The sequence below is a fragment of the Aquimarina addita genome (assembly GCF_039539305.1).
Classification (GTDB): Bacteria; Bacteroidota; Bacteroidia; order Flavobacteriales; family Flavobacteriaceae; genus Aquimarina; species Aquimarina addita.
Window position 1 is genome coordinate 1 of the sequence record NZ_BAABCW010000018.1, and the last position, 90353, is coordinate 90353.

76 protein-coding genes and 1 rRNA gene are annotated in these 90353 nt (G+C 32.1%); 40 read left to right on the forward strand and 37 right to left on the reverse strand.

Translation table 11 applies throughout. The features are described 5' to 3' along the window. Positions 1 to 183: 183 nt before the first annotated feature. The 20 genes from ABD816_RS17395 to ABD816_RS17490 all read right to left on the reverse strand — a co-directional run bounded on the left by ABD816_RS17395 (position 184) and on the right by ABD816_RS17490 (position 19485). A complete protein-coding gene (locus tag ABD816_RS17395; protein ID WP_344929568.1) occupies positions 184 to 897 on the reverse strand; it encodes a response regulator transcription factor in 714 nt (237 codons plus the stop codon). Between the two features lie 4 nt (positions 898 to 901). Continuing rightward, complete coding sequence (locus tag ABD816_RS17400) at positions 902 to 2458, reverse strand: sensor histidine kinase (RefSeq protein WP_425549123.1); 1557 nt, start codon at positions 2456 to 2458, stop codon at positions 902 to 904. 84 nt (positions 2459 to 2542) lie between these two features. Further along, the gene (coaE, locus tag ABD816_RS17405) at positions 2543 to 3121 is read right to left on the reverse strand and encodes a dephospho-CoA kinase (RefSeq protein ID WP_344929572.1); all 579 of its coding nucleotides are present in this window, start codon (positions 3119 to 3121) and stop codon (positions 2543 to 2545) included. Between the two features lie 20 nt (positions 3122 to 3141). Then, entirely contained in the window at positions 3142 to 4107 is a 966-nt protein-coding gene (locus tag ABD816_RS17410; protein WP_344929574.1) for a YbbR-like domain-containing protein, read from the reverse strand. Between the two features lie 5 nt (positions 4108 to 4112). Further along, positions 4113 to 5117 carry a glycosyltransferase family 2 protein gene (locus ABD816_RS17415; protein ID WP_344929576.1) on the reverse strand — a complete coding sequence of 335 codons (1005 nt, stop codon included), beginning with the start codon at positions 5115 to 5117 and terminating at the stop codon, positions 4113 to 4115. Between the two features lie 88 nt (positions 5118 to 5205). Next, a complete protein-coding gene (locus ABD816_RS17420; protein ID WP_344929578.1) occupies positions 5206 to 6021 on the reverse strand; it encodes an enoyl-ACP reductase FabI in 816 nt (271 codons plus the stop codon). A gap of 65 nt (positions 6022 to 6086) precedes the next feature. Next, positions 6087 to 7745 carry a DNA repair protein RecN gene (gene recN, locus ABD816_RS17425; RefSeq protein ID WP_344929581.1) on the reverse strand — a complete coding sequence of 553 codons (1659 nt, stop codon included), beginning with the start codon at positions 7743 to 7745 and terminating at the stop codon, positions 6087 to 6089. A gap of 163 nt (positions 7746 to 7908) precedes the next feature. After that, complete coding sequence (gene porD / locus ABD816_RS17430; RefSeq protein ID WP_486303649.1) at positions 7909 to 8796, reverse strand: type IX secretion system protein PorD; 888 nt, start codon at positions 8794 to 8796, stop codon at positions 7909 to 7911. Next, positions 8789 to 10003: a bifunctional phosphopantothenoylcysteine decarboxylase/phosphopantothenate--cysteine ligase CoaBC gene (gene coaBC / locus ABD816_RS17435; RefSeq protein ID WP_344929585.1), complete on the reverse strand. Its 1215-nt coding sequence runs from the start codon at positions 10001 to 10003 to the stop codon at positions 8789 to 8791. The genes porD and coaBC overlap by 8 nt, the downstream gene beginning before the upstream one ends. 2 nt (positions 10004 to 10005) lie before the next feature. Next, complete coding sequence (locus tag ABD816_RS17440) at positions 10006 to 10335, reverse strand: DNA-directed RNA polymerase subunit omega (protein WP_344929587.1); 330 nt, start codon at positions 10333 to 10335, stop codon at positions 10006 to 10008. Between the two features lie 13 nt (positions 10336 to 10348). Then, positions 10349 to 11140 carry an outer membrane protein assembly factor BamD gene (locus tag ABD816_RS17445; RefSeq protein WP_344929588.1) on the reverse strand — a complete coding sequence of 264 codons (792 nt, stop codon included), beginning with the start codon at positions 11138 to 11140 and terminating at the stop codon, positions 10349 to 10351. A gap of 119 nt (positions 11141 to 11259) precedes the next feature. Beyond that, the gene (locus tag ABD816_RS17450; protein WP_344929590.1) at positions 11260 to 12189 is read right to left on the reverse strand and encodes an ion channel; all 930 of its coding nucleotides are present in this window, start codon (positions 12187 to 12189) and stop codon (positions 11260 to 11262) included. 6 nt (positions 12190 to 12195) lie between these two features. Then, the gene (gene dapA / locus ABD816_RS17455) at positions 12196 to 13071 is read right to left on the reverse strand and encodes a 4-hydroxy-tetrahydrodipicolinate synthase (protein WP_344929592.1); all 876 of its coding nucleotides are present in this window, start codon (positions 13069 to 13071) and stop codon (positions 12196 to 12198) included. 1 nt (position 13072) lies between these two features. Then, positions 13073 to 13597, reverse strand: coding sequence for a DUF6913 domain-containing protein (locus tag ABD816_RS17460; RefSeq protein ID WP_344929593.1), 525 nt, complete (start codon positions 13595 to 13597; stop codon positions 13073 to 13075). Between the two features lie 131 nt (positions 13598 to 13728). After that, complete coding sequence (locus ABD816_RS17465) at positions 13729 to 14442, reverse strand: hypothetical protein (RefSeq protein ID WP_344929594.1); 714 nt, start codon at positions 14440 to 14442, stop codon at positions 13729 to 13731. A 311-nt stretch (positions 14443 to 14753) separates the two neighbouring features. Continuing rightward, a complete protein-coding gene (locus tag ABD816_RS17470; protein WP_344929596.1) occupies positions 14754 to 15440 on the reverse strand; it encodes a lysoplasmalogenase family protein in 687 nt (228 codons plus the stop codon). Continuing rightward, positions 15440 to 17434: an NAD-dependent DNA ligase LigA gene (ligA, locus tag ABD816_RS17475; protein ID WP_344929599.1), complete on the reverse strand. Its 1995-nt coding sequence runs from the start codon at positions 17432 to 17434 to the stop codon at positions 15440 to 15442. The genes ABD816_RS17470 and ligA overlap by 1 nt, the downstream gene beginning before the upstream one ends. A gap of 77 nt (positions 17435 to 17511) precedes the next feature. After that, a complete protein-coding gene (locus tag ABD816_RS17480) occupies positions 17512 to 18102 on the reverse strand; it encodes an LOG family protein (RefSeq protein WP_344929600.1) in 591 nt (196 codons plus the stop codon). A 14-nt stretch (positions 18103 to 18116) separates the two neighbouring features. After that, complete coding sequence (prmC, locus tag ABD816_RS17485; RefSeq protein WP_344929602.1) at positions 18117 to 18998, reverse strand: peptide chain release factor N(5)-glutamine methyltransferase; 882 nt, start codon at positions 18996 to 18998, stop codon at positions 18117 to 18119. A gap of 1 nt (position 18999) precedes the next feature. Continuing rightward, positions 19000 to 19485, reverse strand: a complete 486-nt coding sequence (locus tag ABD816_RS17490; protein WP_344929604.1) for a GNAT family N-acetyltransferase — start codon at positions 19483 to 19485, stop codon at positions 19000 to 19002. A 254-nt stretch (positions 19486 to 19739) separates the two neighbouring features. On the opposite strand from ABD816_RS17490, the gene ribD reads away from it, so the two are divergent. From ribD to ABD816_RS17510, 4 genes are read left to right on the forward strand one after another with little or no spacing between them, the layout of a single operon-like run. Beyond that, positions 19740 to 20783 (forward strand): bifunctional diaminohydroxyphosphoribosylaminopyrimidine deaminase/5-amino-6-(5-phosphoribosylamino)uracil reductase RibD, encoded by a 1044-nt coding sequence (gene ribD / locus ABD816_RS17495; protein ID WP_344929606.1) that lies wholly within the window; start codon positions 19740 to 19742, stop codon positions 20781 to 20783. Continuing rightward, positions 20776 to 21384: an HAD family hydrolase gene (locus ABD816_RS17500; protein WP_344929607.1), complete on the forward strand. Its 609-nt coding sequence runs from the start codon at positions 20776 to 20778 to the stop codon at positions 21382 to 21384. The genes ribD and ABD816_RS17500 overlap by 8 nt, the downstream gene beginning before the upstream one ends. Further along, on the forward strand, positions 21381 to 22250 hold the full coding sequence (locus ABD816_RS17505) for an EamA/RhaT family transporter (protein WP_344929608.1): 870 nt from the start codon (positions 21381 to 21383) through the stop codon (positions 22248 to 22250). Before ABD816_RS17500 ends, ABD816_RS17505 begins: the two co-directional genes overlap by 4 nt. A gap of 13 nt (positions 22251 to 22263) precedes the next feature. Further along, the gene (locus ABD816_RS17510) at positions 22264 to 22878 is read left to right on the forward strand and encodes an IMPACT family protein (protein ID WP_344929609.1); all 615 of its coding nucleotides are present in this window, start codon (positions 22264 to 22266) and stop codon (positions 22876 to 22878) included. Here the strand turns inward: ABD816_RS17510 and ABD816_RS17515 are convergent. After that, positions 22875 to 23285: an acyl-CoA thioesterase gene (locus ABD816_RS17515; protein ID WP_344929611.1), complete on the reverse strand. Its 411-nt coding sequence runs from the start codon at positions 23283 to 23285 to the stop codon at positions 22875 to 22877. The two genes, ABD816_RS17510 and ABD816_RS17515, sit on opposite strands and share 4 nt — an antisense overlap. Before the next feature lie 190 nt (positions 23286 to 23475). On the opposite strand from ABD816_RS17515, the gene dnaA reads away from it, so the two are divergent. The 3 genes from dnaA (at position 23476) to ABD816_RS17530 (ending at position 26378) form a co-directional block, all read left to right on the forward strand. After that, positions 23476 to 24903 carry a chromosomal replication initiator protein DnaA gene (gene dnaA, locus ABD816_RS17520; RefSeq protein WP_344929612.1) on the forward strand — a complete coding sequence of 476 codons (1428 nt, stop codon included), beginning with the start codon at positions 23476 to 23478 and terminating at the stop codon, positions 24901 to 24903. A gap of 12 nt (positions 24904 to 24915) precedes the next feature. After that, positions 24916 to 25365: a low molecular weight protein-tyrosine-phosphatase gene (locus ABD816_RS17525; RefSeq protein WP_344929614.1), complete on the forward strand. Its 450-nt coding sequence runs from the start codon at positions 24916 to 24918 to the stop codon at positions 25363 to 25365. A gap of 281 nt (positions 25366 to 25646) precedes the next feature. After that, positions 25647 to 26378 (forward strand): SAM-dependent methyltransferase, encoded by a 732-nt coding sequence (locus ABD816_RS17530; RefSeq protein ID WP_344929616.1) that lies wholly within the window; start codon positions 25647 to 25649, stop codon positions 26376 to 26378. A 283-nt stretch (positions 26379 to 26661) separates the two neighbouring features. On the opposite strand, the gene ABD816_RS17535 is transcribed toward ABD816_RS17530, so the two are convergent. The 4 genes from ABD816_RS17535 to dapF all read right to left on the reverse strand — a co-directional run bounded on the left by ABD816_RS17535 (position 26662) and on the right by dapF (position 29389). Continuing rightward, complete coding sequence (locus ABD816_RS17535; RefSeq protein ID WP_344929618.1) at positions 26662 to 27312, reverse strand: peptidoglycan-binding protein LysM; 651 nt, start codon at positions 27310 to 27312, stop codon at positions 26662 to 26664. A 466-nt stretch (positions 27313 to 27778) separates the two neighbouring features. After that, positions 27779 to 28090 carry a hypothetical protein gene (locus ABD816_RS17540; protein ID WP_344929620.1) on the reverse strand — a complete coding sequence of 104 codons (312 nt, stop codon included), beginning with the start codon at positions 28088 to 28090 and terminating at the stop codon, positions 27779 to 27781. Next, positions 28080 to 28610, reverse strand: coding sequence for a GNAT family N-acetyltransferase (locus ABD816_RS17545; RefSeq protein WP_344929623.1), 531 nt, complete (start codon positions 28608 to 28610; stop codon positions 28080 to 28082). Before ABD816_RS17545 ends, ABD816_RS17540 begins: the two co-directional genes overlap by 11 nt. Then, positions 28604 to 29389, reverse strand: coding sequence for a diaminopimelate epimerase (gene dapF / locus ABD816_RS17550; RefSeq protein ID WP_344929624.1), 786 nt, complete (start codon positions 29387 to 29389; stop codon positions 28604 to 28606). Before dapF ends, ABD816_RS17545 begins: the two co-directional genes overlap by 7 nt. A 168-nt stretch (positions 29390 to 29557) precedes the next feature. Between dapF and ABD816_RS17555 the strand changes: the two genes are divergently transcribed. The 18 genes from ABD816_RS17555 (at position 29558) to ABD816_RS17640 (ending at position 49994) form a co-directional block, all read left to right on the forward strand. Next, a complete protein-coding gene (locus ABD816_RS17555; protein ID WP_344929626.1) occupies positions 29558 to 30982 on the forward strand; it encodes a trypsin-like peptidase domain-containing protein in 1425 nt (474 codons plus the stop codon). 138 nt (positions 30983 to 31120) lie between these two features. Then, a complete protein-coding gene (locus ABD816_RS17560; protein WP_344929628.1) occupies positions 31121 to 32569 on the forward strand; it encodes a glyceraldehyde-3-phosphate dehydrogenase in 1449 nt (482 codons plus the stop codon). Positions 32570 to 32902: 333 nt separating this feature from the next. Further along, complete coding sequence (locus ABD816_RS17565) at positions 32903 to 33544, forward strand: tRNA (guanine-N1)-methyltransferase (protein ID WP_344929629.1); 642 nt, start codon at positions 32903 to 32905, stop codon at positions 33542 to 33544. 69 nt (positions 33545 to 33613) lie between these two features. Continuing rightward, positions 33614 to 34291: a tRNA (guanosine(37)-N1)-methyltransferase TrmD gene (trmD, locus tag ABD816_RS17570; RefSeq protein WP_344929631.1), complete on the forward strand. Its 678-nt coding sequence runs from the start codon at positions 33614 to 33616 to the stop codon at positions 34289 to 34291. Between the two features lie 319 nt (positions 34292 to 34610). Continuing rightward, the gene (locus tag ABD816_RS17575) at positions 34611 to 35453 is read left to right on the forward strand and encodes a hypothetical protein (RefSeq protein ID WP_344929633.1); all 843 of its coding nucleotides are present in this window, start codon (positions 34611 to 34613) and stop codon (positions 35451 to 35453) included. A gap of 252 nt (positions 35454 to 35705) precedes the next feature. Continuing rightward, positions 35706 to 36056, forward strand: a complete 351-nt coding sequence (gene rplS, locus ABD816_RS17580; protein WP_344929634.1) for a 50S ribosomal protein L19 — start codon at positions 35706 to 35708, stop codon at positions 36054 to 36056. 976 nt (positions 36057 to 37032) lie between these two features. Beyond that, a complete protein-coding gene (locus ABD816_RS17585; RefSeq protein ID WP_344929635.1) occupies positions 37033 to 39255 on the forward strand; it encodes an NADP-dependent isocitrate dehydrogenase in 2223 nt (740 codons plus the stop codon). A gap of 139 nt (positions 39256 to 39394) precedes the next feature. After that, the gene (locus tag ABD816_RS17590) at positions 39395 to 41173 is read left to right on the forward strand and encodes an SH3 domain-containing protein (protein WP_344929636.1); all 1779 of its coding nucleotides are present in this window, start codon (positions 39395 to 39397) and stop codon (positions 41171 to 41173) included. A 138-nt stretch (positions 41174 to 41311) separates the two neighbouring features. After that, a complete protein-coding gene (locus ABD816_RS17595) occupies positions 41312 to 41851 on the forward strand; it encodes an RNA polymerase sigma factor (RefSeq protein WP_344929638.1) in 540 nt (179 codons plus the stop codon). Between the two features lie 4 nt (positions 41852 to 41855). Continuing rightward, on the forward strand, positions 41856 to 42401 hold the full coding sequence (locus ABD816_RS17600; RefSeq protein WP_344929641.1) for a hypothetical protein: 546 nt from the start codon (positions 41856 to 41858) through the stop codon (positions 42399 to 42401). Then, a complete protein-coding gene (locus ABD816_RS17605; protein ID WP_344929643.1) occupies positions 42382 to 43473 on the forward strand; it encodes a hypothetical protein in 1092 nt (363 codons plus the stop codon). Before ABD816_RS17600 ends, ABD816_RS17605 begins: the two co-directional genes overlap by 20 nt. A gap of 103 nt (positions 43474 to 43576) precedes the next feature. Beyond that, a complete protein-coding gene (locus tag ABD816_RS17610) occupies positions 43577 to 44251 on the forward strand; it encodes a hypothetical protein (RefSeq protein WP_344929644.1) in 675 nt (224 codons plus the stop codon). After that, complete coding sequence (locus ABD816_RS17615) at positions 44244 to 44414, forward strand: hypothetical protein (RefSeq protein ID WP_344929646.1); 171 nt, start codon at positions 44244 to 44246, stop codon at positions 44412 to 44414. The genes ABD816_RS17610 and ABD816_RS17615 overlap by 8 nt, the downstream gene beginning before the upstream one ends. A gap of 238 nt (positions 44415 to 44652) precedes the next feature. Beyond that, a complete protein-coding gene (locus ABD816_RS17620; protein WP_344929685.1) occupies positions 44653 to 46995 on the forward strand; it encodes a TonB-dependent receptor in 2343 nt (780 codons plus the stop codon). A 4-nt stretch (positions 46996 to 46999) separates the two neighbouring features. Beyond that, complete coding sequence (locus ABD816_RS17625; RefSeq protein ID WP_344929647.1) at positions 47000 to 47824, forward strand: DUF4249 family protein; 825 nt, start codon at positions 47000 to 47002, stop codon at positions 47822 to 47824. 119 nt (positions 47825 to 47943) lie between these two features. Next, complete coding sequence (gene murQ, locus ABD816_RS17630; protein WP_344929648.1) at positions 47944 to 48756, forward strand: N-acetylmuramic acid 6-phosphate etherase; 813 nt, start codon at positions 47944 to 47946, stop codon at positions 48754 to 48756. Next, positions 48746 to 48979 (forward strand): DUF6095 family protein, encoded by a 234-nt coding sequence (locus tag ABD816_RS17635; protein WP_344929650.1) that lies wholly within the window; start codon positions 48746 to 48748, stop codon positions 48977 to 48979. The genes murQ and ABD816_RS17635 overlap by 11 nt, the downstream gene beginning before the upstream one ends. Before the next feature lie 67 nt (positions 48980 to 49046). Continuing rightward, complete coding sequence (locus ABD816_RS17640) at positions 49047 to 49994, forward strand: MBL fold metallo-hydrolase (protein WP_344929652.1); 948 nt, start codon at positions 49047 to 49049, stop codon at positions 49992 to 49994. Positions 49995 to 50085: 91 nt separating this feature from the next. Here the strand turns inward: ABD816_RS17640 and ABD816_RS17645 are convergent, their stop codons facing one another. The 5 genes from ABD816_RS17645 to ABD816_RS17665 all read right to left on the reverse strand — a co-directional run bounded on the left by ABD816_RS17645 (position 50086) and on the right by ABD816_RS17665 (position 55185). Next, positions 50086 to 50505 (reverse strand): hypothetical protein, encoded by a 420-nt coding sequence (locus ABD816_RS17645; protein WP_344929653.1) that lies wholly within the window; start codon positions 50503 to 50505, stop codon positions 50086 to 50088. A gap of 241 nt (positions 50506 to 50746) precedes the next feature. After that, positions 50747 to 51349 (reverse strand): LytR/AlgR family response regulator transcription factor, encoded by a 603-nt coding sequence (locus ABD816_RS17650; RefSeq protein WP_344929654.1) that lies wholly within the window; start codon positions 51347 to 51349, stop codon positions 50747 to 50749. 173 nt (positions 51350 to 51522) lie between these two features. Next, positions 51523 to 52092 carry a Crp/Fnr family transcriptional regulator gene (locus ABD816_RS17655; protein WP_344929656.1) on the reverse strand — a complete coding sequence of 190 codons (570 nt, stop codon included), beginning with the start codon at positions 52090 to 52092 and terminating at the stop codon, positions 51523 to 51525. 159 nt (positions 52093 to 52251) lie between these two features. After that, entirely contained in the window at positions 52252 to 52959 is a 708-nt protein-coding gene (locus tag ABD816_RS17660) for a LytR/AlgR family response regulator transcription factor (RefSeq protein ID WP_344929657.1), read from the reverse strand. Between the two features lie 12 nt (positions 52960 to 52971). Beyond that, positions 52972 to 55185: a tetratricopeptide repeat-containing sensor histidine kinase gene (locus ABD816_RS17665; protein ID WP_344929658.1), complete on the reverse strand. Its 2214-nt coding sequence runs from the start codon at positions 55183 to 55185 to the stop codon at positions 52972 to 52974. Between the two features lie 564 nt (positions 55186 to 55749). Between ABD816_RS17665 and ABD816_RS17670 the strand changes: the two genes are divergently transcribed. Then, entirely contained in the window at positions 55750 to 56130 is a 381-nt protein-coding gene (locus ABD816_RS17670) for a hypothetical protein (protein WP_344929659.1), read from the forward strand. A gap of 184 nt (positions 56131 to 56314) precedes the next feature. Here the strand turns inward: ABD816_RS17670 and ABD816_RS17675 are convergent, their stop codons facing one another. Next, positions 56315 to 56824: a DinB family protein gene (locus tag ABD816_RS17675; RefSeq protein ID WP_344929660.1), complete on the reverse strand. Its 510-nt coding sequence runs from the start codon at positions 56822 to 56824 to the stop codon at positions 56315 to 56317. A gap of 281 nt (positions 56825 to 57105) precedes the next feature. Here ABD816_RS17675 and ABD816_RS17680 point away from each other — a divergent pair, with 281 nt between their 5' ends. The 3 genes from ABD816_RS17680 to ABD816_RS17690 all read left to right on the forward strand — a co-directional run bounded on the left by ABD816_RS17680 (position 57106) and on the right by ABD816_RS17690 (position 62461). After that, positions 57106 to 57921, forward strand: a complete 816-nt coding sequence (locus ABD816_RS17680; protein ID WP_344929662.1) for a hypothetical protein — start codon at positions 57106 to 57108, stop codon at positions 57919 to 57921. Positions 57922 to 58153: 232 nt separating this feature from the next. Then, positions 58154 to 59368: a DNA polymerase IV gene (gene dinB / locus ABD816_RS17685; protein WP_344929687.1), complete on the forward strand. Its 1215-nt coding sequence runs from the start codon at positions 58154 to 58156 to the stop codon at positions 59366 to 59368. Between the two features lie 129 nt (positions 59369 to 59497). Then, a complete protein-coding gene (locus ABD816_RS17690; protein ID WP_344929663.1) occupies positions 59498 to 62461 on the forward strand; it encodes a DNA polymerase III subunit alpha in 2964 nt (987 codons plus the stop codon). A 112-nt stretch (positions 62462 to 62573) separates the two neighbouring features. Here ABD816_RS17690 and ABD816_RS17695 read toward each other — a convergent pair whose 3' ends face one another. Next, positions 62574 to 63626, reverse strand: coding sequence for a helix-turn-helix domain-containing protein (locus tag ABD816_RS17695; protein WP_344929665.1), 1053 nt, complete (start codon positions 63624 to 63626; stop codon positions 62574 to 62576). Positions 63627 to 64085: 459 nt separating this feature from the next. Between ABD816_RS17695 and ABD816_RS17700 the strand changes: the two genes are divergently transcribed. The 8 genes from ABD816_RS17700 to ABD816_RS17735 all read left to right on the forward strand — a co-directional run bounded on the left by ABD816_RS17700 (position 64086) and on the right by ABD816_RS17735 (position 76823). After that, the gene (locus tag ABD816_RS17700) at positions 64086 to 65552 is read left to right on the forward strand and encodes a circularly permuted type 2 ATP-grasp protein (protein WP_344929666.1); all 1467 of its coding nucleotides are present in this window, start codon (positions 64086 to 64088) and stop codon (positions 65550 to 65552) included. A 3-nt stretch (positions 65553 to 65555) separates the two neighbouring features. After that, positions 65556 to 66500, forward strand: a complete 945-nt coding sequence (locus tag ABD816_RS17705; protein ID WP_344929668.1) for an alpha-E domain-containing protein — start codon at positions 65556 to 65558, stop codon at positions 66498 to 66500. Between the two features lie 219 nt (positions 66501 to 66719). Next, positions 66720 to 68225 (forward strand): pyridoxal phosphate-dependent decarboxylase family protein, encoded by a 1506-nt coding sequence (locus tag ABD816_RS17710; RefSeq protein WP_344929669.1) that lies wholly within the window; start codon positions 66720 to 66722, stop codon positions 68223 to 68225. 8 nt (positions 68226 to 68233) lie between these two features. Continuing rightward, positions 68234 to 69568 carry a lysine N(6)-hydroxylase/L-ornithine N(5)-oxygenase family protein gene (locus ABD816_RS17715; RefSeq protein WP_344929670.1) on the forward strand — a complete coding sequence of 445 codons (1335 nt, stop codon included), beginning with the start codon at positions 68234 to 68236 and terminating at the stop codon, positions 69566 to 69568. After that, positions 69565 to 70740: an MFS transporter gene (locus ABD816_RS17720; protein WP_344929671.1), complete on the forward strand. Its 1176-nt coding sequence runs from the start codon at positions 69565 to 69567 to the stop codon at positions 70738 to 70740. Before ABD816_RS17715 ends, ABD816_RS17720 begins: the two co-directional genes overlap by 4 nt. Before the next feature lie 7 nt (positions 70741 to 70747). After that, positions 70748 to 73192, forward strand: a complete 2445-nt coding sequence (locus ABD816_RS17725; RefSeq protein WP_344929672.1) for a GNAT family N-acetyltransferase — start codon at positions 70748 to 70750, stop codon at positions 73190 to 73192. 35 nt (positions 73193 to 73227) lie between these two features. Next, positions 73228 to 75648, forward strand: a complete 2421-nt coding sequence (locus ABD816_RS17730) for a GNAT family N-acetyltransferase (RefSeq protein ID WP_344929673.1) — start codon at positions 73228 to 73230, stop codon at positions 75646 to 75648. 53 nt (positions 75649 to 75701) lie between these two features. Further along, positions 75702 to 76823, forward strand: a complete 1122-nt coding sequence (locus tag ABD816_RS17735; RefSeq protein WP_344929674.1) for a heparan-alpha-glucosaminide N-acetyltransferase domain-containing protein — start codon at positions 75702 to 75704, stop codon at positions 76821 to 76823. A gap of 17 nt (positions 76824 to 76840) precedes the next feature. Here the strand turns inward: ABD816_RS17735 and ABD816_RS17740 are convergent, their stop codons facing one another. Then, the gene (locus ABD816_RS17740) at positions 76841 to 77848 is read right to left on the reverse strand and encodes a helix-turn-helix transcriptional regulator (RefSeq protein WP_344929676.1); all 1008 of its coding nucleotides are present in this window, start codon (positions 77846 to 77848) and stop codon (positions 76841 to 76843) included. A 105-nt stretch (positions 77849 to 77953) separates the two neighbouring features. On the opposite strand from ABD816_RS17740, the gene ABD816_RS17745 reads away from it, so the two are divergent. From ABD816_RS17745 to ABD816_RS17755, 3 genes are all read left to right on the forward strand, one after another. After that, positions 77954 to 80335, forward strand: coding sequence for a TonB-dependent receptor (locus ABD816_RS17745; RefSeq protein ID WP_344929678.1), 2382 nt, complete (start codon positions 77954 to 77956; stop codon positions 80333 to 80335). 32 nt (positions 80336 to 80367) lie between these two features. After that, positions 80368 to 81642, forward strand: a complete 1275-nt coding sequence (locus ABD816_RS17750) for a DUF4374 domain-containing protein (RefSeq protein ID WP_344929679.1) — start codon at positions 80368 to 80370, stop codon at positions 81640 to 81642. A 72-nt stretch (positions 81643 to 81714) separates the two neighbouring features. Further along, positions 81715 to 82902, forward strand: coding sequence for a PepSY-associated TM helix domain-containing protein (locus ABD816_RS17755; RefSeq protein ID WP_344929680.1), 1188 nt, complete (start codon positions 81715 to 81717; stop codon positions 82900 to 82902). Positions 82903 to 83031: 129 nt separating this feature from the next. On the opposite strand, the gene ABD816_RS17760 is transcribed toward ABD816_RS17755, so the two are convergent. From ABD816_RS17760 to rrf, 4 genes are all read right to left on the reverse strand, one after another. Then, entirely contained in the window at positions 83032 to 83958 is a 927-nt protein-coding gene (locus tag ABD816_RS17760; protein ID WP_344929681.1) for a transglutaminase family protein, read from the reverse strand. A gap of 5 nt (positions 83959 to 83963) precedes the next feature. Continuing rightward, positions 83964 to 86540, reverse strand: a complete 2577-nt coding sequence (locus tag ABD816_RS17765) for a circularly permuted type 2 ATP-grasp protein (RefSeq protein WP_344929683.1) — start codon at positions 86538 to 86540, stop codon at positions 83964 to 83966. 18 nt (positions 86541 to 86558) lie between these two features. Then, complete coding sequence (locus ABD816_RS17770; protein ID WP_344929684.1) at positions 86559 to 89894, reverse strand: transglutaminase family protein; 3336 nt, start codon at positions 89892 to 89894, stop codon at positions 86559 to 86561. Between the two features lie 331 nt (positions 89895 to 90225). Further along, positions 90226 to 90333 (reverse strand): 5S ribosomal RNA (gene rrf, locus ABD816_RS17775). Between the last annotated feature and the right edge of the window lie 20 nt (positions 90334 to 90353).

Consider the following 90353-nt stretch of genomic DNA (forward strand, 5'->3'; position numbering starts at 1 on the left):
AATGCCTATTCGGAATTGGGGAATAATTTTAAATCAATTTTTAACTATATTTGATGAAAGGGTTCAACTTTAAATAAAAGTCAAACCCTCTTTATTTTAAACTTACACACTTAATGGGATAGTGTCTAATGACTTGCCTATTTTGATACGGCTAATTTACCGCCATAATATTATTTTGACTTTTTATGATTCATCGCTTCGTACGACAAGTCTAAATCCTTCTCCGTGAATATTCAGAATTTCCACGTTGATATCTTTCTTCAAATATTTTCTAAGCTTAGCGATATATACATCCATACTTCTGGAAGTAAAATAATTATCATCTCGCCATATTTTAGTGAGCGCTAATTCACGAGGCATCAAATCATTAAGATGCAACGCTAATAAGCGAAGTAATTCATTTTCTTTTGGAGAAAGCTTAATTGCCTCTTCATCTTTGTAAGTTAGAAACCTAAGTTTAGAATTAAGATGAAAGCCTCCAATCGTAAATTCGAACTGTTTACTATCAGCAACAGACTCCGTACTTTTACGCTGCATGATTGCCTGTATTTTCATCAATAATACCTCACTATCAAATGGCTTATTAAGGTAATCATCAGCACCTACTTTGTATCCCTTTAATACATCTTCTTTCATTGCTTTTGCTGTTAAGAAAATGATAGGAACGTCTTCGTTCTTATCCCTTATCTCTTTTGCTAAGGTGAATCCGTCTTTGTAAGGCATCATTACATCAAGAATACACATGTCATAATCATCCTTCTTGAACTTTTCGAAACCTTCCATACCATTCTTAGCGTGTACAACATCATAATCATTCATGATCAAATAATCCTTTAACACTGTCCCAAAGTTAGGATCATCTTCTACAAGCAAAATCTTTTTATTCTCTGTTTCCATATTTTTATGATATTAACGGTAATTTAATTATAAATGTGGAGCCTTTTCCCCGTTCGCTCTCCACCCATATCTGACCATGATGATCATCTACGATTCTTTTTACATAAGTTAATCCTAATCCATGTCCTTTTACATTATGAACATCTCCTGTATGTTCTCTAAAAAACTTCTCAAAGATTTTCTTCTGAGCTACTTTACTCATACCCACTCCCTGATCCCGTATCTTAAGAACTATGTTATTTTTGATATTCTCAGTATATACATCAATTTTTGGTGCATCTTCAGAATACTTTGTTGCATTATCTAAAACATTTACAATCACATTGGTCATATGATTATCATTAGCTAATACTGTTGAATTTAATGCTCCCAAATGTGTCTTTATATACCCTTTCCTATCTTCTACGATAAGAGAAACATGCATAACAGCATCTTCTATAATATCATGCAACTCAAGTCCTTCTTTTTTAATATTTAACTCATTCTTTTCTAATTGAGATATTCTTAAAACATTTTCTACCTGTGCGTGCATTCTCTTATTTTCTTCTCTTATCATTGTCAAATACCGTTTTACTTTCTCATTATCACCCGATATTTTTGGATTTTTAATTGCGTCTAACGCTAAATTGATAGTAGCAATTGGAGTTTTTAACTCGTGCGTCATATTATTGATAAAATCCGTCTTTATCTGCGATATCTGTCTTTGTTGCAATAACTGTGATAAAGCACTGGAATAAGCAATAACTATAATCAAAGTAAAAATTATCGATAATATAGCCATTCCTCTAATAGTCGATAAGATATACTTATTCTTACCAGTAAAATTAACGTACAATTGATATCTGCTAATTCCTTCTTCATTTACAAACAGAGGTACACCAAAAGTAGCTGCCGGAGCATCTAAACTAAAATCATCTGATCGAACCCTAGTAGCCAATGAATTACTGTAAATAGCGTATTCAAAATCCACTTTTATATCCCGCTCTTCTAGTTCTTTTATTAGCAACCTTTTTATTTCTTCCTTCTTCACTCTACGATGAATCGGGATAAAATTAGCAAGTTCATCAATTACAATCTCATAATCTCTTCTTTGCAAATCTGTTAACGTACTAAGCCTATCAAGTTTTGTTCTAAACCTTTGCTTACTAACATTTTTTTTATCCTCTTCTAACTCTACATTACGGTTTAATATATCTTTTAATTTTACCGTATCTATACTGAAATTTATAAAAGAAGAAAACAACTTATAATCCTCTTCTAAAATACCATCAGAAAACGCAGAAGATCCGCGATCAATACTTATGTCTAAAAGTTGTTTTATTGTTTTACTATCCGGTTCTTTAATACTATCCAGAATTTCTTGTAATGGATAATACATTTCTTCGAATTCTCGATATTCAATTTTATTAGATACAGAGATCAAAATTTGCTTTGCATTAAAAGAAAATTGCTCCTTATTATTCTCTACCGTATTTTGTATCCAATACCCCTGAACAAAAATAATCCCAATCAATGATAAACTCATCAGGATTATTAGTAATACGAATAACCTTTTATTCATAGGTCAAAAGTATGAATTTAACATTTAGCTTCTTTAGGGTTTAACCAATTGTTAACAAAATGAGGATTTTTCAATTTTGGTATTTTAAAGCATTAGAATATTATGAATTTTATTAACTTGAAGCCAAATATCTTCCAATTTATCATTTTTTAACACATAATTCGCTAAAGGAACTTTTTTAGAATCTTCCCATTGATTATTCATTCTTGCAAGAATCTGCTCTCTAGTAATATGATCTCGTTGTAGTACTCTTTGAATTCTGATTTCTTTTGGCGCCGTAACCAGAATGGTATAATCATATTGCTTGTGTCCTCCGTTTTCAAAAAGTATAGCTACTTCTTTAATAACATATGGTGCCTTTTGTTTATGTTTCCAATTATCAAAATGCAACTTAACGGCTGGATGAACTATTGAATTTAGTGCAGTTAACAACGATTTTTTATTAAAAACAGCCGTCGCAACAAAAGGGCGATTAAGCTTACCTTCAATATAAGACTCCTCTCCTAATAATTTACTTATTTCATTCTTAACAGTTTCATCTTCATTCATGATTTTTTTTGCCTCATCATCCGCTATATATACAGGAACTCCAAGTTTAGAAAACATATTAGCTATAGTTGATTTACCGCTCCCAATACCTCCTGTAAGACCTACTACTTTCATACCTTTATATTTCAACAACACTATTTATCCAAAATCACGTACTGAACCTGCTTATTTCGCAGCCGCACATCATGAATCGAAATTGGTGTATTAACCAATTCCAAGGTTAAAAAAGAACTGTTTTCTGCAACTTTTTTATAATCCGCAATTACCTTAAAATCCTTTTGATTAATCTTGTTATATGCGTCCAACCCTACTCTATATACAACCGTGACCTGCTTTGGAAAAATTTTAATTTGCTTACCTTCTGGCACATTCTTAAGTGTAATGGGTATATCCTTACTTCCTTCTGTAAATTTACTGACATCAATTGTTATTTCTATCTCTTTTGGCTTTACTTCTATCGATTTTGGTAAGCCCACTGTATCTATTAATAGTTGTGATACATGATCGGCATGCAAATCTTCTAACAATAAGTTTGTAGAATAAACTTGTTCCAAAGTATCTATAATACTCTTAGGCCCCATTACATAAACCGAGTCTGGTGAGGCTAGCACACCAAGATCACTACCATATCCCGCTGCATAGCTAACATCTTTAATTATCTTTACCGGTACTTTCTTCTGTAAGTTAATATCTAACTGTACCTGTAATGAATCTTTTTTCTTTGAAAGTACATTTCCTCTAAAATTCAATTTATTTTTTAGCAACTCGGCTTTATCATCTAATGAAAAATAATACATATTATCCTTTGACGTAGTAGCATCCGCAATATCTAATTGTATCATTGGTTTTTTCCAGGAATATTTTACCAATCTGAAACCATTACCATTAAGCATTAATTTTATAGTCTGATCACTATTATTTATGTTTAAAACTTTATCCTCCGGAAGATTGATATATTGAATAGCCACTTCTATTTCTTCTGTATAGTTTTTAGAGAATTGCTTGAACAACCACAGCACCGATGTAAATATCAAAAAGAATAAAAAAACTTTGACATTATTTCTTTTTAAAGAGAATCTACTCAACTTTGTATTAGGCATATGACTTATTTTGAAAAAAATAAATGTTTAAACTGTTGCTCCGGCACTTTTTTTAACCAATGAATATAGTAATAAGATTTTAGGAATCCACTGCCATACCCGTAAAATTGAATCAGAACAGCCACTATAGCATATATACCAATAGAAATACTTTGGTAACTAATTGTAGCCCCTATAAGTATAATAAAAAGGTATAACATCAAAATAGCCATGAAAAACCAATACCCAAAAAACGCCGTAACCATAGAAAATATAACATATATAAGAAATAACGTTGGAAACCAATAGGTAATTTTGGCAGTCGCAGGATGCCAGAGATTAAGAATAGGTCTAACGAGTCCAAACTTATGTACTTGTATGTAAAATTTACTCCAGGAGATTCTACGTTTATGAAAAACTATCGCTTCAGGAATCAGAGCTGTTTGATATCCCAACTCCCAAAGGCGGATGGTAAGATCCGGATCTTCTCCCGGATGTATGTTTCCAAATCCTTCTGAAGCTTCAAAAGCTTCTTTAGAAATTCCCATATTAAAACTACGGGGCTGAAAGGTGTTTGTTGTATTCTTTTTTCCTCTTATCCCACCCGTGGTCAGATACGAAGTCATGCTATAGCTTATTGCTTTCTGTAATTTGGTGAAACTTTTATGAGCATCATCCGGACCACCAAAACAATGCACAAATCGTTTAGATAAAAAAGTATCAACACTTGCCAAATAATCCACTGGTAATATCACGTCACTATCTAAAATCAAAAAATACGTTCCAACTGCCTTGCGCATCCCATAATTTCTAGAATCTCCAGGACCTGTATTTATCTTTTGGTAATAGCTGATGTTTAATTGATCTTGATACTTTTTTACAACCTCTTCTGAGGTTTCTGAAGAACCATCTTCTACTATGACAATTTCATAATCCTTATCATACTCCATAGCCACCATACTATATAGTAATTCATCAATTTCATCAGGCCTATTATATACAGGGATAATAAAGGAATAACTTATTTTCATATGATAAAGGTACGTAATCAGGAAATCCTACCATATGTTGATGATAGGATTTATTAGTAAACTCATAAACCGCAATTAAAACAGCTTATTATTCTTCTATAAATTTTTCCATAACTAATTGACTAACTCCCATATTAGAGAAACCACCATCGTGATACAAATTCTGAAGCGTTACTTTTTTAGTCAAATCCGAAAATAATGAAATTGTGTAATCCGCGCAATCAGCTGCAGAAGCATTTCCTAAGGGTGACATTTCATCTGCATAAGTTATAAAACCATCAAAACCTTTAACTCCTTTTCCGGCAGTAGTTGGGGTTGGTGATTGCGAAATTGTATTGACTCTTACCTTTTGATCTCTCCCAAAAAAGTATCCAAAACTACGAGCTATTGATTCTAGATATGCTTTATTATCAGCCATATCATTATAATCAGGAAAAACACGTTGTGCTGCCATATATGTCAGAGCTACAATACTACCCCATTCATTCATAGCTTCTTTTTTATAAAGAGTTTGCATTGTTTTATGAAATGAAAGTGCTGAAACATCCCAACCTTTTTCACTCCAACTATAATTAAGATCTGTATAATGACGACCTTTTCTCACATTTACAGACATCCCAATAGAGTGTAATACAAAATCCAGTTTACCTCCTAATATCTCAACAGACTTCTCTACCAAATTCTCAAGATCTTCTAGTGATGTAGCGTCTGCCGGAATCACTTTTGCATTTGTTTTTTCTGCCAACACATTTATTGTTCCCATACGCATAGCGACTGGAGCATTAGTAAGGACAAAACTACCTCCTTCTTCAAAAACACGTTCAGCTGTTTTCCAAGCAATTGAATTTTCATCAAGTGCTCCAAAAATAATCCCTCTCTTTCCTTTTAATAAATTGTATGCCATTGTAGTAATATATTATAATGTATTTGTATGAATAATAAAGGTCACAAAAGGTACTAAACCAAAATTTAACCAGGGTACAATAATGACTTAGCGTGTGTAAGAGCAGAATCAGAAACATTCTTGCCTCCAATCATTTCTGCAATTTCGCGTATCCTTTCTTTTTCTGTTAATAATTTTAGTTGAGTGATTGTAACGTTATCTATATCTTCTTTAAAAACTTTATATTGAGATTGACCATTTGCAGCTATCTGAGGTAAATGTGTAATACTAAAAACTTGTAAATTTTTACTCATTACCTTCATTAGATCAGCCATCTTATGTGCGATCTCTCCTGAGACACCTGTATCTATTTCATCAAAAATAATAGTAGGTAATTGAGTATACCTGGATAGAATTGCTTTAACACCTATCATTATTCTTGATAGTTCTCCTCCAGAGGCTACTTTTCTTAGCTCTCCAAAAGCCCCTCCTTTATTGGCAGAAAATAAAAATTCCAGAACTTCTTTTCCATTAGATAGGTAAGAATCCTGTAATCCAAGTGATGTTTTAAAAGTAGCATTAGACATCCCCAAAGCTTTCAAAATATTTTCTAATTCTGACACCAATTTAGGCAACGCTTTCCTCCTTTTGTTATGAATCTTTAATGCTACTTGATCCAGCTGCTTTTTGATTGTTGAAATTTCTTTTTGGATGGTTTCAATATCATCTGTAAGGGATGCTGTTTTGGCTACCTTTATTTGTAGCTGATCTCTGATTTCTATCAATTCATCTATGGTAGTTACTCCGTGTTTAGATTGCAAATTATGAATCATTTGTAATCGCTGACTCACCTGCTCTAACAACTCAGGATCAGCTTCTAATCCATCTAATTCATCGTATAATGAATTATTAACATCTTCCAATTCAATATAAACACTTTGGATCCTCTCAGAAAGATTATCTAAAACACCAGAGTATGGCGCTATTTTAGCCATATTAGTTTTCACTATATTTAATTGATCTGAAATACCAGCTTCTTCTTTACTTAATAAACTAAGAGATTCTGATAATCGCTCTCTAATTTCCTCTATGTTTATCAGTGTTTCGTATTGCTCTTCTAATTCCTTTAATTCACCAACTTTTAGTTTTCCTTCCTCTAATTCTTTTAGTAAAAAAGAATTATACTCAAATTCTTTAGTATATTCTTCTTGATTATTAATAAGTAGATTTACTTCTTTCTGTTTTTGTTTTAGAAGAATCAACCCACGCTGATATGAAGTAAGTTCTCTATCCACTTCTGAAAGCGCATCCAGTACTTCAAATTGATAATCATTAGTTGTAACCTGCAATGTCTGATGCTGGCTATGAATATCAATGAGTTGCACACCCAAAGCATTAAGTGATTGCAGAGTAACTGGAGTATCATTAATAAAAGCCCTTGATTTACCAGAAGGTAAAATCTCTCTTCTAATAATAGTATGATCATCATAATCCAATTCATATTCTTCAAAAAGGGAATGAAGTTCATATTGCTTGATATCAAACCCTCCTTCTATCACGCATTTGGCAGTACTGTCTTTAATACTACTCAAATCCGCTCTTTTACCTAATAAAAGTCCCAGAGCTCCTAGGAGTAATGACTTACCTGCTCCGGTTTCTCCGGTTATCGTAATGAGACCAGCATCAAATGAGACCTGTAGTTGCTCTATTAATGCGAAGTTTTTTATAGAAAGACTTCTTAACAAGGAATAAAATGTTTTTGATTAAATATTTAAGAAAGTAAAGATACTATAGTTTTAAAAAAGTGAGATCGTTTTCTATTTATTATTTAGCTCAAAATGCGTTAATAAAATAAAAAATAGTTGCTTTTCTTTAAGATAGGTAAAAGCATACAGTAACGTAAAAAGGTTAAAATTTTATTTCAGACCAGTTTTTATTATAAGTCGGAGCTACCTTTGTTAAGGTAGTCATTACTTCTGCTACATTTACTGCAGGACCTCCAGACAAAATTCTTGTTATCTCATCTGCTTTAGCGTCAAAAAACACTCTCATCATATAAGAGTTAGGTCTATTTCTATGCATTTCATTTAATGAATCCATAGATGATAAGATAGCTTGTTTACCTTTTTTAAGATCACTACTCATAACATCTAAACCTTCTCTATGATATGTATACATAGCAGATCTAAATCCATCGTATGTTCCTGATAACAAATCGTCATTTAATCTAAAACGTGTCTGAGGACCATCTTGCGCATTCCAGCCTAAGGTTCCGCTACCCTGTGCATTATTGACAATATTTTTAGCTTCCTGAAAGTAATCTGTTCCCGAGTTTAATTCGTATGTATCAGCATCTATCCCTAATATTGTATGCAAATAAAATGCAAGTACAGATATTAGATTTGATTCAAAATTATTAGGATCATAATTCAATGGCTGAAACTCTAAATAATTAAATGTAAATTGCTTATCATTTAAATTAAGTATGGTTGTATTATAGCTGGAACCATAAACAGGTCTGGATGCCTGTACCTGTAAAGTGGCAGTAAAATTATCATTATTATAACTTAATATATTAATAAAAAAGCCACATGAAATACGTTCTTCTGTACGATAATCAATATTGGTCCACTTGGTATTATTCACAAATTCTGTGACTGCTCTCTCCATCGTCTTAAACACCTGCTGGTTAGGGTTTCCAGTTTGTTCAGCATTTACCGATACGGTCGCATTAAATTCCTGAGCACTCAGATTCATACTCAATATACATATCAAAAAAAGAAAGAGTCTATACATTACGTAATTGATTAATTTCATTAAATATATCACGAGCAACTTCTGCCTTGTCTTTAAGTTGAAACGCTTTTATTTCAAATTTATGATTAATCAGACTTACTTTGTTAGTTTGTCCTTTAAAACCTGCCCCCTTATCATTCAGGGAATTTAAAACAATAAGATCTAAATTTTTATTTTTTAATTTCTTTTTAGCGTTTTCCTCTTCATTTTCGGTTTCTAATGCAAAACCAACTAAAAATTGGTCTTTCTTCACAGAACCCATCCAATTAAGAATATCTGTTGTTCGCTCTAACTCTATTGAAAAACCACTATCTGCTTTTTTAATTTTTTGATCTGACACTATCACAGGTCTGTAATCTGCTACTGCTGCTGCTGCAATGGCAATATCGCAATCTGCATATAAAGCCACAACTTCTTTATACATATCGCTTGCACTTACAACAGGTATTACATGAATAGAATTATGAGTAATAGTCAATGCAGAAGGCCCCAGAACTAAAGTTACCTGAGCTCCCAGATTAGCAGCCATTTTTGCTAATTCAATTCCCATTCTTCCACTAGAATGATTTCCAATAAACCGAACAGGATCAATCGCTTCATAGGTGGGTCCTGCCGTAATTAACACTTTCTGACCTTTTAAAGGGAGTTTTCCTAAAATATCATTTTGAACATAATCGACTATATCAGCGGGTTCTGCCATTCTTCCCTGACCAACAAGCCCACTTGCCAATTCTCCGGATGCCGCTGGTATCATAATATTCCCAAAACTTTGTAATTTTCTGAAAGTCTCTGTAGTGGATGGGTGAATATACATATCAAGGTCCATTGCCGGAGCAAAATAAACAGGACATTTTGCAGATAAATAAGTAGCTAATAATAAATTATCACAAGTTCCATTAGACATTTTAGCTAATGTATTTGCTGTAGCAGGTGCTATAATCAATACATCAGCCCACAATCCTAACTCAACATGGTTGTTCCATATTGCATTTTCATCTTCATCATCATAAAAGGATGAGTGAACTGCATTTTTAGATAACGTAGATAGCGTTAATGGTGTAACAAAATCTTTTGCAGCAGGAGTCATAATTACCTTTACCTCTGCTCCTGATTTAATAAATAAACGCACTAAAGAAGCTGCTTTATAGGCTGCAATACCTGCAGTAACCCCTATCAACAGCTTTTTACCGCTAAAGATGGACGACATACTTATAGAGATTCTTCCGAGTCTGGTTTTCTGTGATATATTTTACCTTCTAACCATTCTTGCGCTGCTAATGAATGTGGTTTTGGTAATCTTTCATAAAATTTAGAAACTTCAATTTGTTCTTTATTCTCAAAAATCTCTTCTAAACTATCGTTATATGTAGCGAATTCATCCAATTTTTCTAATAGCTCTTTTTTAATATCAACATTGATCTGATTCGCTCTCTTTGATATTACAGATATTGCTTCGTAGATATTTCCTGTCGATTGATCTACAAGATTTTTATCTATTGTAGTTGTATTTACTGGTGCATTACTTTTTTTCAAATCCATCTTCGCCTATTTTTTATTTAAAACTTTCTAATCTTTCTTTAATATCTTCTGCTATTTCTTCTGCATCCGCCAGATGCTCTCCTTCTTTGTAATATTTTTTATAATTTTTATAATACCCATTAGCAGTTTCTAGTCTTTCCTTTACTAAACTTTGATAACTACCAATCGCTAATAAATATTGGGATTCTAATTTGTAATATAATACTTTTTCTCTAAAAGAAGATCCTGGATAATCCACTAAGTAATTATCAAAAGTAGCAATTGCCACTTTATAATTTCTACGATGGTGATATTGCTTAGCAATTTCGTAAGCTTTCTTCTCTTTTTTATTTCTGAGCTCTGCTACCAATTCATTTACTTCGTCTAGACGTTCACTTTCGATATATTCATTAATATAGAGCTGTAATTTTTCTAACGCTTTATCTGTATCGGTCTGATCTAAACTAAACCTAGGTGACAATTCATAATAGCTTTTTGCTGCTTTATATGAAGCTTCTTCTTTTTTATCACTATTAGGATATGATTTTGTAAATCTTTCGAACTGATATCCAGCAAGGTAGAAATCTTCTAATTGATAGTACGTGTCTGCATAGTAGTACATTACCCTCTCTGCCTGTGGTTTCCCTCTATATTGAGGTACTACCTGCTCAAAAAGACGTAAAGCTTTTTTAAGTTTCCCTTCTTTATACAGTTCTTCTGCCATCTTATATTTAGCAGCAACATCTTCGCTTTTTAATACTTTTTGATACTCACTACAAGAACCTAAAGTCAATACACAAATCAGCAAATAAAAAAATCTCTTCATAGTTTAAAAAAACATCTGGCAAAAGTAGCTATTTCTGCCGTATTACAAAAACTTTAATTCATCAATTAAATAACTTATAAAACGCAGTGTTGTTGCAAAACAAACAGAAAATAAAATGATCACTTTTCCACATCTAACGCTCTAGTACTCCCTAATTTATCATGATCAAGAACCGTATACCCTTCTTCATCATAGTAAAAAGCTGGGCTAAAAACGACATCGGTTTTTAAATCTTTCAAAACATATGAATGAATCTGATGTACTTCCTGAGCAAAAGATTCATCATAATAGGATACTAATATTAATAATTCTCCGTGCAGGGTCACTAACTCTTCTCTGTTGAATTCATATAAGGGACTAGCCTCATTAATTTCGTGGACAACTGTCCAAGTTGTTGGCAGATATGTAATCTGCTTTCTTTCTAAGGTTAGACTATAAAAATTATTAACATATTTGTCATCCTTCGTTTTTTGTGAAAGAGATAAGGTTACTTCGATCTTAGGTCGAATCATTACATTGGTACTCCTGCTCATGAGTCTAAACATAATGGTGTCCATTCCATTATATTTTCGTAAAATAAGATGTTCACTAAATTTAATACTAGATTTTGGTTTGGAAAAACGTCCGTATAATAAACCCGTTATAAACGAAAAACTCAATAATCCGATAAGTGCTTCCAGAGAAGATAGAATTCCAAAAATCATTCCTTTTGGCGCCATTCTTCCATACCCTACTGTAGTTACGGTCTGCGCTGAGAAGAAGAATGCATTTAAAAAATCTTTAAACACATTTCCTGTAGGCACTGCTATTGAAGATATTCCTATTAAAGTATAAATACCAGCAAAAACTGAATTTACTACTAAATATCCAAAAAACACCCAAAGAAAAAATCGAGTCCAAGAAATACTAATAAGATAGTTATAACTCCTAGAAATAGATGTTTGTTTATTAATATGCTTTATATTAAAAGATCCATCAGGACTTATAAACCTCTGAACCTGTTTATCAGACGATAAGCCAATTCCGGGATCTTTTATTCTCTTAGCCATACTTTGCTAATTACTCTGTATATATGCTTGTATTTTTTGTTGTAATTCATCAGATACTGAAACCAAAGGCAATCGTACCGTATCATTACAAATAGATTTTGATTTTAGTATACTTTTAATCCCTGCCGGGTTTCCTTCTGCAAAAGCATATTCCAGTACAGGTAATAAGCTATATAGTATTTCATATGCCTGATCCACTTGTCTGGAAAGTCCTAACCGAATCATTTCTGAAAACTCAATAGGGAACCCCTGACCAACCACACTAATAACTCCATCTCCCCCCGCAACTACAGCTGGCAATGCTAAAGCATCATCTCCTGATATGACAAGAAAATCTTTAGGGCGATCTTTTAGAATCTGAAGTACTTGAGTAAAATCTCCAGTTGCCTCTTTTACTCCTACAATCTTATCTAATTCTGCTAACCGCAATGTAGTCTCTGCGGTCATATTAACTCCTGTTCTAGAAGGAACATTATACAATAAAACAGGTAAAGGTGAATGATCATTAATTACCTTATAGTGCTGAAAAATTCCTTCCTGACTTGGTTTATTATACATTGGAACTACTGAAAGAATCGCAGCAAAATCTGAGACATCAGTATCCTTTATCTCATCAAGAATAGCGCTGGTATTATTTCCTCCTATTCCAATTACTAATGGCAACCTTTTATTGTTTATTTTTACTATATGAGCAACAACCTCTTTTTTCTCCTTTTTAGTTAAAGTAACTGATTCTGCTGTAGTCCCTAAGACAACCAAATACTCTACTTTACCTTGTACGCAAAACTCAACTAATGATGTTAAACCTTTATAATCGATAGAACCATCATCATTAAATGGTGTTGCTAATGCCACCCCTGTTCCTCTCAGAAAACCACTCATACTATATTATCTGTAAAATTTTTAAATACTTTTTTAATTCGGAAATAAAAAGATTAATATCATCTTGTGCCAGACCAATAACCAAATCATTAATTCTATTATCTATCTCTGCAAACCCGACTTTAAACTTTGCCTCAGAAGCAGCAGCTACATAATCTAACCCCAACTTGCTTTCTGAATAAAAATTAATTAAAACATCATAATCTTTATTAATAAATTCATTTAAAGAAGAACTTTTTACCACACCGTTAACTCCGAAACTTTTAAAATTAAAATATGCAGCATCTTTATCATCTGCAATCTCTTTCTCGTCATCTTTATATCCCATAATTTTAAGATGATCTGATTTGACTCCTAATGCATTAGCCAGCTTAACAACAGATAAAATATTTACTGATTGAGACGCATCTATAAGCACTGCCAAACTCTTAATACCAGTAACTTCCTTAGTTCTGGGCTTTCTTTTTTTAACATAAGATTCAATGCTTTTTTTTAGTGCATTTCTTTTTAGACCCTTTAAAATCATTTATAGAAAAGATTAAGAAACAAATGTAACTATTTTACATTTTATAAACATAGTGGTACAATGAAGAAAAAATAAAAATTAAAGTTTCAAAATTATTAATGGGTTTTCACTATTCACTCTTTAGAAAAAGGTTAAACTTCATAATGATCTATCATATCTTTTTTACTATTGCTAATTTGCTTAATATCAATCAAAAATCTCGCAAAAAAATATAATGCCATAATTTCCGCAAAATTTACTAAAACAGTAAATACTCTGCTATAGAAATAAAAATAATTAATGACTAATATAGCGTTTACAAAAAAACAGCCACAAGCTGTAATAAATAATTTGTAATTACCTTGATATTTATCTATCATATAAATCAAAAAACATACGTTCACAAAAAGCATCTGAGCAATCAGAATTAGAAAAAATGATACTATTGAACCTTTTAAATTAGGTAGTATCAAAGTCGTTATAGAATAAATGAGATAGATAATTAATACCACACTTATTAGAATAGGTAAAGAAAATACTTTTTTGATTTTAATATCTTTTATAGATATATATTCATAAAGCAAATACGTAGAAATGAGATAATACACTATTATCACTAAGGCAATTTCATTAAAATATTTAACAAAATCAATATAGACCATGATATCGCTTATTGATAAGATTAGCATGCTAATTGGGTACCAAAAAACGATTTTTAAGGTATTCCTAAAATATACTATGATTAAGGAAATTACAGGTAATGGTTTTACAAATACTAAGCATTCTTTTTCTAAAAAAATAGCCGTAAACATAACAACAGCGAATGAAATAGAAAATAAGATGTATGCAGATTTAAAATTTTTCATAATAAATTCATACGTATACTATTAATTGTTAATTCCATACTCTTCAAAAAACTGTACTTTAACCTAATTAAAACCTTACAAGCAAATATTCGTCTAACTGACTCTATTAAATAAAACTTTCATAACAATAGCTTGCTATAACTTCTTCGAATATTTATGAATACTATCAATACTTTTATATAATGATGAAAATTGCTATAAATAATTATTCACCTATACAATATAATAGCTTTAAAACAAAAGTTCACCTTTATATTAATCATACACAATATAACAAATCACAGGTAAACTATCATATTTAAAAAACTAAGTTAGCTTTCTTCAAGCTTTAAAGAATCAGCCTTGGATATTTTAAATTTAACCAGAAAATAAACGGCTAACAATTGATATATAGAGTTAATCACTTTAAGCTCTAAGGAAGGAATGTAAAATCTATCTAATGCAAAACAAGTATCACTTACCACAAAGTTTAAACATGCTATGAGCAACCAAAGGGAATTTGAAGATCTTACCTGCGTATATTGAAAAACCGCACCACTTAATAAAATATACAGAACTCCTATATAAAGGATTCCGTAGGGTCTGATATCCCCCATAGAAACTTCAGTAACACTATATATTATATATGCAACGACACTCCAAAAAACCAGGAAAATCAGATAATAAACACGATCTACCTTATTAAGAACCAACCTCTTATTAATTCTATACAGATAGACAAAAATAAGTAGATAGCACATAATGTTACTTAAGAGAACAAATATAAAACTACGTTCTATCTGAATCAACAGAAAAATATCCCCAAGAAAACAAAAGAATAATATTGCAAGAAACAAAAAATCAATTTTCTTTACATTGAACCAATACAGCATAAAAAACAATGGGACTGTCATTGGTTTTGAGTAAAACTCTAAATTAAAATTTTGTAAAATAGCACTGAGAACACATAAGCCTCCTGTTAACAATAATAAAAATTTTATAAGAGTCCTTACCTTCATTATGTCAGCAAGTTAAGAAAATCATCTTCACTTATTATAGATATATTTAGTTTAGTTGCTTTCTCTAGTTTACTAGGACCCATATTAGCTCCAGCTATTACATAAGATGTTTTTGAAGAAATAGAACTAGACACCTTACCTCCATTATCTTCTATCATCTTTTTCAACTCGTTACGGGATACTTTTTCAAAAACACCGGATACTACAAATACTTGTCCAAGTAGCTTATCCGTCTGACCAGCAAGTTTTTCAGCCGAAATAGCAAGTTGAACATCATGCTCTCTTAATTTAGTGACTAACATTTTATTAGCGTCTACGTTAAAAAAATCAATTACACTTTCTGCGATTCTTCCCCCTATTTCATCTACATTCACTAATTCTTCTGTGGTGGTCTCCATAAGAGCATCAATAGATTTAAAATGCTTTGCCAGCTTTTTAGCAACGGTTTCTCCCACATATCTAATTCCTAAACCAAATAATACACGTTCAAATGGTATTTCTTTAGATTTCATAACCCCCTCAATTAGATTATCTGCACTTTTATCTGCCATGCGTTCTAAAGGAATTATTTGCTCTTTTTTTAAATCATACAAATCCGCATAATTCTTAATCAACCCTTCCTTGACTAGTAAGGCAACAGTTTCACCACCTAACCCTTCTATATCCATTGCTTTACGAGAAATATAATGCTGAATTCTACCTATAATTTGCGGAGGACACCCCTGATCATTTGGACAATAATGTTGTGCTTCTCCTTCTTTACGAATTAAATCTGTGTGGCACTCGGGACATTGTGTAATATACTTTGTAGGCACAGAACTTTGATCTCTTTTCTGAAAATCAACTCCTATAATTTTAGGAATGATCTCTCCTCCTTTTTCTACAAAAACAGTATCTCCTTCTCGTATATCTAATTTAGCAATCTGATCTGCATTATGCAGTGAAGCTCTCTTTACTGTAGTTCCTGCAAGCTGAACCGCTTCTAAATTAGCTACTGGCGTGATAGCGCCTGTTCTACCTACCTGATACGTGATCTCATTTAATTGGGTTGAAACTTGCTCAGCCTTAAACTTATAAGCCATTGCCCATCTGGGTGCCTTTGCCGTAAAACCTAATTCTTCTTGTTGTTGCATATCATTTACTTTGATCACTACACCATCTGTTTCATAAGGCAACTCCCTTCTCTTTTCATCCCACAAATTGATAAATTCCAATACTTCTTCTACAGAAGATACCAATCGAGATTCATTAGGAACTTTAAAGCCCCAGCTTCTGGCTTTTTCTAAGCTTTGATACTGTGAAGAAATACCTAATCTATCTCCTGCTAAATTATAAAGCAAACAATCCAGTGGTCGTTTTGCTGTTTCTCTACTATCCTGAAGTTTTAAACTTCCGGAAGCTGTATTTCTAGGATTGGCATACGGTTCTTCTCCCGATGCAATACGCTCCTTGTTCATTTTTATAAAACCTGCGTAAGGAAGCACAATCTCTCCTCTGATATCAAATTTAGGAGGAAAATCTCCTTGTAATCGAAGTGGAACAGACTTTATTGTTTTGACATTTGTAGTCACATCATCTCCCTGGATTCCATCACCTCTGGTTACCGCTCTGAGTAATTCTCCATTTTCATAGGTAAGACTTATAGAAGCTCCATCATACTTTAACTCACACGTATAACTCACCTCTCCATCCACAAGTTTTTTGATACGGTTTTCCCAGTCTAACAAATCTTCTTTAGAATACGAATTATCTAATGAATACATTCGCTGCTCATGAACTACGGTATTAAAATTTTTAGTAACCTCTCCTCCTACTCTTAAAGTTGGCGAACTAGAATCATAAAACTCAGGATACTGAGCTTCCAGTGCCTGTAATTCCTTAAGCATCATATCAAACTCATAGTCTGTAATGGTAGCTGCATCTAATACATAATAATTGTAATTGTGCTGTCTTAATTCTTCTCTTAATTGATGAATTTTTTTTTCTATATTCATGGTACTTTTTATCGTATCAGATTTTATTTATTTATTGACTCTAATATTAGTAATTATTGCTATCATTCAAAATTTCATCACACCCTGTTAGCCTTTAACCACTTAGGAACTTCTGTCGGAACAAAACTTTTCATTTTATCTAATAACTGATCGATATCATCATCCACTAAAAGTAGTTTATAATTTTCGGTTTTCAGAAACCCCTGCTTTACCATATTCTCTAACATCTGTAATAATGGATCATAAAATCCGTTGATATTTAATAGACCAATCGGTTTTTGATGTAGCCCCAACTGCGCCCAGGTGATTACCTCAAACAACTCTTCTAAGGTTCCAAAACCACCAGGTAATGTTATAAATCCATCACTACATTCCTGCATTTTCATTTTGCGTTCGTGCATAGTTTCTGTTACGATTAATTCTGTCAACCCTAAATGCACCACTTCTTTTAACTTTAAAAACTCAGGAATAATTCCAATCACTTTTCCTTTTTGAGCCAATGCACCCTCTGCCACTTTACCCATGACACCTATTTTTGCAGCACCATACACTACAGCAATATGTTGTTGTGCTAGTTTCTCTCCTAATAAATAGGCTTCTTTAATTACTTTAACATCATTGCCTTCACTACTACCACAGAAAACACATAAAGAGGATATATTATTCATATATTTTGTTTTAATTAAATTGTTCTTTTTGTTGCTCTCATCATTCGGTCATTTGCATAAAAATCTTTACGCAACTGAACCGATTCAAAACCTTTATGCTCCATCATCAGTTGAGTATCAGAACCCAGATATTGATTGATTTCAAAATACAATATTCCATTGGCTATCAAATTATCTTTTGCCAATTCTGCTATTTTTTTATAAAAAATCAATGGATCTGTATCGGACACAAAAAGTGCCAAATGAGGCTCATGATCCAAAACGTTTGGCTGTATTTCTTTCTTCTCTAAATCTCTAACATAAGGAGGGTTAGAAACTATGATGTCAAAATCATCTGGTAATGTATCTGAATTTAAGATGTCTGATAGCACGAAACGTATATCTACATTATTAAGTTTTGCATTTGCCTTTGCTACCTCGATAGCTTTTTCTGAAATATCCATGGCAAATATCTGCGCGTTTTGTAAATGTTTTGCTAATGAAATTGCAATGCATCCGCTACCCGTACCTATATCCAAAATTTTTAAAGGTTCTTTTTTAAATAAACCTCCTGTGCGTGATGTATGGTAATCTTTAATAATCCAATCTACCAATTCTTCTGTTTCTGGTCGTGGTATTAACACAGCGGGGTTTACTATAAAAGGTAAACCATAGAACTCAGTATCTCCCACTACATACTGAATAGGAACATGTGACTGCAATAATTTTTGAGCTTGTACAAAATCATGTATCACTTCAGCAGGGACTATCATATCCAGTGATATGGCAACATCAACTCTTTTTAATCCTAAAAACTTCTCAGAAAGTATATAAAAAAAGGAGTGTACTTCTTCAACATCATCATATATCTCTGATAAAACACTTATAAAATCTACTCTCAGGTCTTTAACTCTCAACTTATAACTTTTTTATCATCCATTCCTGACAACTATGATGCCCGGTATTTCCCATTGGACTGTCTAACGGCTTAAAACCAACCTTATGATATAATTTTCTAGCAGCTTCCATATACGGCATTGTTTCCAGATAACACCTAGTAAATGCCTGCTCTCTGGCAAAATCAAGACATTTATTCATCATCTTTAATCCAATACCTTTTCCTCTGGCTTCTGCCAGAAAGTACATTTTCTGAAGTTCGCATGTATTAAGATCTCCATCTTCTAGAGGAGCTATCCCGGCACCTCCAATCACCTTACCAGCATCTTCAACCACAAAATATGCTTTTCTGGATTGACTATAAGTCTCATACATGACATCTAGAGCAATATCAGCATAAGCCGTTCCTATTTTAGGAACCCCCATTTCAACTAAAACATCCCTTAACACTTGAGCTAATTCCGGATTATCTTCTAAAGTAACAGCTCGGATTTTTATTGTGTCCATTATGATTTAAATAGTACTTTTGTCTATCAATTACCTGTTTGAATTATTTATGAATATGAAATGTAACCACTAATTATTTCAGTTCAATTTAATCGGATGAAATATACAAGAAATCTATCGAGCAAACAATGCCGAAACTTTTATTATTATCAACAACAAAAGACATAAAACAAAAAGCTTTTATAAACCAACAAATCATTTAGCGGTTACCAAAGAAACCTTAGAATTTAACTAATAAAAGACACGAAAATAAATTGACAATAGACGAAATCTACATAAAACGCTGTATTCAGTTAGCAAAGAATGGTCTAGGCACCACATACCCCAACCCTCTTGTAGGTAGCGTTATCGTACATCAAGGTAAGATTATCGGAGAAGGCTGGCATTATCAGGCAGGAGAACCCCATGCTGAGGTACACGCGATCAATTCTGTAAAAGACACTTCACTTTTAATCGATGCAACAATTTATGTAAGTCTGGAACCTTGTAGTCATTATGGAAAAACTCCTCCTTGTTGCGATCTTATTATAGCTAAAGGCATCAAAAAAGTTGTTATTGGTACCATTGACCCATTTGCTAAAGTCTCAGGAACTGGAATTCAAAGATTAATAAATGCCGGATGTGATGTAAAAATAGGAATTCTGGAAAAAGAGTGTCAGGAACTAAACAAAAGGTTTTTAACCTATCATAACCACAAACGTCCTTATGTTATTCTTAAATGGGCAGAAACAGCTGATGGGTTTATTGCTCCAAAAAAGCGTTCAGAAAGAGCTCCTGCATGGATTACAAACACCTATTCCAGACAACTTGTACATAAATGGAGAGCAGAAGAACAATCCATTCTTGTGGGAAATCAAACGGTAATACAGGACAATCCAAAACTTACGATCAGAGACTGGTCAGGTATTCATCCTATTCGCATCAGTATTGACTTACATCATAAAATCCCAAAAGATTCCAAAATTCTGGATCAACAGGTAAAAACAATGATCGTTACTACACAAAAAAACAGTCTAATAAACGCCACGAATTTACTGTACGAATTCACTGATCCCACCCCTAATATTGCTGATAAATTATGTAATATTTTACATACACATACAATTCAATCTATTCTTGTAGAGGGTGGCACACAAACTATTCAATCATTTATAGATCTTAATCTTTGGGATGAAGCCCGGGTTTTTAAAGGTACAACTTACTTTAAAGCAGGAATTAAAGCTCCAGTTATAAAAGGTACACTCATTTCTGAGGAAAAAATAATTGATGATCACTTAAAAAAATATCGCAATGATTAAAACTATTATTTTTGATTTTGGGGATGTATTCATCAACCTTGATAAACCTGCTACAGAAAGAGAGTTTTTAAAATTGGGAGAGGATGTTAATACAAAAAAGATGGAAACCATCAATACCTCTTATGAAATAGGAAAAATTACTACATCAGAATTCATTAGTCATTACCAGCGTCATCTTATACATAGCACAGATACACAGATTATAGATGCCTGGAATGCTATCTTAAAAGATTTTCCTAGACATAGATTGCAATTTTTAAAGCAATTAGCCGCCGAAAAGAAATACAGACTTATTTTATTAAGTAATACTAATGAACTACACATCGATTGGATTAAAAAAAACATTACTTATTACAAAGAGTTTAAAGACTGTTTTGATTTCTTTTATTTATCTCATGAAATACACCTTAGAAAACCGAATACGGATATTTTTCAATTCGTAATGAATACACATCAGTTACTGGCTTCTGAAACTATGTTTATAGATGACACCACTATTAACACAGACTCTGCAGCAAAACTAGGAATCCATGTATGGAATAATGATCCCGAAACTGAAGATATTACAGATTTATTCACTATAAAATCCGAGTTATTTTGATATACCTTATTTTGAGTGTATTTGCTTCAAGTCTTATTTTTATAATTTTTAAACTATTTTCCAGATATAATGTAGACACTTTTCAAGCAATTATTATCAACTATATTATAGCTTGTACTTCTGGAATATTAGCATATACAAGCCCTATAAAAATTGACACTATAATAAATGCTAATTGGCTCTATAGTGCCATGGCATTAGGAGTCATATTTATTCTCATTTTTAATCTGATGGCGATTACAACACAAAAAAACGGACTTTCAGTTGCTGCCGTTGCCAGTAAAATGAGTATCGCAATTCCTGTACTATTTGGAATAATTGTATATCAGGAAAGCACCGGTTTTTTAAAACTATCAGGAATTCTAATTGCACTTGTTGCAGTATATATGACTGCTATGAAAACAGCTGGAGGAGTTTCAATAAAAAAAGAAAATTTAATCTTTCCTATATTAGTATTTTTGGGTAGTGGAATTATCGATACTAGTCTCAAGTTCTTAGAAACAAATTATGTTGTTGATAATGACGTACCTATTTTTTCGGCAACGATTTTTGGATTTGCTGCTGTAATTGGTATTTTTATTTTATCATACAAAGCAATTACAGGTACTTTAAAGTTATCTTTTAAAAACATACTGGCGGGGATAGCATTAGGTATTCCTAATTACTTTTCAATTTATTTCCTAATACAAGCTTTAAAAAATGAGCACATGGATAGTGCTACAGTATTTACTATAAATAATGTCTCCATACTATTAGTTTCTACGCTTGTGGGAGTTCTTTTTTTCAAAGAGGTGCTTTTTCTTAAAAACTGGATTGGGATTATTCTTGCCATTATAAGTATCATTATGGTTGCATTCACTATATAATAACAAAAGTAGTTTGAAAAGAGAAGATATCTATAGAACCATTGATAAACCAGGAGAAGAAGTTTTATTTAAAGATAAAAACAGTAAATTCTTTGGCTATACGTTCCCTATCACCTGTGAAACTGAAGCAAAACATCATATTAATATACTAAAAAAGCAACATCATGCTGCCAGACACTGGTGCTATGCGTGGCAAATAGGAACAGAAAATATTCGTTATAGAAGCAATGATGATGGAGAGCCTTCTAATTCTGCCGGACAGCCAATATATGGACAGATTCTATCGTTTGAAGTCACAAATATTTTAATCGTTGTCGTTCGTTATTTTGGAGGTGTAAAATTAGGCGTTGGTGGGTTGATACATGCATATCGTAGTGCAGCACAGTTAGCATTAACATCCTCTGTAATCAAGGAAAAAACAATTGACATTCATTTCTCAATTACTTTTGAATATAAAAATATGAATAAAGTAATGCGAATCATAAAAGAAAATCAACTTCAAATAACAGATCAAAAACTAGAATTAGATTGTAAATTATTTATTTGTGTAAGAAAAACGATGGCTAATAAAATAAATAGCCTTTTCTCTTCGTTGTACGAAATAGAGATCAAAAGATTAGATAATTAATTTGCTCTTTTTTTTATGATCTCTATCAAATAAGAGGGGCACAAAATTGGTTTACGTGTGGTCATATCTACAAACACCAAAGTAGAAGATGCGATTGTTAATAATTCTTGATTTTCGTTATGAATTTCGAAGTCAAAAACAATTCTAACTGTAGGATTTTTCCTTAGTGTTGTTGTAATAGTCAATTCATCATCAAAATAAGCTGATTTCATAAATTTAAAATCAATTTTGAAGACAGGAAGCATAATGCCATTTTCTTCCATAGATTTATATGAAACTCCAAGTTTTGATAGCCAATCAATACGTGCTAATTCTAAATACTGTGCATAATTACCGTGATGAACAACACCCATTTGATCGGTTTCTGCATATCTAACTTTTAATAAAGTTTTGGAGATAATTGACATATAAATTGTTAAATAATGGTATATTGATACAAATAACTTAGAAAGTAAAGTATGCAAAAAAAATAATTAAAATTCAACCCCTAAATCGTTTTTTTTTTACATTTTTTGTTCACATATTTGTGAAGCAAAAAAAGAAGGAGGTTTTTCAACAATTTCCTGTTAATAACCTAAAAATAATCTAACCTAAATAATGAATATAACTGCGCAATCAGTTTGGGATAATTGTCTTTCATTTATAGAAGACAATATAACTCCTCAAGCTTTCAAAACTTGGTTTGAGCCAATTAAAGCTGTTAAATTAACAGATAGCGCATTGAGCATTCAAGTTCCCAGTAAATTTTTTTATGAATGGCTAGAAGAACATTATGTAAATCTTCTTAAAGTATCATTAATACGGGAGTTAGGCGAAACTGCTAAGTTAGTTTATATTATAAAAATGGAAAACACTTACGGTAATAAAAAACCTTTTACCGAAAAGATCCCTAGTTCAAACCGCTCTTCTGTGAGTTCTCAAGAAGTGGATGTTCCTGTAAAAAGCAAGAACCCTGAACTTAAAAACCCGTTTGTAATCCCTGGTATTCGCAATGTTAAAATAGAATCTCAATTAAATCCTCATTATAATTTTGATAATTTTCTTGAAGGTGACTCTAATAGATTAGCAAGATCTGCAGGTATGGCTGTTGCTAATAAACCAGGAGGAACTTCATTCAACCCATTATTAGTATTCGGCGGTGTTGGTTTAGGAAAAACCCATTTAGCGCATGCAATTGGTGTTAATATAAAAGATAATTATCCAGAAAAAACAGTACTTTATATTTCTGCTGAAAAATTCACACAGCAATACATAGAATCTGTAAAAAAGAACAATAGGAATGATTTTATCCATTTTTACCAAATAATAGATGTACTCATAGTTGATGATATTCAGTTATTATCAGGAAAAGCTGGCACACAGGATGTTTTTTTCCACATATTCAATCACCTGCATCAAAACGGAAAACAAGTAATCCTCACAAGTGACAAAGCCCCTGTAGATATGCAGGATATAGAGCAACGATTGCTTTCCAGATTTAAATGGGGACTATCAGCAGAGCTTCATCAACCAGATTTCGAAACAAGAATTTCTATTATAAAAAATAAGCTATATCGTGATGGTGTAGAAATGCCTGAAGATATCATAGAGTTTTTAGCAAATAACATCAAAACAAATATCCGAGAACTAGAAGGAGCTATTATTTCATTAATAGCGCATTCATCCTTTAATAGAAAAGATATCACTATTGATTTAGCAAAAGCGATCGTTGATAATTATGTCAAAAACACCAAGCGAGAAGTATCTATTGATTACATCCAGAAAGTAGTTAGTGATTATTTCCAAATGGATGTAGAAACACTTCAGTCTAAGACCCGTAAACGTCATATTGTACAAGCACGTCAATTAGCCATGTTTTTTGCAAAAAAACTAACAAAAGCCTCTTTAGCCAGTATTGGCACACAAATAGGAAAAAGAGATCACGCTACGGTACTACACGCATGCAAAACCGTTGACAATCTATCATCTACCGATAAACAGTTTAGGAAATACGTAGAAGATCTACGAAAAAAGTTGACTCTTTAATTTTTTTATAAAATGATTAGAATCCTAATGGTTTGCCTTGGGAATATCTGTCGGTCTCCATTAGCAGAAGGAATCCTAACGTCTAAATTAAATCCAAAAGAATTCCAAATAGACTCTTGCGGAACAAGCAATTACCATATTGGTAAAAAACCAGACACAAGATCAATAGATATCGCAAGAAAGCACGGTATCGATATTACGAATCAAAGAGCAAGTCAATTTACGGTAGGTAATTTTGATACTTATGATTTTATATACCCTATGGACTCAGCAAATTACAATGATATCATAAAACTTGCCAGAAACGAAAACGACCGCAAAAAAGTAAAACTAATTCTTGAAGAACTAAACCTCCCTACAGGTATTGATGTACCAGATCCATACTATGGAGGAGATCAAGGCTTTATGGGTGTTTATAAAATGCTGGATGAAGCATGTACAAAAATTGCTGAAAAATTATAAAATGCTACCACTCTAAAGCAACAAACACTACCACGTTTATTACACAAAAATAGAAGAGATAAAACAAAGCTAAACAAAAGTACTAGTTTTCATAAATACACAACCTCTACAAATACCGATTCAAAACTCTAAATAATGACTTATTAATAGGGTATTATATTTTTACTATTAATTATAACAAAAAAATTAGTAGTATTGTAAAACATGTACTAATGAAATTAAACCACATATAGCATACATTATTACAAGGAACTTAACCAAAACAATTATTAAATAAAACTATGGAACTTAAACCCCTAGATCCAAAAGGAAGATTATACCTGATACCAACCAGATTAGGAGATGACGTACCGCTAGAGGTACTCCCCATATCCATCAAGAAAGTACTAGAGCAAGTAAACCATTATATTGTCGAAAACGAAAAACCTGCGAGACGATTTATCAAAAAAGTTAGCCCTAGTAAATCACAAGGATCACTTATTATTAACACAGTAAATAAATACACGGACATTGCCGAGATCCCTACATATCTGGAACCTTGCCTTAATGGACTTTCCGTAGGCTTATTGTCTGATGCCGGATGCCCAGGTATAGCAGATCCGGGAGCTGAAATCGTAAAATTAGCTCACGAAAAAGGAATACAAGTAACTCCTCTGGTAGGGCCTTCATCCATATTATTAGCAATGATGAGTAGCGGAATGAATGGACAATGCTTTTCTTTTAATGGATATCTACCTATTGACAAAAACGAAAGAAAATCAGCCATAAAAACATTAGAAAGAATTTCATTAGAAAAACAGCAAGCACAAATATTTATAGAAACACCGTATCGAAATGATAAAATGTTAACTGACCTTACTACAATATTACATGACAGTACAAGATTATGCATAGCGTGTGATATCACACTAACTACAGAATACATTGCTACAAAAAATATTGCTCAATGGAAAAATGAATCAATAGAACTACATAAAAAACCTGCAATTTTTATTATTCAAAGAGATTTTTAAGTTGTTCAATCCTTGTATTATAACATCACCATCATTCGTTATGAATATAAGCTCTTCTCAATCAAAATCAAAAAACATAAACTCATCAAATAAATAATGGTTCTGACAATAAAAAAAGTTAAGTATAAAGAACCAATAATACGCCAACCACCTATAAAAAAAACAAAACCTCGTGAATTTTAAAACTCACAAGGTCTTTATATAATTTTCTATAAAAAATTGCCTTAAGAAATCAACCAGAAGAAAAACTAACTAATTATACACAAAGACAAATACAAATAGATTATGCTTTTGCTTTTCTATCAGGAACTACACTAGACGTATCATAGCCCGCAAATCTTTTCATATAGTAACGAATGGTAGTACCAAAAGCATCTGCAAAACCTTCTACTCCTCCACTACGAAGATATTTTTTCACCGCTCCCGGACCTGCTAAATGCGCAGCAGCCAGTACACCCGACTCTGTAACTAAAACACCATTTATCCGCTTACCAGTAAACCATTTTAGATCTTTACGCAAAATCCATTTATTTCTGGAAAGATTAGCATAAAACGCTCTTTCCTGAAGCTCTGGACTATTAAGAAAAGTATTTTTACTTTTAATACCAATGAGAGCCAATGTACCAATACCGAATTGATATTTACCCATATACCCAAATTGATTAACAATACCGTAGTCTTTCCGGGATTCCTTAAAAGCAAGCGCTTCTTTAAAACCTGTATATCCCTTTCCTAATTCTGGTGAGAAAAATGTATTAATAGTTTCTTCTTCTACATCATCTTCTATCTCATTAAAGTTAGGAGCGATGTAATACAAATCCAATCCAGCTGTACTATAAGTGCTAAGATTTGTGCTTTTGCCTGATGTAAAACTTACTAATATTATTCCCCCTATTGTAAGAATTACTGATAATCCAATTATCCTCTTTATCATATAAAAATTTTCTAAGTAGACATCAAAAATTGACGTTCCCCTCTACTTAAATTTTCGAGTGCAAATATAAGCTATTTTTTTAAACCACAAGCTCGACAATGTTAAAATATTATAAACCTGAAAAACAATAAGTTACAAAAATAACCATCCCCAAAATGTACCAAAAATCGCTCTGAAAAGGTTTGAGATAAAGGGATGAAGATCAATCAACCTCTTTTCATTTACAAAAACTTAAACGTTAAAATGACCAACTATTAACAATTAAATTTATGAAATTGTTAATAAAACGAGGATATTTCTTCTTTGAAACAGAAAAAAACCTGCTTTTTTTCCTACAAAATTTCGTGTATTATTAGCACCTCAAGTACAAAAGAAATTATTCACAAAAGCACCATAAACGTCATTGTCACACTACGACCCTAAAAAATTGCTAATTGATTACTTCTCATATGAGCTCAATAGTGTACTATCGACTTAGATACTTTATGATTTCAATATTGCTCCATCCTCTTCTTATGGTGTAGCTGCCTGGTTTAATATGATTTGCATACCCTTTTTTTATAGCTATTCTATCAAAACTAGTAGTTTCTTTTAGCAAAGGATGGATAATTCTTCTTAATGCAGGGTACTCAGTTCCGGCTGGAATTTTTAAAACAACGGTTTCTGTTTCGAAATTAGTATTAGGAGAGAAGACTGCCTGATATACGTGAAACGCAAAAAAACCACCAGCCAATAATCCCATTAATGCTATACTCAGCAATATCTTTTTAATGTACATATATTAATTGATATATCAACTCATCTTTATAAACCCCATCTTTAGTAAGACTCCATTCTTTTTTTACTCCTACTTTCTCAAACCCTTGATTTTCAAACAACATAATACTATGTACATTATCAACCGAAATATTAGCATACAGCTGATGTAAATGAAGATGTGTTTTTCCATATTCTGAAACCAATGCTAACGCTTCTTTACCATATCCTTTACCCCTAAGCTTCTTGTCTGTTATTAATACCCCTACTCCTGCTCTATTATGAGCAGGATTAAAATCAAAAAGATCAATAAGCCCTAATACCGTCTCATCCAGATCACAAATCACTAATCGTAATTGTTTTGCTTCATAAATATCCTGATGTGCATTTTCTAAATATTGCTTAATCAAAAATCTGGAATAAGGCGTTTGGGTGGCACTCATTTCCCAGATTTCCTCATTATTTTCAATCATATAGATGAAATCAAGATCCTCTGGCTCCAGTGCTCTTAAAAAAATTTGTTCCCCTTTAAGTGTTAACATACAATCTCGCCTTTAAAAACCTGTTCTGCAGGTCCTATGAGAAAAATATGATGATATCCTAACTCATTTTTCTGGAAGGTTACTTTTAACTCCCCTCCGGGAGTTTGCATTCGAACTTCTTTTTTATCTGTCATCTTAGATGTATGCAGAGATAGCGCCACTGCAGTGACTCCAGTACCACAAGACAGGGTTTCATCTTCTACACCGCGCTCATATGTTCTAACATTAAAAACACCTACTGTTGCTTTTTCTACAAAATTCACATTACTTCCTGCCTCATAATAAGGCGCTCCGTTTCTAATGCTACGTCCTACAGAAACAACATCATAATTATCTAAATCATCGACAACCATTACATGATGTGGAGAACCTGTATCTAAGAATAAATGAGAATCATATTCTTCTATAGTAGAAACATCCTGCATTTGCAATTGTACCAATCCATCTTTTATTACAGCATAATGTTTTCCATCGATAGCAGTAAACGTGGCTTTATCCTTTATAACTCCTAAAAAAGAAGCAAAAGCAACTAAACATCTACCTCCATTCCCACACATAGAACTTTCATTACCATCGGCATTAAAATACACCATAGTGAAATCATCTTCATCATTTTCAGGAAGTTCTAATAACATCAATCCATCTGCTCCAATTCCAAATTTTCTGTCACAAAGTCTTTTAAATAATTTGGTATCATTTTTGGTCACAATAGACTGTCTGTTATCAATGATTACAAAATCATTTCCAGTACCTTGATATTTATAAAAAGTAAGGTTCATTATTCTCTAATTCAACTTTAATAAGGACAAAGGTACAAAGAATGTAAAGATAATTCGGTTGTTAATTAGGCGTTAAATTTTAAAAAAAGCATCACTAAATTTGTAATTTTTGATGTTTAAAACAGTCTTTAAAAATAGTATGAATCAAATTAAATAAAGAAAAAGAAGATGAAAAGATTTTTGAGCTTATTAGTTGTAGCTATTTTGGCAGGAGCCTTTACCTTGGGAGCGTATAAATTATGGATGGAACCTGAGACCGCATCTGTTGCTATCACTGACACCCGTCCAAACGCTGGTTTTATACCCGTTAATTATACTTCTACTGCAACCTCATCAAGTACGAATGCTGATTTTACGGTTGCCGCAGAAAAAACGGTAAACGCAGTAGTACACGTAAAACAATACGGTATTTCGCGTCAGCCAAGAAATTTAATGGAATATTTTAGAAATGGCGGGAATGCAGGAGCAGGAGAAAAAAGGATTCAAGGTGCTGGTTCTGGAGTAATTATTACAGAAGATGGATATATTGTTACTAATAACCATGTAATTGATGGCGCCACAGAATTAGAAGTTACACTCAATAATAATAAGTCATATAAGGCAGAGGTAATTGGAACATCAGCACAATCAGATATCGCATTGATCAAAATTGATGCAGACACTAAACTTTCTTATATTCCTTTTGGCGATTCTAATGCCGCTAAAATTGGAGAATGGGTACTAGCCGTAGGAAATCCATTTAATCTTACATCTACAGTTACTGCGGGTATTATCAGTGCTAAATCCAGAGACCTGAATGAAATGGATAATAATGCGCAATCTTTTATACAAACTGATGCTGCTATAAATCCAGGTAATAGTGGTGGTGCATTAGTAAATATCCACGGTGAACTTATCGGTATCAATACCGCTATAACATCACAAACAGGTAGCTATGTGGGATATGCATTTGCCGTTCCTTCTAATAATGCTCGTAAAATCGTAGAAGATATCTTAGAATTTGGAGATGTTCAACGAGGGATTATAGGAATACGAGGAGGAACCATTAATCCTAAAACCATGGAACAATATGAAATTTCAGTATCACAAGGAGTGTTAGTTGCAAATGTTGATGAAGATAGTGGAGCCAAAAAAGCAGGGCTAAAAGAAGGAGATGTCATTAAAGAAATTGATGGCTTACCCATCAGAAAATTTTCTGACCTAACAGGATATGTTAATAGTAAAAGACCTAAAGATGTGATTAGTGTCAAAGTATTAAGAAAGAATAAAGAATTGACATTACCTGTTACTTTATCCAAATATGAAATACAAGAATATAATATTAAGGATGTAGGTGTAGAAGTATCTAACCCTAATAAAGAATATCTTAAAAAGTTTAATCTTGATCATGGAGTGGTTATTAGTAAAGCATTAAGTTCCAGAATGCAACGTTATAATCTGGAAGGGCTTATTATTAGCGAAATTGATGGTAAGAAAGTTTCTAATGTATTGCAGGTAAAACAAATTATAGAAAGCAAGTATCCTGAGGACGATATCACCATTAGTCTTATTGATAGAAATGGAGAAAAACGAGAATTCGTTTTTCAGAATTAGACAAAATTCATAAGAGAATAAAAGATCCCATTATTTTTTGAAAGATAATGGGATCTTTTTATAAAAAATGTTTTACGAAAACGTTTGAATTATATAATTTTGCGCGAAATTTGAACCATACAAAAACACAACAATCCTATGAACCATAATGAAGTTTACGAAAAAGAACTCGCTTTTCAGGCAGATAGAAGGCGTGCAACGGTATCATTTATTAAAACGGTAAGCGACCTATGGTATGATAACGCTGTCGAACTAGTATTGTTTCGTAATTCTCTTATCGATAAAAATGTTAGCGAAATTATTAATTTACATGAATATGCAGGAGAATTTGTACAAAAACCAATTTCTATTTTTGACTCTGTAGAGATTGCGCAATCAATTAAATTAATGAATTTACCTCCTTCAAAATTAGATATAGGTAAACTAACTTACGAGTATCATATTGCTGGTGATGAATTTGGTTCTATAAATCGGTTTGTACAGGAAAAGCTTAAGGATGCCAAAAAATTCACGCCTATCACACCCAAAAATGTGGTTCTATATGGTTTTGGAAGAATAGGCCGCTTAGTTGCCAGAGAATTAATGACTATAACAGGTAGAGGTAGTCAATTACGTCTTAGAGCCATTGTGACTCGAGGCGCAATTACAGAAGAGATTTTAGAAAAGAGAGCTTCCTTATTAAGAAATGATTCTGTTCACGGAAATTTTTCAGGATTAGTAGAAACAGATCTGGCAAATAGTGCTTTAATTATTAATGGTACTACTGTAAAAATAATCAGTGCTAATTCTCCAGAAGAGATAGATTACAATTCATATGGCATCAATGATGCATTATTAATTGATAACACAGGGGCTTTTAGAGACAAAGAGGCACTTAGCAGACATTTAAGTGCAAAAGGAGTTGATAAAGTATTACTCACTGCACCAGGAAAAGGGATTCCTAATATTGTTCATGGAGTAAATCACAAAAAACATAACCCCGATAAATTAAATATTTTTTCTGCTGCTTCTTGTACCACCAATGCAATCACACCTATTCTGCAAGCAATCGATGAAAGTTTTGGAGTAATCAACGGACATCTAGAGACAATACACGCCTATACTAATGATCAAAATCTTGTCGATAACATGCATAGCAAATATCGCAGAGGTCGTGCAGCTGCGCTAAATATGGTTATTACAGAAACAGGAGCTGGCAAAGCAGTTGCCAAAGCGCTGCCTAGTTTTGAAGGAAAACTAACCTCTAATGCAATCAGAGTACCAGTACCTAACGGATCTTTAGCAATATTAAACCTGCAATTAAATACTAAAGTGTCTAAGGAAACTGTAAATACTACTATAAAAAAATACGCATTAGAAGGAGATTTGATTGAACAAATCAAATATTCTCTGGACAATGAATTAGTATCAAGTGATATCATAGGTTCTGCAGCTCCTTCTATATATGATAGTAATGCTACGATTGTTGACCCAACAGGAAAAAATATAATTTTATATGTCTGGTATGATAATGAGTATGGATATAGTCATCAGGTTATCAGGCTATCTAAGTATATCGCAAAAGTAAGACGCTATACTTATTACTAAATATAAACCAGCATCATCATAGTTAAACCCTCTATTAAATCAGATAGTTTTTTAGAATAACATCTTCTGTCATTGCAATTTATACCGTACTATATTAGAAACCCTAAGATTACGGTATAGATTGCTTGATAAACTATAAGAATTTAATAATGAAATGTGATATTTCAATACTAAAAACAATACCTTTGAGGCATGCTTAGCGGCTAGATTATAAATCTTTTAAATCCCTCACAATATCATATATTTATTGGCGTTAAAACTAATTAAGGATAAAGTGAATCAAAACCCATCACTAGGTATCACACACATTAAAAACTCTTTTAAAATTAACACATGAAATTACCACAGTATCTATTAATTCTAATAGCTCTCTTCTTCACTTGTCAAACCCTCAAAGCGCAAGAAGGAACAACCACACAGGCAAAAGAAGAAACACTTACTGCTGATCAGGCATTACGACAAGAAAATATCAAAACTCAATTTGATGTTGTAATAAAAAAATCCGGTAAATACCAGGAATACAAAGTGGTAAAACGCATCTGGATAGAAAAACTTAAAGAGAATACGATTGATACTATCAAAACACTGGAGTCCAGATTAAGTACATCTAATGCAAAAATTACAGAACAACAAACTTCTATCTCTAACCTTGAAGCTTCTCTAGCTAAAACAAATGAAGATTTGTCTGCCATAACCGAAGAAAAGGATAGTATGACTTTTTTAGGGATGTCTTTTACTAAAAGTAGCTATAAAACCATGATGTGGAGTATTGTAGGTGGGCTTCTAGCACTTCTTGCTTTCTTTATCTTCAAATTTAAAAATAGTAATTCTGTAACAGTTCAGGCTAAAAAAGCGTTAACCGAAACAGAAGAAGAATTTGAGGAACATAGACGCAGAGCATTAGAAAGAGAGCAAAAAATAATGCGTAAACTGCAGGACGAAATCAACAAACAACGTAAAGCAGGAACTAAGTAACAGCATTTTATCTTAAAAATAGTTTATCACTAGTTTCTTTTGCATCTTTGCATTTTTTAAAATATACTGATGCGCATAGATATTATTACCGTTGTCCCTGATATTCTTAAAAGTCCTTTTGAGGCTTCTATCATGAAGCGTTCTATAGAAAAAGGATTAGTAGAAGTACACTTACACAACCTAAGAGATTACACTACAGATAATTACAAAACAGTAGATGACTATCAATTTGGTGGAGGCGCCGGAATGGTTATGATGATAGGTCCTATTGACAAATGTATTACCGACTTAAAATCGCAACGGGAGTATGATGAAATTATTTATATGACTCCTGATGGAGAGACCTTAAATCAAAGCATTACTAATCAACTATCATTACAAGGAAATCTTATTATTCTTTGTGGTCATTATAAGGGAGTAGATCAACGCGTAAGAGATCATTTTATCACCAGAGAAATTTCTATAGGAGACTATGTGTTATCTGGTGGAGAATTAGGGGCATTAATTTTATGTGATGCAATCATACGCTTAATCCCGGGAGTACTAGGCAATGAAACATCAGCATTGACAGATTCATTTCAGGATAACCTGTTAGCCCCTCCTATCTACACGAGACCTGCAAACTATAAAGGCTGGACAGTTCCAGAGGTACTTACTTCTGGTAATTTCCCTAAAATTGAAGCTTGGAGAGAAGAAAAAGCTTATCAAAGAACAAAAGAACTAAGGCCCGACTTATTAGATGAATAAAGCAATCATTCTCAAATGCATTAAGAAAATTGACAGCTCTGTATGAGGACTGAATACTATCTGATCATGAATTTAGTAAATTGATAAGAAATTTAATTGAATAATTTCCAGAACTATTTACTAGCTAACCAAAAACATACACAAGTTACACAATGTAGAAATTACTATTGAAGAAAAATAATCACTACTACAGTAGTTAAAATCTGACAACTGAGCATTTTCTTAATCTATGGCATTTGCTATAATGAATATTTTTTTTAGCTAAATTAGTAACATTTTCAGTAATTAAGACATTAATAAACAAACAATATAAAATTCTATGAAACAAATTCTAACACTCATTCTACTATCATTTTTAACATTCTCTGTAACTGCGCAAAGTGTAAAAGTCAAAAAAGGAGTCATTCTTATTGATAAAATTGAAGTTGGCACTATTGAAAAAATAAAAGTAAAAGGACCTAATTACTACCAAATCAATGATACAAAAGGTGAGCCCATTTTTAAGATACAAGAGCTTGCTCAACAATCCTTATTATTTCTGATGGACAAAGAGTATAGATACAGAGCCTTCTATGGAGGAAAATTATCAGATACTCTGACTATTACCAAAAAAAACTATTGGTTGTCAGAAAAGCGTATTGTTGAATATGCAGCACAAATCGGAATCTTAAACACAAAAGGCTTTGATTCAGCAAAAGCAGAAGAATTAATCACAAGTACTCCTAAAAGACCAGACTGGATATTAAAAAAACTTGAAGAAGAGAAAAAACTACTACCACACCGAGGGTATAAAGTAGAACGGGACTATGGTATAGAAGACATATACGTAGTTTCTGTTTCCAACGGACAAGGAATCAGCCAACTCAATGGAGGTTCGGTAACTAAGGAAAAATTTAAAATCTATCAGGGCGACTCCAACGGAGATCATGTATTAATAGGTCATGGGATATACGAGAAAGGTGGTACAGAGGGAACGTATCTATTTGTTTTTAATTCTAAAAATGTACCCTTAGCTTCATATGCAGGAGCACATTTTCAGATATATGAACCTAAAAGCACCATTAGCCCATTAGAACATGAAGTTAGTACCTTAAGCAGTGCTTCAATACCTAAATCTATGACTAATATGGCTAAAGAACTCGTGAAAAGAGATTTATTATAACATCAAAAAATCACTTGTTTTTTTGAGACCAAAAAAGATGAGTAATGAGCTAGATATAAGAAAACCATTTGTTCATTACATAATCTATAAATCTAAAAATAAGAACCTTAAAGCATCCAACACAAAAAATCAATAAAACTTACAAAAAACTTGTTAATTCATATTTAATACTTATTTTTGCAGCCGATTGAAACAACCTCTGGCGATAATCGTGAACGTTGCTTTAACAGAACAATAGTAAATCAAAGCAAAATGGCAGATTTAATAAAATTCGTACAAGACGAGTTTGTAGCAAAAAAAGAATTTCCTGAATTCTCTGCAGGTGATACAATCACAGTATATTATGAGATTAAGGAAGGAAACAAGACACGTACACAGTTCTTTAGAGGAGTTGTTATTCAAAGAAGAGGTTCTGGATCAACAGAAACCTTTACGATCAGAAAAATGTCTGGAACTGTAGGAGTTGAACGTATTTTCCCAGTAAATTTACCTGCACTTCAAAAAGTTGAAATCAATAAAAAAGGTAGTGTTCGTAGAGCTCGTATATTTTATTTCAGAGAGCTTACAGGAAAGAAAGCACGTATCAAAGAAAAAAGAGGCTAGTATTTATCAGCTTCATATACATAAAAAAGGTTGCCTCATGGCAGCCTTTTTTTATAAACAAAAGTTAACAACCTAAGTTCATAAACCGTTGATAACTAAATGAATAAAAAAACAAATAATACAATTATATTTTTTATCTTTATATCAGAGATATTAAAATTGTTTTAGATGACACAAGAATTCTAACATCTAATATTTCTATCGTTCTTTGAACATTTACATAAATAATCTTAATATTAGGATAAATATAAAACGAAAGTTATTTTTTTAAATACAGACTTGAAATTAATTTAAAGAATTTCTTTAAAATCATTTCAAAATGAAATTTAAAGGAAAAAATTAAGTTTTGACACCTTTTTAATATTAAGAGGTATTTGATTATTCGGATAAAAAAAATCGAAATTCACAGTAGTGATTTAGAAATTGAAGTATTCGTAATAATCAGTGAGTAGCTTTTATATATACAGATTATTATTTGATAAATATAAATCTACTCATACCCAGAAATATAAACTAAGGTATCTATATGCGAAAGCGGTAATTTTATAGCTGGTAAAATAGCTAACTTATTTTTATTTCTGCAAGAAAGCCATATCAAGATTTTCGTAATTTGATATGGCTTTTTATTTTAAGACAATCCCGTTATTGATTTTTTCTTATTTCAAAGTTAAAATTTTATTACAATCTTTTTTTAAAGCCTTCTTTTTTTAAGGATATCTAATTCAGCCTCTTTTTACTTTAAACTAATACTCTTGCTATTGTATTTACACACCTATATTTGTATCTTCGCGCTCGGAAATTCTTATAACTTATAGTAGTACCAAACACAATACACTTTAGTTTTACAAACAACAAGTGTTGCTATTTGTCCAAGAAAGTGAAACAACTACTTATTTCCTTCATAATTATAATATAATAAATTAAGGTGTCTGATGGATGTTAGGATTACAAGATACCTGAGTAAAAACCAAAAAATATGGGAATTGAAAATTCTAAAATCGTTTACACAAAAACTGATGAAGCTCCTGCTTTAGCTACCTACTCTTTTTTACCAATTGTCAAGAAATTCACCAAAACTGCAGGTATAGAAGTAGAAACTAAAGATATCTCCTTAGCCTCAAGAATTCTTGCTGTTTTTCCAGAAAATCTGACAGCTTCACAAAAAGAAGCAGACGCCTTAGCAGAATTAGGAGAACTAGCAAAAAATCCAGAAGCAAATATCATCAAACTACCTAACATTAGTGCTTCTGTTCCTCAATTAAAAGAGGCAATTGCAGAATTACAACTACAAGGATATACAATTCCTGATTATCCGGAAGAACCTAAAAATGACACTGAGGTAGAAGCAAAAAAGCGATATGATAAGGTCAAAGGTAGTGCCGTTAACCCTGTATTAAGAGAAGGAAATTCTGATCGTAGAGCTCCTAAACCTGTTAAACAATATGCCAGGAAAAACCCTCATACTATGGGAGCCTGGACTGCTGATTCTAAAACACACGTATCTACGATGTCTCATGGAGATTTTCGTTCTAATGAAAAATCTATTACAGTAAAAAAAGCTGGAAATGTAACTATAGAGTTTGTGAACGCTAGTGGTACTACTACCATTTTAAAAGAGAATACTCCTTTATTAGCAGAAGAAATAATAGATGCATCAGTGATGAGTAAACGCGCCTTAGTATCTTTCTTAGAAGAACAGGTAACCGATGCTAAAGAAAAGAATATTCTATTTTCTCTTCATATGAAAGCAACCATGATGAAGGTATCAGATCCTATCATCTTTGGTCATGCAGTAGAAGTATTTTTTAAAGATGTATTCACTAAACATGCTGCGACTCTTGAAGAAATTAATGTAGAAGTAAACAATGGTTTTGGTGATCTTCTCAATAAAATAAAAAAATTACCAGATACGAAGAGAACTGAAATAGAAGCTGATATTAAGGAGGCGTATAAGAATGGTCCTAAATTAGCTATGGTAAACTCTGATGAAGGAATTACAAATCTTCACGTACCTAGTGATGTTATTATAGATGCTTCTATGCCTGCTATGATTCGTACATCTGGACAGATGTGGAATGCTGAGGGTAAATTGCAAGACACTAAAGCAGTAATCCCTGATAGTAGTTACGCGGGTATATTCCAGGAAACAATTGATTTTTGTAAAAAACATGGTGCGTTTGACCCCACTACTATGGGAACCGTTCCTAATGTTGGATTAATGGCACAGAAAGCTGAAGAATATGGTTCACATGATAAAACCTTTGAAATAAAAGAAAATGGTATTGTTCGTGTTGTGGATGATTCAGGAAATACACTGCTAGAACATACTGTAGAAGAAGGTGATATTTGGAGAATGTGTCAGGTTAAGGATGCACCGATACAAGATTGGGTAAAACTTGCCGTTAGCAGAGCCAGAGCAACCGATACACCAGCTGTCTTCTGGTTAGACAAAAATAGAGCTCATGATGCACAATTAATAAATAAGGTAAACGAATATTTAAAAGACCACGATACCAGCGGATTAGATATAAGAATTATGTCTCCTGTAGAAGCGACTCGATTCTCTTTAGAGAGAATTAAAGAGGGTAAGGATACTATTTCTGTTACCGGAAATGTATTGCGGGATTTTAACACAGACCTCTTCCCTATTCTGGAATTAGGTACAAGTGCAAAAATGTTATCCATTGTTCCATTAATGAATGGAGGAGGCTTATTCGAAACTGGTGCCGGTGGATCTGCTCCAAAACATGTACAACAATTTAATAAAGAAGGACATTTGCGATGGGATTCTCTAGGAGAGTTTTTAGCTTTAGCTGTTTCTTTAGAACACTTGGGAGAAAAAAATAATAATGAAAAGGCTTTAATACTTGCAGATGCTTTAGATCAAGCAACTATTAAATTTTTAGATAATAAAAAATCACCTTCCAGAAAAGTAAATGAACTGGATAACAGAGGTAGTCATTTTTATTTAGCTCTATATTGGGCGCAGGCATTAGCAGCACAGACAAAAGATACTGCCTTGCAAAACGAATTTAGTGTAATCGCTAAACAGCTGGCAGATAATGAGACTAAGATCATAACAGAATTGAATGAAGCACAGGGCAGCTTAGTAGATATGGGTGGATATTACTTACCAGATACTAAGAAGGTAGAAAACGCTATGCGACCTAGTCAAACATTAAATGCGATTATCGCATGATCGTATATAATTTACATTTTTTAAGCCTGAAAACGAAGATCGTTTTCAGGCTTTTTCTATTCTCACCATATTTATATCTATAAATGTAAAATAATTATTGTAGCTTTAAACTATATCGACTATTATCTAACACTTTTCTATGCATAAGCTTTTATTTTTCTTTACCTTATTGATATGTATTAAAACTGATGCTCAACAAAGTATGTATCAAGACCATATCTACCAAACAAATGTAGTATATGGTTCTGATGTCAATATACGATCAAAACCTTCTCTAAAATCAAAAATAATAGGAACAGAAAATGCTGGATTCGATCTTATACCAACCTGGTCACAGACTAGAGACACCATAAATGGAAAATCAGGGCATTGGGTAGAAATCAAGTACCAAAATAAAACTGCATATATATGGAATCATCTTATTACACAATCATCCTTTAGGTTCCATACAGATACTGATTATAAAGTACTAATAAAACAGGAGTCAAAGAGTGAAATTGGAGTAAAAATTTTTCATAATAACAAACTGATAAAACATCAGTTATTGTTGACACAACCCGATAAAGAATTATACTCCGCTTTTAGCATTGGAGATACGTACAATAGTAATGGTAAAGAAATAATTATCTGTACCTTTACAAAGGATCAACCATTAGCATTTCAATGGGATGGTACTCAACTTACTCCTTTTACAAAAAAACTACCATTATCTTTCCTTTCTGGTAAAAAATGGAAATATGTAATTGGTGACAATGTAAATATCAGAACAGAACCATCATTATCATCACCCATACTCAATACATTAAAATTACAAAGTAAAGTAGAGTTGATAGCGGCAAATTTCAAAAAAGACACTATTGATACTACAATAGGTTTTTGGCATCACATAAAACATGAAGACCAAGAAGCTTACATTTGGAGTGATTTCTTATCAGAATATAGTATAGAGAGCCTTAAAACCGAAGGATTAGTTTTTGCTGTCTATCAAAGTACTTTATTAGCAATAAAAGATGGAAAGGTTTTAGACAACATAGTATCCAACCAATTTTCTATTGATGGTTTAGTTCCTTTGGGCACCTTAGGTCTCGCTAATATAAATGAATTATTTGCATCTTGCGTGTATGGAGGAGGTTGTGGTAAAACAAGTGGTGATGTTATTTATGGGTGGGATGGCAAAAAAATAAGACATATTGCAAATAATACAGGTGTAGGTGACGGAGGGTTATCGGAAAGCAATCAGGTCATTTTTCCTTCGTACAATACAGGTGATGCTAATGACATTATCCGAGTTATAAGTATAGATAGTGAAGCACTAGACATTCCTTCATCAGACTTATCAAAAACTACCTACGAAAATTTTAATAGAAAAGAAATTGAAAAATCATATCGTATTTCTCCTACCGAGATAATCGAAATCCCAAACGAAACTCAAAAAATTGAGGCGTTTATCAGTACAGAATTTAAAGGGTATCAACTGGCATATTTTAGAAATAAGGACTTTAACAATGACGGGTATGACGATATTATTGCGTATGCAAGAAGTACAAAATACAGACCTAACGGCAACTCATTGCTACTCATTTTATTTGGCAATAAAACAGAGACATACACGCTCCATTCTTTTCATAAAAATCTAATTAAACACACAGAAAATGATCCACTATCAAATATTCTAATCAGTGAAAATGGTTTTCAATTAGGGATTTATTATTTAGGCTACTATAATGAATCTCTTCAGCTTGGTGTGGTAAAGTTAGATTATAACTATAGACATGACATTCAGGATTTTCAATTAATCAAAGAGGTAAAATTAATGCCTGCTAATGATGGTTCTTGGGTTAAAAAAGCAACAAACTATACTAAAAACACAGTTTTGTTTAAGGATTCCTGGCACTCTCCGTTATCTACAGTAAATTAACCTCCTCTGTATATCTCACTATTTTAATAAAAATTTATTTTTTTCTTCACGCATGCAACCTTTGGATTTTACTATTGTCAATAGTATTAATTAGAAAGAAAAACATCTTTCATAAGACTAATAACCAAGTATAACTAATTGAAAAATAATATTCTTTATACCCATAAAGATCTTGTAGAAAAAAGCAAATCTGGTGATAGGAATTCGCAATATCAATTGTTCGAGCTCTATGTAGATGCTATGTATAATGTGAGTCTTCGTATGTTAAGAATAAAAGAAGATGCAGAAGATATAGTACAAGAAAGCTTTATAGAAGCATTCAAAAATCTCTCTTCATTTAGATACGAAAGCACATTCGGTTCTTGGCTAAAAAGAATAGTTATTAATAAAAGTATTAATTATTTAAAGTTAAAAAAAATAGCCGTAGTCCCCATAGATACTTACGAATATCGCATTAGAGAAGAGATAGATGAACCCGCAGAAATAGCTGATATACATAAAGTACAGCAAGGAATTAAAATGTTACCCAATGGATATCAACAAATTATCAACTTGTATTTAATCGAAGGGTATGATCATATGGAAATTTCAGAAATACTAGGGATTAGTAATTCGACTTCTAAATCACAATATCATAGGGCTAAGAAGAAATTAATCGAAATTATAAAGTCATTATAAGAGAATGGACAATTTTGAAAAACATATCACAAAGAACAAGCATAGGTTTGACACTCATAAAGCGGACCGAGATAAATTATGGAACGGTATTGAATCAGCACTTGATAATGATAATAAAAAAACAATTACATTTTGGAGATCTCCTTTTTTGAAAGTAGCTGCTAGTATCGTAATTCTCATTGGATCTTTTTTTATAATAAGCCTTTTAATCACTTCTGATCTTGATGACGCTCAAAATAATAACATTGTAAATCAAGAGCTTAAAGATATTGATACTTACTACAATGGATTGGTTGCCTTTCAAATTCAATTAGTAAAAAACAACACTAAACTATCTACAGAAGATAAAACAGAATTTTTATCCTTTATGGATGAATTAGATGAAGAATATTTTCTTTTAAGACAAGAAATGAAAGCAAACTTGAATAACGAGTATATATTAGAAGCTATTGTCAACAACTATAAGAAAAGAATAGAATTAATAGAAAATCTATTGAAACAAATTAATGATTCAAAAAAATCCGAAAATAATGAAGGATACATATTATAATAAAATAGTAGTATTGATACTCATTTTTTGTTTTGGTTATGCGCTTAAAGCTCAAGAAGAAGTATCTAAAATAATTGAAAAATCATATGATTTGACCAATGTAGGAGAATTACAATTGGAGAACAAATATGGTAATATTAATATAAACGGCTGGGATCAAAACAAAATACAGATCAAAATAAACGTTATAGTCAATAAAAAAGAAAAAGAATACGCTCAAGATTTATTAAATAGAATAAAGCCATCGATCTCTTACTCTAAAGAATTTATAAGCATATTCTCGTATATAGAAGAAAAAGAAAATGGTTTCTTTTCAAAATTACTTAACAGAGCCAACCCTTTTGACTTTGATAAAGGAAATATTCAAATCAATTACGATATCAATTTGCCAATTAATGCAGAAGTACAAATTACCAATAAGTTTGGTGATATTTTTACCAATGGCTGGAATGGCAAATTAAACACAAATATAGGACACGGAAATATCTGGATACAAGATAACTTAACAAATGCTTCTATTGAAATGAAATTTGGAAAACTGAAAGCTAAATCTATCGCATATGGTAGTATTAAAATAAAAAACAGTGAATTAGATATTGAAAATTCAAAAAATTTAAGCCTGAATAGTAGTGGATCTACTATTGCCCTAAAAAATATATCCAACTTAGAAATCTACTCTAGTAAAGACAAAGTAACTATCCGACAGGTAGATAAAATACGAGGAGAACTTAAGTTTTCTAATATGATACTAGAAGAGGTTTCTGAAAATATTGACCTTACAATGGATGTAGCCGACTTTAATGCCTATAAAATAACAAAATCAAATGCTAATATTGATATAAAACAAAAATCATCAGAAGTACATCTTAATATATCTGACTTAAACTTTTATTTTAACGCATCTCTAGAACAAGGTTTACTTAGAATACCAAAATCTTTCACCAATATTAATACAACAATTATCGATAAAAGTAAGAAGCTAAGAAACGTTACAGCGTCTTATGGAAATGACACAAAAGGAAAAATTCAGATACATGGGATTAAAGGAGTTGTCATTTTATCCGAAAAATAAATACAATTTTTTCTAAAAAGGTAGAGCTTTACTAGTATTTATAAAATCTATAAGCAACCCATTCCAAATTCATCTGTCAATACTAAAAGATAAATCAACAATCATGAAACAAATAAACAAATTACTATTCCTTTTTATCATTTTTTTTGCGCAACTACCCAATGCGCAAGAGTTAGAAAATTCTGATTATATAGAATTTAATGATAGAAAAAACATTGTACACGGTGTCTACTTGGGTTTTAATGGTAGTTATGGGGAAATGGATAATAAAGATACTCACTTTATAGGACTTAAAGCTGCTTATGTAGCTAATCAAAAGTTTGAAGTAGGAGTTTCTATAAACGGATTCTATTCACAACAAAATTCTATTGGTCGATCCTCTACTTATCAGGAAGACCTAGTAGGTATCTATACAGGTATTCATTTAGAACCTATTTTATTTAGTAAATCAAAAATTAATCTATCTTTTCCTGTACTATTTGGAGTTGGAGTTGCGGGCTATATAGATGACAGTTTCAATGATGATAATGATGAATTTGATGATTCAGAGGATAATGGTGATGCTTTTTCTATAATAGAACCAGGAATAAGTATATTATACAATCTTTCAAGATATGTACAATTAGAAACAGGTATAAAATATAGAATCTCAAGTAGACTTGATATTTTTGAAGGAGGTATAGAAAGAATAAATGGGGTTTCTGTTGGGTTAGGCATAAAAGTTGGTGTGTTTAATATTGGAAGAAATCGATATAAAAAAAACGTCCCAAATGAATAACTTATCCAAAACAAAAAAAAATCAAAAACTGAATGTGATGTATGTATTCTCTAATAACAATCAGGTATACGTAAAAAACACCAAAAACATACAGTTAATTTATGACAACACAAAGGAACAAGAAGAATGGTTTCCCGTTCCGTTTCAATGGAAATTGATATAATTTTTTATAGATCTTAAAATTATATTATTTTATGAATGCTTCAATCAATTACACTACTATAGTATAGAGCTTTAAGTTAAATACTATCTAAAATATAACTCAAAATTAACTCTTGTAACATTGTAGAAGTCATCACATAGTTTTTTCTTTACGATCATCATTTTGCTCAAACTAATCGCTAAAACATATACTTTTGAAAAATAATTTTTCTCCAAACAGCATATTACTTATCCTAACTATGCTGACATTTTTTTCTTCTTTTAGTCAAGAAAAATTCACTATTAGTGGAATTATTTCTGAAGAATCAAGTAACGAAACACTCATAGGTGTTAATGTATTATTTCCTGAAAACAATAAAGGAGTTGTTACCAATGAATATGGATTCTATTCTATAACATTACCAGAAGGTAATTATAAAATACAGATTAGTTACTTAGGGTTTCAGGATATCATTCAGGATATAAATCTCACTAAAAATATACGGCTAAATTTTCAGTTGAAGGAAGCTTCAGAAATGTTGGAGGAAGTAGTTATTAAAGAAGATGTAGAGAAAGTGGATATCAGAAATCCACAAATGAGTCTTAATAAATTAACAGCAGGGACTATCAAGCAAATTCCGGTAGTACTTGGCGAGGCTGATGTGATCAAGTCTATATTATTATTACCGGGTGTAACAAGTGCTGGCGAAGGTGCTTCTGGATTTAATGTTCGTGGAGGCGCAGCAGATCAAAATTTAATTCTGCTAGACGAAGCCACTATTTTTAATTCATCACATCTCTTTGGTTTCTTTTCTGTTTTTAATCCAGATGCTATAAAAGACATCAAATTATATAAGGGAGGAATTCCGGCTCGATACGGAGGACGTGTTTCATCAGTATTAGACATCTATCAAAAGGAGGGTAATAGTAAGGAGTATCATATGAATGGTGGTATTGGTCTTGTTTCTAGTAGATTATTAGCAGAAGGTCCCATTGTAAAGAACAAAGGGGCATTTCTGGTAGGTGGTCGCGCATCCTATGCACATTTATTTCTTCCCCTTTTTGACAATGATAACATTGCCTACTTCTATGACCTTAATACCAAGTTAAATTATAAGATAAATGACAATAACAATATTTATCTTTCTGGCTATTTTGGGCGTGATGTTTTTTCTATTAGTGAAAGTTTTAGAAATACCTATGGTAACACAGTGCTGAATCTAAGATGGAATCATTTATTTTCAGACAAACTATTCTCTAATCTTTCCTTAATATACTCCGATTATTTTTATGGATTAGAATTAGACTTTGTTGGCTTTGAATGGAATTCTGGTATTCGAAATTTTAATGTAAAATATGATCTCAAACATTATATCAGTGATAATTTTCAACTCAATTATGGTGTGAATGATATCTACTATAAATTTAATCCTGGAGAAATTAAACCCAATCGCGATGACTCCAGTGTACCCGAAGAGAAATTAATTGATAAATATGCTAATGAACTAGGTATCTATGTGGATGCAGAGCATAAAATCACTGACGGGCTAACACTTCAATACGGACTACGCCTTAGCAATTTTATACGATTAGGGCAAGACGAATTAAATATATATGAAAATAATAATCCTTTATTATATAATGAAGAGTTTGATATTTATGAAGCGGCAGATCCGATTGGCGTAGAAACATACGATCGAACTGATCAAATTAAGAACTTCACAAATCTGGAGCCTAGAGTTGCCATTGCTTATGCTCTTAATGACAATACCTCGTTTAAAGCCAGTTATAATCGTATGGCTCAATATCTACATCTATTATCTAATACCAGCTCTCCTACTCCATTGGATGTATGGACACCTAGTGGGCAATTTATAAAACCTCAACTCCTTAATCAATATGCAGTAGGATATTTCAAAAATTTTAAAGAAGAAACTTATTCTTTAGAAACGGAAGTTTTTTATAAGGATATCGAAAATAGAATTGATTATATCAATGGAGCAGATTTAATTGCGAACGATGCAATTGAACAGGATATATTAAGTGGAGAAGCACGTGCTTATGGTCTGGAAGTGTTGCTTAGAAAAAATGAAGGAAAATTCAAAGGTTGGTTAGCATATACATTATCCAGATCAGAACAACGTACACCAGGACGGACAGCCGTTGAAACAGGTATCAACAATGGAGAGTGGTATAACACTCCGTTTGATAAAACTCATGATATTTCCTTTAACGGTAGTTATGAACTAAATGATAAATGGAAATTCAATACTAATTTTATATTCCAGACAGGACAACCTACTAACTATCCATCTGGACAATATGAGTATCAAGGATTAGTAATCCCTGTGTACGATGGCTTAAGAAATGAGCAGCGCTTACCCACATATCATCGTATGGATTTGTCCGCAACACTTACTCCCAGAAAAAACAAAAACAGAAAATGGCAGGGAGAATGGGTTTTTAGTATTTATAATCTTTATAATCGTAGAAATGCAGCATCCATAGCTTTCAGACAAAACGATGACAGCTTTAAAAATGAAGCTGTAAGAACCTCTATCTTCGGGATCGTTCCTGCGGTAACTTATAATTTTAAATTTTAACAACATGAAAAAGCTACTATATATACTGACTATCACACTGCTGTTTATTAACTGTGAAGATGTTGTGGAAATTGATGTTCCAGAAGGAGACCCCAGGCTTGTTATTGATGCTTCTTTTCAAAAATATTTTGATGAAGATCCTATAACCACAGAGGGAGGAGTTAAACTTTCACTATCAACTCCTTTCTATGATGAAGACATACCACCTGTGAGTACTGCAACCGTTTTTATTACCAATCTGCAGGATAATACTGTAATCAATTTTGAGGAATCCTCAGAACCAGGATTTTATGTTCCGGATACTCCGTTTTTTGAGCAGCCAGAACTCAATATAGATTATGAGCTTACCGTTATTTATGATAATGAAACCTATAAAGCAACTACTCAGCTTTTTCCTACTGTACCCATAGATAATATAGTACAAGGGGATCGTACTCTTTTTGATGGGGATGAAACCGAAATTATCATTTCCTTTACGGATGATCCTTTAGTCGATAACTTTTACCTATTTGATTTTGATTTTAATTTGTACTCAGCGGCAGAAGATCGTTTTATTTCTGGAGACGGTAATTTCTCCTATTTTTATGACGATATGGTTGCTGGTCAGGAGATCACTATTAAGGTATTAGGAATCGACAAGCAATATTTTGAATATTCAAGTCAAATTATTGAACAAAGTGGTCAGGACGGAGGTGGTCCTTTTGAAGTCCCTCCTACCATAGCCAGAGGTAATATAATCAATACCACAAACTCTGATAATTTTGCTTTTGGTTATTTTAACCTTTCTGAAGCAGATCGATTTAGTCTTACTATTGTAGAAAAAGAATAAGTAGTAAATCAACTATGACTTAATAAAATTAAAATCTTAATCTTATCTAAAGAAGAGCGAAAGGATATAAAACTATGATGAAATAACTGTCTAAAAACAAAATTCAGTATTTTTGAAGTATGACTTTTACTAAGACTACTGAACAAGCATCAAATTATAATCATCTGGAAAAGATGAATATTTCTGAGCTGTTAATGAATATTAACAAAGAAGACAAAACAGTTCCTTTGGCTGTAGAAAAATCTATTCCGGAAATTGAACTATTAATCACTCAAATAGTAAAAAAACTAAAAGAAGGTGGCAGACTTTTTTATATGGGAGCAGGCACCAGCGGTCGGCTTGGTGTTGTGGATGCCAGCGAATGTCCTCCTACTTTTGGAGTTTCTCATGACGTAGTTATTGGATTGATTGCCGGTGGAGATGACGCGATTAGAAAAGCGGTAGAATTTGCAGAAGACAATATTGATCAAGGATGGAAAGATCTTACTGCGTATAAAATTTCACAGAAAGACGTAGTTATTGGTATAGCTGCATCCGGAACCACTCCCTATGTTATAGGAGCTTTACAAAAATGTAATGAACATCATATCATTACAGGTTGCATTACCTGTAATGCAGGGAGTCCATTAGCTGATACTGCTCAATATCCAATTGTAATAACGGTGGGTCCGGAATTTATTACAGGAAGCTCACGGATGAAAGCCGGAACAGCTCAAAAATTAGTGCTTAATATGATTTCTACTGCCACAATGATTCAACTAGGGAAAGTAAAAGGCAATAAGATGGTAGACATGCAACTGAGTAATCATAAGCTAGTAGATCGTGGTACCCGCATGATTATGGAAGAATTACAAATAGAAAGAGAAACTGCTGCTCAATTATTAAAAAAATATGGTAGTGTTCGTAATGCAATACAACACTATGGAACCTAACAGAACAGATAAAAAATTATTAGGCAAAGGTGTACAATATATGGCTATTGCTCTAATATGTATGTTTATAAGTCCGGTAGTATTACATTCTTCTTTTAAAAATCAAGACCATCCTTACTACATCCCTGTATTAATTGTAGGTTTGGTTATAGGTGGTTTTGCTATTTTCATGGCTTTTAGAGGTTTAAAAACTATGATGGATGCTTTCTTTGGAAAAAAATAAATTGTCAAAAAACAAAGGTCAGATCATCAATATTATCAACTAATTTTAAGATCATAAGATCTCAATTATGTTTTATCCAGAAGTAAAAAGTACTATAAGAGAAGATATTTCTATCCTTCTAAAATTAGACAACCACCCATGGAACTATATTTGTGAATGCGGAGACGCTAGTAATCTGACAGTAAGAGAGGTTCAAAATACAAATGCAATCTTCATTAGTCACACCCATATAGATCATTTTATAAATTTTGACACCATAATAAGGCATCAAATAGGAATACAAAGAAGAGTAACCATTTGTGGACCTAAAAACATAGCCAAACAAGTACAGGCAAGAATAAAAAGTTATACATGGAATCTTATAAAAAAAGGAGCAATTATTTATGAAATTAGAGAAGTACTATCCAATCAAGAGATTAAAATTTATGAACTTGAACCTCCTGTATGGGAATTAAAAGAGATTCGTACTATAAAGGATTCTATTATTTTTAAAGAAAAACACTTTACTGTAAATTATACTATTCTTGATCATAAAACTCCTTCAATAGCCTATAAATTTAAAGAAAATGATCTTGTGAAAATTGATTTAAAGGAAAGTGATTTTAAAGGTGGTACCTGGGTAAAAGAACTGAAAAATGCTTTTAAAAATCAAATGGATGATCAAATAATTACTGTTGAAGATAAAAAAGTAAAAGCTAAAGAACTTTTTCATTTACTTCATCTCAAAAAAGGAGATACTATAGGAATCATTATGGATCATCTAGCTTGTAAGCAAAATCACGATAAAATCAGATCTCATTTCTTTATGTGTAGAAAGGTATTTATTGAATGTTTCTACAAAAATGAAGACAGGCAACAAGCCGAAATTAATTTTCACAGCTATGCTGATATGTCAGGAAAAATAATGCAAGAAACTGAAGTAAAAGAAGCAATACCTGTACATTTTTCAAGAAAATATAATGAATATGAAATCAATGAATTAATCCTTGAATTTGAATCTGCACTAAAAAAATAAATCGAGAATGATTTCTCAACTCTCGATTTATCAAAAAAGCTAAGTCATACCCCCCTAGCTTCATTCATCTAAACTGAATATAATATGTATGTTATCTATCTCCAGAAAAAGCCCAGGTATTACCATCTATAGTTGCTCCAATGGCTAATTCACCATCATCTAACGAAATTCCTAAAGAAGATCCATCCGAAGAAACAGAAGCATATGCTCCATCACTGCCTAAAAATCTAAGTCCGGTTATAGAAGGTACTCCATCGCTAAAGCTAATTGTATAACTACTTCCTGATTGTGTAATAGTAGCTGTTCCATCTGTTACTCCTACAACTCCCATTCCATCAGCTGGGGTATAACCCAGTGATCCTGTATACGTACTTACAGTTTCTGTAGGTAATGTTACGAATACATCTGCAGTTACATCATCTCCATCATCATCACTACCACAGGATATTATAAAAAAAACAGATAATACGATTGCTACTTTTCCCAAATTTTTAAATAAATTGTTTTTCATGTTCATTTTTTAAGTTTTAAAATGGTTTGTTTACTTTTAACAAACATCGGTAATAATATATCTCTTATTTATTATCTGTGGAGGTATGTAGTAATTATGTAGATAAACAACATTCTTGTAAGGACAAAAAAGATAGATCAGGAATCTACAGGTCGTTACAAATCAATAAAAACAGGACTAATAATTTTATATCTTTGGACGGTGTAGAAATATGTGATTTTTTAAAATAGACAATACAGTTTTAAATCACTCGCAAACGTGTGTAAATATCATTTTTAAAGGTACGCCCTACTGGAATATGGTGACCCTCAATTTGTATCGTTTGATCATATTCATGGAAAGAATCAATTTTTTGCCAATTGATAATGTAAGATCGGTGAGTCTGTACAAAAAGAGAACTTTTTAATTGTTGGCTTAGTTTTAAAATAGAGTAGCGTACTGACAGTTTTTTATCACCTGATATCACCAATGAGCAATAATTTTTAGAATCTGTGTGAGCAAAAAGGATATCATTAATATTTACTTTCATTAATTTATTTCCACTTTTTATAAAAATAATATTAGAATCTTTTTCATATTCTTTTTTTTCATCGACTTTATTTTTACCTAATACAGAAAAATGTACAGGTCCTTTATATAATGGATTTATCTTTTTGCCTAAATCAACCTGAGATTCATTAATATTGATATGGATATTTAAGGTAATTAAATCTGATGTGCTTCTAATTACTTCTCGCAATATCTCAGAGACACCATTAGCCCCTCTTATTATATTATAGTCTAAACGATCTAATTCAATAGTTACATCCTTTGATTGATTTCTATGATTCTTAACAATGTGCATCTACTTATTTTTTTAAATTACACCACTATATGATAAAATATTTTAAAAATCATAGCAGCTGAAACCTATAGTAACAGGTCAAAAATAAATAGAAGTAAATAGAACATCCTTGATAAATATCAAGAAATGAAAACAACCTAATAATCATTCTGGAATAGAATAGATTAAAGTAGTTACTTACCTCTTATTCTGCTTAAAGTTTCTGGAGTGATATTTAAATAAGATGCAAGTTGCCCTAAGGAAGCTCTCTGAAATAATTCAGGTTTTTTATCAAATAAACTTTCATAACGTTCTGTAGCATTATGAAAATGTAAATCATTAATTCGTTCAATTAAATTAATATGAAGTTGTTGCACAAACAGCCTCCCAAAACGTTCGAATTTACAGTTTTTACTAACTAAATCTTCAAAGTCCTTAAATGATACCTCATATGCTTTAACTGGTTCTAGTGTTTCAATATTAAATTTACTTTTCTCTCTCTTCACTAAACTTTCAAAAACAGAAGCAGTTTCTTGTTCTATACAAAAGTGAACCGTTATATCTTTACCTTCTTTATAATAAAACATACGTGTCATTCCTGAAATGATAATATAAAAATGATTGCAAACCACTCCGGTTTTACACAATAGATAGTTTTTTGGATATTCTTTGTACACTGCTATTTCCTTAAAAGCAGATTCTATTTCAGGGTTTTGAAACAATAATGAAGGGTTTTCTTGATAGGCTGATTTCTTGATTTTCATAACTTATTTAGATTTCACCAAATTTATTTTGAAATTTTACAATGTAATTTATAGTCTTCTTATCTAAGTTTAATAAACAAAAACTCTTTGGTTCCCCTTTTCAACTTACTATTATTTATAAAATATATTAAAATTATTAACTTGATTAAATAGTACTTTCTAAATCACTCGCAATCGTTTATAAATATCATTTTTAAAGGTACGTCCTACAGGAATATGATGACCCTCAATTTGTATCGTTTGATCATATTCATGAAAAGAATCAATTTTTTGCCAATTGATAATATAAGATCGATGAGTTTGCACAAAAAAAGTACTTTCTAATTGTTTACTCAGTTTTAAAATAGAGTAACGCACTGATAGTTTTTTATCACCTGATATCACCAAAGAACAATAATTTTTAGAATCTGTATGAGCAAAAAGGATGTCATTAATATTTACTTTCACTAATTTATTTCCGCTTTTTACAAAAACAGTATTCGATATATTTTCATCATCTTGTACAAGACTTTTTTTATTAGCAAGAATCAATGCTGCTTGTATATCATCTTTATTAACCGGTTTTGTTAAATAAGCAACAGGATCAATCGCTGCCGCTTTTTTCATGATATCTTTATCTTTATGAGAGGTTGTAAAAAAAATAGGAATATCATATAATTCTTTAATTCTTTTACCCAAGGCAATTCCGTCTTCTTTTCCATTAAGATGAATATCCAAAATGACGGCATCTGGTCTTAACATTCCAATTTGTTCCTGAGCTTCAAAAGGATTATCAGAATTACCAATACATTCATATCCCAGTTCATCCAACGTAATTTTAATATCTTCCAGATGAAAGATATCATCTTCTACAATATATATATTCATGATCTGTGTGTTTTAAGCTGACAAAGATGTAGTACTCGTACCTTTTTCTTTATGCAATAATCTTAATATGGGAATTGATAAGACAAAACGCGTGCCAATTCTTTTTTCTGATGATACCTGTATCGACCCATTATGCATTTTTATAAACCTGTAAACCAGATTAAGACCAAGCCCAGTGCCTTTTTCTCCTTGAGTTCCAATAGTATTTTTTTTCTCTTCTAATGTAAAAAGGTGTTGTAATTGATCTTCAGTCATACCTAATCCTGTATCAACAATAGTACAAATTAAAACATTATTTTCATTTCTAAATTCGATACATATAGTACCTTCTTGTGTATATTTTAATGCATTACTGATTAGATTTCTAAAAATCACATGAAAAGCACCTTTATCAAAACAAATAGAAACCTCTTCCTCATAGTTAATTTCCATAATAGTTTTTTTAAAGGAGGCTTGCTCTTGATAATCAGATATAATTTCTTTTAACTGTTCACCTACAAAAATTTGCTCAGGATGTACTTTATATCCATTCATTTGTTCTAATGACCAGTTCAATAAATTATCTAATGTATTAGAAAGCCTTTCTGAATTTTTTTCTAATTCACCAGAAAGTTCTATAGTCTTCTTATGATTTCCATTTGTTATATGATATTTCAAAATCTTACCTGATCGTTGAAACGGTACAAGCATACCTCGTAAATCATGAGCTATAATAGAAAACAATCGATTTTTTACCTGATTCGTTGCTGATAGTTCTCTTTGTTGTTTACGTAACTTACGAAACGCCCAGATACCTATAAATAATAAACAAAGAAGAACGCCTGAAGCTAATAAATATAAATTCTGTCTGGCTTGTGCTTTTTCTAGAATCTGTATTTGTTTTTGTTTTTCTTTATTGAGATTTGATATCTCTAATTCTTTCTTCTTAGTATCATATTTTTTTTCTAATAAGGCAACTTTTTCAAAAACCTCTTTATTCATTATAGAATCTTGTAAGGTATGGTATTTTTTTATTTTCTGAAGTGCTTTTTTTGGTTCATTAATTTTCTCATAGTATCTTGCTTGTGTTTTAAGTAAATAAATTTTTGATTTTAATGTATTTATATTTTTCTCTATTAAACCTAATTTTTTAATATACTCATCGATTTTGAGGTAATCTTCTTTGATAAAATACAATTCGATTAAATCTTTTATGCTGTGAAAAATATATTTATTATCTCTTGATAATTTTGCATATTCATAAGCTTTATTTAAATATTTTTCTGCCTTTTGATAATTCTTGTAATTATTTAAATACAATAATCCTTTTTCTCTAAAATTAAGTATTAAATAGGTTCCATCTTCAGCTTTATTTGCTAAAACAGTGGAAGAATCAATTGTCTTTTCTGCTTTATCATTTAAACCCAGAGCAGCATAACATTGGGCGAGCTTATGATAATTAAACATTAAACTTAATTGATGGTTTTGGCTTTTAGTAACTGCAATTGACTTTTCCAAAAAAAATTTTGCTTTATCAAAATGTTTCCATTCAAGATACACCCCTCCTAAATTTCTGTACGTACCTCCAATATCTTTTAGGTATCCATACTGTTCTTTCAATTCTAGAGATTTAAAAAAATTTTCTGCTGATTTTTCATAATCTCCAATTTTAAGATAACAATAGCCTAAATGCTCATATGTCTCGTGAATTAATGTTTTATAATTACTTCTTTTTGCTGCAATAATAGTAGAATCCATATAGTCAATCGCAGTATAATAATCGGCTGTTTCATATGATATATAAGCGTTTTGTTCATAATATTTAATCCAACTCTTACTCTTTGGGAAAGGAAGTATTAATTCTCTAGATTTTTTTAATAATGAATAAATTTCTTCATGCTGCTCTTTCCTGATTAATAATGTTATTTTACTACAATATGCATAAGACAAAGCTTCATCCGCCCCAAGATTTTTCGCATTATTAATAGCCTTATCATAATAAGCTAGTGCGTTATTCAATTCTAACTTACGAAAAAACAACCCTGCAATCTCCAGATAAACATAGGTACGACATACAGGAGAAACCTCAATCAACTTTTCTTGGCAATATTTTACTCCTGCGTCAAGATCAGTAACTTTATCCATCTCAACACGCCAAGAAGAACAAAGCTTATCAGTATCCTGAGCATAAGGATCAACCATACTAAGAAACACTAATAAAATAAAACAAAAAGTAAGCTTATTCATTTATAGAATTTATTTAACAAGTAACAATTCTTTCTTATTTTAAAATTTGATTTACCCCATACCATACACTAAGTTACGATGATAAATTTAGCTTCTGGTTTATATACTTCTTCTATAGATAAAAAATAATTGTTAAACTATAGTTTACCTTTATACAATACCATTTATTATTTTGAATTCTAACTGCCATATTACAGCTACAATTAGAATTCTATAATTTTTCAAAAAACCACTAATACAAGTTCGTTTTTAATAGTATAAAACAAGATTATCAATATCGATATCTGCATATATAATAGTGTGTAAAATACAACAATCTCATATCAGTAATCTAATTTTAATTAATTCACAATATAACCAACCACATAAAAACAAGATTATCAAATACTTACATTAAAAAATTAAAAAAATAAGATTTTTTCCCTAAAAAATGTACAATAGAAAGTGTTTATATACGTTACTTTGTAGTAAATAACTTATAAAACCTAATCATATAGTTACATACTTTTTATAAATAACAATCGAGAGTATTGTATATCTATATCATTCTAACCCCCCCACAAAATGAAAAGATTAACATCAATTCTAGTAATTTCCCTTTTTATTTCACAAGCTAATGCACAAGATGTATATGATGATGCTCTAAATGCAGCAAGTTATGCGTATGCTCATTCTAAAAAAGCACATGAATCTAACAATGTATTTCATACTCAGGAATATGCAGATAGAGCTATGGAAGCATTTGATAAAGTAGAAATGCTATCCAATAAGTGTGGTTGCGATGAAGCTAATGAGACAGCATATGAAGCTAAAACCAATATGGAAAACTCTTTAGAACAAGATACTTATGAGCGTAGTAGGTATTATGCAAAACAAGCAAGACAATTAGGTCCTAAAATATTAAAACAATTAACCAATTGTTCTAATATCACATCTACATTATAGAAACCAACAAGAAAAAGAAAAATAGGCGCTATAAACTGACTGACAGTTTATAGCGCCTATTTTTTTTATTACTAATCAGACCTTGCACAGAACCTTCAGATAAAAGACAAAAATGTGGAGTATAAGAGAAACATCTATTTATATATAGTTACTGTTAGGGTTTATACTATAACAACAGCCCATGTCATATTCCCTCTCTTTTATTAATAGGCGTAGTAGGATTATAACCAAAACCAGGAATTTTTAATTCAACTCCTAATTGATCTAATATGTAGCCTATAGTTGCATAGTGATGTACTGCATGACTATTAGCATGAGTCAATATACTCTCTAGCGTATAATTTACTTTCACTTTACCTTGTCCCATATCATCTGTTACATGAATTAAATATTCTGTATTGACATCTATATAAGAGAGTAAAGTTTTCTGTATAGTGTATATATGATCTTTTGCAGCTTCCTTATTAGTTGATAAAACCTCATCTCTTTTACGAGCAGTCAGATCAATATTATTAGTATCCAAACCAGTAATAATACAATCAAAAAAATCTAATGTATGTCGTATGTGTGAACCAATACTGGAGTAATAAGGCCCTATTGAGGTATCACAATACGTTTCTGAGTCTATTTCGTTCAATAATGCAACAGCATTCGTAAGGTTATGATTAATCGAAGATACAATGAGTTTTTTCATAAAATATATAGACGTAAGATACATAATTAACTTACTTACGACTTTACAGAAATGTTAAATTGTTGATTAAAATAAGGTAAAAAAATGTTTTCATATATAGTTTAGTCAGCTTAATACTAAAAAAATTGATTTATAAACAGTAGGATATAGATCACTTTATCTATGGGTTAGCCATAAAAATTGAGATAAAGTGCGCATTTCATCGATTAAATACATTTTTACTTGGATTTAACAAACAAAGTACTGTATATTTGTTCCATTCACAAAAAGCCCCAAACAAAATGAAAAGCTTAACATCAGTTTTATTAGTATCTCTTTTTATCTCACAAATACAAGCACAAGATGTCTATGAAGATGCCTTAACGGCAGCGAGTTATGCATATGCTCATTCTAAGAAAGCGCATGAAGCTAACAATGTATTTCATACTCAGGAATATGCTGATAAAGCATTTGAGGCATTTGATAAAGTAGAAATGTTATCCGACAAATGTGGTTGTCCGGAAGCTAACGAGATGGCATATGAAGCTAAATCAAATATGGAAAGTTCTCTAGGAGAAGATACGTATGAACGTAGTAGATATTATGCTAAACAAGCAAGAGAATTAGGACCTAAAATACTAGAGCAATTATCAGATTGTCGAGCAAATAATGAAGATTTAGCATCTAATGAAGATATGGATAGTGTAGATGAAGATATCGTTTTAGCAGCTACAGAAGAAGTATCCAGAAAACAATTAGAATTAGAAGAGCAAAGACGTCAATTAGAAATTGAGCAAGAAAAATTAAAACAACAAATAGCTGAACAAGAAGTAGCTAAAGCTGAGTTTGAAGCAATGCGAGCTGCAGAATTAATAGAACAAACAGCAATAAAGACAAAAGCAGAACAAGCATTATCTAAATTAGAAAATGCATTACAAGAATTAGGTATTGCATTTAATGAAGAAACAATGTTTGAATCTCAAGAAGAATATTCGAGAAGTGAATCTGATTTAAAAAATGAAACCTTAGAAGATACAAAAAGCTTTTATGTAAACAGAGCTAAAGAATTAACAGAGATAGCAATGGAACAGCTTGCAAGTTACTCAGAAAATGAATAGATCTTAAATTTTATTTTGTCGCCCCAAAATAAAATTTTTTAAAAGACTGTCTGAAAAGATGGTCTTTTTTTTATTTATAGCTACTGAATTATGTAGAAATCAAAAGAACTGATTCTCATAATCGCAATGAGTTGATCTCTTTTTTATTATTTCTATTGTTAATAAAATTTAAATCTCAAATCATGATTATATGGAATAATTCCATAAATTTGGAATAATTCCAAAATATAATATATTGAGAACCATATTACATCTTGATCTGGATACCTTTTATGTATCTGTAGAACGCCTGATCAATAGTTCATTACAAAACAAACCACTATTAGTAGGCGGCATTAGTGACCGTGGTGTAGTCGCTGCTTGTAGCTATGAGACCAGAACTTTTGGAGTACATTCTGGTATGTCTATGAAAATAGCTAAGGAATTATGTCCAGAAGCTACTGTCATTAAAGGTAATGCAGGAACTTATAGCAAATATTCTGATGTCGTTACAGACATTATCAAAGAAAAAGTACCTGTATTCGAAAAAGCAAGCATTGATGAATTTTATGCTGATCTCTCTGGAATGGATAAGTTCTTTGGAGCCTATACCTATGCTTCAGAACTGAGACAACAAATTATAGCAGAAACTGGATTACCTATATCTCTGGGGTTTGCTCAAAATAAAATTGTGTCTAAAGTTGCTACTAGTGAAGCAAAACCCAACAATCAATTAAAAATAGACTCCGGTCAGGAGATACCTTTTCTAGCTCCCTTATCTGTAAAAAAAATTCCGATGGTGGGGCTTAAAACGTATCAAACACTTAGAGGATTAGGAGTACGATATATAAAAACTGTTCAGGAAATGCCTGTAGATGCAATGAAAAGTGTATTAGGTGTTAATGGGGTTACCATTTGGAAACGTGCTAATGGTATTGACAACACCCCGGTTATTGCATTCTCTGAGCGTAAATCGATATCTACTGAACGAACATTTGACCGAGATACTATAGATGTACATAAGTTGAGACACATTCTCATCGCAATGACAGAAAACCTGTCTTATCAGTTACGCAGAGGAAATAAGCTCTCTGCCTGCATTACTGTAAAGATCAAATACTCCGATTTTAACACCTACTCTAAACAACTTAAAATCCCATATACCAGTGCTGATCACATATTAATTCCTAAGATTTTAGAACTCTTCGAGCAACTACATCAAAAAAGACTATTAGTGCGGTTAATAGGAATTAGATTTAGCCATTTGGTTAGCGGTAATTATCAGATTAATCTTTTTGATGATACCGAAAAACAATTGAATCTTTATAAAGCATTAGATCTGATAAGGGATCGCTATGGAGATCGAAGTGTCATCCGGGCGGTAGCCATGGGATCTAAAACGATCGGCAGAATACAGAATCCTTTTAATGGTCAGCCACCTGTAGTCTTAGCACATAGAAAAGAGTAGTTAGAATCTTTACTTGTAGAGTAATGAATACAAAATACTAAAACAACTAAACATAAAAATAGTATCAAGTCCTAACTATTAGGATACAAAACTTTTTAAACTTTAAAACCCTGAAACTACAAACAATAAATGTACCTCAATTGCCATTCATATTATAGCTTACGTTTTGGAACGTTTTCTGAAATTGATTTATTAGAATTAGCTAAAAAAAACAATGTAGATTGTCTGGCATTAACAGATATAAACAATACATCAGCATGTCTCAATTTTATTCGCAAAGCAAAAGAATATCAAATAAAGCCTATTGTAGGTATCGATTTTAGAAATGCTGATAATATTTCTTTATATATAGGGTTAGCACGAAATAATCAAGGATACAAAGAATTGAATGATTTTCTTTCTTATCATTCTCATCATAAAATCGCATTTCCTGATATTGCTCCAACATTCAAAAATGCATTTATCATATACCCGTTTAAACAAGCATTAGCTATAAACAAACAACAATTTGACACACATGAATTTATTGGAGTCTCTGATCGTGAGCTTACTAAGCTTCAGTTCTCTCCACTATATGAACAACAGAATAAATTAGTTATACTACAACCGGTTACCTTTAGAACTAAAAAAGATTTTAATGCCCATCGATTACTAAGAGCTATTGATAATAATATAGTGCTCAGTCGACTTCCGGAAGAACAACAAGCCTGCTTTTCAGAAAAAATGATTCCGCAACAAGAAATACAAGCTAAATTTTCTGAATTTGATTTTATAATAGAAAATACTCTTTATATACAATCCAACTGCACAATAGAATTTAATTTTTCTAAAAACAAACCATCCCTTAATCAAAAAACATACACTGGTTGTATCAAAAAAGACGCAATATTATTACGTAAACTTTGCCAGAAGGGACTCCCCTATCGATACCGTAACCCTTCTCAGGAAATATTAGACCGGATAGAAAAAGAATTATCCTTGATTACTAAAATGAATTTTGTATCCTATTTCCTGATCAATTGGAGAATCATTACCTATGCGCGGGCTAAAGGGTATTACTATGTAGGGCGTGGTAGCGGCGCTAATAGCATTGTAGCATACTTACTCAAGATTACAGATGTAGACCCCGTGGATTTAGATCTGTATTTTGAGCGTTTCATGAATTCACATCGTACGAGTCCTCCAGATTTTGACATTGATTTCTCCTGGAAAGACAGACAGGATATTACTCAGTTTATTTTCTCAGAGTTTAATCACGTAGCATTAATGGGAGCCTATGTCACTTTTCATTATAAAGGGGCTGTTAGAGAACTAGGCAAAGTATTTGGATTACCTAAGTTTGAAATTGATAAATTAAGTACTGGTGCGTATAACATCAACTCTCTGGATCAAATAAATAAATTAGTAATTACCTATAGTCAATTAATACAAGGGATGCCCAATTATCTAAGTATTCATGCCAGTGGCATCCTGATTAGTGAAGAACCTTTGCATTATTATGCTGCTACAAACTTACCTCCAAAGGGGTTTCCTACTGTACAATTTGATATGATTATCTCAGAAGATCTGGGACTATATAAATTTGATATTTTAGGACAACGAGGATTAGCAAAAATTAAAGATACCATAGGCATTATTAAATACAATCAACCAGAAAAAGCCACTTTTGACATCCATGATATCAAACGATTCAAAAAAGATTCTAAAGTAAACTCACTAATACGGGATGCTAAATGTATGGGATGCTTTTACGTGGAATCCCCTGCTATGCGAATGTTACTAAGCAAACTAAAAACAGACAACTATCTGGGACTGGTTGCAGCAAGTTCCATTATTAGACCCGGTGTAGCAAAAAGTGGGATGATGCGCGAATATATTCTCAGAGAACATGATCCAGAAAGAAGAAAAAATTCACATCCTATTATGTTAGAATTAATGCGTGACACTTACGGAATTATGGTATATCAGGAAGATGTTATTAAAGTAGCACACGTATTCGCAAAACTAACATTAGATGAATCAGATATACTAAGACGGGGTATGAGTGGAAAATTCAGATCCAGGACAGAATTTAAAGAAGTACAAAAAAAATTTATGACTAATTGTAAAGCTGAAGGATATGAAGATACACTAACTCAGGAAATATGGGAACAAGTAGCCAGTTTTGCCGGATATGCTTTTCCAAAAGGACATTCTGCTTCTTATGCTGTAGAAAGTTATCAAAGTTTATTTCTCAAAGCTTATTTTCCTCTGGAATATATAGTTGCAACCCTTAATAATGGTGGTGGGTTTTATCGTCCTGAAATATACTTACACGAAGGAAAAATGCTAGGTGCTACTATAAGACTACCTTGTATCAATACTAGTCATTACGAACATATTCTTAAAGGAAAAACAATATTTATTGGCTTATTAATGCTTAGAAATCTTGATCATCGAACAATAGAATCTATCTTATCAGAAAGACAACAACGAGGAAGTTTTACCTCTTTAGCAAATTTTATAGACAGAATATTAATTAGTATTGAACAAATCACGATTCTTATTAAAATTGAAGCATTCAAATTCACAAAAAAAAACATACACGAATTATTATGGGAAGCACATATCAAATTAAATAATGTAGTACCAGAATATCTACATCAACCTCTATTATTTGAACAAAAACAAACAAATTATACCATGCCCCAGTTAAAAACATCAAAACTAGAGGCTGCTTTCGAGCAAATAGAATCGCTTGGGTTTCCATTATGTGGATATTATGAATTGTTAGCATCAAAACCTCTTAATAACAATGATGCTTCTCAACTAAAAAGTTATGTGAATAAGCGTATTGATATTTATGGATATCTTATCACAATAAAAAACACAAAGACATCTACAGGAAAACAAATGATTTTTGGTACTTTTCTAGACCAATCCGGAACAATATTCGATACCGTCCTATTTCCAAAAACTGTCAAACAATATAAACTTAATGGAAAAGGAATTTATCGTATCTATGGAAAAGTGGTAGAAGAATTCAATTTTCTAAGTATAGAAGTCATTAAAATTGTAAAACAAGATTATATTCAGGATCCAAGATATATATAATAATATTTCATATTAATGAAACACTAATTCAACAATAGTATCAAATATACCCAAAAGTACAACGTTGTTTTTTCATATATTCGAGAGTGTAAGTAACTATAATAATTGATTTTTAATTCTTACTCTTATCATCTCTTTTTTTTAGTAAAGAATCAACAAAATGTTTTCGATATTCAGAAGGTGCCGTGCCATATTCCTCACGAAAAATTTTAGATAAATAACTTTTACTGGATATTCCTGCTAAATCTACAATTTCAGACATAGAATACTCTGTATTAAGCACTAAATCTTTGATAAGGTCTAGTCGGACACGTTGAATATATTGATTCACTGAAAAACCATACAAACTATGAAATCCTTCTTGTAGTTTATTAGCATTAAGTCCTACTGCTGTAGCAATATTAGATATATTATCTAACTCAGAAATACTACTCTTAATTAACTCTGTAGCCTGCTCTATTTGTTTGATTTCTGTTCTCCTTAGAATATTCCTCTTGGAGATTTCTACTAAATCATCTTCGTATTGTAGTATTTGCTCCGTAAGCATTTGATATGCTTTTCCTTCTAAAAAAAGTTTTTTAACAAAATCCTTACCATTAAACGCTTGCATCTCCCTAAATAAATCAGCAAGTTTAAGGCTGTAAAAACCGTCATGATAAAAAGTATTCTCGGCTTTAATATCATTAAACAATTGCTGCAAATTTTCATCCATGGTGATCAGCTCACATTGAATTTTACTCTGAAATTTTTCACGTGTGATTTCTAAACTATTGATTACCGTATGTACATTAGCTCTAAATCGTAAAATATGTCCATTAAATAAGTCACTTGCAACAACAGCTTCTTGATATTGTGTGATCTCATGCACTTCTTCATAATTCTCAAAATGATGATGAAGAGAACCCTCCAGACAATATAAAAACTTCAATGGGTGTATCTCATTAACCGTGAACTGAAATTCTACATCTTGGCTAAAGATACAGTCGTACTGTATAATTCCCATACCACTATCAAAATTGATCCCTTTAATATTACCTGTTCCAATATGCGATGGTAGATTAAGAAAGTATTCACCACAACTTTCATTATATGTCGTATCAAATGCTTTTGAAATATCACTCATCACCTCCTTAATAGGAAGTGAATTTACCTCTATTGCAATCATATTAATCTTTTTGGTTTTGTGTGATCGTTATAACAAACTTAACAAAAGTAAAAGATTTTAAACTGTCAATTCAATTTTTATTAACTATTAAAATTAATACTATTAATCACTAAATATTAAAACGTCGAAAATTAGCTCTTCATAAATAACATTTTCAGGAAATCATCTAATCACACTGTGTCCAATCTTGTAAATCCAGATACATTTTATGAAATATAATTTCAAAAGTAAACTATGAGTTATTGAACAATTTAACTATCAACAAACTACGTAAAAAAATACAATTGAATACAAATTCAAGGCTCTTAATTATTTTATAATTTCACAAACAATTATTGCTTATAATTCAATATTTTAATAATTACATAGCATATAACCTATTATTAATATGTAATTTTTTAAATATTATTACTCAAAATGCTAATAAAGATTAATACCTTGCTAGTATACATATCAAATATGAATTCATATACAGATCATCCTATTTTTTCTTCATATGCATACCAACAAGGTACGTTTGATGAAGTTTTTGATAAAGACTATAAAGTGAAACCCGTTTATCAAACCTTATTTGATATTTATGGTGCACATTCTATTCCTGACTTCTCTATACTTAATGAGAAAGCAAAAACTTCATTTTTTAATCAGGGTATTACTTTTCAGGTATACGGTAATAATCAAACAAAAGAAAAAATATTTCCTTTTGATTTGTTCCCTAGAATTATTGATCATAAAGAATGGGATCATATCGAAAAAGGCGTATTACAGCGTAGTAAAGCGTTAAATCTGTTTTTATGGGATTTATATCATGACAAAAAAATTATAAAACAAGGTATTGTACCCGAAGAATTAATTAATTCCTCAGCAAATTACCTTAAAGAAATGGAAGGCTTTAATCCACCCGGGGGAATTTACAATCATATTTCGGGAACAGATCTTATAAAACATGCAGATGGTAATTATTATGTATTAGAAGATAATATCAGATGTCCATCCGGCGTGAGTTATGTAGTATGTAACAGAACCGCTTTAAAAAGAGCGTTATTTGGTGTTTTTGATAAATATCAAATACAATCAGTAACAGATTACAGTCAAAATCTTTTAGAAATTTTAGAAACTGTTAAGCCCAAAGGAGTAGACAACCCAACCTCGGTAGTATTAACTCCAGGTGTATTTAATTCTGCTTATTATGAACATTCATATCTTGCAAAAGGAATGGGCGTTGAACTAGTGGAAGGAAGAGACCTCTTTGTTGAAAAAGGTTTTGTTTATATGAAAACCATTAATGGTCCTAAAAGAGTAGACATTATTTATAAAAGAATCGATGATGCCTTTATTGATCCAAAATCATTTAACAAAGATTCTGTACTAGGGGTTCCTGGATTGTTTAAGGCTTATCTAAGAGGAAATGTATGTCTGGTAAACGCTCCCGGAACGGGCGTTGCTGATGACAAGGCAGTATATACATATATGCCAGAAATTATTAAATACTATCTCAATGAAGAACCTATTCTAAACAACGTACATACCTACCACTGTAGCAGACCTGATGACCTTAAGTTTGTATTAGAAAACGTTCATAAGCTAGTTATTAAACCTGTAGATGAAGCTGGAGGTTACGGAATATCTATTGGTAATAAATTGACATTAGAAGAAATTGCAAAAGTTAAAGAGGTTATTAAAAAACATCCCAGAAAGTATATTGCACAACCTATTATGTCACTTTCTGTTCACGCGACTTATATTGAAGGAGAACAATCTTTTGAACCTCGTCATGTGGATCTGAGAACATATACCTTATTAGGAAAAGATAAAAGTTTTACATTAAAAGGCGGACTAACCCGTGTCGCATTGCAAAAAGGTAATTTAATAGTGAACTCTTCTCAAGGAGGTGGCTCTAAAGATACCTGGGTTTTAAAAAAATAAAATATGCTAGCAAGAGTTGCAAATAATCTATTTTGGATGGGGCGTTATATCGAGCGCTCAGAACACGTAGCAAGATATCTATGTGTTAACTATTTTTCTTCTTTGGATGCTCCTAATGACCATTCACAATCAAGACAATTTGTTTTAAAATCTATGCTTTTTATGGTGGGAGACCCCCATGATAGTGACGAAATATTGTATGATAAAGATGTACTATATGATATCGGATTGAACCCAGAAAAATCATATTCCATTATTAATTGTGTAAAATTAGCTCGTGAAAATGCCAATAGCGCGCGAGATATCATTTCTACAGAATTATATGAAGCTATTAATAAGTTTTATCATTACGTTTTAAATTATTCTGTAGAAGATTATGTAAAGAAAGGACTTTATGACTTTACGACTAATATAATGGAGTTTACTGCTATCCTGAAAGCAAAAGTTAGAACTACTCTTCTATTTGATGAAGTATATTCTATTATAAAACTAGGTCTTAAGCTTGATCGAGCTACTCAGGTAATACGAATTATCAATGCAAAATATCATGATATCCTTGTGATTAGCAATCAAAAAGAAGCAAGTATAGGCAGTAGTCTGGAATGGTCTACATTACTCAAATGTGTAGAATCATATGATATGATGAACCGCTTTCAAAAAAAGATTCCCAATAGTGTTAATACATTAGATTTTCTAATATTAAATGAAAACTGTCCCCGATCGGTGATTAATAGTCTAAACGGAGTCGCTGAACATATTCAGGTGTTATCCTCAGAGAAGAAACCTCCGAAGGACTCTACTATCTTTCTGGTTAATAAAATTTATACAGAATATAAGTATAAATATATTGAAGAAATTGAAGTTGATTTTCAAACTTTTATAGAGAAAATTTTAAATGATCTCGTATCCATTAGTAAAAAAATGGAAAAAGAGTATTTTAATTATTAATTCAAATTACATGGTAAACTAAACCTTTCTCATTTATTATAAATCAATTTGTTATTACATAGTATAGGTTCAATCATTCTAATATAGAAAACAAAATTCATCTTGAATTAATTCTAGTTTAATTAATGGTCCGTCCTTTTTTATCCAACATACGTCATAAAGTTACTTTTATTTGATCCTAAATTTGCAAAACTTATTTAGATCAAATAAAAATAAAAAATGCTACTCGACACACAAACCAACCTATTAACCGATCAGAAGGTTAATCCATTTTTTAATACAGAATCAAAGTATATTTATGAAGAATACCTTCAAAAAGCGATACAATCTGTCTCTGGCTTCTTAGATAATCCACAGTTTTATAGTGGTGAACTCCCAGAAAAACTAAGATCAAAAGAACAGCTCATAAAAGCAGATCCGACAAAAATGTTATCAATTGATGACACCTTAGCACAAATAAAAGAACTCTATCTGGATCACGCGATTTCATTTCACCATCCAGACTATGTAGCACATCTTAACTGTCCTGTATTATTACCTGCATTGATAGGTGATCTTATTGCCTCCTCTGTTAACACCGCTGTAGAAACCTGGGATCAGAGTACTTCTGCTACCTTGATCGAACAAGAAATGATAAGATGGACTTGCTCAGAAATAGGGTTACCCTCTATATCCGACGGGGTCTTTACCAGTGGTGGTACACAATCCAATTTTATGGCGCTATTAATGGCACGAGATCATCACGCTTTTAAGCATTATGGATTGAATCTTAAAGAAAATGGTTGGTCTGATGTAGTATCAAAATTTCGTTTTTTCTGTTCAGAAAAGGCTCACTTTAGTATTAAAAAAAATGCTGCCTTATTAGGTATGGGATATGATTCTGTTATTTCTATAGCTACAGATGATCGTATGAAAATGAAACCTGAAGCTTTAGTTCAGGCGATAGAAAAAGAAAAACAATCAGGTAATATTCCCATTGCAGTAGTCGCTACTGCCGGCACCACTGATTTTGGCAGTTTTGACCCTTTGACAACGATAGCAAAAGTTGCGAAAGAATATGATATTTGGTTTCATGTGGATGGAGCCTATGGTGGCGGATATATTGTTACAGAAACGCATAAACACTTACTAAATGGTATAGCAGATGCGGATTCTGTAACCATTGATTTTCATAAAACAATGTTTCAGCCTGTATGTTCCAGTGCATTTTTGGTAAGAGACACAAAACATTTTAAATATGTTTCCTATTATGCAGATTATCTAAACCCATTAGAGCATAGAGATGAAGAGTGCCCTAATCTGATCGAAAAATCAATACAAACCACACGTAGATTTGATGCTTTAAAACTATGGTTTACCTTAAAAATGACAGGGGCAAAAACTATTGGTTCTTTTCTGGAAAAAGTACACTATCTGGCATTAGATCTGTATCACAGCATCAAAGATGACCCTTATTTTGAAATAGCACATAAACCCGAACTAAGTACCCTAGTATTTAGATATAAAGCTTCTGGAATTAAAGAGGATACTATTCATGACACTATCAATCTATATATCAAAAACACGCTTTTTAAATCCGGTCAGGCTTCTGTAGCCAGCACAAAATTACATGGTAATATCTATCTTAAATTTACCTTATTAAACCCTAAAAGTACGATCGATGATGTTTTAAATATCATTAAGATGATCAAAGAAACGGCAAGTAATTACAAAAACTATAATTAAATAAGACCATGCATACTACAAAAGAAAACATAGCAGATTTTATTGCAATAGGCGTTGGTCCAATGAACTTGGGATTAGCCTGTTTAACAGAACCTATCAAAGACTTACAAGGCATTTTCTTCGATAAAAAAGAAAAATTTAACTGGCACGCAGGAATGTTGTTACAGGATACGACCTTACAAATTCCATTTATGGCAGATTTGGTAACGTTGGCAGATCCTACAAGTCCCTTTAGCTTTCTTAATTATATCAAAGAACAAGGAAGGATCTATTCTTTTTATATACGCGAAAACTTTTTGCTCCTCCGCAATGAATATAATCAATATTGCCAATGGGCACTTAGCAAATTATCAAACATTCATTTCCAAACTGAAGTAATCTCAACAGCTTATAATGAAGCTGGTCAATATTATACAGTAGTTACAAAGTGTATAAAAACAAATGAAGAAAAAGTATATTTCTGTAGAAAATTGATCTTAGGAACCGGCAATCAACCCTATGTGCCTGCTTGTTGTAAAAAACTAAAAGGAAAAGCAATTCACTCATCCTCATATCTATCACATAAATCAAAAATACAAACTAAAAAATCGATTACTGTAGTAGGTAGCGGACAGAGTGCTGCTGAGATCTTCTATGATCTCTTACAAGAAATCGATCAGAGAGGTTATGAACTCAATTGGATCACACGCTCACCCAGGTTCTTTCCACTAGAATATTCAAAACTTACACTGGAAATGACTTCGCCGGAGTATGTAGATTACTTTTTTAATCTACCATCAGACAAACGTAATGATTTAATTAAAAACCAAAAACACCTGTATAAAGGGATCAATCAGGATTTAATTGCCAATATTTATGATCTTATATATACCAAAAGATTAACTCATGATATAAAAATTAATCTTAGAACCAATTCAGAAGTGCAGGAGGTTATTTATGATGAAAGTTTAGAACGCTTCTATATGGATATTCATCAGCATGAAGAGGATAAATATTATAAATTCCAAACAGAAGAGTTGATACTAGCCACTGGTTATGCGTATCAGCAACCGGCATTTATTGAAGGTATCAAAGATCAAATTCGTTGGGATGAAAACCAACGGTATGATGTACATCGTAATTATGCAATTGATCATAAGGGTACAGATATTTTTGTGCAAAATGCAGAATTATATACCCACGGATTTGTAACACCGGATTTGGGTATGGCTTGCTATCGTAATTCCTATATTATTAAAGAGCTAACAGGTACTGATCACTATGCCGTTGAAAAACGAATTGCTTTTCAACAATTCGAAGTGACACAAGAAGAACAAATCGAAAAGCAAGAACCTGTCTTATGAAAAACTTTTTAATTCTAATGACCTTAGTAGCTGTTGTTAGTGATTATCTCTTACATCCTTTTTATCCGCATTTTTTTGAAGCACGTTTTGGGGTTACCGATCCTACCTATGTTGGGTATTATTTTGCAGCAATATGCTTTATGGTCATGATTGCATTTCCATTTTGGGCTTATATTTCAAAAAAGGTTGCTGAACTTAATATTTTAGTCTATACGCAATGTATTGCTGGTATTTTAGCGCTCTGCTGCTTCTGGACAACTTCCTATCTCAATTTCTGGATTATATCGCTAGTGATGATCCTTTTTAAAGGAAGTTACCTATTGGTGTACCCATATATTCTAAAAATAATCACTAAAAAAGAACATCCGGGAACCATTGGTTTATTATCAGTGGTTGTACATCTAGGTGGAATATTAGGCGCCGTCATTGGTGGATTAACAGTTGATCTGATCGATGCTGGATATATCTATCTGATTATGGCAGCAGGAGATTTTATACAAATGGGGATGAGTGCATATTTACTAAACAGTAAAAAGTATACAATTCAAAAAACGGAAGAATCAGCAGCTCATAGTTTTGATAAAAAAATAGTCCCCAAAGGTTTTATCCTTAAGATTGGATTGATTACAATGATTTTGTATTTCAGTGATTTTTTGATCCGACCATTTTTTGCCACCTATTGGGAAAGTGTATCCATATATGATTCCAAGTTTATTTCTGGTACTATATATGCTATTCCTGGATTTGTAGCCTTATTTGCTTTATGGATCAATTCAAAACGAGAAAGCAGTAACAATTTTAGGGGTATTATTTCTGCTTTACTCATAGGGGTTGTCGGGCTATTAGCACAAGGCATACCTATAGAAGGTGCAATTGTAATAGGTAGAATCATTTATGGATGGGCCATTTTTCAAGGCGTTGTAAAATTTGACATCCTGTTATTTGAATTAAGTACTCCGGACTCCTATGCCTTAGATTATAGCAAAGTTCATTTTTTTCAAAATCTGGGAGTACTGATATCTTCAATATCTGTAGGATTAATTGTAGAAAATCAAGGACTACAAGTACCCTTTTTGATTGCTTTCATTGGTTTTGTAATCACATTACTACTTTACTTCCTTGTTTTTAAAGTTGAATTAAAAGTAGCCATCAAAAATTTAGCAAAAACCTAAGTGTATAATGGATCAAAATTTAAAAAACACATACAATAAAGACCACTATTTGTTTACAAAACATGTTGATGGCTTGGGCGATATCCAAATTCGTCGATTTAGAATCACTCAAGATAGTGAAACATTACATCAATGGGTCAACATGGACTATGCCGTTTTTTGGGGAATGCAAGGTTTTTCTTTAAAACAGGTGGGCTATGAATATGCCAGATTGATGCATCCGGATCACTATGATATTTTTGTAGGAGTTTATAAAAACCAACCTGTTTTTGTATTAGAAAAATATCATCCTCAACAAGATCGTATCTGCAAGCATTTTGATGCAAAAGAAGATGACTGTGGTATTCATATTATTGTGGCACCACCAGAGAAAAAAATTCCAAATTTTACCTGGCATCTATTCCAGAGTATTATGGAGTTTGTTTTTCAGGATACAACCATTAACAGGATTTTAGTAGAACCTGACATCAGAAACAAAAAAATGTTTGCTCTTTGCCAGCGAATTGGTTTCCAACTAGATAAAATAATAGAATTACCAGAAAAAACAGCACAACTGGCTTTCTTGTCCAGAGAACAATACCAACTTACAGAAGCATCACAAATCCACAAAAGAAGCGCTATGAATACTCTTGATAATACCGTATCACCACAACAATCAATTCACCACCTACAACCTGAAATATGGAAAAGAGCAACCACCTTATTAATTAAGAAGGCTCTTACTGAATTTAGTCACGAACTGTTAATCAAACCTACACTTCTGGAGCAATTAGATAATGGATGGAATACATATACCATACAAACAGATATTGATACCATTCATTATCAGTTTATAGCGAAACCATTAGCTATGAATCATTTTTGGATCGAAACTGACTCAATCATCAAAAATGAAAAACAGCAAGAAGCCCCACTAGATGCCATTTTATTTATCAAAGAATTCAGAAAACAACTAGGGATCAGCAATGATCAAATGCCTGTATATTTAGAAGAAATCATTAGTACTTTATATGGTAGTGCTTATAAACTCTCAAAGGGAAATCCTACCTCTGAAGAATTGGTTGATGCAGATTTTCAGACAATTGAACAATCAATGACAGAAGGGCACCCGGGTTTTGTAGCTAATAACGGACGCATTGGATTTGATAGCAGTGATTACAGAGCCTACGCACCAGAAGCCGGTAACTCATTTTCTTTGTTGTGGTTAGCGGGTCATAAAAACAGGGCAGTGTATGCCGCAACAGAAGAATTACCATACGATACATTAATACAACAAGAATTAGATCAACATACGATTACAACTTTTCAGAAAATCATAGTAGATAAAGGATATAGCCCTGATGACTATTTTTTTATACCTGTACACCCCTGGCAATGGTTTAATAAAGTTGCTAATATATATGCTCCGGAAATTGCAACAGGAAACCTTATCTGTCTTGGATATGGTCCGGATCAATATATGGCACAACAATCCATCAGAACATTATTTAATATCACTAATCCTCATAAACTGTATACTAAAACCGCTTTATCTATTCTTAATATGGGCTTTATGAGGGGATTACCTTTATATTATCTGGGTACTGCACCAAAAATGGCTGTATGGCTGGAGGAATTATTATATAATGATCCCTTTATACAACAAACTGGATTCAGAATGCTGGGAGAAATAGCCTCAGTAAGTTACGTAAATCCATATGTAGAAGAATTTGGTCCTCATAATGACTATAATAAAATGTTAGCTTCTTTATGGAGAGAGAGTCCGGTATCTGCAATCACAGAAGGGCAACAACTCATGACCATGGCAGCATTTCTCCATATTGATCAACATAATGAAGCCTTATTACCTAAAATTATACAAAAATCAGGTATATCAATAGAACAATGGCTACACAAATATCTAGATGTATATCTAAGTCCTCTACTACATTGTTTCTATCATTTTGATCTGGTCTTTATGCCACACGGTGAAAATTTAATAATGGTGTTAGAAGATCATATTCCTGTAAAGGCATTACTAAAAGATATTACTGAAGAAGCATGTATTCTTAATCCAGATGTAACATTACCAGATCATCTAAAACGAATGTACGCACCTGTACCAGAAGATGTAAAACTGCTATCCATATTTACAGATGTATTTGATGGCTTCTTTAGATTTATGTCTCATATTCTTGCAGAGCATGCCGATTTTTCTGAGCAGAAATTTTGGAAAACAGTAGCATCTATTATACACAAGTATCAGGAACAATACCCTGATAACCAAGCAAAATATAAACAATATGATCTGTTTGCTCCTGATTTTCATCTGTCATGTTTAAACAGGCTCCAATTAAATAATCATAAACAAATGATTGATCTGGACGATCCGGTAGCCTTATTGCAATTTGCCGGAAAATTAGAAAATCCAATTGCCGCATATAGTAAAAACACCGTAGCAGTAGTTTCTTAATCATGACAACTCTTATGAACAAACATAAAGAAATAATGAATATAGTTTTTTCTAAAACCATTCAGAATTTTGGCACTATAGAACTACGTCATCTCGATATAGAAAAAGATATACATACCATATACGAATGGGTGAGTAAACCGTATGCATCTTTTTGGGGAATGCTGGACAAACCTCTGGAAGCTATAAAATCAGAATATACCCAATTAATCTCCAGAGAAAATTATGAAGTTTTTATAGGGATGTATAAAGATGAACCCATTTTTTTAATGGAAAAGTATAAAGCTTCTACTGATCGTATTTCCTCTTATTATGATGCAAAAGATGGAGACTACGGAATGCATATTCTGGTAGCACCTCCTCAACAAAAGATACACGACTTTACATGGAATGTATTCTCTACAATAGTATCCTATTTTTTTACCCAACCACAGATTAGTAGAATCGTGGTAGAACCGGATATTAGAAACAAAAAGATACATGAACTCAATAAAAAGGCAGGATTTTATTACTTAAAAGAAATAAACCTACCAGAAAAAAAAGCTGCATTAGCTTTCTGCAGGCCAGAAGATTTCAGAAAAGCCAGTAACGGATATCAACAATATCAAAAAACTATGAATAAGATATCAATACCAAACACTGAAGCGCAAAACATATCTCATTTAAAACCTGACATTTGGAAAAAAGCTAACATAGCCTTAGTTAGAAAAGCCATCAGTGAATTTGCACATGAATTAATTCTGAAGCCTAAAAAAATTCTGGAAATAGATGAAGTAGATACCTATATCATTGTATCAGATACACCAGGAATTACCTATGAGTTTAGCGCTATATTAAAATCTCTCGATCATTGGGTCATAGACGAAACAACCATACAAAAAAAACATAATGGAATTAATCAGGAAATAGAAGCCTTATCGTTTATAGTTGAGTTTAGACATACGCTAGGAATTCCTGAAACGTTACTCGCGGTTTACCTTGAAGAAATTTCGAGTACGCTCGCTAGTGCAGCTTATAAATATTCGAATCAACAGTTTTTTTCAAAGGAATTAATCCAAGGTTCATTTCAGGTAATCGAACACGCAATGACAGAAGGGCATCCTTGTTTTATTGCAAATAATGGTAGAATTGGTTTTAATGGTGAAGATTATATTAAATATGCCCCGGAGACCAATCAACCATTTAAAATATATTGGTTGGCCGGACATAAGAGCAAAGCAACATATTCATCAGCTCAGGGACATTCTTATAATACAATGATGCGAAAAGAATTAGGCATCCATACAATTGCTAAGTTTAATTCTGAATTAGAATCTTTAGGATTAGATCCGGCAGCATATCTATTCATGCCAGTACATCCCTGGCAATGGAATCATAAAATTATTCAGGTATTTTCATCAGATATAGCGAATCAGCATATCATATTTCTTGGAGAAAGTAATGATGAGTATTCAGCGCAGCAATCTATTAGAACGCTGTACAATCATAGTAGTCCAGAAAAAATGTATACTAAAACTGCATTATCTATTCTGAATATGGGCTTTATGCGAGGTCTTTCTCCTTATTATATGAAAAGCACACCAGCCATTACCGAGTGGATTACAGAAATACTAGGAAAAGATGAATTCTTAAAACAAGTAGGTTTTACCATGCTAGGAGAAGTTGCTACGATGGGGTTTGAGAACACATATTATGAAGTACTAGGAAAAACAAATGCACATAATAAAATGTTGTCTGCCTTATGGCGTGAAAGTCCTCATACTAAGATTAAAGAACAACAACAATTAATGACCATGGCAGCATTCCTACATCTTGATACAGAAGGGAATTCTTTTCTCAACGCATTAATTGATGCATCACCTTATGACACTAAAACATGGGTAGATCGCTATCTACAAGCATATTTAAGTCCACTACTCCATTGCTTTTTTAAATATGAATTAGTATTTATTCCCCATGGAGAGAATTTAATAATGGTCATGGAAAATCATACACCTGTAAAAATTCTTATGAAAGATATTACAGAGGAGGTAATCGTTTTCGATCCTGATTTAGATTTACCAGAAAAGGTACAGCGCTTATATGCGGAGACCTCAGATAGCATGAAAGTGTTAACAATCTTTACAGACATATTTGATAGCTTTTTTAGATTTATGTCCGCTATTTTGGATACACATCACGGATATTCAGAAGCATGTTTCTGGGAACAGGTAGCCGACTGTATACATCAATATCAATCACAGCATCCAGAGCTACAACCTGTTTATGAAAGATATGATTTATTTATACCAGAATTTGACAGATGTTGTCTAAACAGATTACAACTTAAAAATACCAGGCAGATGCTAAACCTTGCAGATCCTATCGAAAGTCTGATTTTAGAGGGAACATTAAAAAACCCTATTGCAGCCTACAAACATACTATCAAAAAAGAACCACTCACAGAATCTGTGTAATCATTAATATTCATTTGCAACTAACAAAAATTAACTATTCTTAAAACTTAACTATGTCAACTATACAAAACAAGAGAATATTAGCGATTGATTTTGGCAGAGGCCTTAGCGTCATTGCAATGATTCTTGTACATACCCTATGGATACACGCAAGTCAGGAGATTCAGGAAAACACGTTTTTGGGTCATTTTATTCATTTTGTAGGCAGAGGAACTCCTATTTTTTTAATTACTATGGGAATTTCTTTTATGATTTCCAGTAAACAAACATTAGCTAGTGGATTACTAAGGGGTCTTATGATCCTTGGAGTAGCCTATTTAATGAATTTCTTTAAGTTTATATTTCCTATTCTGATAGGATTGATGCCAGTATCTTTTATAGAGGCATATGGTTGGACAGCTCCTGTTTCTTTAGAAAATTATACATATTTATTATTGACCGGAGATATTTTGCAATTGGCCGGTGTATCTTTAATCATTATATCACTTATAAGAGCATACATTAAAAATAAATATATTTATTTAATCATAGCACTAATTATAGCGGCTGTATCAAGAGAATTTACAGAAATACAAACAGGTATATATATACTTGATTATATAGCACAACTATTGTGGAGCACTGGTTATTGGGTATATTTTCCTGTATTTCCGTGGATTTCTTTTATCATACTTGGTATGTTTTTTGGAAAATGGTATGTAGAAAAAAACAGGGATCAAGATATGATGTTCAAAAAGATGGCACTTTTTGGGTTTATTTTTATGATCGTAGGTGCGGTATTAGTATTTACAAATGAACCATACCATTTTAATGACTTTTTTCATTTGGGTCCAGGAGGCGTTATATATTTAGCAGGATGGAATTTTGTGGCATTGTGGCTGATTCACTTATTACTTAAATATACAAATCCCAATAAAATATATCAATCATTTTATTACTGTAGCACACACGTAACCTCTCTATACGTATTACAATGGGTTATCATCTGCTGGGGAATGGCAATTTTTGGGTTTCAATCGCAAAATGAATTAAACACTTTGCTCTTAATGATATTATTTCTAGTAGTAACATTCGTAGTTCATTATGCAAGTATTAAAATAATAGACACACTAAGAAAAAATAAAAAGCATGCTGTAAAAACAAAAGCCGATAAAAGCATTTTAGCAAAATCGTAAGTTAATATATGGAACGCTTAATAAGAATGCTGTAGTCTGTATTTCTTAGGTGTAATACCCTCTATCTTTTTAAAAGCTGCCGTAAAATGAGTCGCATTTTTATAACCAACTAATTCAGAAATTTCATAAATAGGTTTTTTACTATATAGCAATAATTTTCGAGCTTTTATCATTCTTTGGGCAAGCGCGTATTCAAAAATTGTTTGGCCAAAAACCCTTTTAAACTCCTTCTTGATTATAAAATCATTAAGCCCTACTCTACGTGATAACTGTTGAATAGAAAATTGTTCTGTTAAATCTGAATTAATAATTGTTTGTATCTCATAAATTTTCTTAACTGATTTAGGATCTTTAACAGACGGGTCGAGATTAGGTTTCTGATTAGTATCTAATCGCAAAGAAAGTAATTCTAAGATTTTAGATTGTAAAAATAACCTCTTAAATAACCCCTGACGATCATCAGATAATATCTCTGTTAAAATCTCTTGAGTTTTCACACAAATAGGCGAAGTAAAGTTAGTATTATGTGATTGTAAAGTATACTTTTTTCTAAAATCATGGACTTCATCAAGTCGGTGATTTTTAATAAAATCAGTATTCATACGTATTTTTACTTCTCTAAAATGTTTGTTCTTATGATAACAAATATCTCCTGACTTTTTTAAAAGATATAGAAGGTAACTTTCCTGACCTTCGTAGATTACATTCTTTTCTCCTTCCTCCAACTTGATTATTTGTTCACCTTCTAGTAAAAATGAAAGCTCCAAAGCCGCATCAGTACTGGTTCCGGAAATAACTAAATCTTGCTTAAATTTCACATCTGTTATAGATAGATATAATCCGTCAAAAAAGTAAAATTCAAAAGAACCAATCCCGTATCGAGGTTGAAATTGATACTTTTTATGTAAAACACCACAAACTTCTTGTCGACTTAATGGAGTCATCATAGACTCCCAAAAATCTTTAAATTCATTGTTAGATGAACCCTCAAAAGATATGAATTGATCACGTCTTTTTTTATCCATAAAACGTCATTTTTATCTTACTATACATATTAATTTTGCATTTAAATTTATTTAGACCAAATATAAATAATATTACAAGTCTATCAACTTTATTATAAAAAAATTATGATAATTTCGGGGGAAATTGGCAAAAAGGGAAGTCTTTTTTTTCTGTTCTTATATAGTGTTTTTTGCCATGCTCAAAGCGAGGTTTCAGGTATTATTTTAGACAGTAATTCTAATCCTGTTCCTGATGCTTCTATAAGCATCGTAGAACAACCTAATATAGGAACAGTAAGTGATTTTAATGGAGAGTTCTCACTTATACTACCTATAGGTTCTTATACCATTTCTGTTAGTTATATAGGATTTCGAGATTATACAAATACTATTATTATAGATAAAGATAAGAGTAAAAACTTAAAAATAATTCTGAAAGAAGATATTAAAGAACTAAGCGATGTTATTGTAAAAGGTAAGACAAGCGCTCAGCGTACTCGTGAAAAAGCGTTTGAAGTTGAAGTTCTGGAAACTACTGGATTAAAAAATGTTAGTATTGATATCAATACTGCTCTTACCTCTATACCAGGAGTAAACATACGACAACGAGGAGGATTAGGAGCTGATTTTGATTTTTCTCTAAATGGTCTTTCAGGAAAACAAGTAAAGTTTTTTATAGATGGGATTCCGCTTGAAAACTTAGGAAGTTCTTTTAGTCTTAATAATTTTTCCGCATCACTCATAGAACGTGCTGAGATTTATAAGGGAGTTGTACCGATTGATCTAGGTGCTGATGCACTAGGTGGTGCCGTAAATTTAATCACTAATCAAAAAAAGAACAGCTTTGTCGATGCATCTTATGACATTGGATCATTTAATACTCAAAGAGCAACCATAAATGGACAGTATTATGGTAATAAAGGGGCATTCATTAAATTATCATCGTATTATAATTATTCAGATAATGATTATACAATTGATGACATAGAAATACGTGATGAACTGGGTAATGACACTGGAGTCACTGTAGATAATGTTAGAAGGTTTCATGATGCCTATTCTTCGCAAATGATCAACGTAAAAGCAGGCATTACAGATACATCCTTTGCTGATAATATAGCAATTGGAATTACTGCTTCTGGCAATAAGAATGAAATTCAACATCCTATTGATCCACAAAATCCTTTTGGCGAAGTATTCACTAAAAATAACATCTTATCAGGATCTATTGGATATCATAAAAAAAATATTCTTAAAAACATTTCGCTAAAAATTTATGGTTCGATTACAAAAAACAGAGAAAAAGTTGTTGATACTTCATCAAGAAAGTATGATTGGTTTGGCAATTTTATAGAACGTGGAGATCAATCTCTTGGAGAATTTGAATTTAGTAAAACTCTTTTTGAATTTGAAGATGATTTACATTTGATAAATACCCTGATAAATTATAACATTAATAGTAATAGCTCGCTTAATTTTAGTTACACAAAAAATTATATAGAAAGGAAAGGAGAAGATCCTGCCAGTATCGGTAGAATTGCTTTTGAAAATCCTCATAGTATTGATAAAAATATTGCGGGTATCTCTTATGATTTTAAAATAATAGATGCCAAGTGGTCTAATTCTATATTTACTAAGGGATATATAGCAAGATCAATAGGGGTAATTGAAGACCTTTTTACTAATATAGAAGAAGAACGTTTTACCGATTTTAATAATTCGTTTGAAGAGTTAGGTTATGGTTTTGCAACTACTTATAAGATTTTAAATAATTTTCAGGTTAAAGGCTCATTTGAAAAAACCTATAGAATTCCTGAGGGATATGAAGCTTTTGGTGATGGCTTTTTACTAAAATCAAATCCAGAATTACTCCCGGAAACAAGTTATAATGCCAATCTAGGAGTTCTTTTTAATAAAGATTTTGATCAATTTCAAATTCAGTTAGATTCAAATATTTTTCTAAGAGAATCAGAAAATTTTATAACCATTAGATCAGAAGGAATTTTTTCCAGGTTCTATAATACAGCCGCCGCCAGAAGTACCGGTATTGAAGGTGAGATTAAAACACGGTTTAATAATATATTTTTCTTAAATGCCAATATAACATATCAAAATATCATAGATCGTAATGTAGGAAATAATGCAGGTGTAGATTTTTTAGAAAATCAACGAATTGCGAATATCCCTTACCTCTTTGGAAATGCATCTGTGGGAACTAATTTTAAAAATTTTATAAACACTAATGATCAATTCAATATTTCATGGAGTTCTTACTATGTAAATGAGTATCCATTAACCTCCTTTATTGAGGGTAATCCAGAAGATCGAGACATTATTCCAACACAATTATCTCATAATATTCAATTTGGGTATTCCTTTAATAATGGAACTTACAATATATCCGCATCCGTACGTAATATAACCGATGCTAAGATTTATGATAATTTTGAAATTCAACAACCGGGAAGAGCATTTTATGTAAAACTTAGATATTATATCTCAAACTAAATATTAATATAAACACTTTAAATTAAATAAAAATGAAAAAGATACAATGGTTAAAAAACACAATAGTTCTGTTAGCGCTATCATTAGCAGTACTATCGTGTGATAATGAAGATGATGGAGAAACACCCATCGACCCTGTTACAACTGCAGATTCGAAATACGTTGTAGGCTTTGAAGCTTTTCCTGTTGGAGATGCTAGTCCTGTAGATTACATTTTGGAACTTCCTTCATTAGAATCACTAACCACAGGTGAAATATCTGTAGAAGGGCAAGGAATACCACTAAACGGATGGAGATTTTTTCACGGAGCAGGAAACACTGTATTTACTGCAGGATATTCTGATGATGATAAATGTATCGCATATCAACTAGATGCTAATGGAGAGTTAACCGAAAAAGCAAACTTTACTTTTCAATCTACATTAGATAATTATTCAGCCATAGATGACAATACATTACTAGCTGTAGAATTAACTTATTCAGGTCTTTCTGATAAAAGATTCCATGTGATCAATGCAGAAACAGGATTATTAGAAAAAATTGTTGAGCATCCTATTGATATTGATATGGGTAGTGGTACGGCAGAAGATCCAGGATCAATTCCATGGGTAACTGGTATGGTTCTTAGAGATGGTAAATTATTTGTTTCCTACCATAAATGGTTAGCTGATGGATCTTATATTACTCCAGATGTGGATCGTGCCTATGTAGCTGTATTTGCATATCCGGAATTCGAGTTAGAAAAAATTATTGAAGACGATAGAACAAGTCCTATAGGTGTAAATGGACATAGCACAGGAATCGAGCAAACCGAAGATGGTGATATTTACTCCTTCTCTACCTCTGCTCTTAGCGCAGGATTTACGGCAGCTACTAAGCCTTCTGGAATCTTACGAATTAATAATGGAGAAACTGAATTTGATACTGATTACTTCTTTAATGTAGAAGAAGCAACAAATGGAGGTAAGATTTTTTGGATGGATTATGTTGGTAACGGTAAAGCGATTGCCAGAATTATTCTAGATGATACTGTTGGAGCTTGGGGAGTCTTTTCAGAGCAGGGTAGCTTTTTTAAATTAGTTGTTATTGACTTAATTAACCAAACAGTAACTGATGTAGCTGGTATTCCTGCTCACGCTAATAGATATACATCTACTATGTTTGTAGAAGATGGCAAAGCATACCTAAGCAGTACCGCTGGAACAGAAACTCACATCTATATCGTAGATCCTGAAAGCGCAACTGCTACGCAAGGAGCTAAAGTTCAAGGTCTATATGTAAAAGGAATTTTTAAGTTAAATAATTAAACTATTTATCAATTCGAAATAGCACTTCTAATTTATCATTTGGAAGTGCTATTTTTAAATTAAACTCAAAAAATGTCTGAGAAGAAAAAAAACAAAAGACGTAGCACCATTTTGAAAATCCATAAAGTGTTAGGATTAACAACAGGCCTGGTACTCTTTATTGTTTCCATTACCGGATGTCTATGGGTTTTTAAAGAAGAAATAGAAAGCTTCTATGATGATTACAAATATATACAACCGATAGAAAAACAATTTATTTCAGCATCTTCTATAAAGAATATTGCAGAAACTATACTACCCGAAAGAACTATTCATGGAGTGGTATATGGCGCACCAAATGAAGCCATAGAAGTAGTTTTCTATGAAGCAGAACCAGAAATTTTTTATCAAAGTGTCTTTATAAATCCTTATACAGGTGATTTTATAAAAAGAATTGATAATACCGCAGGTTTTTTTGGATTTATTCTGGACGGTCACCTAACATTATGGCTTCCTGAAGCCATAGGATCCAGAGTAGTATCTTATTCTATTCTTTTATTTCTAATAATACTTATTAGTGGTCTTTTCTTATGGTGGCCAAAAAGTAATAAAAATTGGAAACAACGTTTACAATTTAATTGGAATAGTAAGACGCGGTGGAAGCGTAAAAATTTTGACCTCCATACAGTAACAGGATTTTATATTTCTTCATTTGGTTTGATACTGGCATTTACCGGATGCGTTATGGCGTTTAATTGGTTTTATTTTATAGCCTATAAAGCAACCGGGGGAGATAAGGCTCCACAGTTTATCATGCCAAATAATATCAGTAAAAACAGTGTGTTAAAGGAACAAAATCCACCATATGATCAGTTAATTCCTGCATTATCTAAAACGTATGATGCAGCTAAGAATTTTGAACTACATTATCCAGAAAATGATTCTACAGCTATACTTGTAGAAGTTAGTAATTCTAAAGGGTTGTATTACGATATGGATTACTTATTTTTTGATCAAAACACGCTTCAGGAAATCGAGACTACGAGTATTTACGGAAAATATAAGAATGCAAAATTTGCTGATAAAGTAATCCGGATGAATTATGACATTCATATTGGTGCTATTGGAGGTATTGCTGGAAAAATTATAGTATTCTTGGTAAGTCTAATATGTGCATCATTACCTGTAAGTGGTGTTCTATTATGGTATGGGAGAACTTATAAAAAATCATCAAATAGACGCTATTATCCGTCCGAAAAAAAATTGTTACCTAGAAAATAAAAGTTCTTTTTATATATTTATGAAATAATACATAAATATGGAAAAAGCAATGAATCAGTCTAAAAAAGTGAATGTTACAGAAGATGAAAAAAAATCACAGCAACAACAGCAACAACAATAAATGATGAACTATTGCTGTTGTGATTGTAATTGAAATGATTCTTCAACAGGACGAATATCTACAGACACCTTTAATTCACTTTTACCTGAACTATACACAACACCTTTTAATGGGGGCACATCATAATAATCCCTACCCCAACCTACTACTACATGTTGATTATTGGGTATTTGGTTATTAGTTGGATCAAAATCTACCCAACCAAATCCTGGGACAAAAATAGCAAACCACGCGTGTGATGCATCTGTACCTATTAGCTTCTCTTTTCCCAGAGGTGGTAATGTCTCTATATATCCACTAATATAACGAGCGGGAAGACCTACAGAACGAATACAGGCAATAGCTATTTGCGCAAAATCCTGACAAACACCTTTTTTTTCTTTCATTACCTCACTTATAGGAGTTGAAACATTGGTTAAATCAGGTACAAAATCAAAATCTGTATAAATACGTTGCATCAATTCATAAGCAGCTTCAAATATAGATCTTTCAGGCTTAAAAGATAATGACGCATACTCTCTTATAGCATCTTCCGTATTTCTAATTAGTATAGAATCCAGAATATATTGTTTAGCGTCAATAATATCTGGATAATTCTTATTTAATATTGACACTGCCTGAGATAACGTCACTCTTTTACAAGCATCCGTATAAAAGCTATCGTGAATCTGAGTATAATTCCTCTCTACGATACTAGTAGAAGTAACTTCCAATTTACGATGTAATTGTTGTAATGAAAATCGGGTAATATTATTACCAAAAAAATCAGTACGTTCAGAAATATCAGTAGGTGCTGGTGTAGGACTGATGTGTATGCTACAATCTAACAACCGTTGACCAGGGCTTTCTCGAGGTACAATTGTTGCTATATTGTGACAGAAACTAACATCCGCATTATAACTATACTCCGTACGATGGATAATTTTAAATTTCATTATTGTTAGTTTGGAAAGCTTTGAGAAGATAATTGGTTCTGTCCAGAAATATGATTAAAATATATATTAGTAATTTCTATAGAAACCCCATTTAACAATACATCTAACTCTACTAATAAATATTTTAAATTTTCACGAAGCTCGTTACGTTCTTGATTGGATATTATGAGAGTTTCAACTGATACAGATTTTAATTTTGAATATGCATCATATATATACTTTTGAGAATTATTTAAGCTAATAAGTTGTTCAGGAGGTGGTAATCGATTGATATCCTTATTTAATCTTGACAAAAGATACATCAAAGAACGACCATATTCAGGATTTAATAAAACTAAAGAAAGTGTGTTTTCAATAGTAATATAAGAACGATATCCATATCTGTAAATATTCAAACTTTCTTGACTATTAAGTAAGCACTCCAAAAGATTATATTCTGTATCCTCATCGGTCACTTTGGTTGTTAATAAATCAAGCTTTTTAATATTAAAAATCCCCGATTCTAGATTTAATCCTATAAAATATAAAAGCAATCCTTGATTTACTAAAATACTTTCTTCTATTAGCCCCATTATAGCTATAAGCTTTGTAATTAACTGATCTAATATTTTTAAAATACTTTTTATGGAGATATCCTTGTCTGTCTTTCTTTCTTCCATCATACTGCACAGTTTCTGGATACTGTCAAAAACACGCCACATATCTGTAGACCATAGATTACGAATTGCATAATATGAATTACTAAACATAGCAAGCGTATTTGCTAAACTACCTTGTTTATTTTTATCCAATATAACAGCACATAATTCCTTTTTTATATCTAGTACTGGTCTTTGTTTAGTGTTTCCAATAAAACCGGGAAATGTATTAGTCAACTCAGTAACAGCGTGTAATAAAGTCCGTAGTTTTTTATTATCCTCTATAGCTTCTATCTCAAAGTCTGTATTTGCAAACTTTTTAAGAACCATTCGCAGAAACCTACTGGTTACTAATGCTCTGCTCATATATCTACCTGTCCAATATAAGTTTTCCGCAGTCATACTAGGTAGGTCTTCCAGTTTTGCAGCTGTTGTTTTTTGAGCATTTTGCCATGAAGGATATATGGTAACATCTACTTCATTATTCGCAGATAGCACACAGAAATCTTTGCTGGTACCTCCTCGCTGATTGCTTATCCTTAGCGATGCAACTTCTGGAGAAACACGTACCAGTCCACCTGGCATTACTTCGTATGTATCTCCTTTAGCTATAGCAAATGCCCTACATACCATATTACGAGGTTCTAATTGTCCATCATTAAAATTAGGTATCGTCGAAAACGTAATTTTCTCTTGTGCCACATACAAGTATGGATTCTTAGTTATTTTATTTTTAATTTTTAATTTCTCTTCCTCATTTAATAACTCCCCGAATACGATGTCTTCTCTATGTGAACGATCAATTCTCTTTATCACATAATTAGAAATATTATCTAATACATGTTGTCTTTCGTTATGTTGACCACACCACCACGTTGCTATTTGTGGTAATAGTAATTCTTCATTCAAAAAGTATTTTGCAATTGCTGGCATGAAAGGAATCAATCCTGAATTCTCAATCACACCGGTTCCCACAGGATTAATTACAGTAACATTTTGTCTTCTTACCACATCCAATAAACCTGTGACTCCTAAATAAGAATCCTCTCTTAACTCTAACGGATCCATAAATACATCATCTACTCTTCGCAAAACAACGTCAACCTTTTTTAATCCTTTTAATGACTTCATCCATAAAAATCCATCTCGTACTATAAGATCATTTCCTCTTACTAATGGATATCCAAAATATGATGATATATACGCGTGTTCAAAATACGTTTCATTATGAGGTCCAGGTGTCAAAATAACAATAGATGGATTTAATTTTCCATCAGGTGACGATTTAACCAGTAGTTGATTAAAGTCGTGAAAGAAGCCTTCAATACCTTTAACATTATTTTTTTTATAAATTTCAGAAAGCACATTTCCCGCAGCAGCTCTATTCTCCAAACTATATCCCATTCCCGAAGGAGCTTGAGTTCTATCATTTACTACCCACATCCTACCATCAGGACCTCTAGACAGGTCAGATGCATAAATTGAAATATTCTTAGGAGTATTGTATTTTATTTGATCACATTGTCTTAAAAACCCCCTATGACCATATACTATTTCAGATGGGATTATTCCTTTCTTGATTAATTCTCGTTTACTATAAATATCTTTTACTACTAGATCTAGTAAATGTACACGTTGCTTTAACCCTTTTTCTATCCTTTTCCATTCAGTTTCCTGTAATACAAACGGTATGATATTTAGGTTCCAAGGTCTATTTAGACCTTTAGGATCGTTATATACATTATAAGTAACACCATTTTCAGAAAGCATCCAGTCAATATCCTTTTGTCTAGATACTAACTCTTTACTACCCATCCCCAATAAACTATCCGAAATATTCTTCCATGCTGGCTTAATTACCATTTCTGAAGAGAACATTTCATCATAGCTATGTTCTTGAAAATAATCTTTTATTACCATTTCTTCTTCTGTACTCAAAACCATTTGGATATAATTTTTTTATCACTGCTTACGCAAATCCAGGGTATGAGGAAATTCTATATCTATGGGTATTTCTTTATATCTAAACCTTTTAGAACTCCCTTTTTCTTTTACACTTCTAGCAATCTCAGAAATATCTTCCTGCATACTCTCTTCAATAGGATCTATTTCTCCCTGTGTATGTCCAAACTCCCAAAAACGATTAATTCGTCTTGACTCTGCTTCATAACTATTTACCGGATATGAATCGTATGATCTTCCTCCTGGATGCGACACAAAATAAGTACAACCGCCTATGGATCTCTTGTTCCAGGTATCCACAATATCAAATACCAATGGTGTGTCTACATCAATAGTAGGATGCAGTGCAGAATATGGATTCCAAGCTTTATATCTAATTCCCGCCACATACTCTCCGTGAACAGAAGTACTATTTAATTGCACTTTTACACCGTTGCAAGTTAATACATATCTTTCATCTATAAAATCTTTTACTTTAATTTGAATACGCTCTAATGATGAATCCACATAACGTGCAGTTCCTCCTCCTGCCATCTCCTCACCCAACACATTCCAAGGTTCTATTCCTGAACGCAATTCCAAATGAATATTATTGATAGTAACCATACCATGTAATGGGAACCTAAATTCAAAGAAGGGATCGAACCAATCTTCTTTAAATTTATATCCTGCTCTGTTTAATTGAAAAACAATATCCTTAATATCCTCTCTAACATAATGTTCTATTAAAAATTTATCATGCAATTCTGTTCCCCAACGTACTAAATTGTGTTGGTATGGCTTTTTCCAAAACCAAGATACTAGAGTTCTCACTAATAAATTCTGTACTAGGCTCATTTGCGGGTGTGGAGGCATATCAAACCCACGTAATTCTAAAATACCTAACCTTCCAGAAGTAGAATCCGGAGAGTATAATTTGTCAATACAAAATTCTGCTCTATGTGTATTACCCGTTAAATCTGTTAATAAATGTCTAAACAAACGATCAGTTAACCAAAAAGGAACATCTCCGTCTTTAGGTATTTGACTAAATGCTATTTCTAATTCATATAGATTTTCCTGTCTAGCCTCATCCACTCTCGGTGCCTGACTTGTAGGTCCCACAAAAGCACCTGAAAACAAATAGGATAATCCTGGGTGATGTTGCCAGAAAGTGAGTAAACTCTGTAATAAACTAGGTTTGCGTAATAACGGGCTATCTTTTGGGGTTTTTCCTCCCAGAGTCACGTGATTACCACCACCAGTTCCGGTATGTTTCCCGTCAAGCATAAATTTCTCAGTACCTAATCGTGCTTGTTTAGCTTGTTCATAAATAGTAAATGTATTATCTACTAAATCCTTCCAATTATGAGTAGGATGTACATTTACTTCTATAACACCTGGATCAGGAGTAATTTTCAAAGACTCCAGACGGTTATCTTTTGGTGGTTCATACCCTTCTAATATCACAGGTATATTTAATTTTTTGGCAGTTGCTTCTATCGCCGCGATCAAATCTAAAAACATTTCTGCGGTTTCTAACGGTGGCAGAAAAAGGTATAATTTTCCCTCTCTAATTTCTGAACAAAGTGCTGTTCTTATAAAGTAATCTGGCTGATCAGAATCTAATCCCCTTTCAGTAAAATCTTTATACCTCCTTGCGATAAGTCTTTTATAACTGGGAAGCTTTTTCTTTTTCGTAAATAAGTCCGGTTCATATATTGGAAAAACTTCTTGAGCAGGTTTAGATACCAAAGAATTTAAAGGTAATCTTAATCCTATTGGAGAATTCCCTGGTGTTAAAAATAAATGTTTTCTTCTAAAATTCCATTCACAAGTAAACCATTTATTATTTGTGGTATTGAGTGGTAATAAATAGCCGACAGGCTTAGAAGTTCCTTCTTCCAGTATTTTAATCAACTTTTTTTGAGCCACAGAGCTATTCTTATCCTCTGCAGGATCAAAATCTACCGGAAGCTTTCCTTCTTCCCACGCATAATAAAAAGCATCTTCATATGTAGGAATAATATAATCCTGAGATACTGCTAAATGTTTGGTTAATGTTTCCAAAAATAACTTATCAGAATTTTCAGAAACAACAGTTTCAGGAGCATAAGAAGATAATAAACTTTTATCATTCCAGATATTCTTTCCATCCTTTCTCCAGCATATTTCAATTTGCCATCGGGGCAAAGGTTCTCCTGGATACCACTTTCCTTGTGCATGGTGCAATACCGCTCCTTTCCCAAATTCATTCATCAGCCTTTTAGATAAATCTATAGCTAACTTTTGTTTTAATGGGCCATCAGCTTCTGTATTCCATTCTGGAGATTCCATATCATCTATAGAAACAAATGTAGGCTCACCTCCCATTGTTAATCTTACATCATTTTTTTCTAATTGCTTTTCTACTTTGAATCCTAGTCTATAAATTTCTTTCCATTGTTGTTCTGTATAAGGTTTAGTGACTCTAGGAGATTCAAAAATTCTTTTTACAGCATTTTCAAATTCAAATTCTGTCTCGCATATATCAGTAAAACCAGAAACAGGGGCAGCACTTTCAAAAGATGGAGTACAAGCCAATGGAATATGACCTTCGCCAGCTAATAATCCGGATGTAGCATCAAATCCTATCCAACCTGCACCTGGAAGATATACTTCTGCCCAAGCGTGTAAATCTGTAAAATCTTTCTCCGGTCCTGAAGGACCGTCAAGAGACTTCTCATCAGAAGCCAATTGAACCAAATATCCCGAAACAAAACGGGCTCCGAATCCTAGATTACGTAATGCTTGTACAAATAACCAGGCAAAATCACGACAAGAGCCACTTTGTTTAGATAATGTCTCTTCACAAGTTTGTACCCCAGGTTCCATTCTTACATTATACCTCAAATATTCATATACCTTTCTATTCATATCTATTAAAAAATAGATAGTTTTACGAGGTGTCATATCAACAGTTTTCAAAAATTCCATTAATAATGATCCCTTATCGGTTACTTCTAAATAAGGTAATAGTTCTTTTTTAATAGTCTCACTATACGAAAACGGAAATTCTTCTGCAGATTCCTCTATAAAAAAATCAAATGGATTAATTGTTTTCAGATCAGCAATAATTTCTACTTCAACAGATAACTCATCAGTTTTTTCCGGAAATACTAATCTTGCCAAATAATTACCAAAAGGATCCTGTTGCCAATTAAAAAATTGATTCTCTGGTTTAATTTTAAGTGAATATGATTCTATTGGAGTTCTACTATGAGGTGCAGGACGCAATCTAAAAATATGCGGAGATAATTTAACCTCTCTATCATATTTGTATACAGTTTTGTGAGAAATCACTACTTTTAGCGCCATACATCTTTTTTTTTAAAAATTAACTCTTATTATAAACAATGCAATTGTAGAATTCAAAATAAAATTCTTTTACCTCATTTAGAAATCTAAAGTTATTTCTTAATTCCTAAGAAACCATACTATTTATTTGTTTTTTAGAATTATTAGCAGTTTATCATTTATTAAAAGTAATTATTATAGATTTTCCATAAGATCTGATTAGAAGTGTTCATTTCCTTTAATCTTTATCAGAAAATTAGGACAGAGGATTGTATCAGAAAGTACTACAAAGATCTTTTTTTTAATTTTCGGATATAAAAAAACCCTTCATAATATTTTATGAAGGGTTTAAAGAAGGCGGCGACCTACTCTCCCACGATTGTAGTACCATTGGCGCTAACGGGCTTAACTTCTCTGTTCGGAATGGTAAGAGGTGAGCCCCGATGCTATAACCACCTTGAGTCTTTATTAATAGTACGT

Bases quoted from the DNA above. Each gene is read 5' to 3' on its own strand.
- porD (WP_486303649.1), bottom strand. From the start codon at position 8,796: ATGTATAGACTCTTTCTTTTTTTGATATGTATATTGAGTATGAATCTG.
- ABD816_RS17585 (WP_344929635.1), top strand. From the start codon at position 37,033: ATGGGAATTGAAAATTCTAAAATCGTTTACACAAAAACTGATGAAGCT.
- ABD816_RS17605 (WP_344929643.1), top strand. From the start codon at position 42,382: ATGAAGGATACATATTATAATAAAATAGTAGTATTGATACTCATTTTT.
- ABD816_RS17555 (WP_344929626.1), top strand. From the start codon at position 29,558: ATGAAAAGATTTTTGAGCTTATTAGTTGTAGCTATTTTGGCAGGAGCC.
- ABD816_RS17600 (WP_344929641.1), top strand. From the start codon at position 41,856: ATGGACAATTTTGAAAAACATATCACAAAGAACAAGCATAGGTTTGAC.
- ABD816_RS17490 (WP_344929604.1), bottom strand. From the start codon at position 19,485: ATGGACACAATAAAAATCCGAGCTGTTACTTTAGAAGATAATCCGGAA.
- ABD816_RS17500 (WP_344929607.1), top strand. From the start codon at position 20,776: ATGATTAAAACTATTATTTTTGATTTTGGGGATGTATTCATCAACCTT.
- ABD816_RS17765 (WP_344929683.1), bottom strand. From the start codon at position 86,540: ATGGTTTTGAGTACAGAAGAAGAAATGGTAATAAAAGATTATTTTCAA.
- ABD816_RS17575 (WP_344929633.1), top strand. From the start codon at position 34,611: ATGAAACAAATTCTAACACTCATTCTACTATCATTTTTAACATTCTCT.
- ABD816_RS17515 (WP_344929611.1), bottom strand. From the start codon at position 23,285: ATGTCAATTATCTCCAAAACTTTATTAAAAGTTAGATATGCAGAAACC.
- ABD816_RS17450 (WP_344929590.1), bottom strand. From the start codon at position 12,189: ATGGCTAAGAGAATAAAAGATCCCGGAATTGGCTTATCGTCTGATAAA.
- ABD816_RS17650 (WP_344929654.1), bottom strand. From the start codon at position 51,349: ATGCACATTGTTAAGAATCATAGAAATCAATCAAAGGATGTAACTATT.
- ABD816_RS17400 (WP_425549123.1), bottom strand. From the start codon at position 2,458: ATGAATAAAAGGTTATTCGTATTACTAATAATCCTGATGAGTTTATCA.
- ABD816_RS17620 (WP_344929685.1), top strand. From the start codon at position 44,653: ATGCTGACATTTTTTTCTTCTTTTAGTCAAGAAAAATTCACTATTAGT.
- ABD816_RS17700 (WP_344929666.1), top strand. From the start codon at position 64,086: ATGAATTCATATACAGATCATCCTATTTTTTCTTCATATGCATACCAA.
- ABD816_RS17710 (WP_344929669.1), top strand. From the start codon at position 66,720: ATGCTACTCGACACACAAACCAACCTATTAACCGATCAGAAGGTTAAT.
- ABD816_RS17625 (WP_344929647.1), top strand. From the start codon at position 47,000: ATGAAAAAGCTACTATATATACTGACTATCACACTGCTGTTTATTAAC.
- ABD816_RS17755 (WP_344929680.1), top strand. From the start codon at position 81,715: ATGTCTGAGAAGAAAAAAAACAAAAGACGTAGCACCATTTTGAAAATC.
- dapA (WP_344929592.1), bottom strand. From the start codon at position 13,071: ATGAGTGGTTTTCTGAGAGGAACAGGGGTGGCATTAGCAACACCATTT.
- ABD816_RS17635 (WP_344929650.1), top strand. From the start codon at position 48,746: ATGGAACCTAACAGAACAGATAAAAAATTATTAGGCAAAGGTGTACAA.
- ABD816_RS17610 (WP_344929644.1), top strand. From the start codon at position 43,577: ATGAAACAAATAAACAAATTACTATTCCTTTTTATCATTTTTTTTGCG.
- ABD816_RS17665 (WP_344929658.1), bottom strand. From the start codon at position 55,185: ATGAATAAGCTTACTTTTTGTTTTATTTTATTAGTGTTTCTTAGTATG.
- ABD816_RS17760 (WP_344929681.1), bottom strand. From the start codon at position 83,958: ATGAAATTTAAAATTATCCATCGTACGGAGTATAGTTATAATGCGGAT.
- ABD816_RS17470 (WP_344929596.1), bottom strand. From the start codon at position 15,440: ATGAAGGTAAGGACTCTTATAAAATTTTTATTATTGTTAACAGGAGGC.
- ABD816_RS17440 (WP_344929587.1), bottom strand. From the start codon at position 10,335: ATGGATTTGAAAAAAAGTAATGCACCAGTAAATACAACTACAATAGAT.
- ABD816_RS17530 (WP_344929616.1), top strand. From the start codon at position 25,647: ATGGAACTTAAACCCCTAGATCCAAAAGGAAGATTATACCTGATACCA.
- ABD816_RS17420 (WP_344929578.1), bottom strand. From the start codon at position 6,021: ATGGCATACAATTTATTAAAAGGAAAGAGAGGGATTATTTTTGGAGCA.
- ABD816_RS17675 (WP_344929660.1), bottom strand. From the start codon at position 56,824: ATGAAAAAACTCATTGTATCTTCGATTAATCATAACCTTACGAATGCT.
- ABD816_RS17645 (WP_344929653.1), bottom strand. From the start codon at position 50,505: ATGAAAAACAATTTATTTAAAAATTTGGGAAAAGTAGCAATCGTATTA.
- ABD816_RS17545 (WP_344929623.1), bottom strand. From the start codon at position 28,610: ATGTTAACACTTAAAGGGGAACAAATTTTTTTAAGAGCACTGGAGCCA.
- ABD816_RS17395 (WP_344929568.1), bottom strand. From the start codon at position 897: ATGGAAACAGAGAATAAAAAGATTTTGCTTGTAGAAGATGATCCTAAC.
- ABD816_RS17680 (WP_344929662.1), top strand. From the start codon at position 57,106: ATGAAAAGCTTAACATCAGTTTTATTAGTATCTCTTTTTATCTCACAA.
- rplS (WP_344929634.1), top strand. From the start codon at position 35,706: ATGGCAGATTTAATAAAATTCGTACAAGACGAGTTTGTAGCAAAAAAA.
- ABD816_RS17655 (WP_344929656.1), bottom strand. From the start codon at position 52,092: ATGAAAATCAAGAAATCAGCCTATCAAGAAAACCCTTCATTATTGTTT.
- ABD816_RS17660 (WP_344929657.1), bottom strand. From the start codon at position 52,959: ATGAATATATATATTGTAGAAGATGATATCTTTCATCTGGAAGATATT.
- ABD816_RS17535 (WP_344929618.1), bottom strand. From the start codon at position 27,312: ATGATAAAGAGGATAATTGGATTATCAGTAATTCTTACAATAGGGGGA.
- ABD816_RS17525 (WP_344929614.1), top strand. From the start codon at position 24,916: ATGATTAGAATCCTAATGGTTTGCCTTGGGAATATCTGTCGGTCTCCA.
- ABD816_RS17735 (WP_344929674.1), top strand. From the start codon at position 75,702: ATGTCAACTATACAAAACAAGAGAATATTAGCGATTGATTTTGGCAGA.
- ABD816_RS17720 (WP_344929671.1), top strand. From the start codon at position 69,565: ATGAAAAACTTTTTAATTCTAATGACCTTAGTAGCTGTTGTTAGTGAT.
- ABD816_RS17705 (WP_344929668.1), top strand. From the start codon at position 65,556: ATGCTAGCAAGAGTTGCAAATAATCTATTTTGGATGGGGCGTTATATC.
- ABD816_RS17695 (WP_344929665.1), bottom strand. From the start codon at position 63,626: ATGATTGCAATAGAGGTAAATTCACTTCCTATTAAGGAGGTGATGAGT.
- ABD816_RS17640 (WP_344929652.1), top strand. From the start codon at position 49,047: ATGTTTTATCCAGAAGTAAAAAGTACTATAAGAGAAGATATTTCTATC.
- ABD816_RS17730 (WP_344929673.1), top strand. From the start codon at position 73,228: ATGAATATAGTTTTTTCTAAAACCATTCAGAATTTTGGCACTATAGAA.
- ABD816_RS17715 (WP_344929670.1), top strand. From the start codon at position 68,234: ATGCATACTACAAAAGAAAACATAGCAGATTTTATTGCAATAGGCGTT.
- ABD816_RS17770 (WP_344929684.1), bottom strand. From the start codon at position 89,894: ATGGCGCTAAAAGTAGTGATTTCTCACAAAACTGTATACAAATATGAT.
- ABD816_RS17480 (WP_344929600.1), bottom strand. From the start codon at position 18,102: ATGAATAATATATCCTCTTTATGTGTTTTCTGTGGTAGTAGTGAAGGC.
- coaE (WP_344929572.1), bottom strand. From the start codon at position 3,121: ATGAAAGTAGTAGGTCTTACAGGAGGTATTGGGAGCGGTAAATCAACT.
- ABD816_RS17590 (WP_344929636.1), top strand. From the start codon at position 39,395: ATGCATAAGCTTTTATTTTTCTTTACCTTATTGATATGTATTAAAACT.
- ABD816_RS17750 (WP_344929679.1), top strand. From the start codon at position 80,368: ATGAAAAAGATACAATGGTTAAAAAACACAATAGTTCTGTTAGCGCTA.
- murQ (WP_344929648.1), top strand. From the start codon at position 47,944: ATGACTTTTACTAAGACTACTGAACAAGCATCAAATTATAATCATCTG.
- ABD816_RS17725 (WP_344929672.1), top strand. From the start codon at position 70,748: ATGGATCAAAATTTAAAAAACACATACAATAAAGACCACTATTTGTTT.
- ABD816_RS17615 (WP_344929646.1), top strand. From the start codon at position 44,244: ATGAATAACTTATCCAAAACAAAAAAAAATCAAAAACTGAATGTGATG.
- ABD816_RS17460 (WP_344929593.1), bottom strand. From the start codon at position 13,597: ATGATTTTAAAGGGTCTAAAAAGAAATGCACTAAAAAAAAGCATTGAA.
- ABD816_RS17415 (WP_344929576.1), bottom strand. From the start codon at position 5,117: ATGAAAATAAGTTATTCCTTTATTATCCCTGTATATAATAGGCCTGAT.
- trmD (WP_344929631.1), top strand. From the start codon at position 33,614: ATGCGCATAGATATTATTACCGTTGTCCCTGATATTCTTAAAAGTCCT.
- coaBC (WP_344929585.1), bottom strand. From the start codon at position 10,003: ATGTCGTCCATCTTTAGCGGTAAAAAGCTGTTGATAGGGGTTACTGCA.
- ABD816_RS17445 (WP_344929588.1), bottom strand. From the start codon at position 11,140: ATGAAGAGATTTTTTTATTTGCTGATTTGTGTATTGACTTTAGGTTCT.
- ABD816_RS17465 (WP_344929594.1), bottom strand. From the start codon at position 14,442: ATGAAAAATTTTAAATCTGCATACATCTTATTTTCTATTTCATTCGCT.
- dnaA (WP_344929612.1), top strand. From the start codon at position 23,476: ATGAATATAACTGCGCAATCAGTTTGGGATAATTGTCTTTCATTTATA.
- ligA (WP_344929599.1), bottom strand. From the start codon at position 17,434: ATGAATATAGAAAAAAAAATTCATCAATTAAGAGAAGAATTAAGACAG.
- ABD816_RS17740 (WP_344929676.1), bottom strand. From the start codon at position 77,848: ATGGATAAAAAAAGACGTGATCAATTCATATCTTTTGAGGGTTCATCT.
- ABD816_RS17745 (WP_344929678.1), top strand. From the start codon at position 77,954: ATGATAATTTCGGGGGAAATTGGCAAAAAGGGAAGTCTTTTTTTTCTG.
- ABD816_RS17565 (WP_344929629.1), top strand. From the start codon at position 32,903: ATGAAATTACCACAGTATCTATTAATTCTAATAGCTCTCTTCTTCACT.
- ABD816_RS17410 (WP_344929574.1), bottom strand. From the start codon at position 4,107: ATGCCTAATACAAAGTTGAGTAGATTCTCTTTAAAAAGAAATAATGTC.
- ABD816_RS17670 (WP_344929659.1), top strand. From the start codon at position 55,750: ATGAAAAGATTAACATCAATTCTAGTAATTTCCCTTTTTATTTCACAA.
- dapF (WP_344929624.1), bottom strand. From the start codon at position 29,389: ATGAACCTTACTTTTTATAAATATCAAGGTACTGGAAATGATTTTGTA.
- ABD816_RS17690 (WP_344929663.1), top strand. From the start codon at position 59,498: ATGTACCTCAATTGCCATTCATATTATAGCTTACGTTTTGGAACGTTT.
- ABD816_RS17560 (WP_344929628.1), top strand. From the start codon at position 31,121: ATGAACCATAATGAAGTTTACGAAAAAGAACTCGCTTTTCAGGCAGAT.
- ABD816_RS17540 (WP_344929620.1), bottom strand. From the start codon at position 28,090: ATGTACATTAAAAAGATATTGCTGAGTATAGCATTAATGGGATTATTG.